The 115,343-nt window shown below is 41.6% G+C and carries 110 protein-coding genes, 5 pseudogenes and 1 riboswitch (2 of these 116 running past the window's edge); of the genes and pseudogenes, 10 read left to right on the forward strand and 105 right to left on the reverse strand.

Going from position 1 to position 115,343, the window contains the following annotated elements; translation table 11 throughout:
- The 3 genes and pseudogenes from D5F11_RS04920 to D5F11_RS27265 all read right to left on the reverse strand — a co-directional run.
- Window positions 1-760: the 5' portion of a serine hydrolase domain-containing protein gene (locus tag D5F11_RS04920; protein ID WP_120116097.1), read on the reverse strand. It extends 437 nt beyond the left edge of the window; 760 of the gene's 1,197 nt are visible here — the first part of the coding sequence; the start codon lies at window positions 758-760; the stop codon falls past the left edge of the window.
- A 54-nt stretch (window positions 761-814) separates the two neighbouring features.
- Window positions 815-1,249, reverse strand: a complete 435-nt coding sequence (locus D5F11_RS04925; protein WP_185830512.1) for a MarR family winged helix-turn-helix transcriptional regulator — start codon at window positions 1,247-1,249, stop codon at window positions 815-817.
- A gap of 230 nt (window positions 1,250-1,479) precedes the next feature.
- Window positions 1,480-1,961: pseudogene (locus D5F11_RS27265) on the reverse strand (zinc ribbon domain-containing protein); the annotation flags it as partial.
- A gap of 136 nt (window positions 1,962-2,097) precedes the next feature.
- Between D5F11_RS27265 and D5F11_RS04935 the strand changes: the two are divergent.
- The 3 genes and pseudogenes from D5F11_RS04935 to D5F11_RS28015 all read left to right on the forward strand — a co-directional run.
- A complete protein-coding gene (locus tag D5F11_RS04935; protein ID WP_120116095.1) occupies window positions 2,098-2,706 on the forward strand; it encodes a PadR family transcriptional regulator in 609 nt (202 codons plus the stop codon).
- A gap of 3 nt (window positions 2,707-2,709) precedes the next feature.
- Window positions 2,710-3,972, forward strand: a complete 1,263-nt coding sequence (locus D5F11_RS04940) for an MFS transporter (protein WP_120116094.1) — start codon at window positions 2,710-2,712, stop codon at window positions 3,970-3,972.
- Between the two features lie 714 nt (window positions 3,973-4,686).
- Window positions 4,687-4,765 (forward strand): annotated as a pseudogene (locus tag D5F11_RS28015) (spore coat protein CotJC); the annotation flags it as partial.
- An 88-nt stretch (window positions 4,766-4,853) separates the two neighbouring features.
- On the opposite strand, the gene D5F11_RS04950 reads toward D5F11_RS28015, so the two are convergent.
- Together D5F11_RS04950 and D5F11_RS04955 are read right to left on the reverse strand one after the other, a co-directional pair.
- Window positions 4,854-5,171 (reverse strand): hypothetical protein, encoded by a 318-nt coding sequence (locus D5F11_RS04950; RefSeq protein WP_120116093.1) that lies wholly within the window; start codon window positions 5,169-5,171, stop codon window positions 4,854-4,856.
- Between the two features lie 68 nt (window positions 5,172-5,239).
- Window positions 5,240-5,569: a hypothetical protein gene (locus D5F11_RS04955; RefSeq protein WP_120116092.1), complete on the reverse strand. Its 330-nt coding sequence runs from the start codon at window positions 5,567-5,569 to the stop codon at window positions 5,240-5,242.
- 156 nt (window positions 5,570-5,725) lie between these two features.
- On the opposite strand from D5F11_RS04955, the gene D5F11_RS04960 reads away from it, so the two are divergent.
- From D5F11_RS04960 to D5F11_RS04970, 3 genes are all read left to right on the forward strand, one after another.
- Entirely contained in the window at window positions 5,726-10,303 is a 4,578-nt protein-coding gene (locus tag D5F11_RS04960) for a cation-translocating P-type ATPase (protein WP_120116091.1), read from the forward strand.
- A 26-nt stretch (window positions 10,304-10,329) separates the two neighbouring features.
- Entirely contained in the window at window positions 10,330-10,563 is a 234-nt protein-coding gene (locus D5F11_RS04965) for a hypothetical protein (protein WP_120116090.1), read from the forward strand.
- A gap of 66 nt (window positions 10,564-10,629) precedes the next feature.
- Entirely contained in the window at window positions 10,630-10,866 is a 237-nt protein-coding gene (locus tag D5F11_RS04970) for a hypothetical protein (RefSeq protein ID WP_245998081.1), read from the forward strand.
- 7 nt (window positions 10,867-10,873) lie between these two features.
- Here D5F11_RS04970 and D5F11_RS04975 read toward each other — a convergent pair whose 3' ends face one another.
- The 6 genes from D5F11_RS04975 to D5F11_RS05000 all read right to left on the reverse strand — a co-directional run bounded on the left by D5F11_RS04975 (window position 10,874) and on the right by D5F11_RS05000 (window position 17,949).
- Entirely contained in the window at window positions 10,874-12,091 is a 1,218-nt protein-coding gene (locus D5F11_RS04975) for an MFS transporter (protein ID WP_120116089.1), read from the reverse strand.
- Window positions 12,092-12,704: 613 nt separating this feature from the next.
- Window positions 12,705-13,181, reverse strand: a complete 477-nt coding sequence (locus tag D5F11_RS04980) for a hypothetical protein (RefSeq protein WP_120116088.1) — start codon at window positions 13,179-13,181, stop codon at window positions 12,705-12,707.
- Window positions 13,182-13,266: 85 nt separating this feature from the next.
- On the reverse strand, window positions 13,267-14,304 hold the full coding sequence (locus tag D5F11_RS04985) for a sensor histidine kinase (protein WP_120116087.1): 1,038 nt from the start codon (window positions 14,302-14,304) through the stop codon (window positions 13,267-13,269).
- Between the two features lie 8 nt (window positions 14,305-14,312).
- Window positions 14,313-14,978, reverse strand: coding sequence for a response regulator transcription factor (locus tag D5F11_RS04990; RefSeq protein WP_120116086.1), 666 nt, complete (start codon window positions 14,976-14,978; stop codon window positions 14,313-14,315).
- Window positions 14,979-15,014: 36 nt separating this feature from the next.
- A complete protein-coding gene (locus D5F11_RS04995; RefSeq protein WP_120116085.1) occupies window positions 15,015-17,180 on the reverse strand; it encodes an ABC transporter permease in 2,166 nt (721 codons plus the stop codon).
- Complete coding sequence (locus D5F11_RS05000) at window positions 17,170-17,949, reverse strand: ABC transporter ATP-binding protein (RefSeq protein ID WP_120116084.1); 780 nt, start codon at window positions 17,947-17,949, stop codon at window positions 17,170-17,172. Before D5F11_RS05000 ends, D5F11_RS04995 begins: the two co-directional genes overlap by 11 nt.
- Before the next feature lie 874 nt (window positions 17,950-18,823).
- Between D5F11_RS05000 and D5F11_RS05005 the strand changes: the two genes are divergently transcribed.
- Window positions 18,824-19,390, forward strand: a complete 567-nt coding sequence (locus D5F11_RS05005; RefSeq protein WP_120116083.1) for a manganese efflux pump MntP — start codon at window positions 18,824-18,826, stop codon at window positions 19,388-19,390.
- Here D5F11_RS05005 and D5F11_RS25985 read toward each other — a convergent pair.
- Window positions 19,387-19,548, reverse strand: coding sequence for a hypothetical protein (locus tag D5F11_RS25985; protein WP_185830513.1), 162 nt, complete (start codon window positions 19,546-19,548; stop codon window positions 19,387-19,389). The genes D5F11_RS05005 and D5F11_RS25985 overlap by 4 nt on opposite strands.
- A 224-nt stretch (window positions 19,549-19,772) precedes the next feature.
- On the opposite strand from D5F11_RS25985, the gene D5F11_RS05010 reads away from it, so the two are divergent.
- The gene (locus tag D5F11_RS05010; RefSeq protein WP_120119624.1) at window positions 19,773-21,401 is read left to right on the forward strand and encodes a recombinase family protein; all 1,629 of its coding nucleotides are present in this window, start codon (window positions 19,773-19,775) and stop codon (window positions 21,399-21,401) included.
- A 43-nt stretch (window positions 21,402-21,444) separates the two neighbouring features.
- Here the strand turns inward: D5F11_RS05010 and D5F11_RS05015 are convergent.
- The 3 genes and pseudogenes from D5F11_RS05015 to D5F11_RS05025 form a co-directional block, all read right to left on the reverse strand.
- A pseudogene (locus D5F11_RS05015) lies at window positions 21,445-21,765 on the reverse strand (dipicolinate synthase subunit B); the annotation flags it as partial.
- A 4-nt stretch (window positions 21,766-21,769) separates the two neighbouring features.
- Window positions 21,770-22,666 (reverse strand): dipicolinic acid synthetase subunit A, encoded by an 897-nt coding sequence (gene dpaA, locus D5F11_RS05020; RefSeq protein ID WP_120115309.1) that lies wholly within the window; start codon window positions 22,664-22,666, stop codon window positions 21,770-21,772.
- Between the two features lie 268 nt (window positions 22,667-22,934).
- Window positions 22,935-23,201: pseudogene (locus tag D5F11_RS05025) on the reverse strand (helix-turn-helix domain-containing protein); the annotation flags it as partial.
- Window positions 23,202-23,674: 473 nt separating this feature from the next.
- Between D5F11_RS05025 and speD the strand changes: the two are divergent.
- Together speD and D5F11_RS27270 are read left to right on the forward strand one after the other, a co-directional pair.
- Window positions 23,675-25,180, forward strand: a complete 1,506-nt coding sequence (gene speD / locus D5F11_RS05030) for an adenosylmethionine decarboxylase (RefSeq protein ID WP_120115122.1) — start codon at window positions 23,675-23,677, stop codon at window positions 25,178-25,180.
- Window positions 25,181-25,344: 164 nt separating this feature from the next.
- Window positions 25,345-25,677, forward strand: a pseudogene (locus D5F11_RS27270) (transposase); the annotation flags it as partial.
- A 500-nt stretch (window positions 25,678-26,177) separates the two neighbouring features.
- Here D5F11_RS27270 and D5F11_RS05040 read toward each other — a convergent pair.
- From D5F11_RS05040 to fapR, 90 genes are all read right to left on the reverse strand, one after another.
- Complete coding sequence (locus tag D5F11_RS05040) at window positions 26,178-26,411, reverse strand: YlmC/YmxH family sporulation protein (RefSeq protein ID WP_120115123.1); 234 nt, start codon at window positions 26,409-26,411, stop codon at window positions 26,178-26,180.
- A 151-nt stretch (window positions 26,412-26,562) separates the two neighbouring features.
- Window positions 26,563-26,715: a hypothetical protein gene (locus D5F11_RS25995; RefSeq protein WP_185830515.1), complete on the reverse strand. Its 153-nt coding sequence runs from the start codon at window positions 26,713-26,715 to the stop codon at window positions 26,563-26,565.
- 61 nt (window positions 26,716-26,776) lie between these two features.
- Window positions 26,777-27,841, reverse strand: a complete 1,065-nt coding sequence (locus D5F11_RS05045; RefSeq protein ID WP_120115124.1) for an enoyl-CoA hydratase/isomerase family protein — start codon at window positions 27,839-27,841, stop codon at window positions 26,777-26,779.
- 14 nt (window positions 27,842-27,855) lie between these two features.
- Window positions 27,856-28,641 (reverse strand): enoyl-CoA hydratase-related protein, encoded by a 786-nt coding sequence (locus tag D5F11_RS05050; protein WP_120115125.1) that lies wholly within the window; start codon window positions 28,639-28,641, stop codon window positions 27,856-27,858.
- 375 nt (window positions 28,642-29,016) lie between these two features.
- A complete protein-coding gene (locus D5F11_RS05055; protein ID WP_120115127.1) occupies window positions 29,017-30,474 on the reverse strand; it encodes a CoA-acylating methylmalonate-semialdehyde dehydrogenase in 1,458 nt (485 codons plus the stop codon).
- Between the two features lie 18 nt (window positions 30,475-30,492).
- Window positions 30,493-31,377 (reverse strand): NAD(P)-dependent oxidoreductase, encoded by an 885-nt coding sequence (locus D5F11_RS05060; RefSeq protein WP_120115128.1) that lies wholly within the window; start codon window positions 31,375-31,377, stop codon window positions 30,493-30,495.
- Window positions 31,378-31,392: 15 nt separating this feature from the next.
- A complete protein-coding gene (locus D5F11_RS05065; protein ID WP_120115129.1) occupies window positions 31,393-33,108 on the reverse strand; it encodes an acyl-CoA dehydrogenase family protein in 1,716 nt (571 codons plus the stop codon).
- Window positions 33,109-33,295: 187 nt separating this feature from the next.
- On the reverse strand, window positions 33,296-33,448 hold the full coding sequence (locus D5F11_RS26000) for a hypothetical protein (protein WP_185830516.1): 153 nt from the start codon (window positions 33,446-33,448) through the stop codon (window positions 33,296-33,298).
- Window positions 33,449-33,959: 511 nt separating this feature from the next.
- Window positions 33,960-35,078 (reverse strand): citrate synthase, encoded by a 1,119-nt coding sequence (gene mmgD / locus D5F11_RS05070; protein ID WP_120115130.1) that lies wholly within the window; start codon window positions 35,076-35,078, stop codon window positions 33,960-33,962.
- Window positions 35,063-35,299 (reverse strand): hypothetical protein, encoded by a 237-nt coding sequence (locus D5F11_RS05075; protein WP_120115131.1) that lies wholly within the window; start codon window positions 35,297-35,299, stop codon window positions 35,063-35,065. The genes mmgD and D5F11_RS05075 overlap by 16 nt, the downstream gene beginning before the upstream one ends.
- 157 nt (window positions 35,300-35,456) lie before the next feature.
- Window positions 35,457-35,654: riboswitch (cobalamin riboswitch) on the reverse strand.
- Between the two features lie 602 nt (window positions 35,655-36,256).
- Complete coding sequence (locus D5F11_RS05080; RefSeq protein ID WP_120115132.1) at window positions 36,257-37,495, reverse strand: M16 family metallopeptidase; 1,239 nt, start codon at window positions 37,493-37,495, stop codon at window positions 36,257-36,259.
- A gap of 546 nt (window positions 37,496-38,041) precedes the next feature.
- Entirely contained in the window at window positions 38,042-39,016 is a 975-nt protein-coding gene (locus D5F11_RS05085) for a polysaccharide deacetylase family protein (protein WP_245998087.1), read from the reverse strand.
- Window positions 39,017-39,150: 134 nt separating this feature from the next.
- Entirely contained in the window at window positions 39,151-41,274 is a 2,124-nt protein-coding gene (gene pnp / locus D5F11_RS05090; RefSeq protein ID WP_120115134.1) for a polyribonucleotide nucleotidyltransferase, read from the reverse strand.
- Window positions 41,275-41,520: 246 nt separating this feature from the next.
- Complete coding sequence (gene rpsO / locus D5F11_RS05095) at window positions 41,521-41,790, reverse strand: 30S ribosomal protein S15 (RefSeq protein ID WP_120115135.1); 270 nt, start codon at window positions 41,788-41,790, stop codon at window positions 41,521-41,523.
- A 118-nt stretch (window positions 41,791-41,908) separates the two neighbouring features.
- Window positions 41,909-42,859, reverse strand: coding sequence for a bifunctional riboflavin kinase/FAD synthetase (ribF, locus tag D5F11_RS05100; protein ID WP_120115136.1), 951 nt, complete (start codon window positions 42,857-42,859; stop codon window positions 41,909-41,911).
- A 15-nt stretch (window positions 42,860-42,874) separates the two neighbouring features.
- A complete protein-coding gene (gene truB / locus D5F11_RS05105) occupies window positions 42,875-43,780 on the reverse strand; it encodes a tRNA pseudouridine(55) synthase TruB (protein WP_120115310.1) in 906 nt (301 codons plus the stop codon).
- Window positions 43,781-43,979: 199 nt separating this feature from the next.
- Window positions 43,980-44,321, reverse strand: coding sequence for a 30S ribosome-binding factor RbfA (gene rbfA / locus D5F11_RS05110; protein ID WP_120115137.1), 342 nt, complete (start codon window positions 44,319-44,321; stop codon window positions 43,980-43,982).
- A gap of 15 nt (window positions 44,322-44,336) precedes the next feature.
- Window positions 44,337-44,618: a DUF503 domain-containing protein gene (locus D5F11_RS05115; protein ID WP_120115138.1), complete on the reverse strand. Its 282-nt coding sequence runs from the start codon at window positions 44,616-44,618 to the stop codon at window positions 44,337-44,339.
- Window positions 44,615-46,924, reverse strand: coding sequence for a translation initiation factor IF-2 (gene infB, locus D5F11_RS05120; protein WP_120115311.1), 2,310 nt, complete (start codon window positions 46,922-46,924; stop codon window positions 44,615-44,617). The genes D5F11_RS05115 and infB overlap by 4 nt, the downstream gene beginning before the upstream one ends.
- A 16-nt stretch (window positions 46,925-46,940) precedes the next feature.
- Window positions 46,941-47,246: a YlxQ family RNA-binding protein gene (locus D5F11_RS05125; protein ID WP_120115139.1), complete on the reverse strand. Its 306-nt coding sequence runs from the start codon at window positions 47,244-47,246 to the stop codon at window positions 46,941-46,943.
- Entirely contained in the window at window positions 47,243-47,518 is a 276-nt protein-coding gene (gene rnpM / locus D5F11_RS05130) for an RNase P modulator RnpM (protein WP_120115140.1), read from the reverse strand. The genes D5F11_RS05125 and rnpM overlap by 4 nt, the downstream gene beginning before the upstream one ends.
- Window positions 47,519-47,529: 11 nt before the next feature.
- The gene (nusA, locus tag D5F11_RS05135; RefSeq protein WP_120115141.1) at window positions 47,530-48,657 is read right to left on the reverse strand and encodes a transcription termination factor NusA; all 1,128 of its coding nucleotides are present in this window, start codon (window positions 48,655-48,657) and stop codon (window positions 47,530-47,532) included.
- A 35-nt stretch (window positions 48,658-48,692) separates the two neighbouring features.
- Window positions 48,693-49,160 (reverse strand): ribosome maturation factor RimP, encoded by a 468-nt coding sequence (gene rimP, locus D5F11_RS05140; RefSeq protein ID WP_120115142.1) that lies wholly within the window; start codon window positions 49,158-49,160, stop codon window positions 48,693-48,695.
- 341 nt (window positions 49,161-49,501) lie between these two features.
- Window positions 49,502-53,836, reverse strand: coding sequence for a PolC-type DNA polymerase III (locus tag D5F11_RS05145; protein ID WP_120115143.1), 4,335 nt, complete (start codon window positions 53,834-53,836; stop codon window positions 49,502-49,504).
- A 268-nt stretch (window positions 53,837-54,104) separates the two neighbouring features.
- Window positions 54,105-55,811, reverse strand: a complete 1,707-nt coding sequence (locus tag D5F11_RS05150; protein ID WP_120115144.1) for a proline--tRNA ligase — start codon at window positions 55,809-55,811, stop codon at window positions 54,105-54,107.
- 20 nt (window positions 55,812-55,831) lie between these two features.
- Window positions 55,832-57,097, reverse strand: a complete 1,266-nt coding sequence (gene rseP / locus D5F11_RS05155) for an RIP metalloprotease RseP (protein WP_120115145.1) — start codon at window positions 57,095-57,097, stop codon at window positions 55,832-55,834.
- Window positions 57,098-57,112: 15 nt separating this feature from the next.
- Window positions 57,113-58,258: a 1-deoxy-D-xylulose-5-phosphate reductoisomerase gene (locus D5F11_RS05160; protein WP_120115146.1), complete on the reverse strand. Its 1,146-nt coding sequence runs from the start codon at window positions 58,256-58,258 to the stop codon at window positions 57,113-57,115.
- A gap of 283 nt (window positions 58,259-58,541) precedes the next feature.
- Window positions 58,542-59,327, reverse strand: coding sequence for a phosphatidate cytidylyltransferase (locus tag D5F11_RS05165; RefSeq protein ID WP_120115147.1), 786 nt, complete (start codon window positions 59,325-59,327; stop codon window positions 58,542-58,544).
- Window positions 59,327-60,121 carry an undecaprenyl pyrophosphate synthase gene (locus D5F11_RS05170; protein ID WP_120115148.1) on the reverse strand — a complete coding sequence of 265 codons (795 nt, stop codon included), beginning with the start codon at window positions 60,119-60,121 and terminating at the stop codon, window positions 59,327-59,329. The genes D5F11_RS05165 and D5F11_RS05170 overlap by 1 nt, the downstream gene beginning before the upstream one ends.
- Before the next feature lie 202 nt (window positions 60,122-60,323).
- Window positions 60,324-60,881, reverse strand: coding sequence for a ribosome recycling factor (frr, locus tag D5F11_RS05175; RefSeq protein ID WP_120115149.1), 558 nt, complete (start codon window positions 60,879-60,881; stop codon window positions 60,324-60,326).
- A complete protein-coding gene (gene pyrH / locus D5F11_RS05180; protein WP_120115150.1) occupies window positions 60,881-61,606 on the reverse strand; it encodes a UMP kinase in 726 nt (241 codons plus the stop codon). The genes frr and pyrH overlap by 1 nt, the downstream gene beginning before the upstream one ends.
- Window positions 61,607-61,759: 153 nt before the next feature.
- Window positions 61,760-62,641 carry a translation elongation factor Ts gene (tsf, locus tag D5F11_RS05185; RefSeq protein WP_120115151.1) on the reverse strand — a complete coding sequence of 294 codons (882 nt, stop codon included), beginning with the start codon at window positions 62,639-62,641 and terminating at the stop codon, window positions 61,760-61,762.
- A 128-nt stretch (window positions 62,642-62,769) separates the two neighbouring features.
- The gene (gene rpsB / locus D5F11_RS05190; RefSeq protein ID WP_120115152.1) at window positions 62,770-63,501 is read right to left on the reverse strand and encodes a 30S ribosomal protein S2; all 732 of its coding nucleotides are present in this window, start codon (window positions 63,499-63,501) and stop codon (window positions 62,770-62,772) included.
- A 758-nt stretch (window positions 63,502-64,259) separates the two neighbouring features.
- Window positions 64,260-64,772, reverse strand: coding sequence for a hypothetical protein (locus D5F11_RS05195; RefSeq protein ID WP_120115153.1), 513 nt, complete (start codon window positions 64,770-64,772; stop codon window positions 64,260-64,262).
- Window positions 64,756-65,538 (reverse strand): FliA/WhiG family RNA polymerase sigma factor, encoded by a 783-nt coding sequence (locus D5F11_RS05200; RefSeq protein WP_120115154.1) that lies wholly within the window; start codon window positions 65,536-65,538, stop codon window positions 64,756-64,758. Before D5F11_RS05200 ends, D5F11_RS05195 begins: the two co-directional genes overlap by 17 nt.
- Window positions 65,539-65,602: 64 nt before the next feature.
- Window positions 65,603-66,469 carry a MinD/ParA family protein gene (locus tag D5F11_RS05205; RefSeq protein ID WP_120115155.1) on the reverse strand — a complete coding sequence of 289 codons (867 nt, stop codon included), beginning with the start codon at window positions 66,467-66,469 and terminating at the stop codon, window positions 65,603-65,605.
- On the reverse strand, window positions 66,466-67,590 hold the full coding sequence (gene flhF / locus D5F11_RS05210; protein ID WP_120115156.1) for a flagellar biosynthesis GTPase FlhF: 1,125 nt from the start codon (window positions 67,588-67,590) through the stop codon (window positions 66,466-66,468). Before flhF ends, D5F11_RS05205 begins: the two co-directional genes overlap by 4 nt.
- On the reverse strand, window positions 67,590-69,623 hold the full coding sequence (flhA, locus tag D5F11_RS05215) for a flagellar biosynthesis protein FlhA (protein ID WP_373316047.1): 2,034 nt from the start codon (window positions 69,621-69,623) through the stop codon (window positions 67,590-67,592). The genes flhF and flhA overlap by 1 nt, the downstream gene beginning before the upstream one ends.
- Window positions 69,624-69,652: 29 nt before the next feature.
- Window positions 69,653-70,735 carry a flagellar biosynthesis protein FlhB gene (gene flhB, locus D5F11_RS05220; RefSeq protein ID WP_120115157.1) on the reverse strand — a complete coding sequence of 361 codons (1,083 nt, stop codon included), beginning with the start codon at window positions 70,733-70,735 and terminating at the stop codon, window positions 69,653-69,655.
- Window positions 70,732-71,511: a flagellar biosynthetic protein FliR gene (fliR, locus tag D5F11_RS05225; protein WP_120115158.1), complete on the reverse strand. Its 780-nt coding sequence runs from the start codon at window positions 71,509-71,511 to the stop codon at window positions 70,732-70,734. Before fliR ends, flhB begins: the two co-directional genes overlap by 4 nt.
- A gap of 4 nt (window positions 71,512-71,515) precedes the next feature.
- A complete protein-coding gene (fliQ, locus tag D5F11_RS05230; protein ID WP_120115159.1) occupies window positions 71,516-71,785 on the reverse strand; it encodes a flagellar biosynthesis protein FliQ in 270 nt (89 codons plus the stop codon).
- A 31-nt stretch (window positions 71,786-71,816) separates the two neighbouring features.
- Window positions 71,817-72,479: a flagellar type III secretion system pore protein FliP gene (fliP, locus tag D5F11_RS05235; protein WP_120115160.1), complete on the reverse strand. Its 663-nt coding sequence runs from the start codon at window positions 72,477-72,479 to the stop codon at window positions 71,817-71,819.
- The gene (locus D5F11_RS05240) at window positions 72,476-73,135 is read right to left on the reverse strand and encodes a flagellar biosynthetic protein FliO (RefSeq protein ID WP_120115161.1); all 660 of its coding nucleotides are present in this window, start codon (window positions 73,133-73,135) and stop codon (window positions 72,476-72,478) included. Before D5F11_RS05240 ends, fliP begins: the two co-directional genes overlap by 4 nt.
- A 103-nt stretch (window positions 73,136-73,238) precedes the next feature.
- A complete protein-coding gene (gene fliY / locus D5F11_RS05245; protein WP_120115162.1) occupies window positions 73,239-74,381 on the reverse strand; it encodes a flagellar motor switch phosphatase FliY in 1,143 nt (380 codons plus the stop codon).
- Window positions 74,371-75,396 (reverse strand): flagellar motor switch protein FliM, encoded by a 1,026-nt coding sequence (gene fliM, locus D5F11_RS05250; RefSeq protein WP_120115163.1) that lies wholly within the window; start codon window positions 75,394-75,396, stop codon window positions 74,371-74,373. The genes fliY and fliM overlap by 11 nt, the downstream gene beginning before the upstream one ends.
- Before the next feature lie 33 nt (window positions 75,397-75,429).
- Window positions 75,430-75,855: a flagellar basal body-associated protein FliL gene (gene fliL / locus D5F11_RS05255; protein ID WP_120115164.1), complete on the reverse strand. Its 426-nt coding sequence runs from the start codon at window positions 75,853-75,855 to the stop codon at window positions 75,430-75,432.
- On the reverse strand, window positions 75,845-76,063 hold the full coding sequence (locus tag D5F11_RS05260; RefSeq protein WP_120115165.1) for a flagellar FlbD family protein: 219 nt from the start codon (window positions 76,061-76,063) through the stop codon (window positions 75,845-75,847). The genes fliL and D5F11_RS05260 overlap by 11 nt, the downstream gene beginning before the upstream one ends.
- 46 nt (window positions 76,064-76,109) lie before the next feature.
- Window positions 76,110-76,919 (reverse strand): flagellar basal body rod protein FlgG, encoded by an 810-nt coding sequence (flgG, locus tag D5F11_RS05265; RefSeq protein ID WP_120115166.1) that lies wholly within the window; start codon window positions 76,917-76,919, stop codon window positions 76,110-76,112.
- A 106-nt stretch (window positions 76,920-77,025) separates the two neighbouring features.
- Window positions 77,026-77,148: a hypothetical protein gene (locus D5F11_RS27705; protein WP_281277066.1), complete on the reverse strand. Its 123-nt coding sequence runs from the start codon at window positions 77,146-77,148 to the stop codon at window positions 77,026-77,028.
- Window positions 77,149-77,253: 105 nt separating this feature from the next.
- A complete protein-coding gene (flgD, locus tag D5F11_RS05270; RefSeq protein ID WP_120115167.1) occupies window positions 77,254-77,886 on the reverse strand; it encodes a flagellar hook assembly protein FlgD in 633 nt (210 codons plus the stop codon).
- A 10-nt stretch (window positions 77,887-77,896) separates the two neighbouring features.
- Window positions 77,897-79,174, reverse strand: coding sequence for a flagellar hook-length control protein FliK (locus D5F11_RS05275; RefSeq protein WP_120115168.1), 1,278 nt, complete (start codon window positions 79,172-79,174; stop codon window positions 77,897-77,899).
- Between the two features lie 6 nt (window positions 79,175-79,180).
- On the reverse strand, window positions 79,181-79,786 hold the full coding sequence (locus D5F11_RS05280) for a MotE family protein (protein WP_120115169.1): 606 nt from the start codon (window positions 79,784-79,786) through the stop codon (window positions 79,181-79,183).
- A gap of 8 nt (window positions 79,787-79,794) precedes the next feature.
- The gene (gene fliJ, locus D5F11_RS05285; RefSeq protein WP_120115170.1) at window positions 79,795-80,241 is read right to left on the reverse strand and encodes a flagellar export protein FliJ; all 447 of its coding nucleotides are present in this window, start codon (window positions 80,239-80,241) and stop codon (window positions 79,795-79,797) included.
- The gene (fliI, locus tag D5F11_RS05290) at window positions 80,238-81,563 is read right to left on the reverse strand and encodes a flagellar protein export ATPase FliI (protein WP_120115171.1); all 1,326 of its coding nucleotides are present in this window, start codon (window positions 81,561-81,563) and stop codon (window positions 80,238-80,240) included. Before fliI ends, fliJ begins: the two co-directional genes overlap by 4 nt.
- On the reverse strand, window positions 81,560-82,324 hold the full coding sequence (gene fliH, locus D5F11_RS05295) for a flagellar assembly protein FliH (protein WP_185830517.1): 765 nt from the start codon (window positions 82,322-82,324) through the stop codon (window positions 81,560-81,562). The genes fliI and fliH overlap by 4 nt, the downstream gene beginning before the upstream one ends.
- Window positions 82,317-83,324, reverse strand: coding sequence for a flagellar motor switch protein FliG (fliG, locus tag D5F11_RS05300; RefSeq protein WP_120115173.1), 1,008 nt, complete (start codon window positions 83,322-83,324; stop codon window positions 82,317-82,319). Before fliG ends, fliH begins: the two co-directional genes overlap by 8 nt.
- Before the next feature lie 4 nt (window positions 83,325-83,328).
- On the reverse strand, window positions 83,329-84,942 hold the full coding sequence (gene fliF / locus D5F11_RS05305; protein WP_120115174.1) for a flagellar basal-body MS-ring/collar protein FliF: 1,614 nt from the start codon (window positions 84,940-84,942) through the stop codon (window positions 83,329-83,331).
- Between the two features lie 24 nt (window positions 84,943-84,966).
- Entirely contained in the window at window positions 84,967-85,281 is a 315-nt protein-coding gene (gene fliE, locus D5F11_RS05310; protein WP_120115175.1) for a flagellar hook-basal body complex protein FliE, read from the reverse strand.
- A 17-nt stretch (window positions 85,282-85,298) separates the two neighbouring features.
- Window positions 85,299-85,751, reverse strand: a complete 453-nt coding sequence (gene flgC, locus D5F11_RS05315; protein WP_120115313.1) for a flagellar basal body rod protein FlgC — start codon at window positions 85,749-85,751, stop codon at window positions 85,299-85,301.
- An 8-nt stretch (window positions 85,752-85,759) separates the two neighbouring features.
- Window positions 85,760-86,191: a flagellar basal body rod protein FlgB gene (gene flgB, locus D5F11_RS05320; protein ID WP_306428772.1), complete on the reverse strand. Its 432-nt coding sequence runs from the start codon at window positions 86,189-86,191 to the stop codon at window positions 85,760-85,762.
- 157 nt (window positions 86,192-86,348) lie between these two features.
- Window positions 86,349-87,128, reverse strand: coding sequence for a GTP-sensing pleiotropic transcriptional regulator CodY (gene codY / locus D5F11_RS05325; protein ID WP_120115176.1), 780 nt, complete (start codon window positions 87,126-87,128; stop codon window positions 86,349-86,351).
- A 51-nt stretch (window positions 87,129-87,179) separates the two neighbouring features.
- Window positions 87,180-88,568: an ATP-dependent protease ATPase subunit HslU gene (hslU, locus tag D5F11_RS05330; protein WP_120115315.1), complete on the reverse strand. Its 1,389-nt coding sequence runs from the start codon at window positions 88,566-88,568 to the stop codon at window positions 87,180-87,182.
- Between the two features lie 73 nt (window positions 88,569-88,641).
- A complete protein-coding gene (gene hslV / locus D5F11_RS05335) occupies window positions 88,642-89,184 on the reverse strand; it encodes an ATP-dependent protease subunit HslV (RefSeq protein ID WP_120115177.1) in 543 nt (180 codons plus the stop codon).
- 17 nt (window positions 89,185-89,201) lie between these two features.
- On the reverse strand, window positions 89,202-90,089 hold the full coding sequence (gene xerC / locus D5F11_RS05340) for a tyrosine recombinase XerC (protein WP_120115178.1): 888 nt from the start codon (window positions 90,087-90,089) through the stop codon (window positions 89,202-89,204).
- 64 nt (window positions 90,090-90,153) lie between these two features.
- Window positions 90,154-91,455 (reverse strand): FADH(2)-oxidizing methylenetetrahydrofolate--tRNA-(uracil(54)-C(5))-methyltransferase TrmFO, encoded by a 1,302-nt coding sequence (gene trmFO / locus D5F11_RS05345; protein ID WP_120115179.1) that lies wholly within the window; start codon window positions 91,453-91,455, stop codon window positions 90,154-90,156.
- Window positions 91,456-91,936: 481 nt separating this feature from the next.
- Window positions 91,937-94,012, reverse strand: a complete 2,076-nt coding sequence (gene topA / locus D5F11_RS05350) for a type I DNA topoisomerase (RefSeq protein ID WP_120115180.1) — start codon at window positions 94,010-94,012, stop codon at window positions 91,937-91,939.
- Between the two features lie 733 nt (window positions 94,013-94,745).
- The gene (gene dprA, locus D5F11_RS05355) at window positions 94,746-95,636 is read right to left on the reverse strand and encodes a DNA-processing protein DprA (RefSeq protein WP_120115181.1); all 891 of its coding nucleotides are present in this window, start codon (window positions 95,634-95,636) and stop codon (window positions 94,746-94,748) included.
- Between the two features lie 45 nt (window positions 95,637-95,681).
- The gene (sucD, locus tag D5F11_RS05360) at window positions 95,682-96,584 is read right to left on the reverse strand and encodes a succinate--CoA ligase subunit alpha (RefSeq protein ID WP_120115182.1); all 903 of its coding nucleotides are present in this window, start codon (window positions 96,582-96,584) and stop codon (window positions 95,682-95,684) included.
- 69 nt (window positions 96,585-96,653) lie between these two features.
- Window positions 96,654-97,814, reverse strand: coding sequence for an ADP-forming succinate--CoA ligase subunit beta (sucC, locus tag D5F11_RS05365; protein WP_120115183.1), 1,161 nt, complete (start codon window positions 97,812-97,814; stop codon window positions 96,654-96,656).
- 78 nt (window positions 97,815-97,892) lie between these two features.
- On the reverse strand, window positions 97,893-98,183 hold the full coding sequence (locus tag D5F11_RS05370) for an EscU/YscU/HrcU family type III secretion system export apparatus switch protein (protein WP_120115184.1): 291 nt from the start codon (window positions 98,181-98,183) through the stop codon (window positions 97,893-97,895).
- Window positions 98,180-99,382, reverse strand: coding sequence for a hypothetical protein (locus D5F11_RS05375; RefSeq protein WP_126646507.1), 1,203 nt, complete (start codon window positions 99,380-99,382; stop codon window positions 98,180-98,182). Before D5F11_RS05375 ends, D5F11_RS05370 begins: the two co-directional genes overlap by 4 nt.
- An 81-nt stretch (window positions 99,383-99,463) precedes the next feature.
- A complete protein-coding gene (locus tag D5F11_RS05380) occupies window positions 99,464-100,240 on the reverse strand; it encodes a ribonuclease HII (RefSeq protein ID WP_120115186.1) in 777 nt (258 codons plus the stop codon).
- 257 nt (window positions 100,241-100,497) lie between these two features.
- On the reverse strand, window positions 100,498-101,355 hold the full coding sequence (gene ylqF / locus D5F11_RS05385; protein ID WP_120115187.1) for a ribosome biogenesis GTPase YlqF: 858 nt from the start codon (window positions 101,353-101,355) through the stop codon (window positions 100,498-100,500).
- Between the two features lie 19 nt (window positions 101,356-101,374).
- Window positions 101,375-101,914 (reverse strand): signal peptidase I, encoded by a 540-nt coding sequence (gene lepB / locus D5F11_RS05390; RefSeq protein ID WP_120115188.1) that lies wholly within the window; start codon window positions 101,912-101,914, stop codon window positions 101,375-101,377.
- 198 nt (window positions 101,915-102,112) lie between these two features.
- On the reverse strand, window positions 102,113-102,457 hold the full coding sequence (gene rplS / locus D5F11_RS05395) for a 50S ribosomal protein L19 (protein ID WP_018705160.1): 345 nt from the start codon (window positions 102,455-102,457) through the stop codon (window positions 102,113-102,115).
- Between the two features lie 154 nt (window positions 102,458-102,611).
- Window positions 102,612-103,325, reverse strand: a complete 714-nt coding sequence (gene trmD, locus D5F11_RS05400) for a tRNA (guanosine(37)-N1)-methyltransferase TrmD (RefSeq protein ID WP_120115189.1) — start codon at window positions 103,323-103,325, stop codon at window positions 102,612-102,614.
- Window positions 103,322-103,840 (reverse strand): ribosome maturation factor RimM, encoded by a 519-nt coding sequence (gene rimM / locus D5F11_RS05405; RefSeq protein ID WP_120115190.1) that lies wholly within the window; start codon window positions 103,838-103,840, stop codon window positions 103,322-103,324. The genes trmD and rimM overlap by 4 nt, the downstream gene beginning before the upstream one ends.
- A gap of 3 nt (window positions 103,841-103,843) precedes the next feature.
- Complete coding sequence (locus D5F11_RS05410; protein WP_120115191.1) at window positions 103,844-104,236, reverse strand: YlqD family protein; 393 nt, start codon at window positions 104,234-104,236, stop codon at window positions 103,844-103,846.
- 130 nt (window positions 104,237-104,366) lie between these two features.
- Window positions 104,367-104,600, reverse strand: coding sequence for a KH domain-containing protein (locus D5F11_RS05415; RefSeq protein WP_120115316.1), 234 nt, complete (start codon window positions 104,598-104,600; stop codon window positions 104,367-104,369).
- An 11-nt stretch (window positions 104,601-104,611) separates the two neighbouring features.
- Window positions 104,612-104,884 (reverse strand): 30S ribosomal protein S16, encoded by a 273-nt coding sequence (rpsP, locus tag D5F11_RS05420; RefSeq protein WP_120115192.1) that lies wholly within the window; start codon window positions 104,882-104,884, stop codon window positions 104,612-104,614.
- Between the two features lie 141 nt (window positions 104,885-105,025).
- Entirely contained in the window at window positions 105,026-106,369 is a 1,344-nt protein-coding gene (gene ffh, locus D5F11_RS05425) for a signal recognition particle protein (protein WP_120115193.1), read from the reverse strand.
- Window positions 106,370-106,382: 13 nt separating this feature from the next.
- The gene (locus tag D5F11_RS05430; RefSeq protein WP_120115194.1) at window positions 106,383-106,715 is read right to left on the reverse strand and encodes a putative DNA-binding protein; all 333 of its coding nucleotides are present in this window, start codon (window positions 106,713-106,715) and stop codon (window positions 106,383-106,385) included.
- 93 nt (window positions 106,716-106,808) lie between these two features.
- The gene (gene ftsY, locus D5F11_RS05435) at window positions 106,809-107,798 is read right to left on the reverse strand and encodes a signal recognition particle-docking protein FtsY (protein ID WP_120115195.1); all 990 of its coding nucleotides are present in this window, start codon (window positions 107,796-107,798) and stop codon (window positions 106,809-106,811) included.
- Window positions 107,799-107,815: 17 nt separating this feature from the next.
- Window positions 107,816-111,382: a chromosome segregation protein SMC gene (gene smc / locus D5F11_RS05440; protein WP_120115196.1), complete on the reverse strand. Its 3,567-nt coding sequence runs from the start codon at window positions 111,380-111,382 to the stop codon at window positions 107,816-107,818.
- Window positions 111,383-111,411: 29 nt separating this feature from the next.
- Window positions 111,412-112,143: a ribonuclease III gene (gene rnc / locus D5F11_RS05445; protein WP_120115197.1), complete on the reverse strand. Its 732-nt coding sequence runs from the start codon at window positions 112,141-112,143 to the stop codon at window positions 111,412-111,414.
- A gap of 78 nt (window positions 112,144-112,221) precedes the next feature.
- Window positions 112,222-112,455: an acyl carrier protein gene (gene acpP / locus D5F11_RS05450; RefSeq protein WP_120115198.1), complete on the reverse strand. Its 234-nt coding sequence runs from the start codon at window positions 112,453-112,455 to the stop codon at window positions 112,222-112,224.
- Between the two features lie 64 nt (window positions 112,456-112,519).
- A complete protein-coding gene (gene fabG / locus D5F11_RS05455; protein WP_120115199.1) occupies window positions 112,520-113,263 on the reverse strand; it encodes a 3-oxoacyl-[acyl-carrier-protein] reductase in 744 nt (247 codons plus the stop codon).
- 1 nt (window position 113,264) lies between these two features.
- Window positions 113,265-114,206 (reverse strand): ACP S-malonyltransferase, encoded by a 942-nt coding sequence (gene fabD / locus D5F11_RS05460; RefSeq protein ID WP_120115200.1) that lies wholly within the window; start codon window positions 114,204-114,206, stop codon window positions 113,265-113,267.
- A gap of 15 nt (window positions 114,207-114,221) precedes the next feature.
- The gene (gene plsX / locus D5F11_RS05465) at window positions 114,222-115,211 is read right to left on the reverse strand and encodes a phosphate acyltransferase PlsX (RefSeq protein WP_120115201.1); all 990 of its coding nucleotides are present in this window, start codon (window positions 115,209-115,211) and stop codon (window positions 114,222-114,224) included.
- A gap of 68 nt (window positions 115,212-115,279) precedes the next feature.
- Window positions 115,280-115,343, reverse strand: partial view of a transcription factor FapR gene (gene fapR, locus D5F11_RS05470; RefSeq protein WP_120115202.1) — the final stretch only. It continues 500 nt past the right edge of the window; only the last 64 of its 564 coding nucleotides appear in the window; its start codon lies off the right edge, out of view — the gene reads right to left on this strand; its stop codon occupies window positions 115,280-115,282.

The following is a 115,343-nucleotide window of genomic DNA, read 5'->3' on the forward strand; positions in this document are numbered from 1 at the left end:
TAAAACCAAAACTATAATTCTCAGAGAGTTCTGTTGGTGTTAACATAAATTGTACAATCTCTTTGCTAATGTACCGACCTTTTAAAAATGCTTTTAAAAACTTCGCCACCTCTGCCACTGTTGCATAAATACCACCGTCACCAAATCCATCATTATATTTTTCAATTTCGTGTAAATATGGGTCATCAAGAACCTTTCTATATTGTTGCTCCTCATAATCAAACGTTTGACCATGAGCTTCCCATTGTTTTGTAGGTTGAGTTGTTGTATGGGTAAGATTTAATGGTTCTGCAATATATTGTTGTAAATACGTTTCATACGATAAACCGCTCACTTCCTCAATTATTTTTGCAAGCAACACATAATTCGTATTACTATAAGACCAATGCTCATTTGGAGCATATTGTGGTAGCATTACTTCGATAAATGTTTCAATACTTATTGTTGAATCTTCTGCGATATACTCTGGAATACCAGATGTGTGTGTAAGTAATTGTGCTACTGTTACTTCTGTAAAATGCGGTACCTTAAACCAACTTGTAATTTTATCTTCTAACCGTAACTGTCCTTTTTCGATTAGCTGGAACGTCATTACTGCTGTATACATTTTACTTAATGACGCCAAATTAAATTGTGTATTTTTGTTAATGAGCTGCTTCTTTTCGAGTTCTTGATAACCATGATAATACTGCTTAATTTGTCCGTTTTTTTCATAATACACTGCACCGTTAAACGCGATATTTTTAAGTAAACCCTCCACTTATTAACCCCCTAAATAAATTAGCTATCTAACATATTAGACATGAAGAAATTTTTATAATTCCTTCATCGCAATCTCCCTTAACTTTCCTACAATGCGTTCTAATTCATCTAACTCATTTGATGAAAGTTTGCTGTAAATTTTATCTGCGATTTGCTGTTCTACATAATCTTGCTTCGAAAAATACTCCAATCCATTTTCATCTAACGTTATAAATACTTCACGTCGATTTTGTAGATTAATTTCTCGCCTGATATATTTATTCTTTTCCAATTTTGCTATTAATTGGCTAACTGCACTAGAGCTAACATTCATTTCAATCGCAATTTCACCGACCGTAATACGTTTTGCTAAATACACAATATCTAATACGACCGCTTGTTGTGTTGTAATACCGCTATTTAAATAATGCTTATAATGTTTATATATCAAACGGTTTATTGTATATTCAGCTTCATTAATGGACTTGACCTGTTCATATAAAGACAAAAAACCACCCGCTAATATGTTAGATATCTAATATATTATCAAGTGATCTGTCAAACGTCAATCTTCTATTTTGCGTACTTGTTTTGAAATGTTGATTTTTCCGTCAAAATTCCGGTTCATCTTTATGTTAATCCAACACCTATTTGAACTACTCCCACTTAACATCCTTATGGTATGGTCTGTTTGAAGTGGGAGATTCCTAAGAACACCTTCGTAACCGAAAGTTTTGATTAGGCTATCCCCGTAGTTCCTACGGTTAGAAGTCTTATAGCTTCGTTTCTAAGGTTTTGTCCTGCGTTAATATCTCTATCGTGATGTGTGCCACAAGATGGACAGTCCCATTCACGAAGATTTAGATCCTTAACGTCTTTATTTTGGTAACCACAACATGAACATAGTTGAGAACTTGCGAATGTCTTTGACACAGCCACTACTTGCTTGCCATACCATTTTGTTTCCAATTCTTTAATACGCAAAAGGCATTCTCATTAGGGAATGTTCTTTTTTTGGTCACTCTCTTGAAGCTGGAATGGGTTCTTTCCACAGCGTTGGTTGTATACATGATTTTACGAATGGCGCTGCCATAGTCAAAGAGCTGCTCGACATGATGAAAATTGCTCATCCATACGTCAATGGCTCCTAGATAGACCGTTCATTGTTGTTTGAAGGATTCAAAGGCACTTTGGCAAGCCTTCAGACTGGGGCCTATATACCCCTCTTAATTCTGCGTGAATGCTTTATAACTCCTACTTTTTTTATTAGCCGATTGATTTTTTTAGCAACATGACATATCATATTGATATGTCAAATTGATATATCAATATGATATGAGGAAGGAGATTGTAACATTGTCAATTGAACAATCTATTCTTGCTATTTTAAGTTTTTGGCCTAGTACTGGCTACGATATTAACTCGGAGGTTGAACATAAAGCTGCCGGGTTATATTGGGGAATGAGTTATGGAAGTATTTATCCGAAATTAAAGAAACTTGAAGAAGAAGGGTTTATTTATCCCATCGAGCAAGAGGAAAAGGGCCGTAAAAAGAAACTTTATGAACTTACCCCAAAAGGGTGGGAGGAATTTGAAAACTGGCTTCGATTACCTCCGGCCTACCCAAAAGTTAAAGACGAATTATTAATGAAGATGTCCACTTGGCACGAAGATATAGAAAGCTCAATATTAATTGGTCATCTACTAAAAAGAAAAGAGACAACTGAGGATTTACTTGAATTTGTGAAAGGCTGGCCAACAAACGGAATTTCTTACATCAGTAATTTTGGTATGCTATCGATTCGCTATGCCGAAATACGGCTAGAAGCTGAGTTGAAGTGGATTGAAGAATCGATAAATGCATTGGAAAAAAATCAACTCCCAAAAGGACAGGATCCCAATAAGAATACAGAAAAACTACTAGCAAGGCGTAGAGAAGCAATCCAAGACGAAAAGGGGAAATAACAAATGAATGCTGGCATATTTAAGCCTTTAAAATTCCGTTCATTTCGTTCATTATTTGGTGCCCAGATATTTTCGGATCTTGGTAATTGGCTTGATCTGATTACTTTACAGGTTATTGTTGCTTACCATTGGGGACTAGATGAGATGGCCCTTGCCGCAGTGATTATTGCATTAGGCCTACCTTGGGTGATTATAGGTCCCTTTGCAAGTGTATTCGTAGATCGACTTCCAAAAAAGCAAATGATGGTTATTTGTTTATTTTTAAGAATCCTGTTTGTAGGAGGATTATTCTTTGCCCCTAACCTTTACGTCCTTTTAATATTTGTGTTTTTGAAGGGAACAGTCGCAGGAATTTACGATCCGGCAAGACAAAGTATGATTAGGTTTACGATTCCCGATGACCACCTTCCAGAGGCGGTAACACTTAGCCAGCTTTCCAGTAATACGATGAAAATCATGGGCCCTGCACTTGGTGGAGGCATCATAGCTTTGTTTGGAGCAAAAAGTCCATTCTTATTTGAAGCTGTTGGTTTTTTCATCGCTATATTATTATTATTAACTCTTCCCAACATGGATGAACAAGAAACGAATGCTAAGAATAAATCTAAAAATATAAATAGGGATAATGGTCATTTTTGGAAAGAACTATTAGATGGCATTAAGCACATTTCCTATACCCCACTATTAAAAAGTTCAGTTATCCTATCCTCCATAGCGTTTTTCATCATTTTCCTGTACGATGGACTATTTGTATTTATTGCCCAAAATCTCGGCTTCACTGAAGGGAATTTTGGATTACTGATTAGTGCTCTAGGTTTAGGAAGCGTGTCAGGTTCCCTTTTAATGGGTAACTGGACACATTGGAAAAGAAAGCCTTTACATTTAATGTCAAGTGCATTTCTTTTTAGCGGTTCTTTAATCATTACAATAGGGCTTGGTAGTATAGGGATTGTTAATCTTCCTCAAGTTGGTTGGGTGATTGGCGCATTTTTCCTTGGTTTTATGAGCTCTGGTGAGTCGGCACCTTATGGATTTGTTTTACAGTCTGAGACGCCTAAGCACATGATGGGAAGAGTATCTGCTGTGGCCACATCATTACAAACATTCTCTATGCTTATTGCACCTGCTGCGGGATCTCTTCTTGCCAAGTGGATTGGAGTTTCAATTGTCTTGATAGGAGCAGGAGGAGCAACCTGCTTATTGGGTACAATTGTCCTCATTTTTATCGCTCGAAATGATGTTCAAGAAAAACACTTCCAAGCATAAAAGTTAATTTTGATACAGCTTTACTTTTTACCAATTTTTATTCTCGACAATAGATCGAAGTAACTAGCGCCTAATTTCTCACTTACAGAACCGAAATATAGGTTTTTCCTGACGGTACCCCATTATTAGGAATTTGATAAGAAAATCAACTCCATTTTTCAACTCATCTATGTATAATTAGTTTTTTGATGAAATCACACAAATACAATAAAACGCATTTTAATTTGATCAAAAGTTGCTGTGATTGTGAAACGACCTCATTTAAAAGCTTTGGCTACGCCATGTACCCCTTTTTGCTTAGACATACTTCAACTTGATAAGAGGTTCTAGATAAATAAAATCCTTATCCTCACCAATAATGATATTTTGTGAAAGGCTTTCTTATCATTAGCAGGAATAAATTTAAGAACACCTTAATGTTGATCATCTGAACCAAGCATAAGCCAGGCCAACTTTTTTCGAATGGCAGCGATGTTAACAATCTCATATTCAAAGTGAAAAGATTGTACTTTTTTCAGCATCTTATCTAATTCAGGTTTTATTTCCTAGGATGATCCCACTTCGTATTCCCATTTGTTTTGTATACAAAAATCAATAAGTGATGCTACTTATCTTCTTAGCACTTAGTTTCCTCGGGTCTTGATTTTCGACTATAAATAGCCGCCTGTTCAATGATATTTTTTTCTTAACTCCATTCACCTCACCAATGTTGGTCCGGACCTGAATGACGGATTGCGCTTTTTTAAGAGAACAGGAAATCATTCATTCCCAACGCTTCCGCGAAGCAGTATAAATTTTGTAAGAGGAACGGGATAGGAAAATGTTATTTTAATCTTTATATTTAAGGTGACTGTCACCGAATGACAGTCACCTTCATTTCGTCAAGCTTTCCTATTTACAACCATCTGGCTGCTTACCATATTCCCTAATTGATGTCCGACGGAATGGCCCAGCTGCCCTCCCACAATGGCTCCTGCCACGGAACCCACTGCTGTTCCGACACCTGGAAAAATAGCTGTCCCCAGCATGGCGCCATACTCGACTCCTGCCATGATCCCTAGGGTACCTGTCATGTTTTTCGTAGTACCGGTAGTGTATTGATTTTTATCCAAATGACCATTTCTTAGTTTTTTATGATCTTGAATCTGGTTGACTGCCCCCGCAATTAAACCAGTCCATAATGAACCTCCTTGAAGCATTTACTTTCCCTCCTTTTTCCCCTATAGAGTTCCCGCAGAAGGTTGAAATACCAATGGCAAAAATTATGCTATTTATAAACTCCCTCTGTTCTTTGAAGACTTGTCTTTATGTATTCATTGCTCAATACATTCCTGACACTTTTATCTATCGTTCTATTTTGTTCCTCCGCCGCTTCCATTAAATATTTAAAGGAATCCGTGATCTTTCGCTGTCCATTTTTGCTTTTGTTTGCAGATTGCTTTTCCGGCATTTCTGCTTTCGCCGATTCAATGAGCCCGATGATGGATGCCATGCCTTTTACAAGCCACTGCCTTAAAGTTTTTCTTGCATTTGGTGATTGAAAGATTAGGGTTAAAGCATAAACAAGAAACACCCCAATCAAAGTGCGCCTATTCATATAAATTTTCTCCTTTTTAGGAAATAATGTCCCCTACCTATCCAAAGTTATTCCCACCCCTTCACTGGAATAAAAAAAGGGCACTGCCCCATAATATTTTTAACATGGCTTTTTGAGCAGCCATATAAATACAGACAGTACAAGGGGCGTTCATATATGTATCAAAATCACCTCAAAGAGAGGTTTATAAGAATTTTGCCAGGCCGAATTCGCCTCGATGTGGCCGGCCTTAAAGGTAATGAAAGCCTGGCTCTATTTATACAAGAAAAGATAAAAATGGCCAAGGGTCTGATCAATGTCATTCCAAATATCAATTCGGGACGTGCCCTGATCCTCTTTAAACCTGATATGCCTGCCCATCAAGTTATCGAGATTGTTGAAAAATATGAAATGGAATATTTAAAGCAAACGGACAGGAGCGAACCTGCAACTATAAATAAATCTTATCCGGAAACATCTGGGATTATTTTTAACAAGGCCTCTGGCGAAAGACACCGCGTTCCCCTTCCTTTGCTTGTTTCCGCAGGATCTTTTTGTGTGTTGGGAATCAAACAGATCATTGCCGGAAAATCAGCTTTGGCCGTATCACCAATATCCTTTTATGCTGCAGCCGGATTTTCTGTCTTAATTGGATATTCTTTTTTACGAAACGGGTTTAAAAAGGCGGTAAAGGACAAGAGGAAAAGTGACTTTATACTAGGATCCAGTATTTTTGCCATTTCCATTTTGCGGGAAAACTTAGTCATGCTGGCAGGATTAGGCCTATTGCAATACCTTAATTGGAAACTGGGCCGGCCTGTATTTTCTTTCGGAAACCCAAATGAACATGCGAACTACTCCCGCAAAGTAAGAAATTATAGTGAAAAAACAAGTAAAATCGGTATGCTACTTGCAGGGACTACATTATTACTGACAAGAGACCCACTTCGATTCCTGGCTGTATTATTTGCGGTAAATCCAAGGCCGGTAACTTTCTCAAATGAATATACATGGAGCAGCGCCGAATATATTGCAGAGCAGAACGGATTTGCGATTCCGGAAAATGGGTCATTGTCCCAATTGGTACAAACTGAAACAATATTATTTGAGGACACTGCACAAATTTTTAAGGAGCAGAATCAAGATAAAGTTCAGTGCGTTACAAAAACCTATGATGAAAGCAAATTGTGGTGTTTGGCTTCATCACTTTTGAAAAAAAGTCACCACCCGTGGAAGAACGCAATCATCGATTCTGCCGGCAAAAGGAAAGGAACCACTCGGACAGCATTTAACGTAAAAGAAGGAAACAATGGAATTCAGGGAATAATAAGCAATAACCATGTTTGCATGGGAAATATGGAATATTTGAAAGAAAACGGATTGGCAAAACATGAATATATGTTTGAAACTAGAAAATGGGAAAGAGACAGTCACGATTTACAATACATCTTTCAAGATGGTGAATGTTTAGGATACTTTATAAGAAAGGGCCTCTCTTATACAGATGCGTTTACTCGCCTGAAAAAAAGCATGGACAGCCGCTGGAAAGTCGGTGTAATTCAGAACAGCTTGAACATATGCCCGAAAGAACTGGAGAAAAACGGGATTGATTTAAAATGGCTGTATATGGACAAAGAAGAGATTGCGAAGCGAATAAATGATTTAAGAGCTGCTGGAAAAGATGTCTTAGCAGTGAAAAAAGAAAGCTTTCATAACTATTCAAGTAACAATTGCCCGATTCCGACTACAACATTTGAAGATTCTAAAAATCTTCCTTCTTTGATGAAGTTTGCAAAAAAAATGAATAAAATATTGGATCAGCAGCTGTCAATCGCAAAAATGTGGAATGCAGCCGGTTGCCTGCTGGCTCTTCCCTTATCCTATTCAGCGCCCTTGATTCATGCCGTGGCGGATACATTCAATCTTACCTTTATGATACAGGGAATGTATTTCAGTAAAAAATATGCCCCTGATAAAAATCCGGAACTGATTGCCCAACAGGAAGTTGCCGCAGCTACCAGTTATACAAAGGAAAGCCGCGCCCTGTCTTGGCACTTCCAGCCTGTCAATGAGGTTCTGTCAGCTTTTTCGGTGAATAAGGATGACGGATTATTCAATGAGCAGGTTGAAACATTAAAAAAACAGTTTGGAAACAATCAACTGCATACGAATAGCAGGACTCCATTTTCGAAAGCTTTGCTGGAACAATTTAAGGAGTTTACAACAATTGTTTTGCTTGGGGCATCACTTTTGTCCATTTTTACCGGCGGAATTGTTGACGGGATTGCCATGGCATGTGTTCTCGTTGTGAATGCCCTCATTGGTGCAGTTCAGGAACAAAAAGCCGAGCGGGTTGTCGAGTCATTAAATCAATTCCAGCCTCCGGTGTGCCGTGTTGTTCGGAACGGTCAACAAATGGAGTTATCCGGAACCGAATTAGTTCCCGGGGATATCGTTTCTTTTGAAGCGGGTGATCGGATTCCGGCAGATATCCGTATAATCGAGGCTTGGAATTTGGAAGTGAATGAAGCGCCATTGACCGGAGAATCACTTCCGGTGGAAAAAAGCCCTAATGAGCTGGAAGATGACTGCCCTCTTGCTGAGCAAAAAAATATGTTGTTCTTGGGTACAAACGTGACGCGGGGAAAAGCAGTCGGAGTAGTAGTCAGAACTGGGATGCAAACTGAAATCGGCCATTTAATGTCTCTCTTTAACAATGATGATAAGGAATTGACTCCTTTGCAGCAAAAGGTGACATCCATTTCTAAAGTTTTCTGCAAAGGGGCCGTAGTAGCAGGCGTCTTTGTTTTTATTGCCGGACTTTTGCGTGGAATACCTATACTAGACATTATTGCGACTTCTGTCACACTCGCTGCATCAGCCATTCCTCAGGGCCTGCCAATTGTGATCACAATTGCATTAAGTGCTGGTGTTTATAGAATGCTGGAGAAAAATGTCCTGATCCGCAAACTTTCTTCCTTGGAGACTTTGGGAAGAACAACAATCATTTGCTCCGATAAAACGGGGACTTTGACAAAAAATGAAATGACCGTAAAAGCTGTCAGCACCATCGGCGAAGATTGGAAAGTGTCTGGCAGCGGCTATGAGCCAATTGGTGCTATCCAAAACAGTGATGAACAAAAAATAAACGCATCTGATCACCCTGACCTTGAGCAGCTCCTAAAAATCGGGTTGCTTTGTAATGACAGTCTATTGGAAAAGACGCCAAAAGGCTGGGTAATACAGGGCGATCCAACAGAAGGTGCACTTTTAAGCCTGGGGGCCAAAGCGGGGAAAACAAAGGCAAATATGGTTCATTGGATCCGTTACAATGAAATTCCGTTTGATTCAGGAAGGGGAACGATGAGCGTAGCTTGCCATGAAGAGAAACAGGACAAAGACTGCTATATATTTACAAAAGGGTCTGTCGAGGCAATTATTGATCGATGCAATCAGTACCAAAAGGACGGAAAAGTTTTCCCTCTAACAAAAGAAATAAAGGAGTGGATCACAAGCCAAAATAAAAAATATGCAGAGCAATCATTAAGGGTTCTTGCTTTTGCATACCGCCCAATCCAATCTGGACATGAAAGTGAGCAAGTTGAAGAAGAGGAGTTAATTTTTGTGGGCCTTGCGGGAATGATAGACCCGCCTAAACAGGAGGTCAAGAAAAGTGTACAAGATGTGATCAGGCTTGGAGTAAAGCCGGTCATGATAACAGGTGACCATCCTATAACGGCCTTTGCCATCGGCAAGGAATTAAATATCGTAACTGATTCGGCTGAAGTTCTTTCCGGAATGGAACTGGACCAACTGAGTGAAGAACAGCTCGTAGAAAAAATAAAAGATGTCTCTGTTTTTGCAAGAGTATCCCCTGAGCAAAAATTACGGATTGTCAACGCCTACCAAAAGCTCGGCCATATTGTCGTGATGACGGGTGATGGTGTGAATGACAGCCCTGCTATTAAAAAAGCGGATGTCGGCGTTTCCATGGGGATTGCAGGAACGGATGTAACAAAAGAAACTTCGGATATGGTGCTGAAGGAGGATGACTTCACCTCTATTGTTGATGGCATTAAGCGGGGAAGAACTATCATCGGCAATATCCGAAAAGCATTAGGTTGTCTTTTAACCGGGAATCTATCCGAAATTTTAGTCACGACCACAGCAGTATTGATTGGGCTCCCGATACCGTTGGTTCCCATCCAGATATTATTAATGAACCTGTTGACGGATGCCATTCCGGCAACGATTCTGGCTGCAAATCCGGGCAACAAAAATTTGCTGACAAAACAGCAGGATATTGCCGACAGGTCACTTTTTCAAAAAATTGCAGTACGCGGATTGCTTCTTTCCGCAGGTGTTGTTGGGATCTTTGCATATAGCCTGTCAGCCGGTATGCCTTTAGCTATCGCACAAACGATGGCTTTTGCCACATTGGTTGCGGGACAGCTTGTACAAACATTTTCATGGAGACAAGAAGGCACCATTGGACCGTTGGCTGATTGGAAAAAAGACCAGTACTTTATAGCCGGACTAGGCATCTCCTGGCTTACTTTGGGCTTAGTGATGTATATCCCTCCCCTTGCGTCCGTATTTCAGACAGCACCTCTGACGCTTGGGCAATGGCTGCCTCCTCTGTTGGTTGCCGGTTCAGTACCGGCTGTTTCAAAAATGATTCAGCCGGCCATCGAGCGTCACTTAAATCATGTTAATGACAGAAAACCGCAACCTGCGCTCCAGCCAGTCATTTAGACTTTATGGGAAGGAGGAAAGATAAAATGAATGAAGAATACAACAATGCCCAAGATAACTCAAATCCTCTTTATAACGGTATAATTAATGCCTTGCAGCTTATGCGCCCTGCAGCTGTTTTAGGAATCAAAGGTTTAATGGAGCTTGGCGAAAAGACTAAAACACTCACAGCATACGCCCGTGAAGAATTCGAAGACCTTGTAGCTGAAGCCCAATTTGAAAGAATGAAACAACAGATTGATGAGGAACAAAAGGAGTAGCTAATTAATGGCAGCGGACTTCTTGCAAGAATGCCCGCTGCCGATTAAACTCGGGAGGTATTCCAATTGAGTGGCCAAAATAATGAAATAACTCATGAACTTAGTAAAGCGCTTAAACATTTAAGTAAAGCTTTAACAATCAGTATTCACTCCCTAAAAGCAGACCCCGACGCAAAAAAACATGTCGGTGAATTATGGGAAAGTTTTCTTAGCGCATTTTTCAGCCAGATCAGAGAAAGAGGTAAAGAAAGCAAAATCAACTTATTACATTTGATTTCCTTTTCAAATATAAGAAAGTATTAACAATCTTTTATCTTGAAGGTATCTCCGCCGCCTCTTCAAAATCATCCGCTGCTGCGGCATGTTTCAGTCTTGGCGCCAATAAAAGGGCCATTGCCAATAGACCGACACATAACCATAAGGCAGCCGATATTCCGCCCAACTTGTCAGTCAGCAATCCTCCAATGCCCGGTCCAAGGATCTGTCCCCCGGCAAAATAGATGGTCACATACCCCAATGCGATTGGAGCATAGGATTGGTGGACCTGCTCGGTCGAAAGTGCCTGGATAAGAGAAAGCATACCAACAAACGTGAATCCCCAAAGCGCCTGGCTTATGACGAAGCTTGATAAGACAGGAATGAATATGGGGATCAAAATGGATGACCCTCCTAGGAAAATAGTGATGCACAAAGACAGCTTCCTTCCGATATTATCGGAAACGGCACCCCATACCGGCCCGCTGAATATACTCATTACGCCTCCCAAAGCCATTATGTCTCCAGCGTTTTTTTCATTTACGCCAGCTTCCAAAATATAGCTGAAAAAGAAGCTTTGAGGTATCAAATAGGCAAAGCCAATCAAACCATAAATAAAAGCGACAAGCAAAACACCTTTATGGAAATAAACTTCCTTGAATAAGGATACACCCTGTTCTCCTTTTTGGGACAAAGGTACAGGCGGATCTTTTAAAATCCTAACAGCAACCAAAGTGGTTAGGATGGAACCAACCCCAAAAAGAAGCCAAAGATAGCGCCAGCCGTAATCATCGAACCATATATTAAAAATTGGCGCAATCAGGCTTGCAATCAGGGTTCCAAGTCCCATCCCGCTTAACAAAAGGCCGATCATCATCCCCCTATTGTTCGGAAACCATCCGACGACAATATTTACAAGTGGAGTGTATCCAAAAGCGGTTCCGACACCAAGCATGATCATTCCAATAAGAGAAGCCGCATAGCTCCCTGCATTGAATAAAATTATACAACCCCCGGCAAGAAGCAAAAGACCGATTACAACGAGCGGCTTTGACCCCCATTTGGATGCCATGATCCCTACAAGCAATACCATGGCTAGGTAACCGACCGCTGTGGAGGTCCCCAACATCCCTGCCTGCTGATAGGAAAGATTAAGACTGTCTCTCATATATGGCATAAGAATCCCGTAGGCCATCCTTCCAAAGCCCGATATGCATATGGTGATCAACATACTGACAATAGCATATATCCACATTCTTTTTCGCTGTTTCATTCCTCCACCCCATCGGCTGAAAACTTTTCCATCAAAAAATTTAGAATAAACCTGTAATTAATTGTACCAAAAAGATCATTGCTTGAAAAAAAAGACCTTCAATTGTGTAGAGATAATAAAGTCGTTTAATAACCAATAGTTGGAAGATATTTAAGTTATTTAATTTTTAATATAAGGGACGTGGAGAAGTTGTCTCAACAAGGAAACGGTAATCATCCTCACCTTCCCCCATGAATATAACCTTTAGTTCACGTTTATATATAAATGGCACTAAAAAATGCCAAGCATTCCTGATAGTACTAACAACAAGTATTGCAATAACTAAAGCTAGTGTTAAATCTATGAAGAAGTGAATTTAACCATTCAAATACATAGGAACACAACCAGAAGTCAGAAAAGACGCGTGCGGCTGATGGAAACATTGGGACGCCTCCACACCCTCCTGCTGCAAAAAATGCCTCTATAAATCCAATAATTATAATTGGTTGAATAACTTGAAACCGTTTCAATAAGTAGGCATAATCTTCCCTAGTATAGTTTATCTAAGTATAATATACTCTCCTCCTACACTTGCAATAAAAAGCTCTGGGTTTAACATCACATCGAACGAAGTTCAATCAGTCACAATCCTTTGATATTTAATTAGGAATATTGTCAAAATTACAGATAGTAGTAACCCTTCTAACACATAACCCCAACTAAAGAATGAAACAGCATTAGGGAAATAGCCTAAAATACCGTCAATACCAGACCTTATCTTCGACCCTTCGTCAACAATTCTTTGCATGACACTTCCAATATACAAAGGGTTAATGTCATAAATAAATGCACTTGTCAAATATATCGAAATTTTCTCTGCAATACAAGGAACCAAAAAACTTAACGCATAAAAAGTTTTGCTGTTCCCTTTACAGAAGGCTGAATAATACAATGCCCCAACTGTATAGGGGAAAATTATCAATAAAATACCCAAAACATGCTTTACATTCCAACCAATCAAGAAAGCTACGGAATATGTCAGTAGGTAAGTGAATAGTATAATCAACCAACCTAAACACAATCTGAGAAAAACTATAAAGCGTTTTTTCAACTTTACACCTCCCCCTTTTTGTATTGGTGGTGCTTTTCCATCTTCTCATGATCTAAGCATTATCTCATTATGTGCGGTTGGTAGCTTATTGTTTCACATGTGGAAATATTAGCGATATAGTCAACCCCGAATCAAGCTCTGATTTTGCATCCAACTGAATGGCTAAATCATTAGCCATCTTGCTTACTAAAAAGAGTCCCATGCCCGTTGCTTGTCTTGTATAAGTACCTCGCCCTCCAGTAAAACCCTTGTCAAAAATAAATGGCAGATCTTCTTCAGATACACCAGGTCCATTATCACTAATATGTAAAATGGTTTGTTCACTCACTTCATCATAAACCATTTCAAACTTCAGAATGGGATTATCCTGATTTTGTACAACATATTTCGTACTATTAAAGATTAGTTGTTCTAATATAAAAGCTAGTCCCTTGCAATCAGATAAAATTTCCATATCTTCACCTATGAACTGTATTTGAAAACCGGATTCATCTAGTAGTGTTTGATGGTCTTCAATTGTCTGTTTACAAACTGCTAGTAAGCTTATAGACTCAAAAATATAATCTTTATGAACAGCCCCAAGTCTTGCAAAATACAAAATTCTCTCTACGTCTCCAAGCATTTGATCTCTAATATGAAGCATACGCTTTCTAACAAGGGGAGACATTTCGTCACTGCGGTTATCTAATACCAGTGTCATCAATGACAGAGGCTTTTTAATTTCATGAACCCACCCTTCTATATAGTTTTCATAATCGGTCAACTCAATGACTTGATCATTAAGTTCCGACTGATACGACCTTATGATACCCCCCATACTTCGGATATATGACCAATGTGTCTTAGGAGATACCCGGCATAATCGTTCTTCGTTCGCCTCATTCGGTTCTAACAAAAAATCTTGGAAAGCAGCTTCTATTATCTTTTGCTTTTTATTGATGATGAATACAGACAACGATACCATGGCTAGAGTAAAAACAATCATGAGTCCTACTAAAACATTAAACGTTTCAGGATAAGCTAACCAAGCTAAAAAACTAAATAGGAGACTTGTAGCCACCAACATAAGAAACCATTGTTTATAAGCATACAAACAATCATAGATTTGCTTTAACCATTTCATGGCTTCACTTACCCCCTAAGTCGATAACCTTTACCCCTTATTGTTTCAATTTGACTTTCCAAGTTTAATTGTCGCAATGTTTTTCGCAAGCGAGTGAGATTTACTTGAAGTGCATTTTCGTCTATATATTGGTCTGTTCCCCATAAAAGATCACTTAGTGTTGACTTGGATACAACCTCAGGTTTATTCTGTACTAAAGCCAATAAAATTTTTCCTTCATTAGCTGATAATGATAACGATTGCGATCCCTTATACAAAGTAAAAGTATTTGGGTCTAGCGAAAAACTGCCCCCATCTATCAGGCCTAGTTGTCCTTCAAATCTTCTAAGCAGGTTCTGAATGCGCGCCAATAATCGATCTCGATTGCATGGTTTTGTGAGATAATCATCTGCACCTAAATGAAGACCGTGTAATTCATCCTGTAACTTATCTCTAGATGTAAGAATCAATATGGGACCCATTCCTTTTAATTTTAGACTTTTGCATATTTCAAATCCTGACTGTTCCGGTAAATTGATGTCTAATAAAACTAGGTCTGGTGCCGAAGTGGCAATTTGAGCAACAATATCATGGAAGTCTGCAATTGCCCTCACTTCAAACCCTTCTTTTTGCAATATATCCATTAACTCTTCTCTCATCATTGAATCATCTTCGACAATTGTAATTCTCGCCAATTCAGCACCTCCTTCGATGTGAAATGTAACGGTTCCTTAATCTATATTCGGCTTCCAGCGCAATTTATCGATCTCATGATCTGCTGCTCGGGCAACCGCTATTCCATAAATCACCAAAAATACGATAACTATACATGCAAAGGTAAAGGTGATAGGATACAGTAACGCATTGTCTTCGATGCGAATCATAACAAATACAATCATCGCCCTTATCCCAACAGCACCACTCACACACGCAAGAGACATAGGTAACAGAAAGGTCCACAACACCTGTCTACGCATCGATTTTTTCATTTGATGACGTTTTGCCCCTAACATGGAAAGCGTTACATAGCGCCCGCCAGTCTGCTTCATCTGTGTCAAAAATTGTAAAGCTAATACCGTACAAGCAATCATCAAGAATAAGAATCCCATATATAAGACCGTATAACTTCCAGCAACAACATAGAAGAGTTGACGCCCAAAGTTTTGTAAATAACTTTCAAACTCGAAGCCTGAAGACTTTAATAAGTCTCTAGCCTCCATCATTGGTTTCATTAAACCTTGCTGATCTTGCATCTTTTGTGGGATACGAAAATTCCAATATAACGCATAGGTTTCCGTATCTAATAATGGTTCAAACATATGATCGGGGACGATAAATGCTGAATGAATTTCTACGGAACTGTCTGCTACTAATCCTCTCATTGGAATTGATGGGCGTATCAATACTTCCTGATCATTAATGCTCATCAAACTTTGCCCTTCTTTTGCAGCCTTTTCAAGAATACTATCAAGTACAGGCATGCTGTCTAGATTATCCGTAGGCATAAAATCCGGATTAAAATATAAAGCAATTTCATTTGAATGTAGATTCAGTGGTTTTTCTCCTATCGCTTCTAAAAGTCCATTATAAGATGATTCAGGAATGAGATAAGGTGTTGTTGCATCTATCTCTAGAATTCCAAACAGATTAAGTGCTTCAGGGTTTTCCGAACTGATATCATAGCCCTGCATTTCTCCAGATAAAATTTGCTCTTTGTAGTTGTTTGGCAGAGCCCTAATGAGTTGCTCTCTTAATTCAGACCATTCTACCAACGATAAAGGCAAGTCGTCTTCCCCACGTTCATCCTGATATTTCATTTCCCCAATTTCTAGTAGGTTTAAGTCCTCTACATATGGTACCATTTTTTCTGAAGTAAGAAATTGTTCAACCTTTTGATTATCCCCATTAACAGTAAAATCATATATCGAGGAATGCCTACTAAAGGCACTTTCAAATCCTATAATAGTTGAAGCACCATTTGCGATCAAAATGATCGACAACGTGATGAGAATCGATGTGACAGCAACAGAAGTAGATTTATTAGTTATGTTCTCTTGAAACTGCCTTAATGTAAATGTGTGAAGATCTTTAGTAGACTTATGCTTAAACATGCTTGCCAACAAGCCTAGTAATTTTGCAAATCCTTTCATAAAAAGGATCGTTCCTAAACTTCCCAGAGCCAATGCCACAAACAGAAGCAGTCCTGCAAAGTCCATCAAACGATATAAAACAATCCAATAGGCAACGCCTAGCAAGACAGAACCTACTAACATATGGAGTACGTTGCCTTTAACATGACCCATATCCTGTTTCTTATCCATTTGCTCATAAAGTAATTGATGGACCTCTTGATTAAATAATCTTCCGCCAAGAATGACTAATGCTATCAACTGGATGAATAAAAAACCGATTATGGTAAAGAAAATCGCACCTACCGACAAGCTTATTTGATGACCAATAATTCCCTGTCCAACTAATTTAGAAACCGTCAAACTGATGATTTCTGCTAAAAATCCGCCTATTAAAATGCCTCCAATGAGTGCCAAAATAGAAGTAATGAACCCCTCTGCTAAAAGTTGAAGAACAAGGCGTTCCTTGCGCATTCCTAACATGAGATAAAGCCCAAACTCTTTGCTTCTCCGATTTAATTGATACTGATTAGCAAATAAAATCAAGAAAAACAATAAAAATAATGCAAATAGATACACAATGGGCATCTGAGCTAAAAGTTTATCGATCGAATCACTCTCAAACTCCCTTAAGAATAAAATAACATCTTGTCTCCCCAGTGAAAGAATGATATAAAATGAGGCTACTGCTGTTACAAGTGTTGCAAAATAGATTAAATTCTCCTTACGACTTCGTTTAGCATTACGATAAATCAGCCTAGAGAACATTTGCGCTTCCTCCCCCAAGCTGAGCTAGTAACTGCAAAATTCTTTCATAAAATGTCTCTTGTGACTCATCATGTTTGCGACGCAACTCATGAAAGATAACACCATCTTGAATAAAAAGGATTCTTGAGCAAAAACTTGCTGCATTAGGATCGTGGCTGACCATTAAAATAGTTCTTCCACTACTTCTATTAATACCTTCCAACTTATTCATTAATGTTCTTGCAGAACGTGTGTCCAATGCTCCTGTCGGTTCATCGGCAAGAACGATGTCTGGATCAGAAATCAAACTACGTCCAGCAGCTACCCTTTGCTTTTGTCCCCCAGACATCTGAGATGGGAATTTATGAAGGATATCTGTAATTTCAAAAAAACCTGCCAGCTCATCTAATTTAGCTTTTGCTTTTACAAAATCCACCCCATAAATAGATAATGGTAATAGGATATTTTCTTGTCCAGTTAAATTATCCAGCAGTGCAAAGTCTTGAAACAAATATCCAATTCGACTACCGCGATATTCAGCTAAATCCTTACTGTTAAAAGCACTGATGTTTTTACCATTTAGAAGTACACGCCCAGATGTTGGTTTTATTATTGTTGCAATGCAGTTTAATAATGTCGTTTTACCAGATCCACTTGGCCCCATTATTCCTAAGAATTCTCCTGGGAGAATATCAAAGCTAACACCGTTTAAAGCTTTTGTTATATTGTTTTTCTTACCGTAGATTTTTTGTAAGTCTTGAACTTCCAGTAATTTTCCTTGCCTGATCACTGTATAACACTCCTTTTCTTATTATGACTTTCCGAAGTTATAATCGACCGAATTGAGCTATACACATTATAATCAGTATAAAAGACTAGAAACACTTACAAATGATGTAAGGAAAAATGAATGATGTTGATTTGAAAAATTTGAATCACTATATATATTGCACCCCAATAGTTCATTATTGAAGATCATCACGTATGCCAGCAATGACCTTTCATAATAAATATTCTCTGTAATAAAGGGCATCAGTTAGACAAGTTTGTCTAACTGATGCCCTTACTACTATGTTTGGCTTTTGCTATGTTAATGTCTTGGACTTCGAAGTATGCTAATAACTTAATAGCCCAAATACCACTAGCATTGACAAACCCCGAAGGCGGTGATGATAGATTGTAATCCAATCTTGACTATATAGTGATGATAATGATATAGGCTAACCTAATATTTTGAAACAACATAAAATACCTTTGAATGGGTGTACAGAAGTATAAAAATTACCTATTACAGAATATATGATTCATTTGGTGGGCTTCTTGTGAATATCATGAAATCAAATGCGCCTTGGCGTATTTGCGCCCAGATTTTATCGAGCTTAAGCTCGATAAATTTCCTCTGAAAATCTGTGGCATCCGCCGGAGGCTTTGACTTTATTCAGCCGGGGGGTTTGAACCCCCACTGAATGGAATACCAATATGCATACATCTCACCACTTATAGAAGTGGGAGATTTCTGCTGAATGAAGTTAAAATGACAAGTTTTTTAAGGAATTTGCGAGAATCAGCTTCTAACCAATTATAAATGGTGTCCAAACTTTTGTTTAATGTTTTGCATTTCATATGAAGACAGGAATTTTTTATATGAAGGAGGATATTTTTAGTTGGACTTCCTATCGACTATTATCATGATTAATTTAGTTGGTATTGGTGCTAATTTAGATAATTCCAGTATCGGAATGGCTTACGGAATAGAGAAAGTTCATTTCCCCCATAGGGTTAATTTTATTGTCAATGTGATTGGATTTATAAGTGCTTTAATTGGTACGTATGCAGGAAAATCCCTTTCTCAAATTACTCCTTATCAATTTGGTGCAATCTCCTCTTGTATTGTTCTTTCTTCACTTGGATGTTTTATTTTATATTCTAATTATATACATCCTTATACAACCCAAAAAAAAGAATTAAAACTTCAGAGACCTAACCTTCGTATGGGAATTTATTTGGGATTAGGACTTTCAATTTCTAATGCTTTTAGTGGTCTTGGAGTGGGTTTGGCTGATATGGCAAACATGTGGTGGATTGCTTTAAGTATTACTGTTTGGGGATATCTATTAATCTGGTTCGGTAATTTATTTGGGGCCAAGATAATTGTAAGGCGGCTTGGAAAACATTCATCCTTTGTGGCTGGATTACTGCTAATTATAATTGGGATTAAACAAATTTATTAATATGCAAACGAATAGGTCATAATGGAATGTGTTATTTTGCAGAGTACCGTCTCTTTTCCGTGGAATTTTATTAAATCAAATGCGCCTTGGCGTATTTGCGCCCAGATTTTATCGAGCTTAAGCTCGATAAATTTCCTCTGAAAATCTGTAGCATCCACCGGAGGCTTTGACTTTATTCAGCCGGGGTTTGAACCCCCACTGAATGGAATACCAATTTGCATTCATCTCACCACTTATAGAAGTAGGAGATTTCTGCTGAATGAAGTTAAAATGTTTTTTTAAAATAAACAATAAATTTTATTCTATTTATAAAGGTTAACCGATATGATTTTAGTTAGATACACCATAAAAAAAGTGACACTAAAAATAAGGAAGGAGCTCTATGCTTTTGTCGGCACGTAAAAAACTAATTGATCAATTTGGGATTAAAAACATTATTAATTATTTACGGAGGTCTAGACAAGACGAAGAGCGAGAAAAGAAAACAGGCGAAGATACACTACATGAGCAAAAACAACTGATGGATCGAGTACTAAATGAATATAGAATCCCTTATAATCAAGTTTCGGAAATAGGATCTGGAGACAAAATTTCAACCCGCCCAGTTTTTATGCAAGTTATACGTGATTTAAAAAACGAGAAATATGAAGCAATTGCTGTAAAAGAAATATCTCGTATGGGAAGAGGATCTTATACAGATATGGGGACTATTTATGACTTGATTATCGAGAAGCGAATCTACATCATCACGCCCTCGAAGATTTATGATCCCACAAACCCAGCAGACTTGCGGCACATTCGCTTTGAATTGTTTTTATCCAGGGAAGAGTTTGAATCAACAAAGGAGCGACTTAATGGAGGTCGTTATAACGCTGCATTAGAAGGAAAGTGGGTTTCAGGACCACCTCCATTTGGGTTTGATTACAGCCCTGCTACAGGAAGATTAATAATTAATGAGGAAGAGGCAGGGATAGTACGGGCCATTTTTGATTATTACGCAAACGGGATTATTTTAAATAACGGAAAAAGAAAATTAGTTCAATTTCGTGCGCTGGCGACCTATTTAAAGCGAATTGGCATAAAAACTCCAACTGGTAAAGACAATTGGTCCCCTCCTTTTTTGAAAGAGTTTCTTTCACACGATCGATATATTGGCACGCTGCGGCAAAATACTAGGCAAACTTTATCGAATGGAAAAAAGGTTCCCCGCCCAGAGGAAGAACATATTGTAGTAGAAAAGGCCCACCCCGCTATTATTGATATGGAGATATGGAGCAAAGTCCAATATAGAATCAATAACCGGGACATCCCGACACATACAAAGCTCGATTTTGAACCAAATAGATTAGCAGGATTGTGCATTTGTAAGAAATGCGGCAAGAAATTTATAAGAAGAGCTAGCGAAAGGACTTATATTAAGAAAGACGGCAGCGTAAGTTATTATGAAAATGAATTTTTGTTTTGCGGAACAGTCGGATGCACCTATGTTAAATATAAACCGGTTGAGGAAGACATACTTGAAACTCTAAAAATTTTAAAAGACCTGAATCCCTCTTTATTAAAATCACAAGTTGAAAAGATTGTAATCAAAGAAAAGCCTATCGACTCCAAAGAGGATATTATTAAGCGTATTAAATCCAGACGCGAGGAATTAGATAGGCGTATGAAATTTATTTATGAGAAACATGAGACAGGAGTCTATTCTGATGAGAGATTTCTTGAGAGAAAAGCGGAAATTGATAAAGAGTTAGAAGAACTTGCAAAGATTAATGTTGAGGATCAAAAAGAGAATGAGAACGAGGAATTTGATCCAAGCGTAATAAAAAGAAATTTAAATTCTGTTTTGCAAGCATATGAGAACACGACCAGTGAATTAAATAAAAACAAATTGTTGCATAGTGTATTCAGCCATATTTTTATAGAAATCGTTAAAAAAGGGAGCGGTTCAAGGCCTGCAACCCACCAAATCGAGCCTTATCTAAAAAGTACCGTATTGTCAAAACCCAATTGACATGCGGTTTCTTTTTTTAATAACATGAGATTAACACTCATCTGTCGGTTAATGCATTGGCAAATTTACTCATTGAATTTCCGGTCAACGGGGCGATCACCATACAGTCAAGTGGCTCTTTCGGTCCGAGCGGCTCCGCATCCACAATCGAATCTATGACTCTTCGTCCTGCTGTATGTTCAATCCTGGCAATCCAATCATCGCTCTCTCCAAACTTCGTATCTGTGCTTTTGACAGTATAAGTGACGACAGGAACAACTTCCGCTCCAGCACCCGCCAGCTTTTCAATTTCCGGAATAACAGCATCATAGGTACAATGCGACCCAGTTAAACCGAAACCGATTCGCTTACCTTTTAAACTCATTTTTTTATTTCCCCTTTCGGCTTTCCAGCTCTTCTCCCAGCAATTGTGATAGTACATTCGCCAAAATTTGTCCCGCTGTTTTAGGTGCAACAATTCCCGGCAAGCCGGGCGCAAGAAGTGCTTTGATGCCTCGCTTCTCTGCATAGCGGAAGTCTGTGCCACCAGGCTTAGAGGCCAAATCAATGATTAAGGTATGTGAAGGCATTTGGGCAATAACGGCGGCGTTGACTATTGGATAAGGTACAGTATTAATACAAATATCTATATCATTCACTTCATTCCCAAGATCATTTAAATAAAATGGCTGCAACCCCATTTCGGTTATCCTGGCAATATGTTTGCTCTTTCTTGCCCCAACCTTTACTTTAGCTCCCAACAAAGAAAAGGTCCGAGCAACACTCATTCCAACTCTCCCCAGTCCGAGTACGGCTATGGATGACTGATGGATAGTTATGTCCGTATTTTGTATGGCCATCATTATCGTTCCTTCAACAGTGGGGATCGAATTATAAATGGCCACATCGTCTCTTTCAAAGAGATTGATGAGCTTTCGTTTTGATTTTTTTATGATATTATCCAAATACTGGTTGCTGATTCCTGAATAGACAGTGCAATACGATGGTGTCTGTTGCAGGATTTCTTCTGTTAACACAATTTTTTCACTGGAGAATATCGTTTCTACTTCTCCTTCCAAGCTCGTTCCGGGAACAGGTAAAATAATCGCGTCTATATTTGAAAAATTCAGGTCATGAAGCCTCTCTTTCACCGCTCCGGAAAAGGGCTGTTCTAATTGTTCAAAGCCAGCAAGGTATATTTTTGCATCCAGTTCTGCCAGCTTTTTAATGATTTCCAACTGTCTTGCATCTCCGCCCATGACCACAATCTGCATATCCGTCAACATCAAAGATCCATCACCTTCTTTCGCTCCTGCTGAACCCTTTGCCACCTTATTGTATGATTGCATAAAAATAGAGTGCTTGGATGATTTCCTGCACTCTAAAAAGAAAAGTAAATTTTGTTCTTAATGCAAGAGCCTTTTCGAGCAAATATTGAATTAATCCAAGCGATGATTTATTGAACCTCTCCTGACCAAAGTAACGAGATTCTCGGGAAGAGAGCATATTTGTTGGCATATTTCTTTACCAACAGCGGTTTCTCTTATGGATCAAGCTATCCCCCAGATTTTTTAAAGAGGATTGAAGGGCCGTGCTATCGACTTCTTTCCGCCAGCAAGTGGCTTCTTCCCTTTTCATTTGAGGAAGTAAAGCAGAACAAGCCTCATAGGACAAACCTTTTCCAATTTTTACATACGCCATATTCCAACGATGAAGAAAATGGTTATAGACAAATCTTGAACAACCGATGGTTTTAGCGATGAAGATTTCTTGTTCTTTCGTTGGATAGATACGAAACTTGCAGGCTTTGTGCCGCAGCATTGGACTCTCCTCACTTCATTGCTTTGATAGACCGACACCTCTATACTATTTTAACATTTGTATGAGATCATACATTGTATAGAAGTGTTTAAAAAGCTTTTGATTTTAATAGATGTTGGTTGACTAACATAGCTAAACAAAAGCCGATTTATCTACACAATGAAGTCGTGAGTATTCACAGTTGAATGGTAAAACTTGCGAAATTTTGATATCTATTATATAGTTGAGTTACTATTTTTTTAAAGGGTGAACTTTTTGTCAATTGTAGCATTCTAATCTGAATCAACGTAATAGCTTAATTTTGTCGAACAACCACCCATCCTGGGTGTTATTTGTTGTGCAAAAAAAGCAAGATTAGAATTAGTCATCTTCGTATAAACATCTGGCGCGACTAATTTTAGTCGCGCTTTTTCTATTCGTTGATTTAGACAATTTTAATTTTTTCCTATTAAAATTGAGAGGACGAATCTACAATGCAAAAACAATTACAACAAATTACAGCTGATATGCAGCTTGAAGAACATTATCTCACATTAGAAAAGGCTCTACTTGATTTATATTTCCATAAAAATTGCACCACTAAATCTTTAGCTCATACGACAGGCTTACCAATACCTATCGTTTCAGCAATGAAGAAAGAATTTGCTAAGCGAGGATGGGGCAAACATAGCTTAACGAAAAAAGGCCAGCTTGCCATCTCGCAATATTTTCAACTCTCAGGTGCTGATGCTAAGCTCTATCTTCAATTAACGACAGATGATGCATTTCGTACAGAATGGATTACACAAAATATAAGCGAATTAAGCACTATTTATGACGCTAGACCCACAGCTGACGTGGCGATTGATCAAGCAAAATGTACAGTTGAGACAGCCTTAAAACGTGCATTGCTCGCATTAGACTATACGATGCTACTCAATAAGCGTATTTTGTGTTTAGGCGATGATGATTTCATCAGTATTGCACTAGCATTTTTACTAAAGAAAATCTCTCCACATTCTACAACTAAAATTGTTGTATTAGATATTGATAGTCGAGTTTTATATACAATTAGTAAAATAGCTAAAGATTATGAGCTCCCGATTAAAACAGATTATTATAACGTTCAGGAGCCCTTGCCTAAAACATACACCCAACATTTTGATTGTGTATACACAGATACACCGTATACATTGATTGGCGCACAGCTTTTTTTATCACGTGCAATTAACGCACTAAAGCCAGAAGCTATGCGGCATGTGTTTTTCTCCTACGCTAAGCGTAGCTATCAAAAGCAGTGGGAGCTACAGCAAAGCTTACATGCTATGGGCTTCGTGATTGACAGTATTAAATACGATATAAACACCTATGAAGGTGCGCAGATTTTAGGTGCTACAAGCTCATTATTCGTATTACAAACAACAGAGCAAATGACTTCCTACATTCCTAATCAGCGTAAATTTATGCGACCAATTTACACAGGAGAAATTGAGCGGAAATCAGTTGTTTATCAGTGTATCAATTGTCAGCACTCACTTACAGTCGGCGCTGGTCATCAATACACCACGATTGTTCAACTTCAATCTAGTGGTTGTCCGATTTGCGAAAATAAAAAGTTTTCACAAATTAAGAGAGCAGTACGAAAAACACAATTCCAGCACGTATTAGGACATCATATTTTATTAGAGCTACATGATTGTGATGTTGCATTGCTCAATGACGTGCAACAAATTAAAACGATAATGTGTCAAGCTGCACATAAAGCAAAGGCAACGATTGTGACCGAACATTTCCATCATTTTTCACCTTATGGGGTTAGCGGTGTAGTCATCATTCAAGAGTCACATTTAACGATTCACACGTGGCCAGAGTTCGGTTACGCAGCAATCGATATTTTTACATGTAGCAGTAAACTGGCTCTACATGAGGCTGTTCAATATATTACTGAGCAATTTAATGCTGGAAATGCTACACAGCATTACGTGCATCGAGGTAAATAGAAAAAATGAGGGACTGGCCCATAAGCCCTTAAAGCGAAAGCAGAGTGATCTGAAAGATATATTCGGCCCAATGTTAGAGGCCATGCTAAAGGTGAAATGGAAATCAACTGGGCTATGAATCTAATGACAAAAATGAAAAGGAAACAGATAATAGGCGTAGAAGATATTTTCTTTCCATGGTTGGAGTCAGTGGATTTGAAGGTGCCATGGCTATTTTTCCTCTAATCATCGTGCAGCGCTGCGTCGTCTATTTGATCCGCAATTGCATAAGATACGTTCCAAGCAAGGACTCTCACACAGGCATTAAGAGAAAGGTTTCCAAACAAAATGGACGACCTATCCAGGAGCTATTGACGTATGGGAGAGGAATTTTCACCACGTCAAGCAGCGCCATTCGTAAAATCATGTATACTACTAATGCCGTGGAATGCATCCATTCCAGCTTTAGGAAAATGATCAAAAAAGGAGCATTCCCTAACGAGAATGCCCTGATAAAATGCGCCTTGGGTTATTTGTGCCCAGATTTTATCGAGCTCCGCTCGATAAATTTCCTCTGAAAATCTGTGGCATCCGCCGGAGGCTTTGACTTTATTCAGCCGACTGAATGGATTACCAATAGGCATTCATCTCACCACTTATAGAAGTGGGAGATTTCTGCTGAATGAAGTTAAAATACCTTGAGTAAAGTGTACTTACACACTTTATTTGACAAACCCAAATTAACATGCGTTTTCTCTCTTAGATAACTTGAGGTTACCATCTTTGATGCATAACAGAAAAGACAGGCAAGAGTACTGCATGAAGTGGGTGTCGTTTGCCTTATCAGCGATTGATTGATCCTTACGCCGATGGCACCGTTGGTACGTCCCGTCACTTAGCTTTCCCGTCCATCGCAATTCAACGCGAAATTATGTGATAAAGAGTTATGAACACTTAGAAAAAAAGGTAATATCCAGCCTCCACTTTTGGGTGGAGTGGGATATTCCAAAAGGGAATGCTACTGATCAGGAACTTCCAGTATAATCATGTCTGTCCCAATTGTTCTAATATTTCTCCAAGGTACCCTGATTTCTCCTCCATTTTTTCTAATCCATTTTCCAGTGGGAATAATCAAGTGGTTAATCTCACCTGTACTGCTGTTGATCTCAAGATCAGTCTGTCCGAGGACCCCCATTCGCTCGGCCTTTTTAAAGTCTACGATTTCTTTGCCGCCCAGCTCGCTTAATCGCATAGTGCGCCTCCTTATTAATCCTACCCTTTGTACAATATATAGCCGGTTGCCAAGATTTAGAATGGAAAACCCCTTTTAATAAAAGGTACAGATTATTTCAGCCCCTTTTACATAACTTTTGAAATGAAGGGCGTGGATAAAAAGCGATTTTTCAATCAAATGCGCCTTGGCGTATTTGCGACCAGATTTTATCGAGCTCCGCTCGATAAATTTCCTCTGAAAATCTGTGGCATCCGCCGGAGGCTTTGACTTTATTCAGCCGGGGTTTGAACCCCCACTGAATGGAATACCAATAGGCATTCATCCCACCACTTATAGAAGTGGGAGATTTCTGCTGAATAAAGTTAAAAAAACCGCCAAACCCATCACTCTTTATAAATTACACTGCTATCTTGAAAGAATTTTTCCACATCTCGATCGGAAAAATCGGATAATGTTTTATAGATATACTGAGGATTTCGATCCTTATCGATCACGACGGACCGCACACCTTCGAAGAAGTCTTCATGCCGCAAAAAGTTTTTTGCCAGGATAAGATCAGTGGCAAAACACTCCTCTGCTGTTTTTGCTTCTCCATCTATTAGCTGCTTTAACGTAATTTTTAATGAAGATGGTGATTTGGACATAAGAATTTCCTTTGTTCTTGACGCAAATTCGCTCGGATCTTTCTCTAGTGATGCGAAAATCTCCTCCACTGTGCAATGTGAAAAGTGTTTATCGATTTCAGTTTGCATGGCAGCAAGATCCCCTTTCTCCAATGGACAACTTGAGAATTCAGTTAATAGTTTGTTTAAATCCCCATTCACATCCTGCCCTTGCCAATTTATCTGTGCAACGCGATCAAGAAACTCTGGCAGTTTGACGCTGTCCATGTAACGATCGGCAGCATTCGCAAAAAGGACGTCCGCGGCCGGGATGACTGATGCTGTTAATGCTAAGTAGCGGCCAACAAATCCTGGTGCTTTATTTAAGAAATAAGCAGCTCCAACATCCGGAAAGAAACCAATATTCATTTCCGGCATGGCCCATTTCGTGCGTTCCGTAACGATCCGGTGGGTGGCACCATAGGATAAGCCTATTCCGCCCCCCATGACAATGCCATCCAGGCAGGCGATAATCGGTTTGGGATAGGAATAGATGGCCATGTCCACTTTATATTCCATTTCAAAAAAAGTTTCTGCTTTTTCTAACGATTCCTCGCTGGTACTGGCTTTATAAAGCGCTTTGATATCACCGCCCGCACAAAACCCCTTCTCCCCTTCTCCTTTTAAGACAATGACTTGGATATGGTCATTTGCCTCCCATTCTTTTAATTTCTCACCAATCAGCTTCAGCATCTCATAAGAAAGAGAATTTAAGGCTTTTGGGCGATTAAGCGTAATAAAGGCCACCCCACCGTCACTAACCGAAAGTAATACTTCGCTTTCCATACTGAATCCCCCTCTTAAGAGTGTTTAAATTGCGGCTCTCTTTTTTCAATAAATGCCTGAACTCCTTCTTTGGCATCTTCCGTTAAAAATAGTTCAGCAAATCGCGTTCGTTCCCTTTCAAGCCCTGATTGAAGATTTTCTTTCGTTCCCTGAATCACACACTCAATTGTGCGTAATACACTTGTCATACTCTTTCCGTCAATGAAGGATTGTGCAATAGTCTTTGCCACTGGAAGAAGCTCTTCCGGATCTGTTACCATTTGAATAATGCCTAGCTGCAGTGCCTCGTCAGGGTTCAATTGTTTGCTTGTTAAAATTAAGTTTAATGCCGTCGCTGGATTTGTAATTCTGCTAAGCCGTTGTGTACCGCCGAATGTTGGAAGCAATCCGAGCTTTAATTCCGGTAATCCAAGAACTGCTTGATTTGAAGCAATCCGATAATGGCAGCTTAATGCCAGCTCCAGCCCTCCGCCAAGGGCAGGACCATTAATGGCCGCAATAACAGGCTTTTTCATGGCTTCGATCTCATCACAAATCGCTTGCCCCGCTTCAGCCATTTTCAATGCCTTCTCCTGGTGTCCAAAGGCAGAAACAAATTCCTTAATATCGGCTCCAGCTACAAAAAATCGACCGGAACCGGTAAGGATGATAGCTCTTGTTTCCTCGTCTTCTGCCAGTTCCTGAAAAATGGAGCGCAGGTTATCAATACACGCTGATGATAACGTGTTTGCTGGGGGATGATCCACTTTGATGATCTGGATTGAACCTTCCTTGCTTACATTCGCAAATGTACCTATCATTTTGCTTTTCCTCCTTTGAAAGATTGATCATTGGGGCATAAACTATTGTTATTCTTTGAAATTCTTCTCGTTGATTTCCGCTCACGGCACTTGCTTTTTATGAGACAGGGAGGATTCCGCATCTCCTCGGCTTCACCTGTAAGTCTCCCTGTCCCAAAAAAGCTTTATGAAAAACAGGCAATCTATCAAATGCGCCTTGGCGTATTTGCGCCCAGATTTTATCGAGCTCCGCTCGATAAATTTTCCTCTGAAAATCTGTGGCACCCGCCGGAGGCTTTAACTTTATTCAGCCGGGGTTTGAACTCCCACTGAATGGAATACCAATATGGATTCATCTCACTACTTACAGAAGTGGGAGATTTCTGCTGAATGAAGTTAAAACCAGCGTTCCGTCACAACTTTTTTACGTGTGTAAAACTGCACACCATCCTTTCCATTTGTTCCAAGATCACCGAAGAATGAGGCTTTATTCCCTGCAAAAGAGAAAAAGGCCATCGGAGCCGGGACATTTACATTAACACCAATCATGCCGGCATCAATTTTTTCCCGAAAAATCCGTGCATTTTTACCGCTTCCCGTATAGATCACGGCTCCATTTGCGAATCTGGATTGATTCGTAAGGTTGATACCGTCTTCCAGATTGTTCACTCTTACCACGCTTAGTACGGGTGCAAATATTTCATCTTGCCAGATTTTCATATCCGGTTTTACATGGTCAAAGATTGTTGCGCCCACATAATACCCCTCTTCATCCGTTTCTGTGTCTCTTCCATCGACCAATAAAGAAGCACCTTCTGCAACACCTGTAGCAATGTACTGCAAAACCCGGCTCTTATGGACATCACGGATTAAGGGGCCGACAAAGTTTTCTTCAGAACGCCCATCCCCCACTTTTAACTTTCGCGTCTCTGCAACAAGAGCTTCCATGAATTCATCCGCAATCTCTTCCACTACTGCTACAACTGAACAAGCCATACAACGTTCGCCGCTGCTTCCGAATGCTGCTCCGATGACACCTTGCACTGTCTTTTCCAGGTTACAGTCAGGCATCACAACAGCATGGTTCTTTGCTCCTGCAAGTGCCTGAACCCTTTTTCCATGAGCAGTGCCTGTTTGGTAGATGTGCTTCGCAACGGGTTCTGAACCTACAAAGGAAATGGCCTGAATTTCAGGATGTTCTAGCAAACCATTGACTGCCTCTTTTCCGCCATGCACTAAATTTAAGACACCTTTTGGAAAGCCAGACTCATAGAAAAGTTCCACAAGCTTTCCTGCTAAAATAGGGGTCCTCTCTGATGCTTTCAGGACAAATGTGTTTCCGCATGCAATCGCGAGAGGGAACATCCAAAGGGGTACCATCATCGGGAAATTGAACGGTGTAATCCCTGCAACAACTCCAAGCGGATAACGCCAAATGGAGCCATCAATACCCTCTGCAATATTCGGCAGTGCTTCGCCCATCATTAAATTTGGCGTTGAGGTCGCAAGCTCTACTACTTCAATACCACGCTGCACTTCTCCGAGGGCATCCTTTATTGTTTTGCCGTTTTCCATTGTAATGACTTGAGCCAGATTTTCTTTTTCTTCCTGCAAAAGTTGCAGGTATTTATATAGAAGGCGTGAACGGTTTGGAACAGGCGTTTCAGCCCACTGCGGGTAGGCACATGCGGCAGCCTGTACAGCGAGGTCGATATCTTTTTTTCCGGATAAAGGAACATTTGCAAGCAGCTTCCCGCTTGCCGGATTCGGCACAGGTTCTGTCTCTGTACTAGACGAATTGACCCACTCTCCATTAATATGGTTCTGTAATTTTTGAACATAAGTTGTAATCATCTTCTCAATCTCCTTTTCTTATAAAATAGAAGTTGCATTGATTTGTTTATAAACAACCGCCATATCCTTTTCTCCTAGCCCACTCTTCTCTGCCTTTTCATACATTTCAAACAGGACCTTGCTGATTGGTAAATCCAGCTGTTTTTTTTCAGCCAGATCTAACGCAAATCCAAGATCTTTCCTTAATAGCTTTAAGGCAAAACCTGGCTCATAGTTATCATTTGCTATGAAGGTTTTATAATTTCGTTCATAGATTCGGCTCTGCCCATAGCTGACATTTAACATATCGAATAATTTCTCCAGATCGAGATTACTTTTTTGAGCTAAATTCAGTGCTTCACCGACCCCTGCTGTATAAAATCCGATCAGCAGATTGTTTATCAGCTTCACAGCCGTTCCGCTATCTACGCTTTCACTAACATGAAAGATATTTTCTCCAAGAGCATCAAACAGCGGAAGGGAACGTTCGAATGCTTGTTTAGAGCCGCCTACCATAAAAGTTAAAGTTTTATTGACTGCCCCAACGACCCCTCCGCTGACAGGAGCCGCTAAAAAGTACATTCCTTTATTGATTGCAGCTTTTTCAATTTTTTGATTCAAGTCGGGAGCGACAGTACTTGTGTCGATCAGCACGGTGCCTGACTGACTGTTTTCAACGATCCCCTCTTTACCTAGATAAATCGCTTCAACTGCTTCGGTCGATGGCAGGCTTGTGAAAATGGCGTCGCAGAGCCTTATAAGATTTGAAATGGAAACGCCAATGATGCCTCCCAAACGTTCAAATTTAGCTTCTGCCTCTTTATTTAGATCTACTCCATAAACGGTAAAGCCAGATTCTAGTAAATTCTTGGACATGGGAAACCCCATATTCCCGAGACCAATAAATCCAATATTTTTTTTCATTCTGTTTCACACCTTTCATTTAATAGTTCTCGGATTATTTATCATATGCTTCGCAATTTCTCTTTTTTTCATAAAGAGATTTTGATAAAGCGGAATGGACAAGTGCCGAATTTTATCCAATTGTATTTTTCGCTTTTTTTCATCTGGTTCAGCCGCTGAAATGATCTCGATTGCATATTCTTCTACTTTTCGGTAGCCTTCTTCACACAGGACGTCTGTCATCAAAAGATTCTTTTCTTCATTTGCTGCACCATTTTTCTTACGGCCCTTTTCTGTTCTCAGCAAGGCTGATTCCATCACGTAAACATCCTTGACCATGTCAGCCAACAAACGCATATATTCCTGCTCAAGTTCCAAATTGATCTGCAAATTTGAAATCGTTTGTAATGTTATGTTCAATAGATGCTTAGATAGCTGCATGTATTGATGATTTCTTTCCAATTGCTGATAGGATGATGAGAAACTGTCAGAAAGCGCATTCTCGGAGTATTTCTTTAATAAGATTTTCGAAATGGTTAACCGATTAATTTCATTTGTTCCCTCAAAAATGCGGCTAATCCTTGCGTCACGGTATAATCGTTCTACTTCATAATCTTGCATGTACCCATATCCTCCATGGATTTGCACAGCTTCATCCACAATTTTCCCCAGTATTTCTGAGCAGTGGACTTTATTGAGTGCGCATTCCAGAGCAAAATCCGAGATTTTATTGGTGATATCATCCTTTTCGATTGAATCGATGACATCATCCATTTCCCCTGCGGTGCGATAAGCAACACTTTCTGCACCATAAATCGCTACCGACATATTGGCGAGTTTTTCCTGAATCATTGTGAAGTCGACTAAAAACGTATTGAATTGCTTGCGTTCTTTCCCATAATTTACAGCCAGTTGGAGTGCTTGCTTGGAGGTCCCTATATTTGAGAAAGCCAGTTTAAGGCGAGCCATATTTAAGATATTCATCGCAACTTTGTGGCCCTTCCCCACTTCTCCAAGAACATTTTTCTTCGGAACTGCTACGTCCTCTAAAATTAACGTAGCTGTGGAAGAGCCTTTAATGCCCATCTTTTCCTCTTCCGGCCCTACAGACACACCTTTATAGGAACGCTCTACAATGAATGCCGTTATTCCCTCGTCCGTTTTGGCAAAAACGACAAAAACATCAGCCAGCTGAGCATTCGTGATCCATTGCTTTTCCCCATTTAACACCCACGCTGTTCCAGCCTCATTTAAAACGGCATTCGTTTTTGGACGAAGAGCATCTGAACCCGCATCTGATTCTGTCAGGGCATAGGCTCCAATCCACTCTCCTGAAACCAGCTTTGGCAGGTATTCCTGCTTTTGCTCCTCATTTCCAAAATACACATAAGGCAATGTGCCGACTCCAGCATGAATATTATAGGAGACGCTGAATGATCCGCCAAAGCCCAAGCCTTCCGCAACAATTCCCGAAATTTTCTTATTGAGTCCAAGCCCGCCATAAGCTTCCGGTACTTCAATAGCGAGCAGCCCCAGTTCCCCTGCTTTTTGAAATAATTTTCGAGTTACCTCATGCCTTTGCTCTTCAATCGCTGGGACACTGGGTGTGACATCCTGTTTAATGAATAGCTCTGCCGTCTTAGCGATAAGCGTTTCTTCTGCTTGAAAGTCTTCAGGAGTAAAAAGACGAGCGATTCTATCATTATTTAGTAGAAATGGATCCTGCGTAAACCCGTACTTTATTTTTTCCATACCGGCCCCTCCCTGTATGGTCCGTTAGTCGTATCCTGTCTAATCTCTAAGAAAAGCGCAAGCGCCTTGGTCAGCGCGGAGAAACAAGACGATTCCCGAGGAGGCAGTTCTTCAGCCACCACAGAGAAGCGGCTTAATCCTTGCAGGGCTAGGCGCTGGAGTTAGACAACAATACACTTAGTTCAAATTAATCAAATGCGCCTTGGCGTATTTGCGCCCAGATTTTATCAAGCTCCGCTCGATAAATTTCCTCTGAAAATCTGTAGCATTCGCCGGAGGCTTTAACTTTATTCAGCCGGGGTTTGAACCCCCACTGAATGGAATACCAATAGGCGTTCATCTCACCACTTACAAATGTGGTAGACTTCTGCTGAATGAAGTTAAACCTAAAAACTTATGCTTTCTTATCTTCGAATAAATAAAGACGGTCCCCTATTCCGTATCAGATCTGCTAACTATTTTGCCGATGATACATGTGACCGCCTTCTTCTTATGCTATTCATGTTGTGTTTGGCATTGGAGAAAAGAAAAGGGTCCCCTTTTCTCCTATAAAATTTATTTCTTCTGGTAAGAATGTTCTGCTACATCTTTGTAGCAGTGCACTAATGACTGAGGTCCGATTTTTTCAGTAAATAGCTGACCGCATTTCCGATTGAGCGCTTGCTCAGAATGAGGCCATCAAAACGATGTTGCTTAATTTCGACAACTTTCATCTTCTCTATTAACTGTCAACCCTTGGATCTGGGACTGTTTCCGTGCGGTTTTTCCACATCCAAGTACATCAAGCAAAGCATAACGAGCTGTATCCAATGCTTTTATCTCGTGATTTTTAACCGATATAATCATTCCTTTTAGCTTAAACTTGCGTGACGCCCTCCAGTATAGTTCACGCGTGGCCGATAAAGGCGATTATTGGCATGCTGCTCTATGACATGAGCACATAGACCAACAGTCCTGGAACTGAAGAAAATTGGCGTATATAACGGAATGTCAATGCCAAGCATCCAGTAAACAGGTGCCGCGTAATAATCCAGATTCGGATAAAGCCCTTTTTCTCTTTCCATCACCTTTTCCCCGGCTTCACACATTTGCAACAGAAGGTTGTCCCCTTTCAAATCTGAAAGCTGCTTGAGTGCTTCTTTCAGCATAAGAGCTCTCGGGTCCATCTTTTTCATGTAAACACGGTGTCCAAACCCCATGATTTTTTCTTTGTTATAAAGCTTTTTCTGTAGCATTTCCTCGAAGCCGGAAACTGTCTCAGCCTCATTCAGCATATACATGACCGCTTCATTCGCACCGCCATGCAAGTTTCCTTTTAAAGATGCAACTGCACCAGTCAGGGCACCGTATAAATCTGATTGTGTGGAAGCGATGACTCTTGCTGTGAAAGTAGAGTTCGGCATTTCATGCTCACTATATAAAACGAGCGAAAGATCAAATATTTTTTCTTCCAGCGGAGAAGGCCTTCTCCCTGTAAGCATGTAAAAGAAGTTGGAACTATAGGATAATTCATTAAGAGGCTGAATCGGCTCTTTGCCGTTGATGATGCGATAGCTATTGGCTACAATGTTTGGGACTTTCCCCAGTAGCCGATAGGCACGTTTTTTATTGGCTGAAATGGAACGGTCATCAATTTCGGCATCAAAGCCGGCAATCGACGATATCCCTGTCCTCAGTCCGTCCATTGGATGGGTTTCTTTTGGTAATAATTTAAAAACATCTAATATTTCCGCAGGAATCTCATATTCACTTTTAAGAATGTCTGCAATAGCGGCTTTTTCTGAATCAAGCGGCAGTTTGTTCTCAAGCAAAAGATAAACAATGTCCAGATACTCTTTACTCTGGGATAGTTGGATAAGATCGTATCCTCTTATAATGATTTTGCTTGCATTGGTATCTAAAAAAGATATGTCCGTTTCTGACGCAACAACACCTTCAAGTCCTGGAAAATAATTTATTTCAGTTTCCATTCTTCTTCCTCCCGTCCAAATAGATCCTGTTTTATCATCCTGTAAGCCCTTTCTACATTTTGCAGACAAATTTCTTTTTCCTCCGGTGTCACTTCACTTGCTCTAATTTCTGCTATTAGCTGATCATGTTTTTCTTGGATGGAACATGATGGCCCTGACGCGAAATTATTCATAAGGCACGTTTTGAAAGAATGAATAAAGTCATCCACTGTTTTAAACAAAGATGCTCTCCTCCAATAATGAGGCTTTTAAAAATTTCCCCAATAAAAAAACAACTTCCAAGAAGTTGTTAAGTTACGAAGGAATACTTAAATAAACATGTTAATTAAAAACATGTACTTTGATTCCGCACTTAACACCCCCTATCCTCGTAGGTATTGATGTTTGCTAAAACAGGCAGGTCTCCTGGCTTATGATCATCGCTCTTCGAACCTTCCCATTTCCCTTTTACAGGAAACAGTGGCCTTTTCGAATCACTCCCAATTACAGTTGCGGGACAGCGCCGGAATCTAACCGGCTTCCCTTTTAAGCAGGTAAAATATATAATTTCACCGCACCTGTTTCTACACACATATTTAATTTTACAAATCCAATATATCAATTTTTCTAAAAATTTACAACAATATTTCATAAAGAACTTATTTTCATTAGAAAATTTATTGAGGAGATATTGATAAAATCAAAAGCGCCTTGGCGTATTTACGCCTAGATTTTATCGAGCTCCGCTCGATAAATTTCCTCTGAAAATCTGTGGTATCCGCCAGAGGCTTTAACTTTATTCAGCCGGGGTTGAACCCCCACTGAATGGAATATAAATATGCATTCATCTCACCACTTACAGAAGTGGGAGATTTCTGCTGAATGAAGTTAAATATCACAAACTTACAAAAGCAGACCAATATAGGCAAACAATCTTGAAAAATCTACTGCCTGACCATTACTGGATAGTGCACCCGTTTTTAAAATACCATTAAGTCCATGTTTGGGATCAGGTACCAATAAACCACTGTAGGGAGATTACTTTACAAATTAAAAAAAGCCAAACGAAGCTCAAAAAAATCCAAGCACTTGGTTATTCTCACTCGAGGAGGCGTTGTCACAGATGACAATCTTTTCACAAAAGCAAAAAAAGCTTGTAGAGAAATAACTTTCATTTTCTCTACAAGCCGATGTTCAGATTAAATTGACTGCAATAATAATTTTTCCTCAGGACTGACCAATGCAAGCGTATATTGATCAGTAAAAATTCGATTTGCCAAATCGTTTACGCTTTGAATGCTGACACGATCAATTTCATCTATGATTTGGTCCAAAGTTTTGTGGCGTTTCAACAATAATTCATTTTTCCCATTTCTGCTCATACGGCTGTTTGTACTTTCAAGGCCCAGCATTAAATTTCCTTTTAACTGCTCTTTGCTGTTCCTCAACTCTTTTTCCGTGATGCCGTTCCTTTTTAACTCGCCAAGCGTACTATTGATTGTCTCAAAAAGGGCATCAATCTGATTGGCACCTGTTCCTCCGTAAATGGTGACGATTCCGCTGTCTTTAAACGAGGAATGATAGGAAAACACGGAATAAGCTAGTCCTCTCTCTTCGCGAACTTCTTGAAAAAGACGGGACGACATGCTTCCGCCAAAAATATTATTCATGACAATTAAACTATATATATCAGGATCACCAATGGATAATCCCTCAAATCCGATACATAAATGAGCCTGTTCCGTATCTTTCTGCCTTGTGACATGATTTGACTTGAAAACGGGCTTTGCTTCAGCTTGATGTCGCCCTTTCCTGTCAAATGAGCCAAAAAGACTTTCAACTTCTTTTATGAAAGACTCGTCAATATTTCCTGCAATGGATATGACTATCTTTTCCGGGGTATACATCTCTTCTACATACGACCTCAATAAATCGCCTGTAAATGTGGACAACGTCTGCTCTGTCCCCAAAATGGGATAGCCAAGAGGATGATTATCAAATGCTGCTTTGCTGAGCAGATCATGGACGATGTCATCCGGAGCATCCTCATACATCTTTATTTCTTCACCGACTACGTTCTTCTCTTTATTCAACTCATCCTCAGCAAAAGTTGAGTTGAAGAACATATCAGCCAATATTTCAAGCGCATACTGAGAATGGTTGTCCAACACCTTTGCATAATAGCAAGTATATTCTTTTGAAGTAAAAGCATTAACCTGGCCGCCGATAGAGTCAAATGCTTCAGCCAGCTCTTTAGCATTTCTTGTATTTGTTCCTTTAAAAAACATATGTTCAAGAAAATGGGAAATACCATTATTACCTGGCAGTTCATCCCTTGATCCAGTCCCAACCCATATCCCAATGGCAACAGAGCGGACAGAAGGTATATTCTCTAAAACGACTCTGACCCCGTTTTGGCATGTATATTTTGTAATCACTGAAGTTCCTCCTGTTCATGGTGTAAAAAGAAAAGCGGATGCGCCTGTCCAGCCACGACAAGCATAAGACGATTCCCGAGGAGGCAGCTTTTCAGCCGCCACAGGGAAGCGGCTTATGACCTCGAGGGGCTAGGCGCTGCAGCTGGACAATAAAGAAAAGCGGAAGACGGCTGACCAGGGGCGACAAGCGCTGGAGGGCAAACCAGAGAAGTCGTTCTGTGACTCTAATGGTTTGACCGAAGCGACCTCGAGCCCCTGCCGTCTGAAGCTAGACATTTAAGAAAAGCGGATGCGCCTGTCCAGCCACGACAAGCATGCGGAAACGTCTGTTCAATCAAATGCGCCTTGGCGTATTTGCGCCCAGATTTTATCGAGCTCCGCTCGATAAATTTCCTCTGAAAATCTGTGGCATCCGCCGGAGGCTTTGACTTTATTCAGCCGGGATTTGAACCCCCACTGAATGGATTACCAATAGGCATTCATCTCACCACTTATAGAAGTGGGAGATTTCTGCTGAATAAAGTTAAACACAGACGTAGCCAGCGCTTATTTGTCAATTTGCTGATCTATCTTAATGATGTGTTCTTCATCCATCAATTTTGTGACTGTACCAATCCTTAAATTCTTATCTCTTATCTGATTGATCAGTTGATCAAGAGCTTTTGCTGTAGAATCGGTAGGATGCATCAAAATCATTGACCCAGGACTAACCTTTGTCATTACACGATCTATGATTGTTTCGGGCGAAGGCTTTTGCCAATCAATCGTATCTACCGTCCACATGACTGTCTTCATGTCCAACTCATTCGCAATAAGAATAGTGTGGTCCCGGAAGCCGCCGCTCGGCGGTCCGAACCATACAGGTTTCTCCCCTGTAGTAGCCTCTATGATTTCATTTGTCTTCAATAATTCTTCCCGTGTTTTAGCATCTCCCAGCGTTTCCATTTTTGGATGGCTGTATGAATGATTTCCGATCTCGTGCCCATCGGCAGAAATCATTTTTGCTAGGTCAGGATTTTCCTTTACCCACCGGCCTTCCAAAAAGAACGTTGCCTGGACGTTATTCTTTTTCAGGGTTGTCAGCATTTTAGGTAAATATTCATTTCCCCAGGCCACATTAATCATGAAGCTGACCATCGGCTTATCCGGATGAGCCCTATAGATGGGAGCCGGGGGCAAGTCCTCTAAATGAGCTTTGGGAGGAATTTGCTTAAAAACAAGCTTACGGGCATCAAAGACTCCGCCTTTCATCTTTTTATAGGAAGCTTTGATATCCACTTTAACGCCATTATATCCCGGCATTGCTTTCCAAACCCTATCTATTTTCGCATCCTGAGGCGCTGCATCATATTTCTCCGCAGCATGGGTAATCTGTTCATACAATGCATCCTGACTGGAATTAACTGGATGTGAACCATTCACTAACTCATCTAAATAGACCGTTGTATAGGGATTATTGACAATCAATATTGCTAGGATAGCAATAAGACCCAATCCTGGCAAGTGTTTTGTATTTTTCACGCCCATTTCCTCCTTCAACCAATTTTATGAGGATAATGGACAAGGTAGAACAGAGAACCAGCCGGTTTGCTCTAGTTTGATTGTTGTATGTAATTTATTGAAAAAAGCCAGGATCACCCTGGCTTTTTTCAGTGCTATTCTGTCGCTTGATTTTGTTTTTCCTTCTGCTCTTTAAGAACGACTTTGCGGGAAAGGTTAACTCTTCCCTGATTGTCGATTTCTACTACTTTCACAAGGACTTCGTCTCCGATGGACACAACGTCCTCAACTTTATTGACTCTTTCCTCCGCCAATTGTGAAATATGGACAAGACCATCTTTGCCAGGGAAAATCTCTACGAAAGCACCAAATTTCTCAATTCGCTTCACTTTTCCAAGGTATATTTGTCCAACCTCTACTTCACGGACGAGGTCTTCTATGATCTTCTTGGCCTTTTCATTCATTTCTTCATCAGCGGATGCGATGAACACTGTTCCGTCTTGTTCAATGTCAATCTTCACGTTGGTCTCTTCAATGATTTTATTGATTTGTTTACCGCTCGGCCCAATAACATCCCGGATTTTATCAGGATTGATATGGAGCGTAAGAATCTTCGGCGCATACGGTGAGAGACGTTCCCTAGGCTCAGAAATAGCGGAATTCATTTTCTCTAGAATAAACATCCGTCCTTCTTTTGCCTGGCGGAGCGCTTCCTCTAGAATTTCACGTGACAATCCTTCGATTTTGATATCCATTTGCAAAGCAGTGATTCCGTCCGCCGTACCGGCCACTTTGAAGTCCATATCACCCAAATGATCTTCCATCCCCTGGATATCAGTTAAAATGGTGTAATGTTCCTCGGATTTCACTAATCCCATGGCAATGCCGGCAACCGGCGCCTTAATAGGGACACCTGCATCCATCATAGCCAGTGAGCTTGCACATATGCTCGCTTGGGATGATGAACCATTTGATTCCAATACCTCAGAAACGAGGCGAATTGTATATGGAAAATCTGATTCACTTGGAATAACAGGCTCTAGCGCCCGTTCCCCAAGCGCACCATGACCGATCTCTCTGCGACCAGGAGCTCTAATTGGCCCTGTTTCCCCAACGCTGAAATGAGGGAAATTATAATGGTGCATGAATCTTTTTGATTCCTCAATCCCGAGGCCGTCCAAAATTTGAACATCACCAAGGGCTCCAAGTGTACAAATACTGAATGCCTGAGTTTGTCCTCTTGTAAACAAACCGGATCCGTGCGTTCTTGCCAACAAGTGTACTTCCGTCTGGATAGGTCTGATTTCATCAGGCTTCCGGCCATCCGGACGGATCTTTTCAACAGTGATCAAGCGGCGAACTTCTGCTTTCACAAGATTATCTAAAACTTGCTTCACTTGTTTGATTAACTCTTCATTATTCTCTTCCCGCTCAGAAAAGCTGTCGATCACGTTATCCTTTACTTCTTGGATAGCTTCTTCACGTGCATGCTTTTCCTCTACCTGAATCGCAGCGATGAGCTGTTGCTCACACATTGAACGAACTTCCTGCTCCAGTTCAGAATCAATTTCATATAATTCGATTTCCCTGTTTTCTTTCCCAACCTCTTCTGCAATCTGTTCTTGGAATGCGATCAAGCGTTTTATTTCCTCATGCCCGAACATGATTGCTTCTAGCATCGTTTCCTCAGAAACCTCTTTTGCTCCGGCCTCGACCATGTTAATGGCATCCTTTGTTCCAGCCACAGTCAGATCAATATCGCTCTGCTCCATTTGTTCTACCGTTGGATTGATGATAAATTTTCCATCCACACGTCCGACAACGACTCCCGCGATCGGTCCCATAAACGGTATGTCGGAAATCGACAATGCCAATGAAGAACCGAACATCGCTGCCATTTCTGAAGAGCAATCTTGATCAACACTCATTACAATGCTTACAACCTGTACTTCATTTCTGAATCCATCAGGAAACAGCGGGCGGATCGGGCGGTCAATCAGACGGCTGGCCAATATTGCTTTTTCACTTGGGCGCCCTTCCCTTTTAATGAAGCCGCCTGGGATTTTCCCCACTGCGTACAACCTTTCCTCATAGTTGACTGTCAATGGAAAAAAATCAACAGATTTTGCTGCCTTTGATGCAGTAGCTGTAGATAAAACAGCTGTATCGCCATAGCGGATAAGAGCCGCTCCATTGGCCTGTTTTGCAAGCTGGCCTATTTCAACGGTCAAATTCCGTCCGGCCCATTCCATAGAAAATAATTTTTTCTCGTGGTCCATTTTACAACGCCTCTCTTTCATAAACATAATTGTAAATAATTGGCAGAAGTATAAAGTAAAAAACTCTCACCTGTTACGCAACTGAACATTAGACATAGATATGAGCTTCTCCTACCCATGTCCAATGTTCAGTTCGAATATGCGCCCTTTGGCGCATTTTCATTTGAACTTACGTACAGGCGTCTGCCTTTTCATCCTAACAAAAAAGCGGGAATTTATCCCGCTTTCAGTTACATCTTTATCATCTTAACGACGCAGGCCAAGTTTATCGATCAATACACGATAACGTTGAACATCTTTTTCACGCAGATAAGTTAACAAGTTTCTGCGGCGTCCAACCATTTTCATTAATCCACGTCTTGAATGATGATCCTTTTTATGGACGCGAAGATGGCCGTTCAAGTTGTTGATTTCTTCAGTTAAAACCGCAATTTGAACTTCCGGAGATCCCGTGTCACTTTCATGGATTCTGTACTGGTTGATGATTTCGTTTTTACGTTCTTGCGTAATGGACATCTGTCCGACACCTCCTGTTTTTCATCCCCAATTACCGAGCAGGCGTTGGTGAATCGCACTGCCAAGCAATGGTTCTTGATACTGTTATAGAATACAACTTTACTTTGGAAAAATCAAGTTATTTTGCATCCTGCTCAAAAAATCTCTGCGCTGTCTGTTTATCCTTTAAAATTTGATCTTTGAGGTGTTCCAAATGATCAAATTTTTGTTCATCCCTTATTCTCAAATGCCATTCTATCGTCACTTCTTCACCGTAAATCGAACGGTCAAAATCAAGCAAGTGGATTTCAACAGACAGTTCCAATTGTCCCGGTTCATGAAATGTAGGCTTATACCCTACATTGCAGACTCCTTTTTCCCATTGATCGTTCACAAGCATACGTACAGCATAAACACCTTTTTTCGGAACAAGGTAGTCATTCTTCAGCCGAATATTGGCGGTAGGAAAACCAAGCTGTCTTCCACGTTTTTCACCATGTATGACAGTTCCTTTCGTTGTATAGAACCTTCCAAGCAGTTCTTGTACTTCTTCAGTTCTGCCTTCTCTTAACAGCTTCCTGATCCAGGTTGAGCTGACTTTCTCCTTGTTTTTTTCAAGCTTGGGCACTGTCACAACCTGAAGTTTTCCCTGGCCATGCTCTGGAAGTGTCTCCATCGTGCCCTTTCCATATTTTCCATATGTAAAATCAAACCCCGCCGTCACATATTGGACGTTTAAGTCTAAAAGATATTGCTGAACAAACTCAGCAGGCTGAAGACTCGCAAAAGCGGATGTGAATCTCACAATCAAAAGATAATCTATTCCTAATCCTGAGATGAATTCTATCTTATCCTCTATTGGTGTAATGTACTCAACGTCTCCTCCTGTTTCTGATAGGACAACAGAAGGATGAGGATCAAAGGTCATGACGGCACTATTGATTCCATGCTCATCAGCCGTTTTTTTTGCTGTCAAAATTACGCTTTTATGCCCTTCATGGATTCCGTCAAAAAAGCCTAGCGCCACTGAGAGGGGAGCGAAATCATTCTTTTGAAAAGTATGTGGATGCTGAATCATTATTACTTTCACTATACGTCACCTGTTTCATTCATTTCTTAACACTTTTACTGGTTTAATCAGACCGGGTTTTTGAACATGCGATTGATAAATAGCTAAAGCCTTTCCTTCATACAATAGCACTGTTTCTTCATCTGTCCATTTGTCAGGCATGTCCAAAACAGCGCCATTTCGGACTTTTACTGCTAATTTATCACTAATTTCCATAGAGGGCAAATGTAAAAGACCCCTCTCAAGCGGAAAAATGACCTCCTCCACTTTTCCTAGGTCAATGAGTGAATGCAACTCGTCAAAAGTGACACAATGCTCCTGCTTAAATGAGGCTGATGCTGTCCGGATAAGATCTGACATATGGGCTGGGTATCCAAGTTGTTCCCCTATCATCACAGCGAGCGTCCGAATATAAGTGCCTTTGCTGCAGTGAACGGAAAAGCGAAAAGAGAGAAGCCCATCACGAAAAGAAACGGTGTTCTCCAAAAGCTTTAAATGATATATTTTGACCTTCCGAACCGGCCGCTCAACCGTAATACCTGCCCGAGCATATTCGTACAAACGTTTCCCATTGACCTTTACAGCAGAGAACATAGGTGGAATTTGCTGAATTTCTCCGGTTAAGGAATTCAGTACTTCCTTAATTGCTTCTATCGTGATCTCTTCTTGGACAGGCTTTTTTTCTACTATTTCTCCGGCAGCATCTTCAGTTGTTGTGGAAAAACCGATAGTAATTTCCCCTTCGTATTCTTTTCCACCATCTGTGATATACTCTGCTATTTTAGTCGCTCTGCCGAGACAGATAGGCAATACACCTGTAACGTCGGGATCAAGAGTACCTGTATGCCCGACTTTTTTCATTCTCAATAGTTTCCTGATCTTATACACGCAGTCATGGGATGTCAGCCCTTTCGGCTTCCACAATGGCAATATTCCCTCCACAGGCTCCTCCTCCTCTTCAGAAATGCGTATGCGCTTGATCAGCGCAGGCAAACAAGACGCTCCCCGAGGAGACTGATTTTCAGCTACCACAGGGAAACAGCTTGGCCCCCTAGGGGGTAAGGACAAAGCAGGTGCTTTTCCTGACCAATATCCATAATCATATTTCATCTTGAAAAAAGGATAGACAAGTTTGTCTATCCTAATCTTCATTAATATCTTTTAACAGTTTCTCAATCTTGTTTCCATATTCGATTGATTCATCAAATTCAAAACTGATTTCGGGTGTTTTTCGCAGCCTGATTCTATGACCGATTTCTGACCGGATAAATCCAGTGGCTTTAGTCAGTCCTTTCAGTGTATCTTCTTTTTCCTGATCACTGCCTAGAACCGAAATATAGACTGTGGCCTGCTGAAGGTCCCCTGTCACTTCCACGTCGGTAACAGTGACAAATCCGACTCTCGGATCTTTGATCTTCCGAGAGATAATTTCACCCAGTTCTTTCTTCATTTGTTCACCGACTCGATTGGCTCGTACACTCATGTATAACACCTCACATTACAGCCACTCATAATGGGTTGCCCCGACTCTTTCCCATTCAGGAAAAGAATCCAGGAAATCAATAACCTCTTCCAGTTCACGCTCAGCCCTTTTCCGAGCTGAGGCCACAGTGACAATAGCGATGCCAGCCCGCTGCCATATATCCTGATGATTGACCTCAGCAATGGAAACATTATATTTTTGCTTTGTTCTTGTTAGGACTCGCTTTACTACTGAGCGTTTATCTTTCAGGGATTGGGCGTTATAAATTCGGAATTCACACTCAGCGAATCCGATCAAGCACGCTCGACTTCTTCCATTACAAATGCTTCGATCACGTCGCCTTCTTTTACATCATTGAAATTTTTGATCGTGATACCACATTCATATCCCTGACTCACTTCTTTAACGTCATCCTTAAATCGTTTCAGGTCATCGATTTCACCTTCATAGATGACGATTCCGTCCCTGATCAGGCGGACACCACTGTCACGGGTGATTTTTCCATCCGTTACATATGAACCAGCAATCGTTCCGATTCTGGAAACTTTGAATGTTTGTCTGACTTCTGCCTGGCCAATGACTTTTTCTTCGTATTCAGGATCCAGCATACCTTTCATAGCTGACTCGATTTCTTCGATCGCCTTGTAAATAATACGATGAAGTCGGATATCTACTCCTTCAGAGTCAGCTGCACGTTTAGCATTTACATCTGGGCGAACGTTAAAACCGATGACAATGGCATTGGAAGCTGCTGCCAGTGTGATGTCTGATTCATTGATTGCACCAACGCCACCATGGATAATTCTGATGTTGACGCCGTCTACATAAATTTTCCTTAATGATGCAGCTAGGGCCTCCGCAGAACCCTGAACATCCGCTTTGATGATCACATTGAGCTCTTTCATTTCGCCTTGTTTCATCTGTTCAAAAAGCGTATCAAGGCTTACACGTGAGTTTTCGCCTCTTTGAGCTTGCAATGCCTGCTGAGCACGGGTTTCTCCGACTTGACGGGCAGTTTTTTCATCTTGGAATACGACAAACCGATCTCCAGCCTGAGGTACGTCGCTCAAACCAGTAATTTCGACTGGGGTTGAAGGTGCAGCTTCTTTGACACGCCGCCCGATATCATTCACCATAGCACGGACACGGCCAAAGGCGTTGCCGGCAACGATTGGATCTCCCACTTTCAATGTACCATCCTGCACAAGCAATGTTGCTACCGAACCGCGACCTTTATCAAGCTGGGCTTCAATAACAGTTCCGAGAGCACCCCTTTTCGGATTTGCTTTCAGCTCTTCCACTTCACTTACAAGAAGGACCATTTCCAGCAAGCTGTCTATACCTTCCCCTTGAAGAGCAGAGATTGGAACAAAAATTGTGTCTCCGCCCCAATCTTCCGGTACAAGACCGTGCTCAGTCAATTCCTGCATCACCCGATCAGGATTTGCAGTCGGCTTGTCAATCTTGTTGACCGCAACAATAATAGGCACTTCTGCAGCTTTTGCATGGTTGATCGCTTCAATTGTTTGCGGCATAACTCCATCGTCAGCAGCTACAACTAAAATCGTAATATCTGTCACTTTGGCTCCCCTGGCACGCATTGTTGTAAACGCGGCGTGTCCCGGAGTATCCAAGAATGTAATTTTCTTACCATTTGCTTCGATCTGATAAGCACCGATATGCTGTGTAATTCCGCCAGCTTCACCGGCTGTTACCTTTGTATTTCTCAATGAATCAAGGAGAGTCGTTTTACCATGGTCAACATGTCCCATGATTGTAACAACAGCTGGTCTTTCCACCAGATCCTCTTCGCTGCTCTCCTCTTCAAAATACACTTCAAGATCGGTCTTGTCGATTTGAATCTCTTCTTCTACTTCAACGCCATATTCTGTACAGATTAGCTCGATAGCGTCTTTGTCGAGTTCCTGATTGATTGTTGCAATAACACCAAGCATAAATAACTTTTTAATAATTTCAGAAGGCTCTCTGTGAATCTTCTTCGCAAGCTCAGCTACTGTTAAAGACTCTATAAAAGTGATTTTTTCCGGCAACTCTTTTTGTTTAGGTGGAGCAGGCTGGTGCTGATGTTGTTTCTGGCGCTGACGGTTTTGGTTCTGTTTGCGGTTGTTGCGGCCCGGTCCTTTATTGCCTCCCCGCTGATTTCCCCTTGCGTTGGATCTATGGTTTCCGCCGTCGTTTTTAGCATGATTTTGCTTATTATTATGACGGCCGCTCCTTTGTCCCTGATTTCCCTGATTTCCCTGATTTCCTTGACTTCCTTGACTTCCTTGATTTCCCTGCTGCCTATTTTGCTGCTGTTCCGATCCGCCTTTTCGCTGGTCACCACGCTGTTCTCCGCTCTGTCCCGTTCTGGCCTGTGGACGGTTCTGCTGTTGGCCTTGTCTTTGTTGCACCCTCCTCTGAGAGCCTCCTTTTTCCCCGCTGTTCCTTTTAAAAACGGAATCAAGCTTTCCTATTGCCTGGCCATCAATGGCCGACATATGATTTGTAACCTCTATATTCATGCTTTTAAGCTTTTCTATTACATCTTTACTGGAAGTATTATGTTTTTTTGCATATTCATATACTCGCATTTTACTCATATGTTCACCCCCGGGTTTAATCATAAAACAATGTTACCAACTTTTTCGCAAATCCGGCCTCCGCTATTGCAACCACAACCCTTGCTTCTTTTCCGATTGCCTGACCGAGCAATTCCCTTGTCTCTGCAAAAACGACAGGAACATCATAATATCGGCATTTGTCCTGAACCTTTTTGGAGGTATTATTGGATGCGTCTTTTGCCAATATGACCAGCTTTGCTCTGCCGCTTCTAATTTCTTTGATGACTAGTTCTTCACCTGATATTACTTTGCGCGCACGATTGGCCAAGCCGAGCAATGACATCCACTTCTCATTTTTCATTTATTATCTCCATCAATCAGGGAAAGCAACTCATCATATATCTCATCTTTTATTTCTGCCTGCAGATGGCTGGCAAGCACTTTTTTATTTTTAGCGGCCAAAATAACATCTTTATCTTTGGAAAGATAAGCACCTCGACCGGATTTCTTTCCAGTCAAATCCACAGAAACCTCTCCTTCCTTGGAGCGGACAATCCGGATCATTTCTTTCTTTGGCCTCATCTCGCCAGTAGCGACACATTTTCTCATAGGTATTTTTCTTTGCTTTGCCATCTTCCTCACCCCTATTCGATTTCTTCGTTCAACAAATCGAATGATTCATCCAATTCCTCTTCTTCCTCAAAATCAAACACTTCGTCCCTTGGATAAATCCCGGCTTCACGGGCATCCGTTTCACTTTTAATATCTATTTTCCAGCCTGTCAATTTTGCAGCAAGACGGGCGTTTTGTCCGCGTTTTCCAATAGCCAGGGAAAGCTGATAATCTGGCACAATCACAGTTGTTGCTTTGTCATCTTCGTTCACAATGACATCGAGCACCTTAGACGGACTTAATGCATTTGCTACGAATTCAACCGGATCTGAAGACCATTCAACTATATCAATCTTCTCACCTTTCAACTCGTCAACAATGGCTTGGACCCTTGCTCCTTTAGGACCGACACAAGCTCCTACAGGATCAATGTCATCATAATCTGTCGCAACAGAGATTTTTGAACGGTCCCCCGCTTCCCTGGCAACAGACTTTATTTCAACAGTTCCATCGTATATTTCCGGAACTTCGATTTCAAACAGGCGCTTAAGCAGGCCAGGATGAGTTCTTGAAACAAAGATTTGCGGACCTTTTGTCGTCTTTTCGACTTTTGTCAAATAGACTTTGATCCGATCATGAGGCTTATATGTTTCATTAGACATTTGCTCACTTTGTGGAAGCAGCGCCTCGATTTTTCCAAGGCTTACATATATGAAGCGGGGATCTTGACGCTGTACGATACCTGTCATGATATCATCTTCACGATCCACAAATTCTGAATAGATAATGCCTCGTTCAGCTTCCCTTACACGCTGTGTAACGACCTGTTTGGCTGTTTGGGCTGCAATTCTGCCAAATTCCTTTGGTGTCACTTCAAGCTCCACCATATCACCCGGCTCATAAGAAGGGTTGATATTCCGCGCTTCATCTATAGAAATTTCCAGCCTGGAATCGAAGACTTCATCGACCACTTCTTTTCTGGCAAAAACCCTCATGGTCCCAGTTTCCAAGTTCAAATCAACGCGTACATTCTGTGCCTGGTTAAAGTTTCTTTTATATGCGGACACCAAAGCAGCTTCAATGGCCTCAATCAGGACTTCCCGGGAAATTCCTTTTTCTTTTTCCAAAATAATTAGAGCATCCATTAGTTCTGAGCTCATGAACATGTTCTCCCCTTTTCTCTATTGTTCGCTATTTAAAAAACGACGGCTAAACGGGCTTTTGCCACTTTTTCATATGGAATTTCGAATGTTTTCGTCCGGGTTTTTATGTTGACGTCGATTTTTAAAGCTTCGCCATTAAATTCAACCAGCTTGCCTTCAAATTCTTTTTCTCCATCGATCGGTTCATATGTTTTGACATTGACTTGCTTTCCTATGGCTTTTGTAAAATCTTCCGCCTTTTTCAAAGGTCTTTCTGCTCCTGGTGATGAGACTTCTAAAAAATAATTGTGTGGTATAGGGTCCAATTCATCCAGCTTCTCTCCAAGCTTTTCACTAACAAGGCCGCACTCCTCTATGTCTACACCAGTTTCCTTATCAATGAAAAGACGAAGAAACCAATTTTTCCCTTCCTTGACATATTCGATATCAACCAGTTCAAGCTGGATTTCCTCTAGGATCGGAGCCACAAGTTCTTCAACCATGTCTGTCACTTTACTCATAAAAACCTCCAAAAAATAGAGTCTCTATTTGGTTCCGTATATTTATCTGCAAATAAGAAAAGCGCAAGGCGCCCGTCCATCGGCGAAAATCACAAGGCGAATTGCGAGGAGGCAGTTCCTCAGCCACCGCAGCAATTTGACTTGCGTCCTCGAGCCGATGGCGCCTGAAGCTAAACCAAACACTTACCAATTTAAGTGAAAACTTAGTCTAATTTCAATTTCTTTTCTTACAATACGAAAGAGTGGGGGGCACCCACTCTTTTTGCGCAGAGTCTATTCATAGTATTTCCAATAAAAATATACCATAACCCTATATCGTTTGCAAATAATTGGCTGAAACCTTAGAAAAGAGACAGCTGATTTTGATCAGGGAGTGATTCCAAACAGCCTTGCTGGTCTAAATATTCGATCACTGTCTTAGAAACTTTTCCACGCTTCTGAAGGTCTTCCTTCGAAAGAAATTCCCCATCCTCACGAGCCTTTACAATGTTTATCGCAGCATTTGTACCTAATCCAGGGATAGCATTGAATGGCGGAATCAGCGTATCCCCGTCAATGATGAATTCAGAGGCTCCCGATCGATAAAGATTGACTCGCTGAAATTTAAATTTGCGTTCACACATCTCTAGAGCAATCTCCAGAACCGTCAGCAGATTCTTTTCTTTTGTCGAGGCATCTAGCCCTTTTGCGTTGATTTCTTCTATTTTGGATCGGATCGCCTGAGAACCGCGCACCATCGCTTCAAGATCAAAATCCTCAGCTCTGACAGTGAAGTATGCCGCATAATAAAGGAGCGGATGATGGACTTTGAAATAAGCAATTCTTACAGCCATCAGTACATACGCTGTTGCGTGCGCCTTTGGAAACATGTACTTAATTTTTTTACATGAATCAATATACCATTCCGGTACATTGTTATTCCGCATTTCCTCTTCCCATTCAGGTGTCAAGCCCTTCCCTTTCCTGACAAACTCCATGATTTTAAAAGCGAGTGACGGTTCGAGGCCTTGGTAAATAAGGTACACCATAATATCATCCCGGCATCCAATAACATCAGAGAGCGTACATGTTCCAGACCGGATAAGCTCCTGGGCATTGCCAAGCCATACATCTGTACCATGTGAAAGCCCTGAGATCTGGACGAGTTCTGAAAAAGTGGTTGGCATCGTATCCTCTAGCATCTGCCTTACAAAACGGGTACCAAATTCAGGTATCCCCAATGTTCCTGTCTTACACATAATTTGTTCTTCTGTCACACCAAGAGACTCCGTGCCACTGAAAATCTTCATTACTTCCGGATCATCGATCGGAATCGTTTTGGGGTCCATTCCACTGAGTTCTTGCAGCATACGGATCACCGTGGGATCATCGTGTCCAAGAATATCCAATTTTAATAGATTGCTATCTATGGAGTGGAAATCAAAATGTGTCGTTCTCCAATCAGACCCGGTATCATCAGCTGGAAATTGAATAGGGCAAAAATCGAATATTTCCATGTCCGATGGTACTACGATGATTCCTCCCGGGTGCTGTCCTGTTGTCCTTTTCACACCGGTACACCCTTGCACGAGCCTATCAATTTCCGCATTCCGCATCATTAAATTATTATCCTGCTCATAGCCCCTTACATAACCATAGGCCGTCTTTTCTGCCACTGTTCCAATCGTACCTGCCCGATATACGTAGTCTTCTCCAAACAGTTCCTTCGTATAATTGTGAGCATGCGGCTGGTAATCACCAGAGAAGTTCAAATCGATATCTGGTACCTTGTCTCCCTTAAATCCCAGGAACGTTTCAAATGGTATGTCGTGTCCATCTTTTTTATATTCCGCTCCACATTTTTCACAAGATTTATCCGGAAGGTCAAATCCAGAGCCGACTGATCCGTCATCAAAGAACTCGGAGTGTTTACATGCAGGGCAGACATAATGTGGGGGCAGTGGATTGACCTCCGTAATTTCAGTCATGGTAGCCACCAAAGATGAACCGACTGATCCCCTTGAACCTACCAAATAACCATCCACCAAGGATTTTTTTACAAGTTTATGGGAGATCAAGTAGATAACGGCAAACCCATGGCCGATAATGCTTGCGAGTTCTTTCTCAAGCCTAGCCTCTACGATCTCTGGAAGCTTTTCGCCGTAAATCGACTCAGCCATTTTGTAGCTCATTGATCGGATTTCCGACTCCGCGCCGTCAATTTTTGGCGTATACAAGTCATCCCTGATCGGTTTGACATCTTCTATCTTGTCTGTAATCAAGTTGGAATTTGTTACGACAACTTCATATGCTTTTTCTTTTCCAAGAAAAGAAAACTCCGCTAACATTTCATCTGTCGTCCGGAAATGAACTTCAGGAAGGTTGTACCTATTCATCGGGTTGGCTCCGCCTTGTGATCTGATCAGTATTTCCCTGTAGATCTTATCCTCTTTGTTCAGATAATGAACATTTCCGGTAGCGACAACAGGCATATTGAGCGTTTCACCCATACTTACGATATTTTTGATAATATCTTCAAGATCCTTCTCATCCCTTACGAGCTCCATTTCAAGAAGAGGTGCGTAGACGGGTTTCGGATGAATTTCAATATAATCGTAAAACCCTGCCGCTTTTTCCGCTTCCGCACGTCCCTTTTGCATCATAGCTTCGAAAACTTCTCCTTTATCACAGCCAGAGCCGACAAGGATACCTTCCCTATATTTTTCCAATAAAGACCGTGGGATACGCGGAACTCTATAAAAGTAATTCAAATGCGAATATGAAACAAGCTTATAAAGGTTTTTCAGCCCGGCATCATTTTGTACAAGCAATGTACAATGGGAGGGCCTTACCCGTTTATATGAATCTCCCTGTCCCATATTGTCATTCAGTTGATCGTGGTAAAGAATATCCTTCTGTTTTGCATCTCCAAGCAACTTCAAAAATATTTTTCCTGTTGCTTCTGCATCATAAATCGCCCTGTGATGCTGGACGAGCTCAATATCGAACCTCTTAGCCAATGTGTTTAGGCGATGATTCTTAAATTCAGGATACAGAAACCTTGCAAGTTCCAAAGTATCAATAACCGGGTTTTCCACTTTCGGCAATCCTACCCTCTGATTGCCAGCATTCAAAAAGCCTATATCAAATGAAGCGTTATGTGCAACGAGTATACCGTCCTCAATCCAATGATGGAAGTCATGGAGGACTTCCTCTATTTCTGGCGCATTTTCGACCATGTCATCCGTTATTCCTGTTAACTCAATTGTTGTAGCTGACAAAGGATGATGCGGGTTTGCAAATCTTTCGAAACGGTCAATCTCTTCTCCCCCGCGTATTTTTACTGCGGCCAACTCAATGATTTTGTCATAGATTGCCGAAAGACCCGTGGTCTCAACGTCAAAAACGATATATGTGTCTTCTTCCAAGAGTCTATGAGCACTGTTATAGGCAATCGGGACACCATCATCAACCAGATTGGCCTCCAGCCCATACAACACTTTTATATCATTCTTTTTTCCTGCACCGTAGGCTTCAGGAAACGACTGAACGACTGCATGGTCTGTAAGCGCAATAGCGGTATGTCCCCATTTTTTTGCTTGAGAGATAAAACTGCTTATGGATGTAACAGCATCCATTTGGCTCATCGGTGAATGTAAATGGAGTTCTACTCTTTTTTGCCCTTTCGCTAAATCTTTTCTTTCCTGCGCCTTCACCTCATTGATATCCTGGGCCATAAGAACAAGTTCCCTAGCAAAGGTATCATTTTGCACACTTCCACGGGCTCTTACCCACATGCCTTTTTTCAGCATCTTCATAAGGGCAGCATCTTCATTATCTTTAGAGAACATTTTCACGGAAATAGAATTAGTGTAATCCGTCATTTTGAAAGTAAGTAATGTCCTTCCGCTGCGAAGCTCTCTTGTTTCAGCTGAGAAAATATACCCTTCAACCGTGATACGACGTTCTTCATCATGGATCTCTTCAAGCCTTTTAATCTCTTCATCACTTTTGATCGTATATCCAATCGTCAACGGGCCGCTCAATTCAACGCCACTACCATTCTCTTTTTCCGCTTCCATCCGCTGCATGTCCGCAAGAGCCTGACGTGCCCGCTCTTTGTCTTCTCTCTGCTTTTCTTCCATAAATTTCTCATACTCTTCATTGGATTGTGCCTCATCACCGATTTCTGCTGACAGCATGACAGATGGAAAGCCAAATTTCATATATATGTCGGAAAGTTCCTTTCCATATTTTTCCTGAAGCGTCCTTGCCTCCATATCGTTCCTGACCTTGACAATGAGCTTATTACCCTGGACATCAGGAAGCTGCCCATCTAAAAGGCCAAGAAGCATCGGCGACATCCCCTCGATCTCTTTTAGACATTCACGCCAATAATCGATAACAAGCTCTTTACTATATGTATGATCATTGTAAGACAGGGTAAAACCTACTTGTGCAATCTGGTGAAAGGCTTGTTGAAGTTTTTGAGAAAATGCTGTATAAACGCGGCATGGGAGTAGACTTTCTAATAAAAAATAAAAATGCCATCTCTTGTTTGTTTTATCGACAACCAGTTTTTCTATCTGACCGGATTGAAAATATTGCATATATTGGTCATCTGTTAACCCTATCTGCTGGAGCAGCAATAGGAAACGTTCTTTTTTTTCGGCGGGATTCTGCGTCTTGGACGTCATTTGATCCTCTCCCCCAATTCATTCTACAAATAAGAAAAGCCGCAGGTGCGTATTCATTTTGATATCGTTCTTCCGCGACCCTATCACCTAACCGACTAAAGCATGTCCAGCTCATCAGCGGACCTAGGGCACGACAGCCTGCCGTCGCTTGTACAGGGTCTCTTCGCTGGCAAGCCTGGACTAAGCACTTGCGCTTCTTAAAAACCATAAACTTTCTTTATTTTAACAAAGGAAGGCACCTTTTTGAAAAGGTACCTTTCATTTTGAATTACAATTCTTTAAAAATATTTGTAAGGACTTGTAGCAGATCCTCTGCTTTCACTTCCTGCATTTCACCGGACTTCCGGACTTTTACTTCCACAATGCCTTCGGCAGCTTTTTTACCGACTGTCACCCTGACGGGCATTCCAATCAAATCAGAATCTTTGAATTTGACTCCAGGCCGCTCATTGCGATCATCTAAGAGCACATTATAGCGATTTTCTTTCAACTCTCGATACAATTTTTCAGCAAGATTTTCCTGATCCGAATCCTTCATATTAACCGGAATCAAATGAATGTGATAGGGAGCAATATTTGCTGGCCAAATCAATCCGTTCTCGTCGTTGAACTGTTCAGCAACTGCAGATAGTGTACGTGATACGCCTATCCCGTAACAGCCCATGAGGTAAGGGGAGGACTTTCCATTTTCATCCAAATATATTGCTGACATCGCTTCGCTGTATTTCGTTCCGAGTTTAAAGATATGCCCGACTTCAATCCCTCTTGCAAACTTAATCGTCCCTTTTCCGTCAGGAGATGGATCTCCTTCCTGAATGAATCTTAGGTCCACAAATTTTTCAACTGTAAAATCTCGTCCAGGAACGACATTCATGTAATGGTAATCATCTTCATTAGCGCCGCAAACGGCATTAACCATTGCCTCAATCGCTTTATCTGCAACGATTTTCAAAGTTGCTGGAAGGTTGACTGGTCCAATGGAACCGAATGAACAATTCAAGAGCTCTTTAGTCCGCTCTTCATCGGCAAATTCAACTGAGGTTGCGTTCAAAGCATTTTTCACTTTAATATCATTGATTTCGTGATCTCCCCTAACCAGTACCATGACCGGCTCTTCGTCCACAATCAGTACAAGGGATTTGATGATATTTGATGCTTGTACATTTAAAAACTCAGAAACTTCGGAGATTGTTTTTTGTCCAGGCGTTTCTACTTTGGAGAGCTCTTGTTCCGGCTCATTCGACTTTTCATACTCCTGATGAACTTCTGCCATCTCTATGTTTGCAGCATAGGAGGAACCATCCGAGTAAGCGATCGTATCCTCTCCGATCTCGGACAAAACCATGAACTCCTGTGTATCCTTCCCGCCAATTGCTCCGGAATCTGCCAAAACTGCTCTAAAGTCCAAACCACATCTTGTAAAGATGTTCGTGTAGGCTTGGTACATCTTTTGATAGACATCATCAAGACTTTCCGCTGATGTATGGAATGAATATGCATCTTTCATGATAAACTCACGACCTCGTAAAAGGCCAAAGCGCGGACGTTTTTCATCCCTAAATTTCGTCTGGATTTGATACAGTGTCACGGGAAGGCGTTTATAAGATGGTACTGCGTCACTTACAATGCTTGTAATGACTTCCTCATGTGTTGGACCTAATGCAAAACTGCGATCATGCCGGTCATGCATTCTCATCAACTCATCGCCGTATGTATACCAGCGCCCTGAAGACTGCCATAATTCAGCTGGTTGGAGAGCTGGCAGGAGAAGTTCGGCTGCTCCTGCGTTTTCCATTTCTTCTCTAATGATCTGTCCAATGTTATCAAGCGCTCTTTTGGCAAGCGGCAAGTATGAATATACCCCGCTTGCGATTTGCTTTATAAAACCTGCTCTGAGCAGCAGCTGATGGCTTTTGATTTCAGCATCAGACGGCAGCTCGCGGAGCGTTGGAATCAATGTCATGCTTTGCCTCATCACTTGCACCTCTATCTATATTATTTAATAATAAAGAATCGTTGAATGTCGTTCCATGTAACAACAATCATCAAGACCATCAAAAGAGCGAAACCGATAAAGTGAACCATTCCTTCTTTTTGGCGGTCAATCGGCTTTCCGCGCAGAGCTTCCACACCAAAGAACAGGAGGCGGCCGCCATCCAGTGCCGGTACTGGGAGCAGGTTCATGATTCCTAAGTTAATACTTAGAAGAGCCGCCCATTTCATCAGTAACAGAACTCCCGATTTCGCCACGGTTTCCGTTGTTTTATATATTCCGACAGGGCCCGCAAGCATATCAATAGAGAACTGCCCTGTAACAAGCTTTCCAAGCAACCGGAAAATCTCTACAGTCCAATGGTAGGTTTCAGTAAAACCATTGACTGCTACGCTAGAGAATGACTTATCAACGGGCGCTTGCACTCCAATTAAGCCGAACTCCTCACCGTCGGCCACCTCCCTTTTGGGGGTAACCATAATATCAAGTGTTTTATCCTCACGTTCAACCGTAAAGACAAGCTCTTCTCCAGGATGACTGCGGACAACTTCGGTAATATCGTCAAAGTTTGAAATTTCGGCGCCGTCGATGCTTAAAACAACGTCGCCCTCCTTAAATCCTGCTTCGTACGCTGATCCGTCCGGAAGCAATTTGCCGATAAGCGGATCGTTTATCTGTACTCCCTGGATGAACCCTAATACTGTGAAAATGACGATGGCAAGTACAAAGTTCATCATCGGTCCGGCAAAAATGGTCATTGCCCTTGCACTCAGTTTCTTAGAACCAAACTGACGGTCCCATGGTGCTATTTGTGTTTCCGTCTGATCTTCGACAATCATGGCTTCATGAGACAGATGGAATGTTTTTAATGTCTCATCGTCTCCATCCTCATACCCTTTTATCAATAGATCATGTTCAAGGTCGGCCGATTCCACTTCCACTGCGCGTGCATTTGAAAAACGGTCCTTCCCCTGTAATATTACTTTTTCTACCAGACCATCATCATTTAAAACGAGTGCTACCCGATGGCCTGGCTTGATTTCCATCATCTCCGGGTCATCTCCGGCCATTCTTACATAACCCCCAAGAGGAAGAAGACGAATCGTGTACAATGTTTCCTGGGTTTTATGGGAAAACACCTTAGGCCCCATACCGATCGCAAACTCTCTGACAAGTATTCCTGCACGTTTCGCAAAGACAAAGTGTCCCAGCTCGTGGAAAAATACCAAAGCCCCAAAAATAATTATAAAAGCGATGACTGTATTCAAAAAAATAACCACCTTTTAAAGGAGTGTATGAACTAACCGTCTTGTCTCCCTGTCTACTTCCCTTATGGCAGAAAAATCAGGATTTTCAATGACATGGTGCCTTTCCATGGCTGTTTCGATTAGTTCTTCAATCCTGATAAATGGTATTTTCTGTTCAAGGAAAGCATTTACAGCAGCTTCATTTGCTGCATTTAATACTGTTGGCAATGTACCGCCCCGCCGTCCGGCCTCATAGGCGAAATATAGGCACCGGTATCGGTCCATGTCCATTTTTTCAAAGTGAAGCTCCCCAATTTCCGCAAGGTTAAGTCTTTTCGCCGACGGAAGCGGTAAGCGCTCCGGATAAGTCAGAGCATATTGAATAGGAACTCTCATATCAGGGGTCCCCAGCTGCGCAATCACACTGCTGTCGTGGAATTCGACAAGCGAGTGTATGATGCTTTCTCTGTGCAAAAGAACATCTATTTGATCATAAGGTAAATCAAACAGCCAATGAGCCTCTATTACTTCAAGGCCTTTGTTCATCATTGTAGCAGAGTCAATCGTAATTTTGGAGCCCATTGACCAATTAGGGTGATTTAAAGCCTGTTCAAGGGTCACAAACTTCAATTCTTCTCGGCTCAAATCTCTAAAGCTCCCGCCTGATGCAGTAATAAGCAGCCTGGATAGATTCTTCATGTCCTCACCTTGCAAACATTGGAAAATAGCCGAGTGCTCGCTATCGACCGGTAAGATATCCACCTTTTTTTCCTTTGCCGCCGTCATAACAAGATGTCCCGCTGTTACCAATGTTTCTTTATTGGCTATAGCAATATTTTTCCCAGCTTCAATCGCCTGTAACGTCGGATAGAGTCCAACACTACCGATAACTGCATTCAGAACAACATCCGCCTTGTCGTAAACCGCTGCTTCCACCAGACCCTGTTCGCCATATACAAATTTTATCTCAGACGAGTACTCCCCTTGCAAAGTTTCGCAGTCCTCTTTTGTCTGTACCGCAACAAGTGGTGGGTGAAACTCCGTAATAATCTCCCTGACAAGCTCTATATTTCTGCCGGCCGTTATGGCAGCCAGTTGAAATTTCTCAGGATGCTCCCTGATCAACTCAAGAGTTTGAGTGCCGATTGATCCTGTTGCTCCCAATAAACTAATATATTTCAAACTCTTCACTCCCGATGACTACTATTCATACTTATTCAAAAAAATGACCGAATTTAGAAGCAAGGTTTGGACAAAAACCAAGCTACAAACGATTTGCCGTTGATTATTTGGTGATATCCACTAATTAAATGCGCCTTGGCGTATTTGCGCCCAGATTTTATCGAGCACCGCTCGATAAATTTCCTCTTAAAATCTGTGACATTCGCCGGAGGCTTTAACTCTATTCAGCCACCAATATGCATTCTCACCACTTACTGAAGTGGGAGACTTCTGCTGAATGAAGTTAAATAATTTGCAGCACGTGGACGAGCGGTAATACAAACAACCAGCTGTCACATCTGTCCAAAATGCCTCCATGCCCTGGCATGATATTGCCCGAATCCTTCACCCCATAATGACGTTTAAAGGCGGATTGGGCCAAGTCTCCAATTTGTCCAAAAACGGAAAGTACCACAGTCACAATCAGCAATTTGACAAGTGGGATATCAAGGCTGGTAAAGCTGAAAAATGCCAGCGCAATGAGCACAGCAATCACAATTCCGCCCAGGGAACCTCCAATGGTCTTGTTTGGACTGATTTCCGGCCATAGCTTGCGCTTGCCTAAAGACCTTCCAACAAAATACGCTCCGGAATCCGTTCCCCATACAACAAACAGCACATAGAACAAATAAACGATTCCAGCTTCACGTGTTTCCATCAGAAAATGGAAACCAATTCCTACATACAATACCGATAGTATAACAAATCCAGCATCATCAAAAGTGAATTTATTTTTACTTATAACAGTATATGATAAAAAAAGGAGGACAGCCAAAATGGCAGCCTTTATTTTAATATCCGCCCCATGGCCTGAATCAAACGCCTGTCCGGGTAGAAGAATAACCCAAAGGAGCGCTAAAGACAAGGCTCCTTGCACAGAAACGAGCGACAGGTTTCGCATTCTCAATAATTCATACAGCCCAATTGTTGCCATGGCATATATCAAGAGAATGAAAGGAATCCCGCCGATATAAAGCAATGGTAAAAAAATCGCTATTGCTACTATTGCTGAAATAATTCTAACCTTCATTATTGTATCTCCTCACCAAGTAATCCGCCATATCTCCTGGAACGCTTTTGAAATGATTCAACTGCTTCAAACAAGTGCTCTTCCGAGAAATCAGGCCAGAGAACATCCATGAAGTACAGCTCTGTGTACGCAAGCTGCCAAAGCATGAAATTGCTCAGGCGAACCTCCCCACTTGTTCTGATAAGCAAGTCTGGATCTTTCAAGCTTTTTGTCATCAAATAAGTCGAAAAGCATTCATTGTCAATATCCTCTTCACTAATAATGCCTTTCTTGACATCTGTGGCTAGATGTTTGATCGCATCAATTATCTCCGAGCGGCTTCCGTAGTTTAATGCAAAGTTTAAAATGAGACCGTCATTGTTTTTTGTTTTCTCTTTTGCATGATCGACAGCTCTTCTTGTACTCACGGGGAGCTGGTCCATATCTCCCATTGTTGAAACTTTTACATTTTCCTCAATCAATTCTGGTAGAAAACTGTTCAAAAACTGTTCTGGAAGTTTCATTAAGTAATCAACCTCTGTTTTAGGGCGCTTCCAGTTCTCAGTTGAAAAAGCATATAATGTAAGGATTTTAATTCCTAGTTTATTAGCTGCTTTCGTTACTTTTTTTACTGTCTTCATTCCCTCATGATGGCCTGCAATACGGGGAAGAGTCCTTTTTTTCGCCCATCTTCCGTTGCCATCCATAATGATAGCAACATGGTCCGGAATAGGGTGGGCAAGAATTTGACTGATTCGGTCATCCTGCCCATCTTGATCCTTTGAAGTTTTCCATAACTTCATTTTATTGAACATAATGAGTCCTCCGTCAGAAATACATTCTTCTGTGCGTCAAACATATTTTAGCATATCCATATGATGAAGCGATATGATTCTCCATCGATTTATTCCTTCATTTTGGTATAAAAGGAAAAAACCCTCCAAAAGGAGGGATTTATATTTAAAAATAAGAACTTTTCCTGTTTACCCGGATCAAACAGGGGCTTTCGCTTTTGTATTATACAGCCAAAACTTCCTGTTCTTTCTCTTTTGTAAGTTCATCAATTTGCTTAATATGTTCATCCGTCAGCTTTTGAATGTCATCTGCATAACCGCGTAGGTCATCTTCAGAAATTTCACCGTTCTTTTCAAGTTTTTTCAAATCTTCGTTCCCGTCTCTGCGGATGTTTCTTATGACAACCTTGGCATCTTCTGCTTCTTTTCTAACTTGTTTCACAAGATCCTTGCGTCGTTCTTCCGTTAGCTGCGGAATGGAAATCCGAATCAGGGAGCCGTCGTTAGATGGCGTTAAACCAAGATCGGATTTTAAAATGGCTTTTTCCATTTCGCCTAAAGTCGTTTTATCATAAGGCTGGATCACAAGGAGACGAGCTTCAGGTACTGAAATGTTTGCCATTTGGTTAATTGGCGTCGGAGCACCGTAATAATCAACAGAAATCTTGTCCAAAAGCGCTGCATTCGCCCGGCCCGCACGAATGCTTGCCAATTCACGACTGTACACCTGAATGGCTTTTCCCATTCTGTCTTTCGCATTTGAAATCACTTTATTCGGCATTATTCCTTCCCCCTTACTATCGTTCCAATTTGTTTACCCATGACAGCACGTTTGATATTTCCTTTTTCTGTAAAAGAGAACACGATCAACGGAATATCATTGTCCATGCAAAGAGATGACGCGGTAGAGTCCATGACAGCAAGTCCTTCTTTCAATACATCAAGATAAGAAAGCCTGTCATATTTGACTGCATCCTTATGCGTCTTCGGATCCGCGCTGTATACACCATCCACATTATTTTTTGCCATTAAGATAACATCAGCTTCAATTTCTGCTGCTCTTAATGCCGCTGTTGTATCCGTTGAGAAGTATGGATTACCAGTGCCCGCCGCAAAGATGACAACACGTTTCTTTTCCAAGTGTCTGATGGCACGGCGCCTGATGTAAGGTTCAGCAACTTGAAGCATATCAATGGACGTTTGAACACGAGTTTCAATTCCAAGATGCTCTAAGCTATCCTGCAAAGCTAAGGAGTTCATCACCGTTGCCAGCATCCCCATATAATCTGCAGTTGCACGGTCCATGCCCATTTCGCTTCCAATTTTTCCGCGCCAGATATTTCCGCCTCCGACGACTACAGCAACTTCAACGTCAAGCTCAGCCACCTCTTTAACTTGCTCTGCAATGGATTTGATCACTGCCGGGTTGATACCGAAGCCTTCATCTCCCGCCAGTGCTTCACCACTTAATTTAAGTACGACTCTTTTGTATTTTGGGGTATCCATCTGAACCTCCAATAATCCCTTATTGTATGTATTTGACAAATGTTGTTTTTAAAATAGGGAACACGATGTGTTCCCTATTTTAACATATAAATTCTAAAGCTATTGCTTAATAGGCCTCGATTACATCTGAAACGGACCCGTGTATCACATTACTTACTTTTTCGTTTGGCTCATTACCTCTTCAGCGAAGTTTTCTTGACGCTTTTCCATACCTTCGCCTACTTCATAACGAACAAATCCGAGCACTTCAGCACCTTTGGCTTTTACAAATTTACCAACTTTTTCATCTGGGTTTTTGACAAATGATTGATCAAGAAGGCAGATTTGCTCGAAAAACTTACCGAGGCGGCCTTCAACCATTTTTGCAACAATTTTTTCAGGCTTGCCTTCGTTCAAAGCTTGCTGTGTAAGAACTTGGCGTTCACGATCGATTTCTTCCTCAGAAACCTGGTCGCGTGAAACATATTTTGGATTGATGGCAGCAATATGCATAGCAACATCTTTTGCAGCTTCTTCATCATTTGTTCCTTCAAGAACTGCTAGAACGCCAATGCGTCCGCCCATATGAAGATATTCACCGAATACGCCGTTGTCAGATTTCGTTTTAATTTCGAAACGACGGAGTGTAATTTTTTCTCCAATTTTAGCAATCGCGCTGTTAATAAATTCAGTCACAGTTTCGCCGTTGCTCATTTTTTGTTCCAAAGCTTCTTCAATGGATGCAGGCTTGTTCGCAAGAAGATGCTCAGCCAGTTCCTTTACAAGCTGTTGGAAATTTTCGTTTTTTGCAACAAAATCAGTTTCTGCGTTCACTTCTAAAAGAACTGCTGTGTTTCCTTCACTTAAAATAAAAGTAGTTCCTTCAGCTGCAATTCTGTCAGCTTTCTTAGCAGCGGAAGCCATTCCTTTCTTTCTAAGGAAGTCGATCGCTTCCTCCATGTTGCCGTTTGTTTCTGTCAAAGCTTTTTTGCAATCAAGCATGCCGGCACCAGTTTTGGCACGCAATTCTTTAACCATTTGAGCAGTAATTGCCATTTTCATTTCCTCCTCGTGTAATAAAAAAGGTGTCAATAAGCACATGATTGTGTGAAAAAAGGTGACAAAGTGTCATCACTCTTATCACCTTTCGAATCGCCTGAATTCAGGCAGATATCATATAACGATTATGCATTAGCAGTTTCAGTAGATGCTTGTTCTTCCTCTGCAGGCTCTTCACTGTATTTAGCTTCCAATAATGCATCAGCCATTTTAGAAGTAAGCAATTTTACTGCGCGGATTGCATCATCGTTTGCTGGAATGACATAATCTATTTCATCCGGATCACAGTTTGTATCAACGATACCGACGATTGGAATATTCAACTTACGCGCTTCCGCAACAGCAATGCGCTCTTTTCTAGGGTCAATGATGAACATTGCATCCGGAAGAGTCTTCATGTCTTTAATACCACCCAAGAACTTGACAAGACGATCACGCTCTCTGTTGAGCATAACTACTTCTTTCTTTGGAAGGACTTCGAAAGTACCGTCTTCTTCCATTTTTTCAATCGCTTTTAAGCGCTCAATTCTTTTTTGGATCGTTTCAAAGTTAGTCAAAGTTCCGCCAAGCCAACGATGGTTCACATAAAATTGGCCTGCACGTTCAGCTTCATCTTTAACAGATTCTTGAGCTTGTTTTTTAGTTCCGACAAAAAGGACTTTACCATTGTTTTCGGAAAGCTCTCTCATAAAGTTATAAGCTTCTTCAACCTTCTTGACTGTTTTTTGCAAGTCAATGATATAGATACCGTTTCTTTCCGTAAAGATGTATTTTTTCATCTTAGGATTCCAGCGGCGTGTTTGGTGTCCAAAGTGTACACCTGCTTCAAGCAATTGCTTCATAGAAATGATTGACATAATTTTTTCCTCCTCGGTTTTTCCTCCGCTTCACTCATCTTCCGGAAAGACTGTTCTGTCGAAAAAAACAGCACCCTGTCGCGAAAATCATGAAACGTGTGTATTAATACCATCAAATAATATAGCATAACCAAATATGTTAATCAAGCACGAAATGCCGTATCGCTCTATGGAGCCAATTAAACGAACAATCATGAAACAAGACTAAGAGTAGTTGTCACATCGAAAAATGCTTCCAGTGCTCTTTTTGTCTTTTTGATGGGAAAAGCGCCAGCGCCTTACTCATCACGTACTGAGTCCTTCTGACTTATCGTAGGAAGAAGCGCGAAGTATGTAGTCGGTAGGCGCTGGAGCTGGACCATAAAGCACTTTGTTCAAAATGTTAAACCTAAAAAATTATCTTTCAAAAACCCTTTTAAAATCGTCGATAACTCAAATTATACTACTGCTAAACAGCCCTATTCAGAATACAATTTTTTCTGTTATTATTTCAGATTCTCTCGTTTCCTCCACAAGAAATATCCGATCAACCCGCAAAAACAACAATTAGAATATTAGTGTATTCGGACCTATTTTTATTTGTGGCAATCACTAAAAAGAGCCAACGATCGTCAGCTCTTTTCACAAACTCCTGAGATAATAATTCGAATTCTTCCGCTTTGAGGAGGGCTTCTGCTCTTGAATTCACCCTAAGTTTTTTAAAAAAATTTTGCTTAAATGATTATAGAACTTTCATATTCCGGAATAAAGACAGCAATTCACCGGAATTTCATCAGAAGCTCTATTTCTGTTTTACCTTTATTCAGCTTCCTGGCTATGTCCGTAACGGTCAGTCCTTGTTCAGCCAGCAACTTCACCTGCTCCCTCAACGGCTGTGGATCTGTGGCATCGTCAGAGACATCGCTTAGGGGGTCTTGTTTCGATTCCAAGGGCCTTGCCTCCTCTTGAACATCCTGATGCTCCTCAGTCGCTGGAACAAGCTTCTTTTCTTCCATTATAATATTTGCCGCTATAGCAGCCGTAGTTTTATCTTCTGTCTCCCTACTCTCCATTAACCTGCTCAAAAGTTTTTCATTTTCATCTTTAATTTCTTCAAGCAGGGAAGCCATTACCTGTTCTGACTCCTTAAGGACAAGCTGTTGTCTCTTTTCAATGCCCATCAACTTGTTTTGTCGCATATACAGTAGTAGCAGAGCAAACGCCAAAAGGACGTTGATTAGAAATAAAATGAATATAAGTGTCCCAGTCACTTTTTCATCTCCGCCTGTCATTTTTGTCCGTCTTCAATAATTGCTGCCTTAATTTGAAGAGGGCTTTGGAATGGATTTGTGAAATTCTTGATGTGGAAAGCTGCATAATATGGCCGATTTCCGTCAGCGTTAACTCTTCTTCATAAAAGAGACTTAAAACAAGCTGCTCATTTTCAGTAAGGGTTGTGATCACTTCCGCCATTTCTTCGAGCCATTCTTTTTGTATAATCTGCTCTTCCGGGGTTGGAGTCTGATCATCTTTGATTGTATACGAATGATTTTCTTCGTCCTCTTCTCCCGACATATATTCATTCACGGAGAAAATCTGGGCAAAAAAGTACTCATTCATTGTTTTGATCACTTCCGTATCGGTCACACCCATTTTGGCAGCAATTTCTTCAGATGATACATGACGCATAAATTCTTGTTCCAAAGCGTTTTGTACACTTTCTATTTCTTTTGCCTTCTCGCGTGTACTTCTCGGAAGCCAATCTTCCTTTCGCAGCCCATCTATAATAGCCCCTCTAATCCTAAAAGAAGCGTAAGTATCAAATTTAAGTTTCCTAGTCAAATCAAACTTGTCCAAAGCATCGAGCAACCCCATAATACCCAAGCTTTTTAATTCTTCCCTACTCACGTTTTGAGGCAAATTAACCGAAATTCTTTGCACATGATAAGTGACAAGCGGCATATATTTTTTCACTAAGTGATTGCCTGATTCCGAGTCTCGCTCCTCTCTCCAGCGTTCCCAATGTTTATGTTCCTCAAGGGGCAGTGTAAGTGACATGTGTATCCCCTCCTCTAACAAATTAGAATGCTTCGGGAAAAGAAAATCCTTTTAGTGCAATTTTTTATTTGCTGTAAAACATTTTTTGCAACCTAGTAATAAATGACTCTTTCAAATGAGCAGGCTCCTGATTTAAATTTCCATGGATGAGAGATAGAGTCAGTTTTTTCATATTGACTGAAACAGGTGCTCTTGGAAATTCCAAATATACCGGTCGATTGGCTAGAACGGCTTTTCTCATATGCTTATCTTCAGGCAATATCCCCAATAAGTGGATTTCTTTTTGAAGAAAGGTTTCCATTGCTTTCTTGAGACGTTCGAAGGTCTCCCTTCCTTGCTTATCATTGTCTGAACGGTTGCATATGAGGAGCATCCTAGCATCAGCCCGAACCCGGTGGATTAGCTTCATCATGGAATAAGCATCCATGATAGCCGTAGCCTCCGGTGTTGTAATGACGATGATCTCATCAGCCGCCAGCGATAGTCGAAGCATCCACGGCCCTGCACCAGCGCCCATGTCAAAAATGATAATGTCGTAGATTTCCTGCATTCGTTTGAAGCCATAAAAAAGCCTGTCAACTGTTGTCTCGTCAAGCTCAACTGCTTCTTGAAATCCATTTCCGCCGGCGATAAACGAAACACCGCCAGGACCCAATTCGACAATTTCGGAAAGTGGTTCTTGATTATAAATAAAATCACCCATCGTTTTCGTTGCCGCTCCACCCAACAGTAAATTGACATTCCCCATGCCAATGTCCAGATCGACAACAAGTACATTAAACCCCTGCTCAGTAAGAATGATTGCCATATTGCTGGAAATATTGGATTTTCCCACTCCACCTTTTCCGCTGACAACAGCTAGAGTCCTCGCTTTTTTTCGGGGCTGCCTATTGATTTTTCTACGTAGGTTTTCTGCCTGATCCTTCCTCATTCACTGCCATCTCCAAAAATAAAATCAACAAACAATTCCGGTGCGGCTATGATGATGTCGTCGGGAACATCCTGACCTGTTGTGACAAACGCCGTTGGCAAGTTGTACTTAAGCATAATATTCACCATCGATCCAAATACTTTTGTTTCATCCGCTTTTGTAAAAATCAACCTGTCAATAGACATATGCTGAAAATTGTCCATAATTGGCATAATATCTCTTTCTTTCATCGTCACACCCATAACAAGAAAAGTCTTGAGATCATTTTCCATCGATAAGATGTTATGTAATGATTGAACGAATTCAGCGTCCCGATAATTTCTACCTGCGGTATCAATAAAGACTTGGTCATAATCTGCAAAGCTCTCTACTGCTTTAATGAAATCCTCCAGCTCATAAGCAACTTCAACCGGAATATCGAGTAATCCGGCATATGTTTTTAACTGATCAATAGCGGCAATACGATATGTATCTAAAGTAATAAACGCCACTTTTTTCTTCTCTTCCAACGCTGCATGTGCTGCTAGCTTCGCCAGGGTGGTTGTCTTCCCTACCCCTGTCGGTCCCACAAGTGCAACAAACTTTTTCTCGCCTGATGGAGAAAAGTCGAGTTGATCTATTTGGTCAGCAAGAATTTTTTTCGCCTCTTGGATGACTTCCTTTTCTGATGGCTCTTTTTTTGCCTTCCGCCAGCTATCTAGCAATCGTTCACCGATTTTCGCTACATGGCGTTCGTCCAGTTCCTGATCTAATAATGTTTCAAGCGCCTTTTGAATCGAAGCAGGATAAACCGCCAAATCAGGATCAGTTGTTTTCTGGCTGGATGCCACCATTTCTTTCAGTTCCGCTAATTCAAGCAGGAGCGATTTTTCATAATCCTTCGGTTCCTGTTCAATATGATCCAAGGTCTCTGTTAAAACAGGTGAAGGATCGATTTCCGGCAATTTATTGTCATCATCCATGACAGCAACGACTTCGAACTTTTTTTTCTTGAAAAAGCCAAGTACACCACCGGTCCAAACTACCTTGGAACTTAAAATAACCGCTTCTTCCCCAACCTCTTCTTTTACTTTTTGAAAGGCTTCCGGCATTGAAGGAGCTATGATTTTTTTTATACCCATTAAACGTTCACCACCCCGATACTTTGGACTTCCACATCCGCTTCCAGTTCATTGTATGAAAGGATGGGTACCTGAGGAAAATATCTTTCAGTCAATTGGCGCAAATACATCCGCACGGCCGGGGAGCATAAAAAGATCGGTGTTTGCTGGATTTGTGACAGATCTTCGATTTGAGCAGCGGCCGCTTCCAGTATCTTTTGCGAATCCCCTGGGTCCATTGCCAGGTAGTTTCCATTCTCGGTCTGCTGAATGCTGTCAGCAATCATTTTTTCAACCTTCCCAGAAACCGTAATAACTTTCAATACCGGATCATCATTCGCATATTGCTTCGTAATCTGTCTCGCTAAAGCCTGACGTACATATTCGGCAAGTATATCCGTATCCAGCGTCACTTTTCCATAGTCAGCCAAGGTTTCAAAAATCAATGGCAGATTTCTGATCGAAACATTTTCTTTCAATAACTTAGCCAACACCTTCTGTACCTCTCCGACTGTCAGAGGATTAGGCGTAACCTCTTCGACAAGAATCGGATAAGACTCTTGTAGATGGTCGATGAGCTCCTTCGTTTCCTGCCTGCCAATTAACAAATCCGCGTTTACTTTCAAGACTTCCGTTAGATGAGTTGATACGACGGACGGCGGATCTACCACAGTGTAGCCCTCGATTTCGGCCTGCTCTTTCACTTCTTCCGAAATCCATTTCGCCGGAAGGCCGAATGACGGCTCAATCGTGTCAATCCCCGGTATCGTATCTTCCGTTCCTGGACTCATCGCCAGGTAATGATCCAAAAGAAGTGTCCCTCTTGCTACTTCGTCACCTTTTATTTTGATCAGATATTCATTCGGCTCCAGTTGGATGTTATCTCGGATTCTGACAACAGGAATGACAACGCCCAATTCCAAAGCCAACTGCCTGCGAATCATGACAATACGGTCTAAGAGATCCCCACCCTGGTTTACATCCGCCAACGGGATAAGCCCGTATCCAAATTCAAATTCAATCGGATCCATCTGTAATAAATCGAGTACACTTTCAGGTGATTTCATTTCATCCGCTTCTGCTTCCTCTGCTGTCAGAGCAAGAGGATCTTCAGTACTTTCAGGAATCCGGCTCAATGCGTATCCTCCCGCCGCCAATGCCCCAGCAATTGGAATGGTAATCATATTGCTGATAGGAGTCGTTAAGCCCAACAAGAAAATAGTCGCCCCTGAAATATAGAGGATTTTTGGATAAGCAAACAATTGGCCCGCAATATCGGATCCAAGATTACCTTCCGAAGCTGCACGTGTTACAACAATTCCCGTTGCTGTTGAAATTAAAAGTGCCGGAATCTGGCTAACAATTCCATCTCCTACAGTCAGCATTGAATATCTTGTGGCTGCTTCAGCAATTGGAAGGCCCTGCTGGACCATTCCGATCAATATTCCAAAGAGCAGATTAATGATGACAATGACAATACCAGCAATGGCATCTCCCTTTACGAACTTGCTGGCACCATCCATGGCTCCGTAAAAATCTGACTCGCGTGAAACCTTTTCCCTGCGGTCCCTTGCCTCATGTTCTGAAATGATACCTGCATTTAAATCTGCATCAATGCTCATCTGCTTACCAGGCATTGCATCAAGTGTAAACCTTGCAGCTACTTCCGAAACACGCTCCGCACCTTTTGTAATAACGATGAACTGAATAACAATCAAGATAAAAAACACAACGAGACCGACAAGTATATTGCCTCCGACTACAAACGTGCCAAACGTTTCAACAACACCGCCAGCATCGCCCTTAGAAAGGATGGACCTTGTGGTGGAAACGTTAAGACCCAGTCTGAATAAAGTAAGGAGCAATAATAATGAAGGAAATATTGAAAACTGCAAAGGCTCGTTCACATTCATCGTAGTTAAAAGGACCAGTAACGCTAGTGATATATTGATGATAATCAAAAAACTTAACATCCATGGCGGGAATGGAATGACCAGCATGGCAACTATTAAAATAACACTTAGCAATACGGCAATTTCCTTTGTCTTCATCATGTCTGGCCCCTCCTTCCATTCGCTGAATTTCATATCTTATGCTTAATGCGATAAACATAAGCCAGTATTTCGGCTACCGCCTTGAAAAACTCATCCGGGATGGCGTCTCCTATATCGGTCTGTTTGTAGAGCGCTTGTGCCAGCGGGCGGTTTTCTACAAGCATGACCTGATGCTCTTTTGCTACCCGTTTTATTTTCTGGGCCATGAAGTCAATCCCTTTGGCCACGACAACTGGGGCATCCGCTTTTTCTTCATCATACTTGAGGGCAATAGCATAGTGGGTCGGGTTCGTTATGACAACATCGGCCTTTGGAACCTCCTCCATCATCCTTGTCATCGCCATTTCTCTTTGCTTCTGCTTAATTTTTGATTTAATCAGCGGATCGCCTTCCATATTCTTAAATTCATCTTTCACATCTTGTTTGGACATCCTGATATTTTTTTCAAAATCATATCGTTGATATAAGTAATCAAATAAGGACAGGAATAATAATGCGATAGATGCGCTGATACCCATTTGTAAAGTCAGACTTCCAATCGTTTTTAAAGCGGAGGGAACTGACTTGTGCGATAGGATAAGAACTTCATCAATCCGGAGCCACAATACAAGGAATGTGATAAAACCGACAAATCCGATTTTTAAAATAGATTTTAGCAGCTCAACGATGGCCCTGATCGAAACAATCCGTTTGAATCCTTTAATGGGATCAATTTTCTCAAGCTTCGGCTTCATGGATTCTGTGGTAAAAAGAAACCCGACTTGTAAGAGATTTGCTCCAAGACCCGCCACCAGTGCCACCAGCATGATGGGGCCTAGCAGTACAGCAATTCGTATGATCAAGTCCAAACCGATTTGGTGTAAGTTTTCCGCTGTTAAATCCATGAGCATATATTGACTGAAGGTCTTGCGGAAAATATCCATCACTACTTGGCCAACGCTAGATGAAAAGAACATTAGAAAGCCGAAGACAGACAATAAGCTAATAGCAGTATTGACATCCTGGCTTTTGGCCGTCTGTCCTTTTTTTCTCGTATCCTGTCTTTTTTTCGGTGTGGCTTTTTCTGTTTTTTCACCGGCAAAAAACTGCAAATCTAGTTGTAGTAGCTTCATTCCAAACCACCGAGTCTTTCCATGACATCCCTCATCGTATGGCCAATCGTTTCAAATAAGTTTTGCACGATGCCCAAAATGACACCAATGACTATAAAGATAACGATAAAACTTACTGCAATTTTGATAGGAAAGCCGACAACAAACACATTCATCTGAGGAACGGTTCTCGCGACAATGCCTAGAGCAACATCCACAAGAAACAGTACTGCCACAACAGGAACAGCCATCTGAAAAGCGATGACAAACATCATGGCAAATGCTTTGATCACGTATTCCACCAGGCCTGCATTGCCAAACTCCAGAGTTACCTTGTCAATCGGGATAAATTGATAGCTGTAGAATATCCCGTCCAACAGCATATGGTGGCCATCAACAGCTAAAAGCAGCAAAAACGAAAATATATACAGATACTGTCCGATCAAGGGAGATTGAGCACCTGTCTGCGGATCTATGACATTGGCAATCGCAAATCCCATCTGAAAATCTATGAAGCTTCCCGCTACCTGAACGGCTGACAAAATCATATACCCCATGAACCCGATAAATAGTCCGACAAGCACCTCTTTTATAATTAATAAAAAATATTCCAGGTCAATCGGAAGCGGCGAAGCATCCACCGTATAGTACATGAGCAGCGAAATAAAAAAAGCAAACCCGATCCGGAACATAGCCGGGAGCGTTCGGTATGAAAACAGCGGCATTGTTACAAAGAAAGCGGACACCCGCATGAAAATCAGGAGAAACACTGAAAAAGCTGGGACAATGTCTATCATTCTTTTAACCTACAAACCGGGTCAAATTTTGAAAAATATCTGTTGTATAAGATAGCATCCTGCTCAGCATCCATGGACCAAAAAAGACAATACCTACAAGGACTGCAATGATTTTTGGTATGAAGGCCAGAGTCTGCTCCTGGATTTGAGTTGTAGCTTGAAAGATACTCACAATCAATCCAACCGTCAAAGCTAAAAGCAACAGCGGCCCAGCTACAATCAATATTGTAAATACTCCTTTTCCAGCTAGAGAAATGACCGATTCGGCGCTCATAACATCACCTTCCTTGGGATTGGTAGTCTCACTAAAAACTCTGCAGCAGCGATTTGACGACTAAATACCATCCATCAACCAAAACAAACAGCAGTATTTTGAACGGTAGAGAGATCATCACTGGCGGTAGCATCATCATCCCCATTGACATCAATACACTGGCTACAACCATATCAATCACAAGGAACGGGATGAAAATCATGAATCCGATTTGAAATGCTGTCTTCAATTCACTCAGAGCAAAAGCAGGGACAAGTGCTGTCAATGGTATATCTTCAATCGTTTTTGGACGTTCTGCCCCCGAATAATTTAAAAATAATTCCAGGTCTTTCTGTCTTGTATAAGAGCTCATAAATTCCTTAAACGGAACCGCAGCTCGTTCATATGACTCTTCCAGGGAAATTTCATCATTAAACAGCGGCTTCAGCGCTTCTTTGTTCACTTGGTTCAAAGTCGGCGCCATCACGAAAAAGGTTAAAAAAAGCGCCAATCCAACGATGATTTGGTTTGGAGGCATTTGCTGGGTAGCCAGCGATGTTCTGACAAAAGAAAGCACAATGACAATCCTGGTGAACGATGTCATGACAATCAGGATTCCTGGTGCAATCGACAGAACCGTCAGCAACAAAAAGAGTTTCACTGATGTTGACACGGTTTCAGGTGAACTGTTGAAAAACTCCATGACTTCATTCACTTTTCATCGTGCCCCTTTCCCTGCAACTCTTTTAAAATATTTTGTCGTTGCTTCTTAATTGCATCCATTTCATTCTTAAAATGTTCTTCGAATGTATTGGGATTCTTCTCATCTCTTTTGGACTTCAACATGTCTTTTATGTTTGCGGCAACCTTTGTCACCACATCTGCCGATTGAATGCTTCCTTCGAGCTGCTCATTATATTGAGTCAAAATTTCCTGCTGTTCCTGCTCATTCGTAATTTCCCTCAGAAGCTGGACGTTTTCCCCGACACCCAATATAAGTAGACGATTTCCGGCTTTTACAATCTGAATCGAACGGTTTCCGCCAAGAGCAGTTCCCCCTAGATTTTGGACAATGCGGTTTTGCTGATAGGACTGGCTTTTTTTATTAATGAATTTCAATAAGAAATAAAGCAGCGCAATCACAAACACCAGTGCAAAAATCGTTTTGAAAACATCAAAGAAGCCAATCGAGAGTGATTCATTTCTGCTATTTTCCATTTGCGATTTGTTTAAGCTTTCCGGCTCCTCACACTTGTCGGGGTTTTTTATGCATTCTTCTACGGAACCCTTCGGGCTCGCATGAACAGGATATGGTTTGGAGTTTGTGAGAACGATCAAAATCAATAATAGAACCATCCATTTATTTTTCATACTGCATACCTGAATTCATTATCTTTTTATACTTGCTTGTTCCCTTATGGGTGGTAGCGCTCCTCATTAACACGATCGTTCCCTCACAATCCGATTTCAAAACTTATTTCAAATATTGCAGACGATTTTTCCTGCTCAAAATGTCTGTTACTCTTACACCGAAACTCTCGTCGATAACAACGACTTCTCCTTTTGCGATTAGACGATTGTTAATCAAGATGTCCACCGGCTCGCCGGCTAATTTATCCAGTTCGATAATAGAGCCCGATCCCATTTCAAGAATATCTTTAACCGATTTATGTGTTCTTCCCAGCTCAACAGTCACCTGAAGCGGGATATCAAGTAGAACATCAAGGTTTTTTGTATCTGCTTGTTCTTCAAAACCATTATCAAATTGAGCAAAGCTTGCACGTTGGACATTCACGTTCTCGTTTTGCGGCTGTTCGCCGGAATGACGCGGCGCTGGTGAAGAAGCTGGTTCTTCCATCTGCTTTGTCTGTTCCAATGTTAAATCCACGGCTGCCGCAGTTTCTGCTGCCGATGTTTCAACAACTTCTTTTGATTCACTCGTTTCCTCAGCCTGGGACCATAGTTCTTTTACTAAGCTTTTAGCAAAGTTGACAGGAATGAACATCGTCAACTTAGAATCTATAATTTCCCCAACCTTTAAATCGAAAGATACTTGCGCAAAAGGAGATTGATCTGAAAGCTCCTGAAGTACTTCACCTAATGTTTCATTGGATACATGAAACGTCGGGGTAGAGATATCTACTCTTTTTTCGAAGAACGAGGACATCGAAGTAGCGGAGGAACCAATCATCTGGTTCATTGCCTCTTGCACAGCACTTTGCTGGATCTCGTCCATTTCTTCTGATGGATTCGTTCCATCACCGCCCATCAAAACATCCGCAATGACCGAAACATCCCTCTTTTTTAGAAATAACACATTCACACCTGAAAAGCCCGATGTGTAAGTAACCTGGACAGCCATACCCGGGTCTTTTGATTCCGATAAGGTCTGCCAATCGATGATGGAGACTGTCGGGGTAGTGATTTCTACTTTTTGGTTCATCATAGTGGAAAGCGCAGTCGCTGCATTCCCGAAAGAAATATTCCCCACTTCTCCCAGGGCGTCTTTTTCTATTTCGCTCAGCTCATCCGTTTCCTTTGTTGATTCGTCTTCTGATTGATTCATTTCCTCGAATAACATCTCAATCTCTTCTTGGGAGAGCTTCTCACCATTCATCGTCCTCATCTCCCTCATTTATCATATTTAAAATTTGAACAGCCAAATGTTTGTGTTTCATGCCGGGCTGCCCCGTAAATTTTGGAACCCCCGCAATTTTTACTGTAAGCGGCTCATCAATCCGGTTCCGAAGCTGAAACACGTCCCCTTTGTTTAGTGCAAGAAAATCCCTTATCGTCAAATAAGTCTTGCCCAATTCAACGTCCACCTCGACATTTGTTTCCTTGATACTTTGCTTCAGTGCATCAAGGGCTTCCGGTTTTTTTTCCTTAGAACCGGACTCCATCCAATATTGAGCAGACAGCTTTGAAATGATCGGCTCCAGAACAACATGTGGGAGCATGATATTAATTGTTCCGTTTGTATCACCAATCACCGCATGCATTGATACGACGACAACCGTTTCGTTTGGTGAGACAACCTGCAAAAACTGCGGATTGACCTCTATTTCAGAAAGCTCCGGTTCAATATGTGAGATACTTGCCCACGCTTCCTGCAGGGGGGCAAGAGTCTTTTGGAATAGATTCGTCAGCAGCTTCATTTCAATATCAGTTAAAAGGGAGATTTTATTCATGCCCGTCCCTTTTCCTCCCAAAACCCGGTCCATCATCGCATAAGCAATATCAGGTTGAACCTCCATGATCATCCTACCTTTGAGCGGTGGAATTTCAATGACGTTCAAAAAAGTCATGCTGTCAATCGAACGGATATATTCTCCGTAAGGAACTTGGCCGGAAGAAACAACTGATATATGGACATAAGTTCTTAAATGCGCCGAGAATAAAGTTGTCAGCAAGCGAGCAAAATTTTCATATATTCTTGTCAAACTGCGAATCTGGTCTTTCGAAAATCGGAGCGCCCTTTTAAAGTCATAGACTTTGACGATTTTTTCAAGCTCTGTTGAAACCGGGGCCTGTTTCGGCTCTTCATTATCGTTGCCGGTTGCTAAGGACGAAATCAGATCATCGATTTCTGTTTGTGATAAAACCCCTTGGGATAAGACATCGTCTGGCATTGCCGTCACCTCCTAACGTTGCTTTTTCGTATCCTATGAAATGATATAAGAGGTAATGTAAACCTTGACTACTTCCCCTTCTTGCATAATTTCATTGATTCGTGATTTTACTGCCTCTTCAAATGATTGCTTGCCTTCCTTGCCTTCCAGTTGGGGAGACTTCATATCGGAGAGTTCAGTAATGATGATATTCTGCACTTGGAACTTTCGTTTCTCCAATTCCTCTTTTGCATCCTTACTGTCTGTTTCAACCATGAAAGAGATTTTTACATATCTGTTATCAAGCAAGTTTGTTGCGATTTCCCCCATGTCCACTGAAAGCTTTATGACATCGTCAATCGACTGTTCCTCACTAGCCGCTTCTTTTTTTCCGAGGCCAAGCTTGTCATAGGTGAGCAGTCCAGCAGCTCCAACAAGTAAAATAACAGTAATAATAATGAGTACTTTATTATTTTTCATCAAGATCCTCCTGCTGCCCGCGTCCTAATAATTGAATCGACTGATAGAACTTGTGGATTTTCTCCCTTACAAACTCTTCAGACTCTGCCACTACATATTTCCGGCCATTCAACATTGTGATCGTTGTATCGGGAAAAGACTCAACCGTTTCAATATACAGTGCATTCAAATGAAAGGTTTTTCCATTCAATTTCGTAATATGTATCAATGAACCATCCAGGACCGGAAAAAACCCGGTCCTGTCCCTCCCTTACTTATCGTTTTAAATTGACAAGCTCCTGCAAAATCTCATCTGAAGTCGTAATGATCCTTGTATTTGCCTGAAATCCGCGTTGTGCCACAATCATTTCAGTGAACTCTTCCGAGAGGTCAACGTTGGACATTTCAAGGACACCGGAGACGAGCTTTCCGGCTCCGTTCTCGGTTGGCCTACCTGTTTCAATTGTTCCTGCAGCGTTTGTATGAACGTAATAATTCTCTCCTACTTTTTCTAGCCCGCCATTATTTGAGAATCTGGCAATGGCTATTGTCCAATCAGAGAAAGTATCCTCACCTTTTTTGTAAGAGATGACTCCATCCTCGCCAATACTGAGATTTGATATTGTTTCTGGGTTATCAATCTTAATCCCTACTAGTTGACCATTCGCATTATACCCCTGAACAATATCGCCGGAAGCTGTTACAAGGTTACCGTTATTATCAAAGAACAGGTTCCCCGCTCTTGTATACTTTTCCATACCGCTTGAATCTTTAATGACCAAGTACCCATCACCCTGTATTCCTACATCAAGCACCCGTCCAGTGGTCTGCATGCTTCCCTGTGTATCAACTGTATCAATAGATGCAAGCTGCGAACCGAGTCCGACCTGCTTTGGATTGACTCCTCCACGATTTCCATCTCCTGCACTTGCTCCAGAAATCGTTTGGCTTACCATGTCCTTAAATGTGACACGGCCTTTTTTAAATCCAAATGTGTTGACGTTCGCGATGTTGTTTCCGATGACGTCCAGTTTGGTCTGAAAGTTTTTCATTCCGCTGATTCCTGAGTACATTGAACGTAGCATGTTCCTATTTTCCCCTTTCGTGTCAGCCGCTCCGGTCAGCCGGCGGCTGCTGTCCTCCTATTAAGATCCTTCTATTTTCTAATCAACTAAGATTGTTCCATCCATATTATTGAAGATTCACCTGCGGTGAACTTGCAACCAATGTGGCATTTTTCAGCGATGCAAGAAGTTCCTGGATAAGCTTCACTTCACTTTTATTCAATTCGATACGATTTTCTGATCTTTTCAATTGGCTTCTTTGAGTTCATTTAAAAAGAATGATCTTCAACTTGCTGCATTCACAGTAACATCATATTAAGAGGATGGCTGAAATTATTTATGCCCCGCCATCTCCTTATTCAATTTTTGTCAGCTTTTTGGATTCAACCACTGCACCATCATCCAAGATTACCGAAATAATACCGTCCTTTGATGTTACAGATTTGACTATTCCAGATTTCTCCTGCTCGCCGTCCGTCCACATCACTTTTTTTCCAATCAAATGACTGGCTGTGACGAGTGGGCTTTCGTTGTTACTATGATGCATTTCCGATATGTTCCCTGGTGTCAATTCTTTTCCGTCCTCAAGAATGATTTTTACAGAATCACCCATAAACTGCACCGAGCTGACCACGCCTTTCCCTTCAATTATTTCCGGATCTTTTAACGGGTCATCGCTCTCGATGATTTGATGCCATGTCACTTCTTTGCCTACAAATTCACTAAAAGCGATCAAATTTGCCTGCGAAGCACTGTCTACAAACTTTTCTAATGACTCGTTCATTTTTATCAATTGCTCCAAGGAAGAAAAAGTAGCCATCTGCCCTATAAATTCTTTGTCATCCATCGGACTAAGAGGGTCTTGGTTTTGAAGTTGTGCGAACAGGATTTTTAAAAAAGCATCTTTTCCCAATGAATCGTTATTTGTCGTCTGCCTTTTAATCGTCTCAGTTGGCAGAAAATAATCACTGTTAATCGTGTTTGACATTCTTCGTCACCTACACTTCCATCTCAAATAAAACTTTTTGTAAAAAGTCGGTAAACCCTTCTTCATCCTTTTCTTCTACAAAAGTATTTTTGCCGGAATTTTGATCCGATTCAGGCTGCTCCTGGTCGCTCCTCCTACGATCTTGACTGTTGTAGCTTTCAAGACCCTCCTGAAAGGAAATATCTACTTTATCCACCTGAATATTCTGTTGGACAAAAGCCTGCCTTAGTTGATGAATCTGCGAGTCTAGCATATCTTTTGCCATACTTGTGGATGTCAGAACCCGCGCAATCATAGCACCGTCCTTTTGTGTTAGTTCTATCCTGAGTGAGCCGAGATGTTCGGGATACAGGCGGATTGTCATACTTTTAGTTTGAAGCCCCTGACTGAAATGGGATTTTTGTAAAACTGTTGTAAATTGTCTTACGAGCTCTCTTGCTTTCCTTTCATTGGAGCTTGTTTCGGTAAGGCGGACTATGACTTCTTCCGTTTCGTTTCTGTTCACGTTTGATGCTTGAACGGTATTTGAATCTGACTTGGTTTGCAGATTTCTGGTATCGTCGTTAATTTTCTCAGCGCCCTTAGTCAATGAGGGTACCCGAGAAGTGCTCTCTTTTGCAAAATTCACAGTTTCTAAACGAATCGATCCCGTTTTTTCCTCTTTTGTTTCTGCGTTCTCCGTATTGACCATAAATTGCCAAGGAGTGTCTTTTATCAACTGCTTGTCACTGTTCTCAGACTTTATATCCCATCGGGTGGGCATGCTCTGTTTCACAGGTAATTGTCCAGTGACTAGAAAAAGAGGTTCGCCGTTCTTTTGAAAATTAGATGTCGTAGATGCGTTCTGTTCCAGCACATAGGTTAACTCCTTTAATGCTGAATCCAGCTCTCCGGTATCTATTTCAGCATGAGAATCAAGCTGTTCAAATCCCAACATGATCTGTTTCAAAACAGGTTCCAAGTCCACTGCTACTTTCGGGAGTTCAGTCTCCTTTAAATCTTCCAGCAAATGAATTGCCTCCTGTAAAAGTTCCTGTTCATCCTCATCCGGGTCAGATTCACCTTTTTCCTGTAGTCCTTTCAAAGCCTCCAAAACATTTGTCAATAGCTCGATCAAGCTAGTATTTTCCTCAGCTGCATCCATTGCTTCATTTGCAGGTTCAGACTGAAAACTTTGAAGTTTCAAATTCAGAATATCTCCAAATAGGCCGTTTCCCTGCCCGTTCTTTTTTTCAGGCTGGTTCACCATTCCAAGGTTGAGAGAAGCCTCAAATATAGGTATCCTCACTTTTGTTTATCTCCCCTCGGCTGTTCTCACAGCTAGCATCTGAGTATAGCCTGCCGCTTTTTCAGGCGGCATCTTTTCCATGATTCTTGCCAGCGGTTCGGAGCCAAGGCTCGATAAGATGTTAACAGCTTCTTCATCTTTCATTTCCACAATGATGGAAGCTGCCCGCTTGGGCATCATTGTTTCATAAACTGCCACGATTTCATTCATCTCTCGCTTCTTATCGTTCTCCACTTGGCTGTTTTCTTCAATGGTCGTTTCCAACCTTTTCTTATCTTGGTTTAGGAGATCTATTTCAGACTCTTTTTCTTCTACTTTTCTTTCTAACCGGCTGATTTTCGCATTTTTTTCTTCAATTTGAGCTTGAAGCTTCACGATGGCTTCATTGTGTTCATCAATGCTCACCGTCTCTTTTCCACCGAGGATAGAGGATACAACCGGAATCTTTCCTCCGATTTCCTTCGCTTTTTCATATACATTCACTCCGGTAAGCGTAGCAGCTAGCAAGGTGAGAAAAAGTATGATCAGAAGCGGGATTATTACCCATGTAAAAAGCTTTTGAAAAAGACCTGTTTTCTTATTATCTTTTTGCGTATCTTCAATACTAGCCACCTTGTCACCTAATTTCCTTTTCGATGTTGAAATTGTATGGCTGCTATTTCATCCATTTGGTTATTTTCATAGTTACTAGCCCACTGTTGAAAATACTCATAGCTTTTATCTTTTATTTTTTCGTATTTTTTTACTTCGATATTACTTTCGAGAAGCTTCTCTTCCCAATATTTCATCTCATTCCGTGTCGAGATGACCTGTTTCTGCCAATAATTGATCGTTTCTTCAAGATTATGAACGAAAACCTGATTATGCCTAATCTTTTGAATGGAAAAGCCTGTTTCCAATTTCTCTGACTGAAATTTTTCCAGGACCTCTTTTTTCTTCAACAGTTCATATAATTTTTGGGCAGCACGCTCAAATTGACGAACCGACTCTTCGTAAAGTGAAAAGGTCTCTTCTTTTTCTCTTTCTTTGAGCGTCAATATATGCTGGAATTTATAATTAAATTTCAACGAAATTCACCCGTTTCTGCTAAATTGATCAAAGACTGGATACTTTTTCCCTTCGTCGCTTTCTCGTGAGTCCCTTGCTGCAAAAATTTTATGATTTCCGGCTGATAATCAATCGCTTCATCAATTTCTTTGGAAGCACCTTTCTTATAGGCGCCAATATTAATCAAATCTTCTGCATTCACATATGTACTCATATAATTCCTAATTGTATTAGCGGCCGTCTGATGTTCAGGTACGGCAAGATGGTTCATGAGCCTGCTGACACTCTTTAGCACATTAATCGCAGGATAATGACCTTTGTTTGCCAAAGAGCGGTCAAGAACGATATGCCCGTCCAAAATCCCCCGGACCGTGTCGGCGATTGGCTCATTCATGTCATCACCATCCACAAGTACAGTATAAAAAGCCGTGATTGACCCTAGCGGACTTGTCCCTGTTCTTTCAAGAAGGCGGGGCAGTAAAGCGAATACGGAAGGAGTATATCCCCTTGTGGCGGGCGGCTCGCCGACAGCCAGCCCTACTTCCCTTTGGCTCATAGCAACCCTTGTGACTGAATCCATCAAGAGATTTACTTTACAACCTAAATCCCTAAAATATTCAGCTATCGCCGTTGCCGTAAAAGCTCCTTTTATTCTCATAAGCGCAGGCTGATCTGAAGTTGAAGCCACTAAGATCGACTTTTTTAGCCCTTCAGGTCCAAGGTCATTTTCCAGAAACTCCTTGACTTCCCTTCCGCGCTCTCCGATTAGTGCAATTACGTTGATATCTGCTGTCGTATTTCGCGCAATCATGCCAAGCAACGTACTTTTTCCTACGCCACTTCCCGCAAAAATTCCCATCCGCTGTCCGTTTCCGACTGTAAGCATGCTATCAATCGCCCTAACCCCTACTTCGAGCTGCTCCGAAATCGGAGGCCTTGTCAATGGATTGGGCGGGTCACAATCGATTTGCACTGTTTCCATGCCACGGGGGATGACTGATTCATCCATCGGATTCCCTAGCGCATCCACAACCTTACCGATCATTTCAGGACCGACATGCACCTCCAACGGTTTTCCTGTTGATTCAACGAGGCTTCCGGGAGCAATGTCTAATAAATTGGTATAGGGCATTAAAATCAAATGCTTCCCTTTAAATCCGACAACCTCTGCCATGACAGTACGGCTGTTTGCCGAATCTCCCGTATGTATAAGGCAAACATCCCCGATGGAACTTTCGGGTCCAAATGACTCAATCATGAGACCCACAACCTTAATCACTTTCCCATACTTTTTAAGGGGATTGATATTTTTTATATGAGGTAGGAGCTCTTGAGCCTTCATTTTCTCTGTTCAGCGGTAAGGAGCTCCGCTAGCCTTTCTTTCAACTCGGTCAGTTGGCTATCGATACCGGCATTGATCCTGATTGTTTCACATTCTACGATACAATCATTCTCATTTAATTCCTCATTTGGATAAATATAACATTGTACTTCTCGCGGAAAAACAGATTTCAATACATTTCTGGATGAAACAAGCAGATGAAACTTGGATGGGTGCACAAAAATCTCAATTTCTTTTTCATTTTTCAGTTCAACAAGTGCCTTTTTTACAACACCTACGAATTTTTCAGGTTCTTCAGAGAGTATGGACCCCAGGATAGATTCTGTACTTGCCATAGCCAAATCCAGAATGGTCCGCTCTGCTTGGACAGTGTATGTTTGAGAGTCCATTTTGGCCTCATTGATTGTGTTGACAGCCATTTCTATCAAGCTTTTATACTCATTTTCCCCTGCTGTTCTTCCTTCTTCCAGCCCACTTTGATATCCTTCGTTCCACGCTTCTTCGGACAACCTTCTTTTTTCGTCGTCCCAAAGATTCCTTTCCTCTTGAATGTCATTTCTTAAAAGTTCCGCTTTTTGTGAGGCATCTTCGATTATTTGTTCTGCTTTTGCTTCTGCGATTGCTATCAGTTCTTTGACTTTTGATTCAATTAAAGGATCTATAGCTCCCTGTTCACAGTCAGGCTTTTCTACAATTCGTGGCATGATCACCTTTGAACCGGTCAAAACCCGATCCGAATGAAGCTTGATGATGTTAGACAATGATTTCATCCCCTCCGCGGGCAAGGATAATTTCTCCCGCATCTTCCAGTCGGCGGATAATAGCCACAATATTTGATTGAGCTTCCTCAATTTCACGCAAACGTACAGGCCCCATCAATTCGATTTCTTCCTGCATCGTCACCGCCATCCTAGTGGACATATTGTTGAAGATGGTTTCCTTCACTTCGTCACTGGCCACTCTAAGCGCCAGCATTAAGTCATCACTGTCACATTCCCTAATCACACGCTGAATGGAAAGATTATCCAAGATAACGATGTCTTCAAAGACAAACATCCTTTCCCTGATATCCTCTGCAAGTCCGGGATCTTGGATGCCAAGAGTATCAAGAATGGTTTTCTCAGTTGCGCGGTCAACCCCTTGAAGGACCTGCACAATCGATTCGATACCGCCACTTTGGGAATAATCGTCCGTAACAGTAGCAGACAGCTTTCTTTTAAGTATTTCTTCAACTTCACGGATAACATCTGGAGATGTCCCATCCATTACAGCGATCCTTCTCGCAATATCAGCTTGTGTATCATTCGGAAGCTCTGATAAAATTTGTCCAGCCTTTTCCGGATCCAGATACGAGAGGACCAACGCAATTGTCTGTGGGTGCTCATTTTGAATAAAATGTAAAATTTGCCCCGCATCAGCCCTTTTTGCAAAATCAAATGGGCGGACTTGCAATGAAGCGTTGAGCTTTTTCAGCATTTTCGAAGCCTCTTCGTAACCGAATGCCTTTTCCAACACCACTTTGGCGTAGTCCAAACCGCCTTGCGTAATATATTTTTGGGCAAGGGCGATGTGATGAAATTCATTGACAACCCTGTCTTTTCTTTCAGGCGTCACGTTTCTAAGACTGGAAATTTCCATCGTCAGTTTTTCTACTTCTTTTTCTGTCAACTGTTTATAAATTTTTGAAGCAGTATCGGGACCAAGAGAAATGAGAAGTACTGCGGCCTTTTGAAGGGCTGACATTTTTTGTTTTTTTTCCATTTCTCTAAATCTCCTCCTCGTCTTCAGCAAGCCATGTGCGCAGCAAGCTAGCAAATTGTTCCGGGTTCTCTTTCGCTAATTCTTCAAGCTGCTCCCGGCTCTCAGCTGCTTTTTGTGCAGCGAGTTCTTCCATAGACGGTCGTGGAGGCTCTTCCGGCTTATTTTCTGTGATTTCAAGTGCTTCTTCAAACTCAGCTGCTTTTCGTGCTCTTGCCTTTGTCCATAGGAAAATAAGAACCGCTATGATAGCTAGCAGAAGTCCACCAATGACATATCCCCACCAAGGTAAAATGCTCTTAGATGAAGCTTCTCCACGATCCATATTTCCGTTAAACGGTTGTACAGTAACAAGTACCTTTTCATCGATGGCAGCGTCGGAAACATCCGTACCGCTTTCCTTATCAATGGATGTCCTTACGATAGTAGACAATAGTTGCCTGATATCTTCCCTTCGTTCTTCCGGAAAAGAAGCGGGCTCCTCCGGATCTGGCGGTTCAACCATTACCTGAATACCAAGATCCCGGATTTTATAAGGGCTTTCCACGATCTCCTTACGAACTTTATTGACTTCATAATTCAGCGTTTCCTCAGACCGTTCATAATCGCCTGAGTTGCCGCTGCCTTCTAAATATTGGCTTGCTCCACTATCCGCTGGATCGCCGCCTTGCGGAATACCGCCAGCCTGAGCTTCATCACCCGAAAATGTTTCTGTGATTCTTTGAGCACTGATGGCAATTCCTCGCATATTTTCTTCATCTACTGGGGTAACAAGGTTCTCCTCCCTGTTTTCTTGGGTAAAATCAATATCTGCAGTAACAGAAGTGATAACCTTATCATGTCCCATTAATGTTCCAAGCATCTGCTGTACTTGACGCTGTATATCTCTTTCTAAGCGTTCTTTGATTTTCATTTGCTGATCGATTCCATTGTCGGCATAAGAACCATCGTTCAAGTCGAAGTATTCTAAATACTGGTTTCTAATGACAATGTTATCTGTCGGCAAGTTAGGAACACTTTTGGATACAAGGTGGTACAGTGATTTGATTTGTTTCTCATTAAAATCATGTCCTGGTTTTGTATGTAGAATGATTGACGCTGATGCTTCCTCATTGTTTTCTTTCACAAAGACACTTTTTTCCGGCATGGTAATCATTACATTCGCTTCTTCAATTCCATCAATGCTTTTGATTAGAGTTGCCAGTTCATTCTGGGTGGCATCAAGTTTTAAAACATTGAATTCATTATCTGTCATGCCAAAACCAGCGTTTTCACTGAAGAAAGAGTAGTCAATATTCCCTGATTTTGGGATACCCTCTGCCGCAAGCTCCACCATCAGATTTTCCGCATTTCCTTCAGGAACCATTATCGTTGTACCGCTCTCCGTGATTTCCGACTTTACTCCCCTAGTGTCGAGCTCTTCTTTAATAGCCCCCGTCTCGGATGGAGACAAGTTTGTATAAAGAGGAACCATTGTCGTACGAGTCGATAAGATCGTTAGAATAATAATGAATAGCAGTAAAATAATTGCCGATGAAACAAATACGATCTTTTGTTTTTTTGTTCTTTGCAACCAATACTCTTTCAAATTTGAAAAACGCTTAAACAGTAAATCTTTCATCGATAATCCCCTTAAACATTCTGGTTACACTTGCATTCGCATGATTTCTTGGTAAGCCTCGACAGCCTTATTCCTAATTTCGAGCGCTGCCTGCATGGATATGGACGCTTTCTGGCTAGAAACCATCACATCGTGCAAATCTATTTTCTTGCCTTCCGCAAACATTGTGGTTGCTTTGTCGGACTGGATTTGCAGGCTGTTCAAATCCTGGATTGCATTTTTAAAATAATCTCCAAAATTATTCCTTTTATTTAAATTTTCAATCTCAATTTGCTTAGAAGCGCCGTTTATTGAAGAAGTACTGGGCAAATGAGAGATTATTGGATTGATTTGCATCATTCACTGCCTCCCGGTAATTATTTTCCAATATCCAATGATTTCATCAGCATCGCTTTAGTGGAGTTGAGTACAGTGACATTTGCTTCATATGATCTTGTTGCACTGATCATATCCACCATCTCGCGAAGCGGATCTACATTTGGTTGATAAACAAATCCATTTTCATCCGCATCAGGATGATCTGGGTCATAAACAGATTTGAAAGGTGTTTCGTCTTCCACAATCCTGCTCACCTTTACTCCTGCTGGAGTCCTATTTCCCGATTTTGCGTTCACCGCTTTATCGAGGGCTGAAGAAAACGAATTTTCATTCGGCTGCATCACAACCATTTTTCTTCTGTAGGGCTGCCATTCTCCATCTACAAGCTTTTCTCTGGTGGTATCGACATTTGCCATATTGGAGGAAATCACATCCAACCTTAAACGCTGAGCTGTCAATGCGGAGGAAGAAATTCCCATTGAATAGAACATTGTCACTATTACTTTCCTCCCTTAATCACATTTTGTAATAAATTAAATTTTCCGCTTAATCTTTCTGTTAAGACACTGTAATAAATCTGATTTGTTGCAAGATCAGACATTTCTTTATCAATATCGACATTGTTCCCATTATGTCCATATTGAGTCCGTCTATCTGATAAGGTAATGCCTTCGTTTTTCTGCCTTTGGCTGTTCATATGCCTGGGATCAGTTGTCCGTAATTTCGCAGCAGAAACTGCATCATCAAACACTTTTCCGAAGCTCACTTTCTTGCCCTTATAGTTCGGCGTATCAGCATTGGCAATGTTTTGAGCAGTTACTTCATGCTTCAATGCAGAATAATCTAAAGAACGTTCTATCGTTTGAAAACTGCCAGAGAAGAGATTCAAATTTAGCACCTGCCATTTTTTTCTTTTTCCTAAACTATCCACTATTGTAATCTCTTTGTCATACCACGTCTATACATACCGAGAAAAACTTGGTGAATTTTCGATGAAAAAGTCGAAAAATGATTCTTTAGACCTATTAATGCACCAAAAAGAACGTCCGAAGAGGACTTCGAACGTTCTTTTTGTTACATATATTAATTTAGTTTGATTTTAACTTTTCCAATTCAACAAGAAACTTGGAGTTCAACACTTTGATATAAGTACCTTTCATTCCAAGCGACCGCGATTCGATTACACCAGCACTTTCCAATTTTCTAAGCGCGTTGACAATAACTGATCTTGTAATACCAACCCGGTCAGCAATTTTTGAAGCAACAAGCAGCCCTTCTGTTCCATTGAGCTCTTCGAAAATATGTTCAATTGCTTCTAATTCACTATACGAAAGAGAGCTGATCGCCATTTGTACAACAGCTTTACTGCGCGCTTCCTCTTCGATTTCTTCAGCTTTTTCACGAAGAATTTCCATACCAACCACTGTAGCGCCGTATTCAGCAAGAATTAAATCATCATTATCAAATTCCTGCTCAAGCCTTGCCAAAAGCAATGTCCCTAGTCTTTCACCGCCACCGATAATTGGCACGATTGTTGTTAAGCCCGTTGCAAACAAATCTTTATTTTCTACTGGAAAAGCTGAATATTCACTGTTCACGTCGATGTTTGAAGAAGTTTCAGAAACATTGAACAGGCTCTTTGTGTAGTCTTCCGGGAACTGGCGTTCCTCAAGCATATTTTTCATTCTGTCATTTTCAATTTGCTGGCGAACAGAATAGCCAAGCACTTTCCCTTTTCTGCTCAATACATATACGTTAGCCTCAATAACATCAGATAATATTTCAGCCATTTCCTTAAAATTTACTGGTTTTCCTGCAGCTTTTTGCAGCATCGCATTGATAGTTCTAGTCCTTGTTAATAGTTCCATTGTTTCTCCTCCTAAATTATTAAAAACTTACAACGATTGTTGACACATTTTTTATAAAATAAACTGGCTCAAATCTTTGTCTTTAGAAATTGCAGAAAGTTTTTGGTCCACATATTGAGCAGTAATTTCAACCTTTTCCATCGTAACATCTGGCGCTTCGAACGACAAATCTTCAAGCAGTTTCTCCATAATTGTATGCAGACGCCTCGCTCCGATGTTATCGGTATTCTGGTTCACATCAAAAGCAATCTCTGCAAGCCTGTTAATAGCATCGTCAGAAAATTCTATTTGTATACCTTCAGTCTCCAATAATGCTGAATATTGTTTAATCAATGCATTATCAGGTTCAGTCAATATTTTGTAAAAGTCTCCTACTGTCAGTTTTTCGAGTTCAACCCGAATCGGAAAACGACCTTGAAGTTCCGGGATCAAATCAGATGGCTTCGCCATGTGGAAGGCACCGGCAGCGACAAATAAAATGTAGTCTGTTTTGACCGGTCCATATTTGGTCACCACTGTTGAGCCCTCGACAATCGGAAGGATGTCCCGCTGGACGCCTTCTCTTGAAACATCTGCAGATGAAGACTGGCTTTTGCTGGCGATTTTATCAATTTCATCAATAAAGATGATCCCTGTTTGTTCCGCCCTGAAAATTGCCATCTGCGTCACTTCATCCATGTCAATCAGCTTTTGGGCCTCATCATTCGTCAGAACTTTTCGTGCCTCTTTAACGGGAAGCTTCCTTTTTTTAAGCTTTTTAGGCATCAGGTTACTCAAAGCGTCCTGCATATTCATGCCCATCTGCTCCATGCCGGAACCTTGGAACAGATCGAACATGGATGGCTGCTGTTCTTCAACCTCCACTTGCACAATTTCGTCTTCGAGTTCTCCATTTGCAAGCTTTTCTTCAATGATTCTTCTTTTTTCACGGATGTTCAGATCTTCCTGTTCATCTTGGGTTGATGAACTTTCAGACTGCTGGTTCCCGCCAAAGATCATTTCAAAAGGGTTTTTAAAGTTTTCGGCTTTCTTTTTTCTTGGTACAAGCAGCTCAACAAGACGGCGGTTCGCCTGTTTCTCCGCACGCCCCCTTACTTCCTGCATTTTCTCTTCTTTGACAATCCTGATCGATGTTTCAGCTAAATCGCGGACCATTGATTCGACGTCCCGTCCTACATAACCCACTTCGGTAAATTTGGTCGCCTCTACTTTTACAAACGGAGCTCCAACCATTTTAGCCAAACGGCGGGCAATTTCAGTCTTTCCGACACCGGTGGGGCCCATCATCAGAATGTTTTTCGGAATAATCTCATCTCTCAGTTCCTCGCCTAAAAGCCCCCTGCGATAACGATTGCGGAGTGCCACCGCGACTGACCGCTTCGCCTCATTTTGACCGATGATATATTGATTGAGCTTTTCAACAATTTGTCTAGGAGTCATAGCGGCTCCATTGTTAACGATTGTCAAAATAGTCCCTCCCTCTTACAGTAACGTATTGCACGTTCGACATGTGTTACAATTCTTCGACAATTATTTGTCGATTTGTGTAGACGCATATATCCGCAGCAATTTCCAATGCAGCTTTGGCCATCTCTTTTGCAGTTAGATGTTCAGCTGCATAATTTTTCAAGGCTCTGCCAGCAGCAAGTGCGTAATTGCCTCCCGATCCTATTGCCAGAATCCCGTCATCTGGTTCAATGACTTCGCCTGTACCCGAAATGAGCAGCAAATCCGTTTCATCCATTACAATCAGCATGGCTTCAAGTTTTCTTAAAACCTTATCACTGCGCCATTCCTTTGCCAATTCAACTGCGGCTCTTGACAGGTTCCCATTGAATTCCTCCAGCTTTCCTTCAAACTTCTCAAATAATGTAAAAGCATCTGCTACCGATCCTGCAAAACCGGCCAATACTTTACCATTAAATAATTTACGTACCTTGCGTGCAGTATGTTTCATAACTACCGCATTTCCAAATGTCACTTGCCCATCGCCGGCCATGGCGCTTTTGCCCTTATGATGAACGGCGAATATTGTCGTTGCATGGAACTTATCCATTGTTTACCTCCTTGCCTTCAAGCCCGTGGATGGCTGTTCATATATGTTTTCCTTAAATGATCTTTTGTAACATGGGTATAAACCTGCGTTGATGAAAGATGGGTATGCCCCAGCAATTCTTGGACAGTCCTCATATCCGCGCCATTGTTCAGCATGTGTGTCGCAAAGCTGTGACGGAACATATGCGGGTGGATTTTCCCAGATAAAGACGCCTTTCTCATAACGTCATTGAGGACATGGCGAATTCCTCTTTCAGTTAATGGACCGCCTCTGGCATTTACAAACAGACTCCGGTGTCCAGAGCCTCGAACCAGCATACTTCTTGCATCATTCATATAGGAATCAAGCGCCTTAGCAGCAAAAATTCCAAAAGGGACATACCGTTCTTTTCTGCCTTTTCCCTTTACGAGAATGGTGGAAAAGTCAAAGTCTATATCATCTACCATGATATTGGCACATTCGCTTACCCTGATCCCGGTGGCATACAACAATTCTATCAGCGCAAGGTTTCGTTTTCCCAATGGAGCCGAATCATCGCAGGAATCGAATAATTGCTGCATTTCCTCTTCATAAAGAAAGCTAGGGAGCCTTACTCCTTTTTTAGGCTGTATGACCAAAATAAAAGGATTTTCATGTACAGCCTTTTCCCTTAACAAAAACTTGAAGAAACTTCGCAGGCTAGATATTTTCCTGGCAGCACTAGTCCTCGCATATTGCTGTTCATACAATGAAGATACATAGAGACGGGCGTCGAAATACTCTACTTCATCAAACATTTCAATGCTCTGTTCTTTCATGAATAAGCTGAAATGCTCAATATCTTTTTTATAAAATTCGACCGTGTAAGATGAATAGTTCTTTTCAACCTGCAAGTATTCCAAAAATGAATGGATATGATCCTTCATCTCTCCACCTCGATTTTAAAGCCTTCTAAATATTATCACAATTCATTTTTTCACGCAAAGGAAATTATATATTCTGCGCTAAGTTTCGAATGGCACTTAAGGCGCGTTCAGCATATTGCTCATTCTTCAGTTTTTTATTTTTAATTCTTTGAGGCAATTCCGGAAGCAATCCAAAATTGACATTCATTGGCTGAAAAGTTTTGGAGCTGGTTGATGTAATATAATGGGCCATACTTCCAATCATTGTTTCCTTTGGAAAAACTGTCGGCTCTTTTCCTTGTGCCAATAAGGCGGCATTTAAGCCTGCAACCAAACCGCTGGCCGCTGATTCGACATAACCTTCAACTCCAGTCATCTGCCCTGCAAAAAACAGATCATCCCTTTCCTTAAATTGATATGTCCGATGAAGAACGGATGGCGAATTGATAAACGTATTACGGTGCATGACACCATAACGGACGATCTCGACTTCTTCCAATCCCGGAATCAGCCTTAATACCTCTTTTTGCGGCCCCCATTTGAGATGAGTTTGAAATCCTACTATATTATAAAGCGTACCCGCGGCATCATCCTGGCGAAGTTGGACAACGGCATAAGGCTTTTTTCCAGTTTTCGGATCTTCAAGTCCAACCGGCTTCAGAGGGCCAAAAAGCATTGTTTTTATTCCTCTTTGGGCCATTACTTCAATTGGCATACAGCCTTCAAAGAAAATTTCTTTTTCAAATTCCTTAAGCGGAACTGTTTCGGCATTAATTAATGCCTCGTAGAACCGATTGAATTCTTCCTCGTTCATCGGACAATTGAGATAAGCCGCTTCTCCTTTGTCATAGCGTGATTTCAAATAAACTTTATCCATATTTATGCTATCTTTTTCAATAATAGGAGCTGCAGCATCATAAAAATACAAATGATCTTGCCCGGTCAACTCCTGGAGTTTTTTGGACAGGCTGTCGCTTGTCAACGGTCCTGTTGCGATAATGGTAATACCGGGAGGAAAATCAGTAATTTCCTCATGGTGGATTGTAATAAGCGGATTTTCACGGATTTTCTCCGTAACATATCCAGAAAAGTCATGTCTGTCAACAGCCAGTGCGCCGCCTGCGGGAACAGATGATTGATCCGCAGCTTTGATAATGAGTGAATCTAGAATTCTCATTTCTTCTTTCAGAACACCAACTGCATTCGTTAGTGAATTGGCCCGCAATGAATTGGAGCAAACGAGTTCGGCAAATTTGTCAGTATGGTGGGCAGGTGTTTGCTTGACAGGCCTCATTTCATATAAATCAACCTGAATTCCTCGATTGGCAAGCTGCCAAGCAGCTTCGCTCCCTGCCAAACCTGCTCCTATAACATTTACTGATTGCATGTATGAAACCTCCAATATATGATCAATCTTTCACAATTATTCTCTTTAATCCCTATAGCATTTTACCCTAAATGACTGGCAAATAAAAACGATGCGCATTATTCGAAAAGCGGAAGCGCCTTGATCGGCCTCGACAAGCACAAGACGGGTCCCGAGGAGGCAGTACTTCAGCCACCACAGGGAAGCGGATTGTGACCTCGAGAGGCCAGGCGCTGCAGCTGGACATTAGAAAAGCGGAAGCGCTCGTTTAGCGACGTACAGACTGGACGACTCCTGACGAGATAAAGGAAAAAGAAAGGCGGAGAGTGCCTGCTTATCGGCGACAAGCATAAGACGGACGCTGAAGAAGGCGTAGTTTGCCTTCAACAGCGTTTGGCTTATGACCTCGAGCCGATGGCAATCGCAGACGGACAACACGGCGATGCCCATATGACGAGCAGATATATCAATAAAAGGTGAGTGCACAATGCACTCACCTTCTCTATTTTTGAGGCTCTTCTTTATAGTCGCAATTGACACACTGGACCTGATTTCCTTTTTTGAGCTTCTTTTCAACCAGAAGTCCATCGCATTTTGGACAAGGACGGCTAATCGGCTTATCCCAGGAGAGAAAGTCACACTCGGGATAACGGTCACATCCGTAAAAAATGCGCTTTTTCTTGCTTTTGCGCTCTATGACATTACCTTCTTTACATTTCGGACACTTCACACCGATTTCCTTTACAATCGGCTTTGTATTTCTGCAGTCAGGGAAATTGCTGCAAGCCATAAATTTGCCAAAGCGTCCCATTTTGATCACCATAGGGTTTCCGCAGTTTTCACAGTCTTCTCCCGCGTACTCATCTTTGATTTCAACTTCTTTCATTTCAGCTTCGGCTTTTTTCAGACTCTTCTCAAAGTCTTGGTAAAAGTCATCTATAATCTTTACCCATTCGGCATGGCCCTCTTCAATTTCATCCAAGTTATTTTCCATTTTGGCTGTAAATTCCACATCGAGCACCTCAGGAAAAAATTCCACCATCAGTTCAGTAACAATCTCCCCCAGCTCCGTTGGGATAAAGCGTTTGTTATCCAACGCGACATAACCCCGTCTTTGAATTGTGTCCAGAGTAGGAGCATATGTGGAGGGTCTTCCTATTCCTAATTCTTCTAACGTTTTGACCAGTCTAGCTTCTGTATATCTTGGAGGCGGCTGCGTAAAGTGCTGTTTAGGATTCACTTTTTCAGCTTTTACCTTCTCACCTTCGGAAAAAGAAGGCAGTTTATTCTCTTTCTCTTCTGATTGATCATCGTTTCCTTCCACGTATACCTTCATAAAGCCTGGAAATTTGATTTGGGAGCCATTCGCTCGGAATATGACTTCTCCATTCACCAGATCGACTGTCATTGTATCCATGACTGCCGGAGCCATTTGGCTTGCAACAAAACGCTCCCAAATTAACCGGTATAACCTCAACTGATCACGGCTCAAATAGGCTTTGACAGCATTCGGCTCCCTCATAGTGCTTGTCGGGCGAATGGCTTCATGCGCGTCCTGTGTGTTCGCCTGCTTTTTCTCCTTACGGGTACCAGCAGCCACATACTCTTTTCCGTATTGAGATATGATGTAATCATTTGCTTCCTTCACAGCAATTTCTGAAACTCTCGTGGAATCCGTTCTCATATAGGTAATTAAACCAACAGTTCCTTCTTTCCCCAAATCGATCCCTTCATATAATTGCTGAGCGAGCATCATAGTTTTTTTAGCTCTAAAATTTAGCTTTCTCGCAGCCTCCTGCTGCAGTGAAGATGTCGTAAACGGACGGGCAGGGTTTCTTTTTCTTTCTTTTTTTACCACGGATTGAACTACAAATGAACTACCGTCTATTTGCCCGAGTACCTCTTTTACATCGTCTTCGGATCGAAGTTTCTTTTTCTTTCCATTTACCCCATAGAAAGCAGCTTGGAATTCAAGCTTTCCTTTTGTAAACACTCCTTCAATTGACCAATATTCCTCTGGAATAAAGTTTTTGATTTCATTCTCCCTGTCTATGATTAGGCGGACAGCAACAGACTGGACCCTTCCAGCGCTTAAACCTTTTTTCACTTTTTTCCAAAACAGCGGGCTGATGTTATACCCTACTAGTCTATCCAATATTCTTCTAGCCTGTTGAGCATCTACAAGATCTTTATTTATAGGACGGGGATGCTTAAAAGATTCTTTAATAGCATCTTTCGTAATTTCATTGAAAATGACACGGCAGTCGGAATTGATGTCCACATCAAGACTATGTGCCAAATGCCAGGCGATCGCTTCACCTTCCCTATCGGGGTCAGCTGCAAGATATACTTTTTTCGCTTTTTTTGCAGCAGTTCTTAATTCTTTTAAAACAGGGCCTTTTCCCCTAATTGTTATATATTTCGGTTCATAGTTATTTTCAACATCTACACCCATTTGGCTTTTCGGTAAATCCCTGACGTGCCCCATGGATGCTCTCACTTTATATTTTTTTCCTAAATATCGTTCAATGGTCTTCGCCTTTGCAGGCGATTCCACAATTACCAAGTAATCCGACATGCAGTAATCCTCCCCAGAGGTAAATTCAGTAAATCAGAATAAATCTTATACGTGTATCATATGTTTGTCAATGAAATAAATAGAACATACGCTGTAAAGCGCGCTGCCTTAGGCGACAAGCACTAGGCGAATTGCGAGGAATCAGTACTTCAGTCACCACAGAACAATAGCTTGTGGCCTAGAAGGGATGGCCCTGTATATATTCACGTTCTTTTTTATTAAGACCGCCTGTTCCAAGCTTCTGTTGATGAATCTATCCCACTTTCCACAAAATTGCAAGTTTTTTTGATTTTAACTTATAAGAAAATCGAAAGGGCGCTTCCTTAGGCGACAAGCACTAGGCAAATTTTGATGAGGGAGTTCCTCAGCCACCACAGCAAAGCTGCTCATTTTAATTACATCGTGAAAAGCTTCCTTGAGTATGCTTCATGCAGCTTTGCGACGAGGGAAACATATGCTTCCTTGATTAAGCTGTGCCACAGGAGCACATTCTTCCTGAATAAACTTCCGTGTGACTTGTGGCCTCGAGCAAATGGCGCCTTGCCTCCTCAAGCCGCCACATCCTGTGGCTTCGGTGGCACTAGTACTTCCTGTACGTCGGCAGGCTCAGGGCGCGACGTCCTGTCGCTTCGCTTGCACTAGTACTTCCTGTACGTCGTAGCTAGACATATAAAAACTTCATTCGATCAAAATTTTTCATCTAATTTTTTACTTTCTTATTCTATGAAAAAACTCATTCGATATACAATTCTTCCAATATATCATATCCGGAAGTAACCAGCTTTGCCCCTTGCTGTATCAAGTGGTTTGCCCCTTCTGACAGGGGTTCACCTATTGGCCCCGGAACTGCAAAGACTTCCCTGCCCTCTTCCAAAGCAAAATCCGCAGTGATCAGTGATCCACTTCTTGATTTCGCCTGAACGATGACTGTACCCTTGGACAATCCACTAATGATGCGGTTTCTTTGGGGAAAATGCCACTTTTGAGGGCGCCAGATTGGTGGATATTCGGAAATGATTAAATGTTCTTCCTTCATTTGTTCAGCGAGCCGCATGTTCTCCGGCGGGTATAAATGAAAGAATCCCCCGCCCAGTACAGCAATCGTTTTTCCGCCAAGCCGGATGGTCTGTTGATGGGCTAAAGTGTCAGTCCCTTTGGCCAGTCCGCTGACAATGACAAATCCACTTTCAAGAAGAGGAGCAAGAAGCATGGCAATCGCTTTTTTTGCATAATTATCAGCCATTCTGGCTCCTACAACAGCGATTAATTGCCTTTTTAGCAGAATGTTTTTTCCCATGGTAAAAAGGACAAGCGGCGGATCATGAATCTCTCTGAGTATTTTAGGGTATTCCTCATCCTTAAAAGTAATGATTGAGATTCCGTTAGTGTGATATTTTTCAAGTATTCTTTGGATATCGATTCTTTGAAAGTCATGGAAGAATTTCTTATAGAGGGAGTGATTCAACTGAAAAATTTGTTGAAGTTTAGAGGATGAAAAAGAGTAAAGGTTTGATAGAGTGGGGTCATGTTTAAGAAGATTTCTAATTGCTGCGTTCCCCAATTGCGGGCAATGGATCAAATGGAGCAGCTTTTCTGTAAAAATATGGATCACTTCCTTGTTCATTTTTTAAAAGGAAGCCTCTCTGATTTAGAGGCTTCCCATTATAAATTAATGTGTCTTACATTTTTCATAGAGTCCTCTATCCTTCAAGACTCCAATCAATGTTTCACCAATAACGGCAGGAGTATCAGCAACTTTGATTCCGCATTCGTTCATGACACGGATTTTTTCATCTGCTGTTCCTTTTCCGCCTGAAATGATGGCACCAGCATGTCCCATACGCTTTCCAGGAGGTGCAGTACGTCCGCCGATGAACCCAACAACCGGCTTAGTCATATTCGCTTTTACCCACTGAGCAGCTTCCTCTTCTGCTGTGCCCCCAATCTCACCAATCATGATAACAGCTTCTGTTTCTGGATCCTCATTAAAAGCTTTCAACACATCGATGAAATTAGTGCCATTTACAGGGTCGCCGCCGATTCCAACCGCAGTAGTCTGTCCAACCCCTGCTTCAGAGAGCTGGTGTACCGCTTCATAGGTCAATGTTCCTGAACGGGAGACAACTCCGACATGTCCTTTTTTGTGTATGTAACCAGGCATGATTCCGATCTTACACTCCTCAGGAGTAATGACTCCAGGACAGTTAGGGCCAACGAGTCTTGTTTTCTTGCCTTCCATATAGCGGACAACCTTCACCATATCCAAAACAGGAATATGTTCAGTGATACAAATAGCAAGATCCAGCTCCGCATCGACCGCTTCCATGATAGCATCAGCGGCAAATGGCGCTGGTACATAAATGACTGAAGCGTTTGCTCCCGTTTCCTTTACAGCTTCTTCCACTGTATCGAAAACCGGAACTCCTGCAACCTCTTGTCCACCTTTTCCTGGTGTCACGCCGCCGACAATTTTTGTACCGTATTCAATCATCTGTTCTGTATGAAAAAGGGCTGTTGAGCCTGTAATTCCCTGTACAATTACTTTTGTGTCTTTATTGACAAAAACACTCATGATTTTCCCTGCCTTTCAAATGATCTTTGATTAAACGACATTGATTCCAAAGCATATAGCCCAATCTACTTACTTGACCAATTCAACGATCTTTTGTGCACCATCAGCCATGGAATCCGCAGCTGTAATATTCAAACCAGATTCGTTCAGGATTTCTTTTCCTCTGTTGACATTCGTTCCTTCAAGCCTTACGACTAAAGGAACTTCGAGCCCAACCTGTTTTACAGCTTCGACCACTCCGGATGCAATGACATCACACTTCATAATACCACCGAAAATGTTGACAAAGATACCTTTGACCGCTTCATCAGAAAGGATAATTTTAAATGCCTCCGTTACTTTTTCAGCAGTGGCTCCGCCCCCAACATCAAGGAAGTTTGCAGGTTCTCCACCGTAATACTTAATAATGTCCATTGTAGACATAGCAAGGCCTGCACCGTTCACCATACACCCGATGTTGCCGTCCAAAGCGATATAGCTCAAATCATACTTCGATGCCTCGATCTCCTTCGGATCTTCCTCGTCAAGATCACGGTACTCAAGGATATCCTTATGTTTAAATAAAGCGTTATCATCAAAATTCAACTTCGCATCAAGAGCTAGTACATTTCCATCACCTGTCACAACAAGAGGGTTGATTTCAGCAATTGAACAATCGTTGTCTACGAAAGCATTGTAAAGGCTGATCATGAATTTGGCAGCTTTTCCAACCAATTCGTTAGGGATGTTGATATTGAAAGCGATGCGGCGCGCTTGGAAGCCAGTTAAACCGACAAGCGGATCAACAACTTCTTTGAAGATTTTTTCAGGTGTTCTTTCAGCAACTTCCTCAATTTCCGTACCACCCTCTTCAGAAGCCATCAAGACGACTCTGTCAGTGGCTCTGTCTACAACAAGACCGACATAATACTCCTTCTTGATATCACATCCTTCTTCAATCAGCAAACGTTTTACCTCTTTGCCTTCAGGGCCTGTCTGATGCGTAACAAGGGTTTTTCCGAGAATCTCTTCAGCATATGTACGGACTTCATCCAAGTTTTTCGCTACTTTTACCCCACCCGCTTTTCCGCGTCCACCTGCATGGATTTGGGCTTTTACGACAGTAACAGCAGTACCGAGTTCTTTTGCGGCTTCCACTGCCTCATCCACGGTGAAGGCTACTTTTCCATTAGGTACAGATACTCCGTATTTTCTAAGGATTTCTTTACCCTGGTATTCATGGATATTCATTTTCCGTCCTCCTATCGTTACTATAAAAAAATAGATTGCGTGTTTATTGTATTAAAATGGCGACAGGAAGTCCACTTTTTACGGTTGGTCTGTTTTTCTTTCGCCCATTTTCCGATCAAGCTTGTAAATGAATGCAAAAACTTCCGCAACTGCTTCAAATAGTTCTTCCGGTATCGCCTCGTTCAAGTCAAGCTGTCCCAGCAGTTCAACTAACGCCGAATCCTGTTGGACCGGTATTCCATGTTCCTTTGCTGCTTCGATTATTTTTTCTGCTGTTATACCTTTGCCCTTTGCCCTAAGGATGGGGGCATTTCCATCATCGTCCCGACCACCTAGGGCCACAGCTTCCATCAATCGACTTTTATTCATATTTGGATATCAACTCCTGAGTAAGGACGGGGACTAAATTTTTGCAGCTGCTTGTTTTTTTGACTAACAGGCTGTTTAAAGTGGACCGCTGACAACTCATAATCATGCTCTTTCAGTTTTTCTTTCAATGTAGGTATGAACATGGTGGCAAACGCTTTGATTTCTGGAGAATTCATATTTATAACAGTAATATTCGTTATCCGATTTTGAATTTTTACATCAACCACTGTCTGGTTAAGGTTCTGCATATCCAGATAAAAAATAACCCTGCAATAACCCGGATCGATTTTCCCGTCCTCCCGCCGCTTTCCCTCCCATTGGAAGGAGAGTTCAGTCCTACTACCATTTAATTCTATCGGAAGGTCAAAAAATATTTGCTGGACAGGTCCGGTATCAATGGATAGTAGCTGTTGACCATTCATTCTGTGAAGCAACTGCTCTGCCGCCTGCCGGGCAGTAGGATTAATGTTTGCGCCAGGTCGTCCCAAATATTGGATAAGGAGGGCTTTAAGAGATTCTGTACCGGTTGCTTCACCGTCACGAATGATTGCATGTTCATAAAACAGTCCCATTTGGTGAATGGCGTGCTTTATGTTCGCCATTGCTGCTTTACCTTGAAATGCAAACGGCTCCGCGTTTGCCCCTTTTTGTGACGGTTCTTTTCCCAATTCATCAATCAAAGCGACGATTCTTTGTCCAGTTGGGTCTGGATCTTTTTCTAAAGCAAGAGTCGTATGTAAGGTAGATATGATTTCAGTCAATGGCTGCTTGTTGCCTGCAACAAGCAGTGACTTGAATATGCTTTCAGTAAAGGGCATATCTCTAGTGTTCATCAGTTTAATAGCATCTAATGCCAGTTTTTTATCCGATGCCTTTCCGACCCACTGTCCAGCTTGTTGAATCTGCTCCCGAGTTAGGCTTAGGGATTCTTTTGTAAAGAACTCAGTGAGGGCACGGTACCCTTTTTCATTCGGCAGGGATAATTGTCTCATAAGCGAGAACTGATCCGCCTGCTTCGATCCGATCAGCTTCAGCTGCGGTTCTCCCTCTACCGACTCAACCTGAAGGAAATAGCCTTTTCCACTTTCTAAAGGCGCTTCTAGCCTTGCAATCAGCTTGTGAGTACCCAGTTGTATTTCTGCATGCTGATTTGGAAAAATTCTATGCACATGGGCAAAAAATATTTGTCCACTCCTCAATGTAAGGGTCCGGTTTTGACCCGAGCTCAGAGTTTGAAACAAATCTTGGGTTAATGCATGTATATCCAGGTCGCTCCCCCCTCATGATCGATTCATGGCCGCTTGAACTGGAGCAAATGATTGCCTGTGGATCGGACAGGGACCAAGCTTTTTTAGAGCATCCAAATGAGCTTTCGTTCCGTAACCTTTATGTATTCCAAATCCATACCCCGGATATTGCTGTTCGTATTCAGCCATAAGCCGGTCGCGGGTAACTTTTGCAATGATGGATGCAGCCGCAATGGAATTACTGTTTGCATCGCCTTTTATAATCGATTCCTGCGGATAGGGGGCTTCTATTGCCATAGCGTCCAAAAGCAAAAAATCTGGCTGGATAGCCAGTTCACTGACAGCCTGATTCATCGCTTTTTTCACAGCCTGATATATATTGAGCTGGTCAATTTCCCCGGAGGAAATAATGCCAACACCTATCGCTCGCGCTTCTTCATGAATTCGACCAAATAGTTCATTTCTTTTTGTTTCACTCAGCTTCTTCGAGTCATCCAATCCATAAATACAGTTATCTTCATTCAATATGACGGCTGCGGCGACTACTGGCCCAGCCAAAGGGCCGCGACCAGCTTCATCGATTCCACCGATCCACTTGAACCCTTGTTTTCTAAGCTGATTTTCATGTACTGACATCCGCGTGTACTGTTCATGCTCCTTGCGTTCTTTTTCCTTTCCGGCTTTCCAGCTATTCAAAAGGACTTGAACGCCTTTACGGGAATCTGATTGTAGCTCCATAAAAAAAGGATCATTTTCATTTTTTATTTCTCTCAAAACTTCCTTTATCTGTGCGATTGTCTGATTTTTCATCCAGTCCCATTACCTTTCATCCCAAAAAAGTGATCGCCGTGCTATCTTTACGGCAAATCTTCATAAAAATGATGTGTCCTTCCAATAACCTCATAGTAAAAAAAGAAAGACAGACGTTTTGAATGCCACTGAAGGTCATACGCTTGCTCTTAAAAATCAGTGAGACCCAACTTGTACCTTATGTGTACCGATAAGACAGCAGATACCTGTCAACACATACTCAAGAAGATCGCATGTTTTCCTGGTACATATAGGTCTTAATCTATAATCACATCCGGCATATCGAAGGTTATATTTCCCAGCTTCTGCGCCCGAACATCCATGATGACTGTCTCCGCTGTTTTTTCATAATCGATCTCTCCGCCAGATGTTAGGCATCCACGAAGTTTTCCGATATGATCAAATAAAACTACTATATCTTCAGGTATCTCTTTAAGCTGATACCTTTTTTTCATATTTTCGGGATAGTGAGCTTCAAGGAACCTAAGAGCAAAGACGGCTATATCCTGCATATTCAGAAGCGAATCTTTTATTGCGCCGGTTAAGGCAAGCTTATAACCTATCTCCTGATCTTCAAATTTCGGCCATAATATGCCTGGAGTATCCAGGAGCTCGAGGTCTTTTCCCACTTTGATCCATTGTTGCCCTCTTGTGACTCCAGGTGTATTGCCAGTTTTGGCGATATTTTTCTTTGCCAATCGGTTGATCAGTGTGGATTTTCCAACATTTGGGATACCAATAATCATCGCTCTGATAGCTCGCGGCTTTAATCCCTTAGCTTTTCTGCGATCTCTTTTCTCTCTTAGCAGCTCCTCCGCCGCCTTTATGATCTCGTTTAACCCTCTGCCTGATTGGGAATTGATTGCAAGTGCTTTATTCCCCTCTTCCGAGAAACGACTGATCCATTGTCTTGTCACATCCGGATCTGCCATATCTGATTTATTAAGGAGAATCAGTCTCTGCTTTTGTTGTATGATTTCCTGGAGCATCGGATTGGCAGATGAAACGGGAATCCGTGCATCCACCAGTTCAAATACGATATCTACCAGCTTTAATTTTTCCGTCACTTCCCGGCGTGCTTTCGCCATATGACCGGGAAACCATTGGATAGTCATGAATTACGTTCCTCCATCATCACTTAACAATTCTTATATCTTTAATCGGCCAATAGACGATGCTTGTATCTCCTATGACCTTGTCCATAGAAATGGTTCCTATATGGCGGCTATCTTTGCTTGAGCGCCTGTTGTCACCCATGACGAAAAGTTCGCCTTCCGGAACGGTCTTTTGGCCTGTGATTTCTTCCAAGGTGAAATCTTCAGTAAGGGGCCCTTCAGGTGTTTGCTCTTTATAGGTTTCCAAATAGGGCTCGTTATATGCCTTACCATTTACATAGAGAGTATCACCTACATATTCGACTGTGTCGCCTGGAAGGCCGATGACCCGTTTGATATAATCTTTCTGCTCAGGAGCATGGAAAACGATGATATCAAACCTATCTGGCTTGCTAAGCTTATTTACAATCATCCGGTCCCCGTTATGCAAGGTTGGCATCATCGAAAAACCATCTACCACAATCGGGGTAAAAAGCGCGTATCGAATAAGCGCAGCCAATCCTACAGCGATAAGCAAGGCCTTTGTCCATTCCCAGAGCTCGTTTTTCTCCTTTGCCACATTGTCACCATCCAATCATGTACTGTAGAAGTCTACAAAAACTGTAACAATATTATTGTACAGTATATTATGCCGTAAAAACACTGTAAACTTGCTGCCAAGAGAAATAGAAAAAGGAGCTTGAACCCAAGCCCCTTTTTAGTAACGGATTTACTTATAATTCGCAAGGTTTTCTTCCGTCCAGAAACCAAGCGTAAATTAACGAATTTCTTTAATACGAGCTGCTTTACCGCGTAGTTTACGCAAGTAGTAAAGTTTCGCACGGCGAACTTTACCGCGACGCACGACATCGATTTTAGCAATCCTTGGCGTATGAAGAGGGAAAGTACGCTCAACACCAACTCCGTAAGAAATTTTGCGGACAGTGAAAGTTTCGCTGATTCCGCCTCCACGGCGTTTGATGACTACACCTTCAAACAACTGGATACGCTCACGTGTACCCTCGACAACTTTCACGTGGACACGAACTGTGTCACCTGCGCGAAATGCTGGAAGATCTGTACGCAATTGCTCTTTAGTCACTTCTTCAATTAATTTGTGCATCGTATTCATCTCCTTCCAACCGATGCTCTTACAAAACATTTCGTTGCAGCGGAACACCGTAGTTACAGACGGACAATCTTAATTGTCACAGTCACAAAGGTAATAATACCACATCGAAGGCGTATTTACAATTAATTTTTGAAGCAGTTTTCTATCATTCTGGCCGTTCTTTTTCCTCTTGGGCATGAATGTATTTTTCATAGAGATCCGGCCGGCGTTCTTTTGTCCTTTTCAAAGATTCGTTCAACCGCCACTCTTCAATTTTACTATGGTTGCCGGATAACAATACGTCTGGAACCTTCATTCCTCGAAAATCTGCTGGCCTTGTATAATGGGGATGTTCCAGCAAGCCAGTGGAAAAAGAATCTTCCACAGCCGAATTTTCATTCCCCAATACTCCCGGCAGTAGCCGCACAACAGAATCAATGATGACCATCGCAGCCAATTCCCCGCCTGTCAAAACAAAATCTCCGATGGAAATTTCGTCCGTGACGATCTGTTCCCTTATCCGTTCATCATACCCTTCATAATGCCCGCATATAAAGATTAAATGATCCTCTTTCGCCAGTTCCTCCGCTTTCCTTTGGTTGAAACGCTCACCCTGCGGACACAACAAAATGACGCGTGATTCCCCACTTTCTTTATTCACATGGGATACCGCGTCAAAGATCGGCTGGGGTTTGAGCACCATGCCTGCTCCACCACCGTATGGATAGTCATCGACGGTTTTATGTTTATTTGTGGAAAAATCACGGAAATTCGTAAGATGATAGGCAACTGAATTTTTTTCAGCAGCTTTTTTTAAAATGGAAGACCCTAATACTCCTGTAAACATCTCAGGGAAAAGAGTCAATATGTCGATCCTCATGACAATAAACCCTCCATAGGATCTATGATGATCTTTTTATCTTCAATGGATACCTCTTTTACAACATCAGGAATATAAGGAATCAATATATCCTTACCATTGCTGCCGCCAACAACCCATACATCGTTTGCTCCAGGAGTCAAAATTTCTTTTACAGCCCCAATTTCTTCTCCCTGCTCAGTAACAACATGGCAGCCAATAATTTCATAGAAATAATATTCTCCTTCAGAAAGCTCGGTCAACTGATCTTCTTTTATTTTTAATATGGTATTTTTCCATTTCTCAACATCATTGATATTTTCATACCCTTCAAAACTAAGAAGATCAAAGTTCTTATGCTTTCGATGTGTTTTAACTGTTAATGGGGTCGGTTCCTTATGGTTTCCGGGGAATAGATAAAGGGTGCTGCCGGGGGCATATCTTTCATCTGGGAAATCGGTAGAGGAAATGACCCGTACTTCACCACGGATGCCATGTGTATTGACGATTTTCCCAACATTAAACCAATTTTCCATGTTTCACCTCTCCCTGATCTCTGCTATGACTCCGTCTTTGACAATAATCGTTTTTCCATTAATGATATCTTCCCATTGATCTCCGACCTGAATGTCCACCAAAGCCTGGACGTCCTGATCTTTAAGCTCACTTCCATATGGAAGCATCCCAAGCTGTTCAATCTGAAAGTCAATCAACTTAATCTTTTCCTTGCGCAGCTCGATTTCTTTATCAAACTGTGCTTTAAGACCGGAGGCAGAGAATTTCCTTGTTCTTTCAAGTTTTTTCATTTCAAACAACAATTGGTCACACTCTTTTTGAAGCTGTTGTTTCGATTTTGTATATTTGACAGAAAGTTCCTCTCTGCTTTTTTCAGTTAAAACCTGTTTGACGGTGACTGTTTGAATAATTTTCACAATCTCATCCTCCGCCTAGTTTTAATGTTTAAGAAAAGCGCAAGGCGCTTGTAGTTAGACATACCGTAATATCCAATCGAATCAATACTTGCTTTTTTCCTTATAAAAAAAGGGGGTGTTTTCAGCCCCCTTATTCGTCGATCTCTAAAAAAATCCTCTTATGTTGTTTTGATCCTGCTGCAGCGTAGACGACCGTTCTGATGGCTTTAGCCACCCTGCCATGTCTTCCGATCACTTTTCCAATATCATCTTCATGAACGGACAAGTGATAAGTAATACGCTTTTCGCTTTCATCCATCCGTATTTGAACATCTTCAGGATGATCCACAATCGGTTTTACAATCGACATAATTAATTCCTGCATATTTATCACGTTTATTTGCTATTTTTAGCGTTATGATATTTCTCCATGATACCTTGATTGGAGAACAGATTTCTTACTGTATCGGATGGTTTCGCACCATCTTGAAGCCATTTTAAGGCACTTTCTTCGTTGATGTCAACAATCGCAGGCTGAGCGACTGGATTGTATGTGCCTACTTCCTCAATGATTCTTCCGTCACGTGGTGAACGAGAATCTGCAACAACGATACGATAGAAAGGAGATTTCTTTGCTCCTAAACGTTTTAAACGAATTTTAACTGCCATTTTACATAGCACCTCCGAATTGTTTTACACAAATCAGTATAATATCAATCTGTGTTTTGTTTGTAAAGTGTTTTTTCTTAACACATTAAAAATTTACATCGAAACTTGCCTATACGCCTATTAAACAGGCGCTTTTGATGTTTACATAAACGGGAATTTAAATCCCTTCTTTTTGCCTTTTTGCTGCATTCCGCTCATCTGTTTGAGCATTTTCTTCATTTCTTCAAATTGCTTCAACAGCCGGTTGACTTCCTGGATCGTCCTACCGCTTCCTTTGGCGATCCGCCGGCGTCTGCTGGCATTGATAATTTCAGGATTTTCCTTTTCCTCTTTTGTCATGGACCGGATAATCGCTTCAACATGCCCGATTTGCTTTTCATCGACCTGTATATTGTCCAGGCCTTTCATTTTATTGGCACCAGGCATCATTTTGATTAACTCATCCAGTGGTCCCATGTTTTTTACCTGCCCAAGCTGGTCAAGGAAATCATCAAAAGTAAAGGAAGCCGTGCGGAATTTATGTTCCATTTCCTTTGCCTTTTCTTCATCGACGGAAGCCTGCGCTTTCTCAATTAGTGTCAGCACGTCGCCCATTCCGAGTATCCTCGAGGCCATCCTTTCAGGATGAAATGGCTCAAGAGCATCCATTTTTTCTCCCATACCGACAAATTTGATCGGCTTTTGGGCAACTGAACGAATGGATAGAGCGGCTCCCCCACGGGTATCCCCGTCAAGCTTGGTCAAAATAACCCCTGTGATATCAAGCTGCTCATTGAAATTCTCGGCAACATTCACGGCATCCTGCCCAGTCATGGCATCCACAACTAGGAATATTTCATCAGGCTGAGCCAATTCCTTGATATCCCTTAATTCCTGCATCAACTCTTCATCAATATGAAGGCGCCCCGCAGTATCAATGAGAACATAGTCATAATGCTCTTCTTTCGCCTTTTCAATACCCTGGCGAACTATTTCTACCGGACTGACCTTGTCCCCGAGTGAAAAGACAGGCATATTCAGTTGTTTTCCGATTGTTTCAAGCTGCTTGATTGCTGCAGGACGATAAATATCCGCCGCAATAAGAAACGGTTTGCGATTGTAGCTTTTCCGCAGCAGATTGGCAAGCTTGCCTGTCGTTGTCGTTTTACCTGCGCCTTGAAGGCCTGACATCATAATAACGGTCGGTGGACGCTTCGCTACCTCGATTTTACTCTGCTCACCGCCCATGAGCTCTGTGAGCTCTTCCTTAACGACTTTGATGACTTGCTGGCCTGGAGTGAGACTTTTCATCACTTCCTGGCCTACCGCTCTTTCGCTTACTTTTTTCACAAACTGTTTGACTACTTTAAAGTTGACATCCGCTTCCAGCAGTGCAAGACGCACCTCGCGCATCATCTGTTTGACGTCCGCTTCGGTCACCTTTCCTTTGCCGCGGATCTTTTGGATGGTCGTTTGCAAGCGGTCGGCCAATCCTTCAAATGCCATTGATCTCCGCCCCCTAATCCAATTCCTCTAATTCATCCAAATAACGGTTCAGTTTGTCATTGTCATCCGGATTTTCATTCACACCTTGTCTAATCAAAGCGATCAATTTCCCTCGCTCTTCGAATTTCCAGAACAAAGAAAGTTTCTGTTCGTACTCTTCTAACAAAATTTCTGTTCTTTTAAGATTGTCGTATACTGCTTGACGGCTGATTCCGTAGTTTTCGGCAATCTCACCAAGCGAATAATCATCACGGTAGTAAAGGGACATGTAGCTGCGCTGCTTCGAAGTCAACAACGATTGATAAAAATCATACAAATAATTCATTCGCGTTGTTTTCTCAAGCATATTTTAAATCTCCACCTTGTTAAGTCAAAAACCTTTACACTTTTTAAATGATATACTCTTTTTCTTGCCGCGTCAAGGTTAATTCCTTTAAATTCAATCCTCAGCCGTTTCAATGGCATCGGAAAATAGCCCATATACATATTTTTCAGGGTCAAAGACCTGAAGATCGTCCATTTGCTCGCCAAGACCGACAAATTTCACCGGAATGTTCATTTCATTTCTGATTGCCAGTACGATACCGCCCTTCGCTGTTCCGTCTAGTTTGGATAAGACGATCCCACTGACATCTGTCGCTTCTTTGAACGTTTTCGCCTGAATAAGAGCATTTTGTCCTGTCGTAGCATCCAACACAAGGAGGACTTCATGAGGTGCTCCCGGAATTTCACGCTCGATCACTCTTTTTATTTTTTCAAGCTCGTTCATCAGATTGACTTTATTTTGGAGGCGGCCTGCTGTATCACACAGTAGTATATCCACTTTGCGGGACTTGGCAGCCTGCACAGCATCATACATGACAGCAGCAGGGTCTGACCCCTCTGCCTGCTTAATGACATCGACTCCTACACGCTCTCCCCAAACCTCAAGCTGTTCAATTGCACCAGCACGGAAAGTGTCACCTGCAGCAAGCAGTACATTTTTCCCTTCCGTTTTGAATTTATGGGCAAGCTTGCCGATGGTCGTTGTTTTTCCAACCCCGTTCACCCCGACGAACAAAATGACAGTAAGAGTATTTTCCTGAATATTAAGGGTGCTCAGATTCTCTTCCCCAGATTCATAAATTTCTATCAGTTTCTCAGATATAACAGATTGGACATCCGCCGGGTCTTTTATATTTCTTCTCTTCACTTCCGATTTCAGTTCTTCCACAAGTTCCATGACCGTTTCAAACCCGACATCCGCCTGAATCAATATTTCCTCCAGTTCCTCAAAGAAATCTTCATCGATCGTGCGGTAACGGGCAACCAGATCATTGATTTTATTGGAAAAATTATCACGGGTCTTTACAAGCCCTTCTTTAAATTTTTCCGAGATGGAGTCACTGGAAGCTGTGAATTTGTCTTTCAGCTTCTTGAAAAAGCTCATTTGCCTCACCTCAATTGTTATATTTGTGCCATCATCCGCTCTTCTTCCAATTTGACGGATACAAGCTTAGACACACCCGATTCCTGCATAGTGATCCCATATAAGACATCAGCACCCGCCATTGTTCCTTGCCTGTGGGTAATCACGATGAACTGGGTGTTTTCACTGAATTTCTTCAAATATTCGCTGAAACGAATGACATTTGCCTCATCAAGGGCTGCTTCAACCTCATCCAATACGCAAAAAGGCACCGGCCGTACTTTTAAGATTGAAAACAACAATGCGATTGCAGTAAAAGATCTTTCTCCACCTGACAGCAAGCTTAAATTTTGCAGCTTCTTACCCGGCGGCTGTGCAATGATGTCAACACCTGTATGGAGCAAATCATCGGGTTCTGTCAATCTCAGTTCAGCTCTTCCCCCGCCAAACAACGAGGAGAATACACCTTGAAATGCTTGTTGTATGGATTGAAAAGTACTGCCGAATCTCTTTGTCATTTCATCGTCCATTTCATCCATAATTTGGTATAGCGTTTCTTTCGCTTGCATAAGATCCGTCTGCTGTTCGAATAAAAATTGACTTCGACTATTTACTCTTTCATATTCCTCGATTGCCCCTATGTTCACTGTTCCAATCTCTGATATTTCCCTTTTAAGCGCATCCCGTCTTTGTTCCGCTTCAGGCACCTCAAGTGATAAAGAAAACACCTTTTGGGCACGCTCAAATGAGATGGTGAATTCATCTCTCAACGTCTTTATGAGATTCTCCATCTCAAGCTCGAGGCGGTTCCCTTTTAATTCTTCATTTTTTAATTTATCTGCAAATCTTTTTTGCTGCCTCATCAGTTCTTTTAACTCAATTTCTTTGCCAGCGACGGATTCCTGAAGCCGCGCTCTTTCGTTTCGGCTTATTGAAATAGTATGCAGCGTTTCCTCTCTAATCTCCTGAGTTTTTTCTGTTTCTTTCTGGAGCTCAGCCACTTGGCCTAATATATCCTCATTTTCAACCTCAAGAGCCTTCAATTCTTTTTCAGCTGCTTCTCCCTGAAGGCTGGTTTGTTCAATTGAAGAATCGATCCGCTTAAGATTGGATTTTGCCGCAACCAACTGCTCCTCTAACTGGGCAGTTTGTATACTCAATTGATTGATCGCAGTCAAAAGCTGGTCTTTTGAGCTTTGTTGTGAGCTTTTCTCTTCCGTAAGGCCCTTTATTTTTTCTTCCAATAAAAGAATAGACTGTCCCTTGTTTTTTAACTCTGCAGCCATTTTTTCTTTTCGGAGCTTTAATGTTTCACCTTCTGCAGCAATCTCTTTTGTTTCCATCTCGCTGATAGAAAGAAACTCTTGAGTATTTTTCAATGCAATATCCAATCGTGCAGCCTCTGATTGAAGCTCATAAAGCGTGCTTTCCAGCTTTTTCTTTTCCTCCTGACCAAGAGAAACCCGATTTTCGAAATCAGTCATTTTTTGTTTGATGGTATTTACAGCGATTTCAGTGGAAGATATGTCCCGTTCCAAAACAGCCAGCTCTTTTTTGATTTGTTCAAGCTGATTCTTTCTTCCTAGCAGAGAGCTCCTTTTTTGTTTGGAAGCTCCTCCTGTCATGGATCCTCCCGGATTGATGATTTCCCCGGCCAAGGTAACGATACGAAGCCGATATTCAACCAGCTTGGCCAACTCCCCGGCCCCTTTTAAATCTTTTGCAACAACAACATTTCCGAGCAAATACCTGATGACTGATTCATATTTCTTTTCGCACCCTACAAGGTCCGCGGCCGCCCCCAGAAATGAGCTATGGCGACGAAGCCCGGCCTTCTGGCTTGCGCTAAGATACTTCGGTTTTATGACGTTTAAAGGAAGAAATGTAGCTCGTCCCAACCGATTCTTTTTCAAATAATTGATTGCTTCACGTCCGTCGGCTTCAGTTTGGACCACCACATGTTGGACTGCACCGCCGAGGGCCGTTTCTATCCCTGTTTCAAGTTCTTTCGGCACATGGATAAGATCGGCTGCACTTCCTTCGATGCCTTGTAAAAGTGCTCCTTTAGCTTTCAGCACCTCACGTACACCCTGCATGTAGCCAGTATAATCTTCCTCCATAGTCTCAAGACTTTCTTTTCTTGCTTTCATTTGCTGGTTATCACGGTACAATTGAAAGAGCCTTGATTGCTGATGCTCCCTTTGTTCTTTGAGAGAGTCCAATTCCTTTAGAATTTGCTGTTGCTCGTTTTCAAATGCATTAATCCGGTCTCTAAGCTCCCGCAGCTTCTTCTGCTTGTCTTCGATCTTTTTTTCTACGGAAATCTTTTCTTCCTCATATTTCTCTTTATCTGCTGCAAGTCTTTGTAGTTTGATTCCTTGCTGGTCTAATTGCTTTTCAATATACTGAAGCTCATTTTTATCTGAGACATGCTCATTCATAAGATCAACATAGTCACTTTTTAACGATTCAATTGTTTGGTCAAGCGTGTCATCCAACTGAGTCATTTCCCGTTTTTTTTCCGACAACTGTTTGTTAAGTTCATCGGCCACAGTCTGTTTTTGTGAAATGATCTGTTCTGTTTTACTCTTTTCCTTCAACAATTCGTTATTTTTTTCCTGTTCACTCTCGATCTTGTCTTTCAGCACGTCCATATTGCGGATTGCATTCCTGCTTTTTTCCTGAAGCACTTGGCGTCTTCCTTCCAGTTTCTCCAAATGCTCAGAAACCGAAAGCAACTCCTCCTGAAGGCCATTGACCTTCTCATCCAATTCATTTTGGCTTTTTCTTTCTTCATCCGTTGCCATTTCAAGCTTGTGTATTTCATTGGACAGCTTAATTTCTGAATCCGTTTGTGTTTCAAGCTCACCTTTAACTTTTTCCCACTTGGCATACAGACTCTCAATTTCTCGAACAATGAGGGCTCCCTCAACTTGCTTTAGTTCTTTCTGCTTCGCGAGAAATTGCTCAGCCGTTTCCGCCTGTTCTTTCAATACAACAAGCTGGCCATCCAATTCATGAAGGATATCTTGAACGCGATTGAGATTTTCTTCCGTTTCAGCAAGCTTTTCTTCAGTCTTTTTCTTGCGCTGTTTATATTTAAGTACACCTGCTGCCTCTTCAAAAATCGTCCGGCGTTCCTCGGGTTTACTGTTTAAAATTTGGTCCACTTTTCCCTGACTGATGATGGAAAAAGCTTCCCTGCCCAAACCCGAGTCTGTAAACAGTTCAACAATATCCCTCAATCTGCAAGGGTTGTCGTTTATGAAGAATTCACTTTCTCCCGTTCGGAAAACCCGCCTTTTTACACTGACTTCATTATAATCAATGGGCAGCCTTCCTTCCTGGTTATCAAGAATAATGGACACTTCAGCGTAATTCAGGGCTTTTCTTGTATCACTGCCGGCAAAAATGACATCTTCCATCGTCCCACCGCGCAGCGATTTGGCAGATTGTTCTCCAAGAACCCAACGAAGGGCATCAGTGACATTACTTTTTCCGCTGCCATTTGGCCCGACAACTGCAGTCACACCAGGGACAAATTCAAGTTCTGTCTTTTCTGCAAATGACTTGAAACCATAAAGGTTCAACTGTTTGAGGAACAATATTTTTCCTCCTTTTCATTTACCATGTATCACTGTGCATTCAATTTTCCAAGGGCCATTTGCGCAGCGTGCTGCTCAGCCTCTTTCTTGGAGCGGCCTTTTCCCTCACCTAGCACTTCTCCATTTAGAACCACCTGTGACTCAAACAACCGATTATGTGCTGGGCCGTGTTCCTTTAAAATTTGATACTCAAGGGTGCCGGAACCGTCTCTTTGGACAACTTCCTGTAGTTGGCTTTTAAAATCCATCACATGAGAAAAAGCACCTATTTCTACTTTTGGAAAAACAACCTCATCCAAAAATGACTTAGTTTTCTCCAATCCTTGATCAAGGTATAAAGCGCCAATGAATGCTTCGAAGGCGTCCGCAAGCAATGCAGGCCTTTTCCTTCCCCCCGTCATCTCCTCCCCTTTTCCGAGCAGGACGGCTTCACCAAACTCCAGTTCGTTGGCAAAAGTGACAAGAGATGGCTCACAAACAATGGCCGCTCTTAATTTCGTCAATTCTCCTTCGCTCATCATGGGATATTTTTCATATAAAAATTGGGAGACTGTCAATTCCAATACAGCATCACCCAGAAATTCAAGGCGTTCATTGTCTTCATACGGCTTTTTACGATGCTCATTCACATAGGATGAATGTGTAAAAGCTTTCTTTAAAAGTTTTTCATCTGAGAAATGAATGCCTGTACGCTCCTGCAGCTTTTTAAACAGGTGGGCCTCTCTTTCCGCCGCTTTTGCATCTTTTCTTAATTTTCTCATTGTCTATCCACCTTATAAGGTAAAGTTAAAGTAGAAAAAGCCCCGCTGGTAATCAACGGGACATTTAGTTTCCAACGACTAGCTATTGCTTTTTATGTAATTAACCGCGTCGCCGACTGTAGCAATTTTCTCAGCATCTTCATCGGAAATTTCCATATCAAACTCATCTTCCAATTCCATGACAAGTTCTACAACGTCAAGCGAGTCAGCTCCAAGATCATCTTTGAAAGAAGATTCCAATTCAACTTTAGATTCTTCCACTCCAAGACGGTCAACGATAATTTTAGTCACTCTTTCTTGAATATCTGCCATCCGGTTCACCTCCCCTCAAGACATTATAATCGAAACACGGTAAAAATAAAATATTCTTCATCCATTACATGACCATTCCGCCATCAACATGTATGGTCTGGCCGGTAATATAATTGGAATCGTCCGATGCAAGGAATAATACTGTATTGGCAATATCTGAAGCTTGTCCAAACTGAGCAAGAGGAATTTGCTGCAGCATCGCTTCCTTTTGCTCGTCTGTTAATTGGTCCGTCATGTCTGTCGAAATAAATCCAGGTGCAACAGCGTTGACTGTGATGCCGCGAGATGCAAGTTCTCTGGCTGTTGACTTCGTTAAGCCAATTACTCCTGCTTTTGCCGCCACATAGTTTGCCTGTCCAGGGTTTCCGATGACACCTACAATAGATGCAACATTAATAATTCTGCCGCTTCTCTGTTTCATCATCTGCCTTGTGACAGCTTTCGTGCAAAGGAAGACTCCTTTCAAGTTTGTGTCAATCACATCATCCCATTCATTCTCTTTCATTCTCATCAGAAGATTATCCCTGGTGATGCCGGCATTGTTCACAAGAATGTCAAGCCTTCCAAACTTTGCTACTGTATCCTTAATCATCGTTTGCACTGCCTCACTGTCCGACACATTGCACTGATAAGTAATAGCTTCTCTTCCAAGAGCTCTTATTTGTTCTGCCACTTCATTGGCTTTATCGGTACTGCCAGCGTAATTTATAACTACATCGGCTCCTGCTTCCGCCAGCGTAATGGCCGTTGCTCTGCCGATTCCTCTTGAGGCTCCCGTTACGAGTGCTACCTTTCCTTCCAGTTTCATGCTATTCCCCCCTTAATAATTCTATAGCTTCTTGACAGCTTTCCGGATCTTGGACAGAAATTGTTCTAACCTTTCGATCTACCTTTCGCACTAATCCAGACAATACTTTTCCAGGACCAATTTCAACAAATGTATCTACGCCCAAATCAATAAGCTTTTGCACAGAATCTTCCCACAATACCGGGGAATATAGCTGCTCAATCAGCTTTTCCTGGAATGCTTCCTTTGCTGTTTCAGGTGCAGCTGTCACATTAACGACGACAGGGACAGCTGCATCTCGGATGGAAATCTCATTTAAAATGTTGCCGAATTTTTCCGCCGCCGGCTTCATGAGACTTGAATGGAAAGGACCGCTAACTTGCAAAGGCAGGACGCGTTTTGCTCCCTGTTCTTTTGCTTTTTCACCAGCCTTTTGAACTCCTTCCACCGTTCCTGAAATAACAATTTGCCCAGGACAGTTCAGATTGGCCAACTGAACGACGTCCCCTTCTTCGGAAACACTTTCGCAAACCTCCTGAAGAATGCCTCTATCAAGACCCAAAACAGCGGCCATCGTTCCTTTTCCGTCCGGAACGGCTTCCTCCATATATTCGCCGCGTTTATGTACAGCATAAACGGCATCCGCAAAATCGATTGCTCCGCTCGCAACAAGCGCTGTATATTCACCAAGACTGTGACCCGCTGTATAGTCAGGGGTGATGCCTGCTTCTGTCAAGCTTTGCAAAAAGGCAATACTTGTCGTCAAAAGAGCTGGCTGCGTATTGGCCGTTAATGTTAACTTCTCCTGAGGACCTTCAAATATAATAGAAGAGAGCGAATATCCCAGTCGTTCATCTGCCTGATCAAAAATCTTTTTGGCCTTTTCATTCGTATCAGCCGCTTCTTTTCCCATGCCAACGGTCTGTGAGCCTTGGCCTGGAAAGATAAATGCTATTTTCCCCAATGTCCTCTAACCCCTTTATTCTTTTTGTTTGGCAACCGCGGTTTTTATTGTTCCAGCCACATCATTCATCACGATTTCCTTCGTTTGGCGAATGGCATGGTAGACCGCGTTTGCATTGGAGGATCCGTGAGCTTTAACAACTGGAGCCTTCAGCCCGAACAGTGCAGCCCCTCCATACTCCGAATAATCCATTTTATTTTTCAGCTCGATCAAGTCGGATTTAATCAATCCGGCAGCAAGCTTATTTTTAAGACCGCTCATAAATGTTGATTTTAACATTGAAAAGAGGGAAGCAGCCGTCCCTTCTATGGCCTTAAGGACGACATTTCCGGTAAAGCCGTCCGTTACAACAACGTCTGCATGTCCTTCAAGCAATTCCCGCGCTTCAATGTTCCCTACAAAATTAACTTCAGACTCCTCTAGAAGTTCAAATGTTTTTTTCGTTAATTCGTTACCTTTATTGGCCTCAGATCCGATGTTTAACAATGCGACCCTTGGCTTTTCAATATTCCTCACCTTTTCTGCATATATCTGCCCCATGAAAGCATATTGAAGCAGATGCTCAGGCTTTGCATCCGCATTTGCTCCTAAATCAAGCATCAAAAATCCTTTTCCATCAAGAGTTGGAAGGGTGGGCGCCAATGCAGGCCGTTCGATTCCTTTGATTCTGCCAACAATAAATAAACCGGCAGTCATCAGTGCACCTGTATTCCCTGCAGATATGCAGGCATCGGCTTCGCCGTCAGCAACAGCCTGAGCCATTTTCACCATGGACGCTTCCTTCTTCCGGCGCACAGCTCTGACCGGCTCATCCGTTGCGCTAATCACTTCACTCGTATGAACAATCGTTACCCGTTCATTTGACTGAAGATGCTGCTTTATCTGTTCCTCATCACCATATAAAATAAATTCAATATTAGAAAAATCCTGGACTGCCTTGTTTACGCCGAGAATAATCTCTTTTGGCGCGTGATCGCCGCCCATGGCATCAATTGCTATTTTCATCACTATCTCCCTTTTTCTCAAAACTAAGGCAGGGAATATTTTATTCAATACAAGATGCTGGGCCGTTCTTATTCACTGGAACGATACATTTCAAATTCTCCCCTGAATACCAGTTCCCCGCCTACAAAGCTC

The sequence above is a fragment of the Siminovitchia terrae genome, from assembly GCF_003605405.2.
Classification (GTDB): Bacteria; Bacillota; Bacilli; order Bacillales; family Bacillaceae_C; genus Siminovitchia; species Siminovitchia terrae.

Excerpts from the sequence above, each read along its gene's own strand:
- rpsB (WP_120115152.1), bottom strand. The coding sequence starts at position 63,501 with ATGTCAATCATTTCTATGAAGCAATTGCTTGAAGCAGGTGTACACTTT.
- fliF (WP_120115174.1), bottom strand. The coding sequence starts at position 84,942 with ATGAAAGATTTACTGTTTAAGCGTTTTTCAAATTTGAAAGAGTATTGG.
- D5F11_RS05010 (WP_120119624.1), top strand. The coding sequence starts at position 19,773 with ATGCTTTTGTCGGCACGTAAAAAACTAATTGATCAATTTGGGATTAAA.
- D5F11_RS05430 (WP_120115194.1), bottom strand. The coding sequence starts at position 106,715 with ATGCTTGAGAAAACAACGCGAATGAATTATTTGTATGATTTTTATCAA.
- D5F11_RS05040 (WP_120115123.1), bottom strand. The coding sequence starts at position 26,411 with ATGCGATTAAGCGAGCTGGGCGGCAAAGAAATCGTAGACTTTAAAAAG.
- fabG (WP_120115199.1), bottom strand. The coding sequence starts at position 113,263 with ATGAAACTGGAAGGAAAGGTAGCACTCGTAACGGGAGCCTCAAGAGGA.
- rnpM (WP_120115140.1), bottom strand. The coding sequence starts at position 47,518 with ATGGCAAAGCAAAGAAAAATACCTATGAGAAAATGTGTCGCTACTGGC.
- ffh (WP_120115193.1), bottom strand. The coding sequence starts at position 106,369 with ATGGCATTTGAAGGATTGGCCGACCGCTTGCAAACGACCATCCAAAAG.
- fliY (WP_120115162.1), bottom strand. The coding sequence starts at position 74,381 with ATGAATGGTGAGAAGCTCTCCCAAGAAGAGATTGAGATGTTATTCGAG.
- xerC (WP_120115178.1), bottom strand. The coding sequence starts at position 90,089 with ATGAAGGATCATATCCATTCATTTTTGGAATACTTGCAGGTTGAAAAG.
- D5F11_RS05200 (WP_120115154.1), bottom strand. The coding sequence starts at position 65,538 with ATGTCACTTACACTGCCCCTTGAGGAACATAAACATTGGGAACGCTGG.
- rimM (WP_120115190.1), bottom strand. The coding sequence starts at position 103,840 with ATGGAAAATTGGTTTAATGTTGGGAAAATCGTCAATACACATGGCATC.
- pyrH (WP_120115150.1), bottom strand. The coding sequence starts at position 61,606 with ATGGATACCCCAAAATACAAAAGAGTCGTACTTAAATTAAGTGGTGAA.
- acpP (WP_120115198.1), bottom strand. The coding sequence starts at position 112,455 with ATGGCAGATATTCAAGAAAGAGTGACTAAAATTATCGTTGACCGTCTT.
- fliR (WP_120115158.1), bottom strand. The coding sequence starts at position 71,511 with ATGATAGACATTGTCCCAGCTTTTTCAGTGTTTCTCCTGATTTTCATG.
- frr (WP_120115149.1), bottom strand. The coding sequence starts at position 60,881 with ATGCCGAATAAAGTGATTTCAAATGCGAAAGACAGAATGGGAAAAGCC.
- D5F11_RS05045 (WP_120115124.1), bottom strand. The coding sequence starts at position 27,841 with ATGGAAAGCGAAGTATTACTTTCGGTTAGTGACGGTGGGGTGGCCTTT.
- hslV (WP_120115177.1), bottom strand. The coding sequence starts at position 89,184 with ATGGATAAGTTCCATGCAACGACAATATTCGCCGTTCATCATAAGGGC.
- rplS (WP_018705160.1), bottom strand. The coding sequence starts at position 102,457 with ATGCACAAATTAATTGAAGAAGTGACTAAAGAGCAATTGCGTACAGAT.
- D5F11_RS04975 (WP_120116089.1), bottom strand. The coding sequence starts at position 12,091 with ATGAAACAGCGAAAAAGAATGTGGATATATGCTATTGTCAGTATGTTG.
- D5F11_RS05145 (WP_120115143.1), bottom strand. The coding sequence starts at position 53,836 with ATGACGTCCAAGACGCAGAATCCCGCCGAAAAAAAAGAACGTTTCCTA.
- flgG (WP_120115166.1), bottom strand. The coding sequence starts at position 76,919 with ATGCTACGTTCAATGTACTCAGGAATCAGCGGAATGAAAAACTTTCAG.
- speD (WP_120115122.1), top strand. The coding sequence starts at position 23,675 with ATGCAAAAACAATTACAACAAATTACAGCTGATATGCAGCTTGAAGAA.
- flhA (WP_373316047.1), bottom strand. The coding sequence starts at position 69,623 with ATGATGAAGACAAAGGAAATTGCCGTATTGCTAAGTGTTATTTTAATA.
- D5F11_RS04955 (WP_120116092.1), bottom strand. The coding sequence starts at position 5,569 with ATGAATAGGCGCACTTTGATTGGGGTGTTTCTTGTTTATGCTTTAACC.
- fliQ (WP_120115159.1), bottom strand. The coding sequence starts at position 71,785 with ATGAGCGCCGAATCGGTCATTTCTCTAGCTGGAAAAGGAGTATTTACA.
- infB (WP_120115311.1), bottom strand. The coding sequence starts at position 46,924 with ATGAGTAAAATGCGAGTATATGAATATGCAAAAAAACATAATACTTCC.
- D5F11_RS26000 (WP_185830516.1), bottom strand. The coding sequence starts at position 33,448 with ATGAACGCCTATTGGTATTCCATTCAGTGGGGGTTCAAACCCCGGCTG.
- D5F11_RS05065 (WP_120115129.1), bottom strand. The coding sequence starts at position 33,108 with ATGGAAAAAATAAAGTACGGGTTTACGCAGGATCCATTTCTACTAAAT.
- D5F11_RS05240 (WP_120115161.1), bottom strand. The coding sequence starts at position 73,135 with ATGAAAAATAAATGGATGGTTCTATTATTGATTTTGATCGTTCTCACA.
- flgD (WP_120115167.1), bottom strand. The coding sequence starts at position 77,886 with ATGTCAAACACGATTAACAGTGATTATTTTCTGCCAACTGAGACGATT.
- pnp (WP_120115134.1), bottom strand. The coding sequence starts at position 41,274 with ATGGACCACGAGAAAAAATTATTTTCTATGGAATGGGCCGGACGGAAT.
- dprA (WP_120115181.1), bottom strand. The coding sequence starts at position 95,636 with ATGAACAAGGAAGTGATCCATATTTTTACAGAAAAGCTGCTCCATTTG.
- fliM (WP_120115163.1), bottom strand. The coding sequence starts at position 75,396 with ATGCCAGACGATGTCTTATCCCAAGGGGTTTTATCACAAACAGAAATC.
- D5F11_RS04965 (WP_120116090.1), top strand. The coding sequence starts at position 10,330 with ATGAATGAAGAATACAACAATGCCCAAGATAACTCAAATCCTCTTTAT.
- mmgD (WP_120115130.1), bottom strand. The coding sequence starts at position 35,078 with ATGGAAACTGAAATAAATTATTTTCCAGGACTTGAAGGTGTTGTTGCG.
- flhB (WP_120115157.1), bottom strand. The coding sequence starts at position 70,735 with ATGAAGCTACTACAACTAGATTTGCAGTTTTTTGCCGGTGAAAAAACA.
- fliE (WP_120115175.1), bottom strand. The coding sequence starts at position 85,281 with ATGATGCAAATCAATCCAATAATCTCTCATTTGCCCAGTACTTCTTCA.
- D5F11_RS05205 (WP_120115155.1), bottom strand. The coding sequence starts at position 66,469 with ATGAGGAAGGATCAGGCAGAAAACCTACGTAGAAAAATCAATAGGCAG.
- D5F11_RS05050 (WP_120115125.1), bottom strand. The coding sequence starts at position 28,641 with ATGATAGGTACATTTGCGAATGTAAGCAAGGAAGGTTCAATCCAGATC.
- sucD (WP_120115182.1), bottom strand. The coding sequence starts at position 96,584 with ATGAGTGTTTTTGTCAATAAAGACACAAAAGTAATTGTACAGGGAATT.
- ftsY (WP_120115195.1), bottom strand. The coding sequence starts at position 107,798 with ATGAGCTTTTTCAAGAAGCTGAAAGACAAATTCACAGCTTCCAGTGAC.
- trmD (WP_120115189.1), bottom strand. The coding sequence starts at position 103,325 with ATGAGGATCGACATATTGACTCTTTTCCCTGAGATGTTTACAGGAGTA.
- codY (WP_120115176.1), bottom strand. The coding sequence starts at position 87,128 with ATGGAACTATTAACAAGGACTAGAACTATCAATGCGATGCTGCAAAAA.
- fliL (WP_120115164.1), bottom strand. The coding sequence starts at position 75,855 with ATGAAAAATAATAAAGTACTCATTATTATTACTGTTATTTTACTTGTT.
- D5F11_RS05195 (WP_120115153.1), bottom strand. The coding sequence starts at position 64,772 with ATGACAGGCGGAGATGAAAAAGTGACTGGGACACTTATATTCATTTTA.
- D5F11_RS05170 (WP_120115148.1), bottom strand. The coding sequence starts at position 60,121 with ATGTTCAATAAAATGAAGTTATGGAAAACTTCAAAGGATCAAGATGGG.
- D5F11_RS05370 (WP_120115184.1), bottom strand. The coding sequence starts at position 98,183 with ATGAATAAAAGTCGATTGATGGAAGCTGTGGCCCTAGGTGGTCGGGAC.
- rimP (WP_120115142.1), bottom strand. The coding sequence starts at position 49,160 with ATGAGTAAAGTGACAGACATGGTTGAAGAACTTGTGGCTCCGATCCTA.
- D5F11_RS04960 (WP_120116091.1), top strand. The coding sequence starts at position 5,726 with ATGTATCAAAATCACCTCAAAGAGAGGTTTATAAGAATTTTGCCAGGC.
- D5F11_RS05150 (WP_120115144.1), bottom strand. The coding sequence starts at position 55,811 with ATGAGGCAAAGCATGACATTGATTCCAACGCTCCGCGAGCTGCCGTCT.
- rpsP (WP_120115192.1), bottom strand. The coding sequence starts at position 104,884 with ATGGCAGTTAAAATTCGTTTAAAACGTTTAGGAGCAAAGAAATCTCCT.
- D5F11_RS05380 (WP_120115186.1), bottom strand. The coding sequence starts at position 100,240 with ATGAAAAATCAGACAATCGCACAGATAAAGGAAGTTTTGAGAGAAATA.
- plsX (WP_120115201.1), bottom strand. The coding sequence starts at position 115,211 with ATGAAAATAGCAATTGATGCCATGGGCGGCGATCACGCGCCAAAAGAG.
- D5F11_RS04950 (WP_120116093.1), bottom strand. The coding sequence starts at position 5,171 with ATGCTTCAAGGAGGTTCATTATGGACTGGTTTAATTGCGGGGGCAGTC.
- rnc (WP_120115197.1), bottom strand. The coding sequence starts at position 112,143 with ATGAGAAAATTAAGAAAAGATGCAAAAGCGGCGGAAAGAGAGGCCCAC.
- flhF (WP_120115156.1), bottom strand. The coding sequence starts at position 67,590 with ATGGGTATAAAAAAAATCATAGCTCCTTCAATGCCGGAAGCCTTTCAA.
- topA (WP_120115180.1), bottom strand. The coding sequence starts at position 94,012 with ATGTCGGATTACTTGGTAATTGTGGAATCGCCTGCAAAGGCGAAGACC.
- ylqF (WP_120115187.1), bottom strand. The coding sequence starts at position 101,355 with ATGACTATCCAATGGTTTCCCGGTCATATGGCGAAAGCACGCCGGGAA.
- D5F11_RS05060 (WP_120115128.1), bottom strand. The coding sequence starts at position 31,377 with ATGAAAAAAAATATTGGATTTATTGGTCTCGGGAATATGGGGTTTCCC.
- nusA (WP_120115141.1), bottom strand. The coding sequence starts at position 48,657 with ATGAGCTCAGAACTAATGGATGCTCTAATTATTTTGGAAAAAGAAAAA.
- D5F11_RS05415 (WP_120115316.1), bottom strand. The coding sequence starts at position 104,600 with ATGCAGGAATTAATTATGTCGATTGTAAAACCGATTGTGGATCATCCT.
- hslU (WP_120115315.1), bottom strand. The coding sequence starts at position 88,568 with ATGACTCCTAGACAAATTGTTGAAAAGCTCAATCAATATATCATCGGT.
- D5F11_RS05055 (WP_120115127.1), bottom strand. The coding sequence starts at position 30,474 with ATGATTACAACTTATGTTCAAAAATTACAGAACCATATTAATGGAGAG.
- fliG (WP_120115173.1), bottom strand. The coding sequence starts at position 83,324 with ATGGAAAAAAAACAAAAAATGTCAGCCCTTCAAAAGGCCGCAGTACTT.
- D5F11_RS04985 (WP_120116087.1), bottom strand. The coding sequence starts at position 14,304 with ATGAAATGGTTAAAGCAAATCTATGATTGTTTGTATGCTTATAAACAA.
- dpaA (WP_120115309.1), bottom strand. The coding sequence starts at position 22,666 with ATGTTGACGGATATGCAGATTGTGGTCATGGGCGGAGATGCAAGACAG.
- flgC (WP_120115313.1), bottom strand. The coding sequence starts at position 85,751 with ATGTTCTATTCAATGGGAATTTCTTCCTCCGCATTGACAGCTCAGCGT.
- D5F11_RS05125 (WP_120115139.1), bottom strand. The coding sequence starts at position 47,246 with ATGAAAAATGAGAAGTGGATGTCATTGCTCGGCTTGGCCAATCGTGCG.
- rbfA (WP_120115137.1), bottom strand. The coding sequence starts at position 44,321 with ATGAGTGTACGAGCCAATCGAGTCGGTGAACAAATGAAGAAAGAACTG.
- sucC (WP_120115183.1), bottom strand. The coding sequence starts at position 97,814 with ATGAATATCCATGAATACCAGGGTAAAGAAATCCTTAGAAAATACGGA.
- D5F11_RS04940 (WP_120116094.1), top strand. The coding sequence starts at position 2,710 with ATGAATGCTGGCATATTTAAGCCTTTAAAATTCCGTTCATTTCGTTCA.
- trmFO (WP_120115179.1), bottom strand. The coding sequence starts at position 91,455 with ATGCAATCAGTAAATGTTATAGGAGCAGGTTTGGCAGGGAGCGAAGCT.
- tsf (WP_120115151.1), bottom strand. The coding sequence starts at position 62,641 with ATGGCAATTACTGCTCAAATGGTTAAAGAATTGCGTGCCAAAACTGGT.
- D5F11_RS04995 (WP_120116085.1), bottom strand. The coding sequence starts at position 17,180 with ATGTTCTCTAGGCTGATTTATCGTAATGCTAAACGAAGTCGTAAGGAG.
- D5F11_RS25995 (WP_185830515.1), bottom strand. The coding sequence starts at position 26,715 with ATGAATGCCTATTGGTATTCCATTCAGTGGGGGTTCAAACCCCGGCTG.
- rpsO (WP_120115135.1), bottom strand. The coding sequence starts at position 41,790 with ATGTCCATTACGCAAGAACGTAAAAACGAAATCATCAACCAGTACAGA.
- fliI (WP_120115171.1), bottom strand. The coding sequence starts at position 81,563 with ATGAAGGCTCAAGAGCTCCTACCTCATATAAAAAATATCAATCCCCTT.
- D5F11_RS05165 (WP_120115147.1), bottom strand. The coding sequence starts at position 59,327 with ATGAAGGTTAGAATTATTTCAGCAATAGTAGCAATAGCGATTTTTTTA.